89 protein-coding genes, 1 tRNA gene and 1 riboswitch (1 of these 91 only partly in view) are annotated in these 95,476 nt (G+C 63.8%); of the genes, 51 read left to right on the forward strand and 39 right to left on the reverse strand.

The window, feature by feature from the left end; genetic code table 11:
- Together AC5ZG1_RS15825 and AC5ZG1_RS15830 are read right to left on the reverse strand one after the other, a co-directional pair.
- A protein-coding gene (locus AC5ZG1_RS15825) for an NAD(P)/FAD-dependent oxidoreductase (protein ID WP_130226650.1) crosses the window boundary here: on the reverse strand, window positions 1-755 show its 5' portion. 520 nt of this gene lie to the left of the window's left edge; only the first 755 of its 1,275 coding nucleotides appear in the window; it begins with the start codon at window positions 753-755; the stop codon falls past the left edge of the window.
- Between the two features lie 107 nt (window positions 756-862).
- Window positions 863-2,266, reverse strand: coding sequence for a DHA2 family efflux MFS transporter permease subunit (locus tag AC5ZG1_RS15830; protein WP_496133426.1), 1,404 nt, complete (start codon window positions 2,264-2,266; stop codon window positions 863-865).
- Between the two features lie 180 nt (window positions 2,267-2,446).
- Between AC5ZG1_RS15830 and AC5ZG1_RS15835 the strand changes: the two genes are divergently transcribed.
- The 7 genes from AC5ZG1_RS15835 to AC5ZG1_RS15865 all read left to right on the forward strand — a co-directional run bounded on the left by AC5ZG1_RS15835 (window position 2,447) and on the right by AC5ZG1_RS15865 (window position 8,601).
- Window positions 2,447-2,779, forward strand: a complete 333-nt coding sequence (locus AC5ZG1_RS15835) for a hypothetical protein (protein WP_496133427.1) — start codon at window positions 2,447-2,449, stop codon at window positions 2,777-2,779.
- 9 nt (window positions 2,780-2,788) lie between these two features.
- A complete protein-coding gene (locus AC5ZG1_RS15840) occupies window positions 2,789-3,676 on the forward strand; it encodes an RNA polymerase sigma factor (RefSeq protein WP_496133428.1) in 888 nt (295 codons plus the stop codon).
- Window positions 3,677-3,970: 294 nt separating this feature from the next.
- Window positions 3,971-5,143 carry an ABC transporter substrate-binding protein gene (locus AC5ZG1_RS15845; RefSeq protein WP_496133429.1) on the forward strand — a complete coding sequence of 391 codons (1,173 nt, stop codon included), beginning with the start codon at window positions 3,971-3,973 and terminating at the stop codon, window positions 5,141-5,143.
- 130 nt (window positions 5,144-5,273) lie between these two features.
- Window positions 5,274-6,191, forward strand: a complete 918-nt coding sequence (locus AC5ZG1_RS15850; protein WP_496133430.1) for a branched-chain amino acid ABC transporter permease — start codon at window positions 5,274-5,276, stop codon at window positions 6,189-6,191.
- Window positions 6,188-7,135 (forward strand): branched-chain amino acid ABC transporter permease, encoded by a 948-nt coding sequence (locus AC5ZG1_RS15855; RefSeq protein ID WP_496133431.1) that lies wholly within the window; start codon window positions 6,188-6,190, stop codon window positions 7,133-7,135. The genes AC5ZG1_RS15850 and AC5ZG1_RS15855 overlap by 4 nt, the downstream gene beginning before the upstream one ends.
- Window positions 7,128-7,895 carry an ABC transporter ATP-binding protein gene (locus tag AC5ZG1_RS15860; RefSeq protein WP_208829644.1) on the forward strand — a complete coding sequence of 256 codons (768 nt, stop codon included), beginning with the start codon at window positions 7,128-7,130 and terminating at the stop codon, window positions 7,893-7,895. Before AC5ZG1_RS15855 ends, AC5ZG1_RS15860 begins: the two co-directional genes overlap by 8 nt.
- Window positions 7,888-8,601, forward strand: coding sequence for an ABC transporter ATP-binding protein (locus AC5ZG1_RS15865; RefSeq protein WP_456640662.1), 714 nt, complete (start codon window positions 7,888-7,890; stop codon window positions 8,599-8,601). Before AC5ZG1_RS15860 ends, AC5ZG1_RS15865 begins: the two co-directional genes overlap by 8 nt.
- Before the next feature lie 1,298 nt (window positions 8,602-9,899).
- Here the strand turns inward: AC5ZG1_RS15865 and AC5ZG1_RS15870 are convergent.
- The 4 genes from AC5ZG1_RS15870 to AC5ZG1_RS15885 form a co-directional block, all read right to left on the reverse strand.
- A complete protein-coding gene (locus tag AC5ZG1_RS15870) occupies window positions 9,900-10,133 on the reverse strand; it encodes a hypothetical protein (RefSeq protein WP_496133432.1) in 234 nt (77 codons plus the stop codon).
- A gap of 556 nt (window positions 10,134-10,689) precedes the next feature.
- Window positions 10,690-11,550 (reverse strand): DMT family transporter, encoded by an 861-nt coding sequence (locus tag AC5ZG1_RS15875; protein WP_456640664.1) that lies wholly within the window; start codon window positions 11,548-11,550, stop codon window positions 10,690-10,692.
- 89 nt (window positions 11,551-11,639) lie between these two features.
- Window positions 11,640-12,254, reverse strand: a complete 615-nt coding sequence (locus AC5ZG1_RS15880; protein WP_496133463.1) for a TetR/AcrR family transcriptional regulator — start codon at window positions 12,252-12,254, stop codon at window positions 11,640-11,642.
- 798 nt (window positions 12,255-13,052) lie between these two features.
- Window positions 13,053-13,532 (reverse strand): hypothetical protein, encoded by a 480-nt coding sequence (locus AC5ZG1_RS15885; RefSeq protein ID WP_456640665.1) that lies wholly within the window; start codon window positions 13,530-13,532, stop codon window positions 13,053-13,055.
- Window positions 13,533-13,974: 442 nt separating this feature from the next.
- On the opposite strand from AC5ZG1_RS15885, the gene AC5ZG1_RS15890 reads away from it, so the two are divergent.
- Both AC5ZG1_RS15890 and AC5ZG1_RS15895 read left to right on the forward strand, forming a co-directional pair.
- Window positions 13,975-15,504: a glycoside hydrolase family 17 protein gene (locus AC5ZG1_RS15890; RefSeq protein WP_496133433.1), complete on the forward strand. Its 1,530-nt coding sequence runs from the start codon at window positions 13,975-13,977 to the stop codon at window positions 15,502-15,504.
- Between the two features lie 17 nt (window positions 15,505-15,521).
- Window positions 15,522-17,003: a GH1 family beta-glucosidase gene (locus AC5ZG1_RS15895; RefSeq protein ID WP_456640667.1), complete on the forward strand. Its 1,482-nt coding sequence runs from the start codon at window positions 15,522-15,524 to the stop codon at window positions 17,001-17,003.
- Between the two features lie 321 nt (window positions 17,004-17,324).
- On the opposite strand, the gene AC5ZG1_RS15900 is transcribed toward AC5ZG1_RS15895, so the two are convergent.
- A complete protein-coding gene (locus AC5ZG1_RS15900; RefSeq protein WP_496133434.1) occupies window positions 17,325-18,761 on the reverse strand; it encodes a glutamine synthetase family protein in 1,437 nt (478 codons plus the stop codon).
- Between the two features lie 115 nt (window positions 18,762-18,876).
- Entirely contained in the window at window positions 18,877-20,235 is a 1,359-nt protein-coding gene (locus tag AC5ZG1_RS15905; RefSeq protein WP_496133435.1) for an aromatic ring-hydroxylating dioxygenase subunit alpha, read from the reverse strand.
- 119 nt (window positions 20,236-20,354) lie between these two features.
- Between AC5ZG1_RS15905 and AC5ZG1_RS15910 the strand changes: the two genes are divergently transcribed.
- Window positions 20,355-21,140 carry an IclR family transcriptional regulator domain-containing protein gene (locus AC5ZG1_RS15910; protein WP_456640670.1) on the forward strand — a complete coding sequence of 262 codons (786 nt, stop codon included), beginning with the start codon at window positions 20,355-20,357 and terminating at the stop codon, window positions 21,138-21,140.
- A gap of 189 nt (window positions 21,141-21,329) precedes the next feature.
- Here AC5ZG1_RS15910 and AC5ZG1_RS15915 read toward each other — a convergent pair whose 3' ends face one another.
- Window positions 21,330-22,238, reverse strand: coding sequence for a helix-turn-helix transcriptional regulator (locus AC5ZG1_RS15915; protein WP_456640671.1), 909 nt, complete (start codon window positions 22,236-22,238; stop codon window positions 21,330-21,332).
- Window positions 22,239-22,376: 138 nt separating this feature from the next.
- Here AC5ZG1_RS15915 and AC5ZG1_RS15920 point away from each other — a divergent pair, with 138 nt between their 5' ends.
- The 5 genes from AC5ZG1_RS15920 (at window position 22,377) to AC5ZG1_RS15940 (ending at window position 28,516) form a co-directional block, all read left to right on the forward strand.
- Window positions 22,377-23,909: a benzoate-CoA ligase family protein gene (locus AC5ZG1_RS15920; protein ID WP_496133436.1), complete on the forward strand. Its 1,533-nt coding sequence runs from the start codon at window positions 22,377-22,379 to the stop codon at window positions 23,907-23,909.
- 113 nt (window positions 23,910-24,022) lie between these two features.
- The gene (locus AC5ZG1_RS15925; RefSeq protein ID WP_496133437.1) at window positions 24,023-24,829 is read left to right on the forward strand and encodes an alpha/beta fold hydrolase; all 807 of its coding nucleotides are present in this window, start codon (window positions 24,023-24,025) and stop codon (window positions 24,827-24,829) included.
- Window positions 24,830-24,950: 121 nt separating this feature from the next.
- Window positions 24,951-26,639, forward strand: a complete 1,689-nt coding sequence (gene boxC / locus AC5ZG1_RS15930) for a 2,3-epoxybenzoyl-CoA dihydrolase (RefSeq protein WP_496133438.1) — start codon at window positions 24,951-24,953, stop codon at window positions 26,637-26,639.
- Window positions 26,640-26,766: 127 nt separating this feature from the next.
- Window positions 26,767-28,218, forward strand: coding sequence for a benzoyl-CoA 2,3-epoxidase subunit BoxB (gene boxB / locus AC5ZG1_RS15935; RefSeq protein ID WP_496133439.1), 1,452 nt, complete (start codon window positions 26,767-26,769; stop codon window positions 28,216-28,218).
- 25 nt (window positions 28,219-28,243) lie between these two features.
- Window positions 28,244-28,516 (forward strand): hypothetical protein, encoded by a 273-nt coding sequence (locus AC5ZG1_RS15940; protein WP_456640676.1) that lies wholly within the window; start codon window positions 28,244-28,246, stop codon window positions 28,514-28,516.
- 31 nt (window positions 28,517-28,547) lie between these two features.
- Here AC5ZG1_RS15940 and AC5ZG1_RS15945 read toward each other — a convergent pair whose 3' ends face one another.
- Window positions 28,548-29,357 carry an SDR family oxidoreductase gene (locus tag AC5ZG1_RS15945; RefSeq protein ID WP_130229146.1) on the reverse strand — a complete coding sequence of 270 codons (810 nt, stop codon included), beginning with the start codon at window positions 29,355-29,357 and terminating at the stop codon, window positions 28,548-28,550.
- A 315-nt stretch (window positions 29,358-29,672) separates the two neighbouring features.
- Complete coding sequence (locus AC5ZG1_RS15950) at window positions 29,673-30,734, reverse strand: polysaccharide deacetylase family protein (RefSeq protein ID WP_496133440.1); 1,062 nt, start codon at window positions 30,732-30,734, stop codon at window positions 29,673-29,675.
- 168 nt (window positions 30,735-30,902) lie between these two features.
- On the opposite strand from AC5ZG1_RS15950, the gene AC5ZG1_RS15955 reads away from it, so the two are divergent.
- The 10 genes from AC5ZG1_RS15955 (at window position 30,903) to phoB (ending at window position 40,868) form a co-directional block, all read left to right on the forward strand.
- Entirely contained in the window at window positions 30,903-32,297 is a 1,395-nt protein-coding gene (locus tag AC5ZG1_RS15955; protein WP_496133441.1) for an OmpA family protein, read from the forward strand.
- A complete protein-coding gene (locus tag AC5ZG1_RS15960) occupies window positions 32,297-32,593 on the forward strand; it encodes a hypothetical protein (RefSeq protein WP_028163446.1) in 297 nt (98 codons plus the stop codon). The genes AC5ZG1_RS15955 and AC5ZG1_RS15960 overlap by 1 nt, the downstream gene beginning before the upstream one ends.
- 326 nt (window positions 32,594-32,919) lie before the next feature.
- Window positions 32,920-33,975 (forward strand): lysylphosphatidylglycerol synthase domain-containing protein, encoded by a 1,056-nt coding sequence (locus tag AC5ZG1_RS15965; protein WP_208830616.1) that lies wholly within the window; start codon window positions 32,920-32,922, stop codon window positions 33,973-33,975.
- Between the two features lie 32 nt (window positions 33,976-34,007).
- On the forward strand, window positions 34,008-35,306 hold the full coding sequence (locus tag AC5ZG1_RS15970; protein WP_496133442.1) for an ATP-binding protein: 1,299 nt from the start codon (window positions 34,008-34,010) through the stop codon (window positions 35,304-35,306).
- A 143-nt stretch (window positions 35,307-35,449) separates the two neighbouring features.
- Window positions 35,450-36,460 (forward strand): phosphate ABC transporter substrate-binding protein PstS, encoded by a 1,011-nt coding sequence (gene pstS, locus AC5ZG1_RS15975; RefSeq protein WP_028163449.1) that lies wholly within the window; start codon window positions 35,450-35,452, stop codon window positions 36,458-36,460.
- A 201-nt stretch (window positions 36,461-36,661) separates the two neighbouring features.
- On the forward strand, window positions 36,662-37,651 hold the full coding sequence (gene pstC, locus AC5ZG1_RS15980) for a phosphate ABC transporter permease subunit PstC (protein ID WP_456640681.1): 990 nt from the start codon (window positions 36,662-36,664) through the stop codon (window positions 37,649-37,651).
- 1 nt (window position 37,652) lies between these two features.
- Entirely contained in the window at window positions 37,653-38,498 is an 846-nt protein-coding gene (gene pstA / locus AC5ZG1_RS15985; protein WP_028163451.1) for a phosphate ABC transporter permease PstA, read from the forward strand.
- On the forward strand, window positions 38,495-39,316 hold the full coding sequence (gene pstB / locus AC5ZG1_RS15990; protein ID WP_028163452.1) for a phosphate ABC transporter ATP-binding protein PstB: 822 nt from the start codon (window positions 38,495-38,497) through the stop codon (window positions 39,314-39,316). The genes pstA and pstB overlap by 4 nt, the downstream gene beginning before the upstream one ends.
- 11 nt (window positions 39,317-39,327) lie before the next feature.
- Window positions 39,328-40,044, forward strand: coding sequence for a phosphate signaling complex protein PhoU (gene phoU, locus AC5ZG1_RS15995; protein WP_028163453.1), 717 nt, complete (start codon window positions 39,328-39,330; stop codon window positions 40,042-40,044).
- A gap of 116 nt (window positions 40,045-40,160) precedes the next feature.
- A complete protein-coding gene (gene phoB, locus AC5ZG1_RS16000) occupies window positions 40,161-40,868 on the forward strand; it encodes a phosphate regulon transcriptional regulator PhoB (protein WP_028163454.1) in 708 nt (235 codons plus the stop codon).
- Between the two features lie 120 nt (window positions 40,869-40,988).
- Here phoB and AC5ZG1_RS16005 read toward each other — a convergent pair whose 3' ends face one another.
- The gene (locus AC5ZG1_RS16005; protein ID WP_028163455.1) at window positions 40,989-41,504 is read right to left on the reverse strand and encodes a GcrA family cell cycle regulator; all 516 of its coding nucleotides are present in this window, start codon (window positions 41,502-41,504) and stop codon (window positions 40,989-40,991) included.
- 498 nt (window positions 41,505-42,002) lie between these two features.
- Here AC5ZG1_RS16005 and AC5ZG1_RS16010 point away from each other — a divergent pair, with 498 nt between their 5' ends.
- The 3 genes from AC5ZG1_RS16010 (at window position 42,003) to AC5ZG1_RS16020 (ending at window position 45,348) form a co-directional block, all read left to right on the forward strand.
- A complete protein-coding gene (locus tag AC5ZG1_RS16010; protein ID WP_496133443.1) occupies window positions 42,003-43,211 on the forward strand; it encodes an aspartate aminotransferase family protein in 1,209 nt (402 codons plus the stop codon).
- Window positions 43,211-44,137 (forward strand): ornithine carbamoyltransferase, encoded by a 927-nt coding sequence (gene argF, locus AC5ZG1_RS16015; protein ID WP_496133444.1) that lies wholly within the window; start codon window positions 43,211-43,213, stop codon window positions 44,135-44,137. The genes AC5ZG1_RS16010 and argF overlap by 1 nt, the downstream gene beginning before the upstream one ends.
- 212 nt (window positions 44,138-44,349) lie before the next feature.
- Entirely contained in the window at window positions 44,350-45,348 is a 999-nt protein-coding gene (locus AC5ZG1_RS16020; protein WP_028163458.1) for an Hsp33 family molecular chaperone, read from the forward strand.
- Window positions 45,349-45,466: 118 nt separating this feature from the next.
- On the opposite strand, the gene apaG is transcribed toward AC5ZG1_RS16020, so the two are convergent.
- Window positions 45,467-45,859, reverse strand: a complete 393-nt coding sequence (gene apaG, locus AC5ZG1_RS16025; protein ID WP_496133445.1) for a Co2+/Mg2+ efflux facilitator ApaG/CorD — start codon at window positions 45,857-45,859, stop codon at window positions 45,467-45,469.
- A 226-nt stretch (window positions 45,860-46,085) separates the two neighbouring features.
- Between apaG and AC5ZG1_RS16030 the strand changes: the two genes are divergently transcribed.
- The 3 genes from AC5ZG1_RS16030 to AC5ZG1_RS16040 all read left to right on the forward strand — a co-directional run bounded on the left by AC5ZG1_RS16030 (window position 46,086) and on the right by AC5ZG1_RS16040 (window position 49,123).
- On the forward strand, window positions 46,086-47,336 hold the full coding sequence (locus tag AC5ZG1_RS16030; RefSeq protein ID WP_130229009.1) for an OpgC domain-containing protein: 1,251 nt from the start codon (window positions 46,086-46,088) through the stop codon (window positions 47,334-47,336).
- Window positions 47,333-48,091, forward strand: a complete 759-nt coding sequence (locus AC5ZG1_RS16035) for an SGNH/GDSL hydrolase family protein (RefSeq protein WP_130229010.1) — start codon at window positions 47,333-47,335, stop codon at window positions 48,089-48,091. Before AC5ZG1_RS16030 ends, AC5ZG1_RS16035 begins: the two co-directional genes overlap by 4 nt.
- A 72-nt stretch (window positions 48,092-48,163) precedes the next feature.
- Entirely contained in the window at window positions 48,164-49,123 is a 960-nt protein-coding gene (locus AC5ZG1_RS16040; protein WP_496133446.1) for an SGNH/GDSL hydrolase family protein, read from the forward strand.
- Between the two features lie 65 nt (window positions 49,124-49,188).
- Here the strand turns inward: AC5ZG1_RS16040 and AC5ZG1_RS16045 are convergent, their stop codons facing one another.
- Entirely contained in the window at window positions 49,189-50,373 is a 1,185-nt protein-coding gene (locus tag AC5ZG1_RS16045; protein WP_496133447.1) for an O-succinylhomoserine sulfhydrylase, read from the reverse strand.
- Between the two features lie 71 nt (window positions 50,374-50,444).
- Window positions 50,445-50,524, reverse strand: a riboswitch (SAM riboswitch).
- Window positions 50,525-50,680: 156 nt separating this feature from the next.
- Here AC5ZG1_RS16045 and AC5ZG1_RS16050 point away from each other — a divergent pair.
- Together AC5ZG1_RS16050 and AC5ZG1_RS16055 are read left to right on the forward strand one after the other, a co-directional pair.
- Window positions 50,681-51,739 carry a 2'-deoxycytidine 5'-triphosphate deaminase gene (locus AC5ZG1_RS16050; protein WP_496133464.1) on the forward strand — a complete coding sequence of 353 codons (1,059 nt, stop codon included), beginning with the start codon at window positions 50,681-50,683 and terminating at the stop codon, window positions 51,737-51,739.
- Window positions 51,740-52,308: 569 nt separating this feature from the next.
- Window positions 52,309-53,721, forward strand: coding sequence for an adenylate/guanylate cyclase domain-containing protein (locus AC5ZG1_RS16055; protein WP_456640686.1), 1,413 nt, complete (start codon window positions 52,309-52,311; stop codon window positions 53,719-53,721).
- An 87-nt stretch (window positions 53,722-53,808) separates the two neighbouring features.
- Here AC5ZG1_RS16055 and AC5ZG1_RS16060 read toward each other — a convergent pair whose 3' ends face one another.
- The 3 genes from AC5ZG1_RS16060 to AC5ZG1_RS16070 form a co-directional block, all read right to left on the reverse strand.
- Window positions 53,809-54,132, reverse strand: coding sequence for a hypothetical protein (locus tag AC5ZG1_RS16060; protein ID WP_496133448.1), 324 nt, complete (start codon window positions 54,130-54,132; stop codon window positions 53,809-53,811).
- Window positions 54,133-54,392: 260 nt separating this feature from the next.
- Complete coding sequence (locus AC5ZG1_RS16065) at window positions 54,393-54,698, reverse strand: hypothetical protein (protein ID WP_496133449.1); 306 nt, start codon at window positions 54,696-54,698, stop codon at window positions 54,393-54,395.
- A gap of 122 nt (window positions 54,699-54,820) precedes the next feature.
- A complete protein-coding gene (locus AC5ZG1_RS16070; protein WP_456640689.1) occupies window positions 54,821-55,561 on the reverse strand; it encodes an SDR family NAD(P)-dependent oxidoreductase in 741 nt (246 codons plus the stop codon).
- Window positions 55,562-55,662: 101 nt separating this feature from the next.
- Between AC5ZG1_RS16070 and AC5ZG1_RS16075 the strand changes: the two genes are divergently transcribed.
- Window positions 55,663-56,274, forward strand: a complete 612-nt coding sequence (locus AC5ZG1_RS16075; protein WP_456640690.1) for a TetR/AcrR family transcriptional regulator — start codon at window positions 55,663-55,665, stop codon at window positions 56,272-56,274.
- 39 nt (window positions 56,275-56,313) lie between these two features.
- On the opposite strand, the gene AC5ZG1_RS16080 is transcribed toward AC5ZG1_RS16075, so the two are convergent.
- Together AC5ZG1_RS16080 and AC5ZG1_RS16085 are read right to left on the reverse strand one after the other, a co-directional pair.
- Window positions 56,314-56,547: a hypothetical protein gene (locus AC5ZG1_RS16080; RefSeq protein WP_028163469.1), complete on the reverse strand. Its 234-nt coding sequence runs from the start codon at window positions 56,545-56,547 to the stop codon at window positions 56,314-56,316.
- Window positions 56,548-56,798: 251 nt separating this feature from the next.
- On the reverse strand, window positions 56,799-58,136 hold the full coding sequence (locus AC5ZG1_RS16085) for a PQQ-dependent sugar dehydrogenase (protein ID WP_456640692.1): 1,338 nt from the start codon (window positions 58,134-58,136) through the stop codon (window positions 56,799-56,801).
- Between the two features lie 206 nt (window positions 58,137-58,342).
- Here AC5ZG1_RS16085 and AC5ZG1_RS16090 point away from each other — a divergent pair, with 206 nt between their 5' ends.
- Entirely contained in the window at window positions 58,343-59,788 is a 1,446-nt protein-coding gene (locus AC5ZG1_RS16090; RefSeq protein WP_456640693.1) for an MATE family efflux transporter, read from the forward strand.
- 10 nt (window positions 59,789-59,798) lie between these two features.
- Here AC5ZG1_RS16090 and AC5ZG1_RS16095 read toward each other — a convergent pair whose 3' ends face one another.
- The 3 genes from AC5ZG1_RS16095 to AC5ZG1_RS16105 all read right to left on the reverse strand — a co-directional run bounded on the left by AC5ZG1_RS16095 (window position 59,799) and on the right by AC5ZG1_RS16105 (window position 61,585).
- Complete coding sequence (locus AC5ZG1_RS16095; protein WP_456640694.1) at window positions 59,799-60,200, reverse strand: SRPBCC family protein; 402 nt, start codon at window positions 60,198-60,200, stop codon at window positions 59,799-59,801.
- 128 nt (window positions 60,201-60,328) lie between these two features.
- A complete protein-coding gene (locus tag AC5ZG1_RS16100; RefSeq protein WP_496133450.1) occupies window positions 60,329-60,688 on the reverse strand; it encodes a VOC family protein in 360 nt (119 codons plus the stop codon).
- A gap of 57 nt (window positions 60,689-60,745) precedes the next feature.
- Window positions 60,746-61,585 (reverse strand): helix-turn-helix transcriptional regulator, encoded by an 840-nt coding sequence (locus AC5ZG1_RS16105; RefSeq protein ID WP_456640696.1) that lies wholly within the window; start codon window positions 61,583-61,585, stop codon window positions 60,746-60,748.
- A 145-nt stretch (window positions 61,586-61,730) separates the two neighbouring features.
- Between AC5ZG1_RS16105 and AC5ZG1_RS16110 the strand changes: the two genes are divergently transcribed.
- Window positions 61,731-61,804, forward strand: a tRNA-Gly gene (locus tag AC5ZG1_RS16110).
- A 10-nt stretch (window positions 61,805-61,814) separates the two neighbouring features.
- Here AC5ZG1_RS16110 and amaB read toward each other — a convergent pair.
- From amaB to AC5ZG1_RS16130, 4 genes are all read right to left on the reverse strand, one after another.
- A complete protein-coding gene (gene amaB / locus AC5ZG1_RS16115) occupies window positions 61,815-63,347 on the reverse strand; it encodes an L-piperidine-6-carboxylate dehydrogenase (protein ID WP_456640697.1) in 1,533 nt (510 codons plus the stop codon).
- Window positions 63,348-63,480: 133 nt separating this feature from the next.
- On the reverse strand, window positions 63,481-64,539 hold the full coding sequence (locus AC5ZG1_RS16120; protein ID WP_456640698.1) for a class I SAM-dependent methyltransferase: 1,059 nt from the start codon (window positions 64,537-64,539) through the stop codon (window positions 63,481-63,483).
- A gap of 266 nt (window positions 64,540-64,805) precedes the next feature.
- Window positions 64,806-65,171: a nuclear transport factor 2 family protein gene (locus tag AC5ZG1_RS16125; RefSeq protein ID WP_456640699.1), complete on the reverse strand. Its 366-nt coding sequence runs from the start codon at window positions 65,169-65,171 to the stop codon at window positions 64,806-64,808.
- 185 nt (window positions 65,172-65,356) lie between these two features.
- Window positions 65,357-65,566 carry a ChaB family protein gene (locus AC5ZG1_RS16130; protein WP_456640700.1) on the reverse strand — a complete coding sequence of 70 codons (210 nt, stop codon included), beginning with the start codon at window positions 65,564-65,566 and terminating at the stop codon, window positions 65,357-65,359.
- A gap of 130 nt (window positions 65,567-65,696) precedes the next feature.
- Here AC5ZG1_RS16130 and AC5ZG1_RS16135 point away from each other — a divergent pair, with 130 nt between their 5' ends.
- On the forward strand, window positions 65,697-66,851 hold the full coding sequence (locus AC5ZG1_RS16135; protein ID WP_456640701.1) for an alpha/beta fold hydrolase: 1,155 nt from the start codon (window positions 65,697-65,699) through the stop codon (window positions 66,849-66,851).
- Window positions 66,852-66,878: 27 nt separating this feature from the next.
- On the opposite strand, the gene AC5ZG1_RS16140 is transcribed toward AC5ZG1_RS16135, so the two are convergent.
- The 3 genes from AC5ZG1_RS16140 to AC5ZG1_RS16150 form a co-directional block, all read right to left on the reverse strand.
- Complete coding sequence (locus AC5ZG1_RS16140) at window positions 66,879-67,082, reverse strand: hypothetical protein (protein ID WP_456640702.1); 204 nt, start codon at window positions 67,080-67,082, stop codon at window positions 66,879-66,881.
- Window positions 67,083-67,109: 27 nt separating this feature from the next.
- Window positions 67,110-67,781 (reverse strand): helix-turn-helix domain-containing protein, encoded by a 672-nt coding sequence (locus tag AC5ZG1_RS16145; protein WP_456640703.1) that lies wholly within the window; start codon window positions 67,779-67,781, stop codon window positions 67,110-67,112.
- Window positions 67,782-68,022: 241 nt separating this feature from the next.
- Window positions 68,023-68,859 carry a universal stress protein gene (locus AC5ZG1_RS16150; RefSeq protein WP_456640704.1) on the reverse strand — a complete coding sequence of 279 codons (837 nt, stop codon included), beginning with the start codon at window positions 68,857-68,859 and terminating at the stop codon, window positions 68,023-68,025.
- 304 nt (window positions 68,860-69,163) lie between these two features.
- On the opposite strand from AC5ZG1_RS16150, the gene AC5ZG1_RS16155 reads away from it, so the two are divergent.
- Together AC5ZG1_RS16155 and glk are read left to right on the forward strand one after the other, a co-directional pair.
- A complete protein-coding gene (locus tag AC5ZG1_RS16155) occupies window positions 69,164-69,619 on the forward strand; it encodes a CBS domain-containing protein (RefSeq protein WP_028163482.1) in 456 nt (151 codons plus the stop codon).
- Between the two features lie 202 nt (window positions 69,620-69,821).
- Window positions 69,822-70,790, forward strand: a complete 969-nt coding sequence (gene glk, locus AC5ZG1_RS16160) for a glucokinase (protein ID WP_496133451.1) — start codon at window positions 69,822-69,824, stop codon at window positions 70,788-70,790.
- A 98-nt stretch (window positions 70,791-70,888) separates the two neighbouring features.
- Here the strand turns inward: glk and AC5ZG1_RS16165 are convergent, their stop codons facing one another.
- Window positions 70,889-71,239 carry a RidA family protein gene (locus AC5ZG1_RS16165; protein ID WP_496133452.1) on the reverse strand — a complete coding sequence of 117 codons (351 nt, stop codon included), beginning with the start codon at window positions 71,237-71,239 and terminating at the stop codon, window positions 70,889-70,891.
- A gap of 65 nt (window positions 71,240-71,304) precedes the next feature.
- Complete coding sequence (locus AC5ZG1_RS16170; RefSeq protein WP_496133453.1) at window positions 71,305-72,963, reverse strand: FAD-binding dehydrogenase; 1,659 nt, start codon at window positions 72,961-72,963, stop codon at window positions 71,305-71,307.
- 271 nt (window positions 72,964-73,234) lie between these two features.
- Between AC5ZG1_RS16170 and AC5ZG1_RS16175 the strand changes: the two genes are divergently transcribed.
- From AC5ZG1_RS16175 to AC5ZG1_RS16195, 5 genes are all read left to right on the forward strand, one after another.
- Window positions 73,235-73,699 (forward strand): hypothetical protein, encoded by a 465-nt coding sequence (locus tag AC5ZG1_RS16175; protein WP_028163486.1) that lies wholly within the window; start codon window positions 73,235-73,237, stop codon window positions 73,697-73,699.
- A gap of 226 nt (window positions 73,700-73,925) precedes the next feature.
- Window positions 73,926-74,090 carry a hypothetical protein gene (locus AC5ZG1_RS16180; protein ID WP_456640707.1) on the forward strand — a complete coding sequence of 55 codons (165 nt, stop codon included), beginning with the start codon at window positions 73,926-73,928 and terminating at the stop codon, window positions 74,088-74,090.
- A 21-nt stretch (window positions 74,091-74,111) separates the two neighbouring features.
- The gene (locus tag AC5ZG1_RS16185) at window positions 74,112-74,702 is read left to right on the forward strand and encodes an SCO family protein (RefSeq protein WP_028167642.1); all 591 of its coding nucleotides are present in this window, start codon (window positions 74,112-74,114) and stop codon (window positions 74,700-74,702) included.
- Between the two features lie 68 nt (window positions 74,703-74,770).
- A complete protein-coding gene (locus tag AC5ZG1_RS16190; protein ID WP_456640708.1) occupies window positions 74,771-75,688 on the forward strand; it encodes an ABC transporter substrate-binding protein in 918 nt (305 codons plus the stop codon).
- Between the two features lie 176 nt (window positions 75,689-75,864).
- Window positions 75,865-77,505, forward strand: a complete 1,641-nt coding sequence (locus AC5ZG1_RS16195) for a lysine--tRNA ligase (RefSeq protein WP_130227542.1) — start codon at window positions 75,865-75,867, stop codon at window positions 77,503-77,505.
- Window positions 77,506-77,687: 182 nt separating this feature from the next.
- On the opposite strand, the gene AC5ZG1_RS16200 is transcribed toward AC5ZG1_RS16195, so the two are convergent.
- On the reverse strand, window positions 77,688-78,620 hold the full coding sequence (locus AC5ZG1_RS16200) for a 2-dehydropantoate 2-reductase (RefSeq protein WP_496133454.1): 933 nt from the start codon (window positions 78,618-78,620) through the stop codon (window positions 77,688-77,690).
- A 238-nt stretch (window positions 78,621-78,858) separates the two neighbouring features.
- Here AC5ZG1_RS16200 and AC5ZG1_RS16205 point away from each other — a divergent pair, with 238 nt between their 5' ends.
- The gene (locus AC5ZG1_RS16205; RefSeq protein ID WP_456640710.1) at window positions 78,859-79,641 is read left to right on the forward strand and encodes a class II aldolase/adducin family protein; all 783 of its coding nucleotides are present in this window, start codon (window positions 78,859-78,861) and stop codon (window positions 79,639-79,641) included.
- Window positions 79,642-79,935: 294 nt separating this feature from the next.
- On the opposite strand, the gene AC5ZG1_RS16210 is transcribed toward AC5ZG1_RS16205, so the two are convergent.
- Together AC5ZG1_RS16210 and AC5ZG1_RS16215 are read right to left on the reverse strand one after the other, a co-directional pair.
- A complete protein-coding gene (locus tag AC5ZG1_RS16210) occupies window positions 79,936-81,147 on the reverse strand; it encodes an NAD(P)/FAD-dependent oxidoreductase (protein WP_496133455.1) in 1,212 nt (403 codons plus the stop codon).
- Between the two features lie 54 nt (window positions 81,148-81,201).
- Entirely contained in the window at window positions 81,202-81,858 is a 657-nt protein-coding gene (locus AC5ZG1_RS16215) for a S24 family peptidase (protein ID WP_196237382.1), read from the reverse strand.
- Window positions 81,859-82,042: 184 nt separating this feature from the next.
- Here AC5ZG1_RS16215 and AC5ZG1_RS16220 point away from each other — a divergent pair, with 184 nt between their 5' ends.
- Window positions 82,043-82,387 (forward strand): DUF952 domain-containing protein, encoded by a 345-nt coding sequence (locus AC5ZG1_RS16220; protein ID WP_130227538.1) that lies wholly within the window; start codon window positions 82,043-82,045, stop codon window positions 82,385-82,387.
- On the forward strand, window positions 82,384-83,481 hold the full coding sequence (locus tag AC5ZG1_RS16225; protein ID WP_456640712.1) for a quinone-dependent dihydroorotate dehydrogenase: 1,098 nt from the start codon (window positions 82,384-82,386) through the stop codon (window positions 83,479-83,481). The genes AC5ZG1_RS16220 and AC5ZG1_RS16225 overlap by 4 nt, the downstream gene beginning before the upstream one ends.
- Before the next feature lie 118 nt (window positions 83,482-83,599).
- On the opposite strand, the gene AC5ZG1_RS16230 is transcribed toward AC5ZG1_RS16225, so the two are convergent.
- From AC5ZG1_RS16230 to AC5ZG1_RS16250, 5 genes are all read right to left on the reverse strand, one after another.
- Window positions 83,600-84,928, reverse strand: a complete 1,329-nt coding sequence (locus tag AC5ZG1_RS16230; protein ID WP_456640713.1) for an MATE family efflux transporter — start codon at window positions 84,926-84,928, stop codon at window positions 83,600-83,602.
- Window positions 84,929-84,931: 3 nt separating this feature from the next.
- On the reverse strand, window positions 84,932-85,666 hold the full coding sequence (locus AC5ZG1_RS16235) for an MBL fold metallo-hydrolase (RefSeq protein ID WP_456640714.1): 735 nt from the start codon (window positions 85,664-85,666) through the stop codon (window positions 84,932-84,934).
- Between the two features lie 18 nt (window positions 85,667-85,684).
- The gene (locus tag AC5ZG1_RS16240) at window positions 85,685-85,990 is read right to left on the reverse strand and encodes a DUF6460 domain-containing protein (protein WP_028167653.1); all 306 of its coding nucleotides are present in this window, start codon (window positions 85,988-85,990) and stop codon (window positions 85,685-85,687) included.
- Between the two features lie 99 nt (window positions 85,991-86,089).
- Window positions 86,090-87,742 carry an ATP-dependent DNA ligase gene (locus tag AC5ZG1_RS16245; RefSeq protein ID WP_496133456.1) on the reverse strand — a complete coding sequence of 551 codons (1,653 nt, stop codon included), beginning with the start codon at window positions 87,740-87,742 and terminating at the stop codon, window positions 86,090-86,092.
- Window positions 87,739-88,779, reverse strand: a complete 1,041-nt coding sequence (locus AC5ZG1_RS16250) for a ligase-associated DNA damage response exonuclease (protein WP_496133457.1) — start codon at window positions 88,777-88,779, stop codon at window positions 87,739-87,741. The genes AC5ZG1_RS16245 and AC5ZG1_RS16250 overlap by 4 nt, the downstream gene beginning before the upstream one ends.
- Before the next feature lie 144 nt (window positions 88,780-88,923).
- On the opposite strand from AC5ZG1_RS16250, the gene AC5ZG1_RS16255 reads away from it, so the two are divergent.
- The 4 genes from AC5ZG1_RS16255 to pdeM all read left to right on the forward strand — a co-directional run bounded on the left by AC5ZG1_RS16255 (window position 88,924) and on the right by pdeM (window position 95,147).
- The gene (locus AC5ZG1_RS16255; RefSeq protein WP_496133465.1) at window positions 88,924-89,850 is read left to right on the forward strand and encodes a class I SAM-dependent DNA methyltransferase; all 927 of its coding nucleotides are present in this window, start codon (window positions 88,924-88,926) and stop codon (window positions 89,848-89,850) included.
- Window positions 89,851-90,211: 361 nt separating this feature from the next.
- Window positions 90,212-91,438 carry an ABC transporter substrate-binding protein gene (locus AC5ZG1_RS16260; protein WP_028167657.1) on the forward strand — a complete coding sequence of 409 codons (1,227 nt, stop codon included), beginning with the start codon at window positions 90,212-90,214 and terminating at the stop codon, window positions 91,436-91,438.
- Window positions 91,439-91,647: 209 nt separating this feature from the next.
- On the forward strand, window positions 91,648-94,287 hold the full coding sequence (locus tag AC5ZG1_RS16265) for a ligase-associated DNA damage response DEXH box helicase (RefSeq protein ID WP_496133458.1): 2,640 nt from the start codon (window positions 91,648-91,650) through the stop codon (window positions 94,285-94,287).
- Between the two features lie 161 nt (window positions 94,288-94,448).
- On the forward strand, window positions 94,449-95,147 hold the full coding sequence (pdeM, locus tag AC5ZG1_RS16270) for a ligase-associated DNA damage response endonuclease PdeM (protein ID WP_028167659.1): 699 nt from the start codon (window positions 94,449-94,451) through the stop codon (window positions 95,145-95,147).
- Window positions 95,148-95,476: the final 329 nt, after the last annotated feature.

Raw genomic sequence — 95,476 nt, forward strand, 5'->3', positions numbered from 1 at the left:
CCGCCATAGACCACGCCGTCGGCATCGCATTCGGTGACCGGCGCGCCCAGCATCACCTCGACGCCGAGCTTTTCCAGCGAACGCTGTGCGTAGGTCGAGAGATCATCGGGAAAGCCCGCGAGCACCCGCGAGCCCGCCTCGATCAGCACGACGCGGGTCTTGTGGGTGTCGATGTTGCGGAAGTCGGGCGCCAGCGTATCGCGTGCTAGGTCGGCGATGGTGCCAGCCATTTCGACGCCGGTCGGTCCGGCGCCGACGATGACGAAGGTGAGTAGCGCCGCGCGCCGCGCCGGATCGGTCTCGCGCTCGGCGCGCTCGAAGGCGACGAGGATGCGCCGCCGCAGCGTGGTGGCGTCTTCCAGCGTTTTCAGGCCCGGTGCGAACGGCTCCCACTCGTCGTGGCCGAAATAGTCGTGGCGTGCGCCGGTCGCGAGGATCAGCGTGTCATAGGGGACGCTGTCGCCGTCATCGAGCACGACACGCTTGCCTTCGGTGTCGATGCTGTTGACGTTGGCGAACAGCGTCGTCACCTCGCGGCGGTCGCGCAGGAGGTAGCGGATCGGCCAGGCGATTTCGGAGGTCGCCAGCGACGCGGTTGCGACCTGGTAGAGCAGCGGTTGGAACAGATGATGGTTGCGGCGATCGATCAAGGTAATCTTCACCGGCGCGCCGGCGAGCCCAAAGGTCGCCTCCAGGCCGCCAAACCCCGCGCCGACAATCACCACGTGATGCGGATCTTTCGGCGGCGTCGTCATCGAATATGGCCCCAGGATTCTCGGTGTCTTCCCTCCTATTATGTATTCATCCACCCAGGCGTTCCAAGGCGCTTCTTTCTAATCGCACGATAGCGAAAACGTATGGCTTAGGCCTTCCGTGGTGCCGTGGCCGTGATCGGCGACTGCGCTGGAAGCATCAGGCCAACCAATGCGCCGGCCAGCGAGAGCGCTGCCGCCGACATCATCGCCGCTGCAAACCCCTTGTTGAAGTGCACAGCGCTGTCGGCCGCGCCCGCAGCGGAAAAGGTCGTGACCATTGCGGCGATGCCGAACATGCCGCCGAGAAAGCGGCCCATGTTGAAGATACCCGACGCCTTGCCAATCTCGGGCACCGCCACTGAGCCAAGGATCGCGTTCTGGGCGGCCGGCATCGACATCGATACTCCGACGCCGGCCAGCACCAGCGGAGCAACGAGGGCGGAATAAGGGAGGCCGGGCGCCGTAACCATGGCGATCCAGCCAAGACCGATCGCTTGCATCAGCAATCCCGCTACCACCAGCGGCCGTTCACCGAATTGGCTGACCATCGCGCCCGCAACCGGTGCCGTCACGAACAATGTTGCTGTCCATGGCAATAGCCGCAGCCCGGTGCCGAACGGGCTGAAGCCGAGCCCGATCTGTAGGAATTGCGGCAGCAGGAACAGCACCCCGTACATAGCGGCGTAGAACAGGAAGCTCGCGCATATGCCCGCGGCGAACGATTTCGACGTGAATAGCCGCATCGGCACCATCGGTGCAGCCGCGCGCGATTCCCACAGCACGAAAGCGACCGAGAACAAAACGCCGGCGATAAGCGTGCCCGCCACCTCGGGGCTCGTCCAACCGATCGCATTGCCGCGCAACAGCGCCCAGACCAGCGCAAATGCGGCAATGGCGACCAGCAGCAGGCCCGGGATGTCAAGCGCTGCGGCCGGACCGAAGCTTTCGCGCAGCCGCGTCAGCACCAGCGCGATGGCGATCGCACCGATCGGCAGGTTGATCCAGAAGATCCAACGCCATCCGAAACTTTCGGTGATGAAGCCGCCGATCGTGGGCCCAATGATCAGCGCGCAGCCGGTGATGCTGGCGAAGATGCCGAGCGCGCGGGCGCGCTCCTCACGAGCGAACGTGCTGCTGAGTATTGCCATTGCAAGCGGCATGACAAGGGCGGCGCCGGCACCTTGCAGCGCGCGGGCGGCGATCAGTGATACGGGTCCGTTCGACAGAGCGCAGGCGGCGGATGCCAGCACAAAAACGGCGATTCCACTTGCAAACATCCGCCGCCGTCCAAAACGGTCGCCGAGCGCGGCCCCGGTAAGCAGCAGTACCCCGAAGGTGAGATTGAAGGCGTTGACTGTCCACTGCAGCGTCTCGACCGGGCTGCCGAAGTCGGCGCGGATGGTCGCAAATCCGGTCGTGATGACCAGGGCGTCGAGCGCCATCATAAAGGATGCCAGTGAGGTGATGCCGAGCACCCAGCGTTGTTCGGCCCGATTGGTGGGGTCATTCATTGTCTGTCCTCCATGTGTCGCGCTGCCCCGTGGCGGCGTGTTCCGCGGGCAAGACGAGCCGGGAGGGGCAAAGGATGCGGCCGGAAAAATTCTTCCTGGGATCGTATCCTTTGGCCGTCGTCAAACGTCCTTGGGGTGCGCGATAGCCTCCGCATCGCGGCGCGAACCAGGGAGAGGACGATGACGACCGGGCTGATCAGGTACAAAACGAAGCCCGAAATGGCCGATACGAACGCCGAACTGGTTGCGGCGGTGTTTGCGGAACTGAAGGCGGCAAAGCCCGATGGGGTGCGTTATCTAACGCTGCGGCTGGAGGACGACACGTTCATCCATGTCGTGGAGACCGCATCCGACGACGGCTCCAGCCCGTTGCCGCAACTGGCCGCGTTCAAGGCGTTCCAGAGCGGCATTCGCGACCGCTGCGCCGAGCCGCCGCTGGTTCGCAGCGCCAGGGTGGTCGGGAACTACCGTATGCTGGAGCATGATCCGGACCAGATAGGGAATGAGTCCTGAGCAGGGAGGATGGCGCCAGTGTCCGATGCCTCGGCGGCCGGTCTCGACAATCTCCTGGTCGTGCTGCGGCCCCGGCTGCACCGCTATTGCTCCCGCATGGTCGGTTCGGTGATCGACGGCGAGGACGTGTTGCAGGATGCGCTGATCAAGGCGGTGGAAGCGTTTCCTTCCGTCGGCGAGGTTCAAAACCCGCAAGGCTGGCTGTTCAGGATAGCGCACAACGCCGCGCTCGATTTCCTGCGCCGCCGCCATCGGCAGGACGCGCTCCGATCGGCGGAGGAGGTCGATATGATGGCCGACGAGTTCGACGACATCGCCCGCCGCGAGATCGCAGCCGCCAGCCTGCGCACCTTCATGCGCTTGCCGGTGGCGCAGCGCAGCAGCGTGATCCTGATGGACGTGCTCGGCTATTCGCTGGCGGAAGTCTGCGAGATCATGGACCTGAGCCTGGTCGCGGCAAAGGCCACCTTGCATCGTGGCCGGTCCCGGCTGCGCGAGCTCGCGCAAGAAGGCGACGACGCGCCGCGGCCGAAGCTGACGGACGCCGACCGGGCCCGTCTTTCCGCCTATGTCACCCATTTCAACGCCCGCGATTTCGACGCCATCCGCACCATGATCGCCGACGACATCAAGCTTGATCTCGTCAGCAGGACCCGGCTCAATGGCAAGGTCGAAGTTTCGCGCTATTTCGGCAATTATGCCAAGGCCAGCGACTGGCATCTGGTGCCGGGGCTTGTGGAAGGCCGTCCCGCGATTCTGGTGTTCGACCCCACGGCGCCCGCCGCGACGCGGCCGAAATATTTCGTGCTGCTGGACTGGCAGGCCGACAGGGTCGCGAGCATCCGGGATTTCCGCCACGCGTCCTACGTCATCGAGGACGCGGAATATCTCGTGTAGTGGAGCGCCGCAAAGGCGGCCGGCAACAGCTGCAAAACTGCGACAATGGTTGCCCGCGCAACCGGCACTATAATTCTTGCCAGCCTCGCATTTTACGAATTATGGTGCAGATCAGGCGCAAGCATGCGCCGAAGGTTCTAAACGGCGCCTTCGGTTCGCGCTTGCTGCCCGGTCAGGATTCCGCGCACAAAACACGTCACCTAAAAAGAGAGTGACGGGGGCACGGACGACGCTGCCGGACGGTTCACCCGCCTGGCGGGTCGGTTGGAATGGTTGAGGAGGAGGGGAGTGAACATGAAAACGTCATTTTGGCTGGCGGGCGTCACCGCGCTGGCGCTGGCGCAGCCCGCATTGGCGGCTGACACCATCAAGATCGGCTTTGTCTCGACTTTCAGCGGTCCGACCGCCGTCATCGGCAACGATATGCGGAACTCGTTCGAGCTGGCGCTCGACCATCTCGGCCGCAAGATGGACGGCAAGCCGGTCGAGGTGATCTACGAGGACGACCAGCAGAAGCCCGACATCGGCAAGCAGAAGACCGAGAAACTGGTGCAGTCCGACAAGGTCGATTTCATCGTCGGCTACATCTGGTCGAACGTGCTGCTGGCCTCGCTGAAGACCGCCGTCGACAGCAAGACCTTCCTGATCTCGGCCAATGCCGGTCCGTCGCAGCTCGCCGGCGAGCTTTGCTCCCCTTACGTCTTCTCGACCTCCTGGCAGAACGACCAGACGCCCGCCGCCATGGGCCTCTACATGAACCAGAAGGCCGTGAAATCGGTGTTCCTGATCGGGCCGAACTATGCCGCCGGCAAGGACATGCTTGCGGGCGTCAAGAGCACCTTCAAGGGCGAAGTGGTCGGCGAAGAATATACGGTGTGGCCGAGCCAGCTCGATTTCTCCGCCGAGCTGACCAAGGCGCGCAACTCGAAGGCCGAGTCGATCTTCGTGTTCTATCCGGGCGCGGCCGGCGTGCAGTTCCTCAACCAGTATGTGCAGGCTGGCATCAAGCAGCAGATCCCGCTCTACACCGCCTTCACCATCGACGAATTGTCGTTGCCGCTGCAAAAAGAGAACGCGCTCGGCATTCCCGGGGCCCAGGAATGGGTGAACGATTTGCCGAATGAAGAGAACAAGCGTTTCGTCGCCGATTACCGCAAGAAATACGCGAACCTGCGCCCAACCTATTACGGCGCGCAGGCCTATGACGCCGCCCAGCTCATCAACAGCGCGGTGGTCGCGGTGAAGAGCGATTTGACCAAAAAGGACGCGATGAAGGCGGAGATGGAGAAGGCGAACTTCAAGTCGCTGCGCGGCCCGTTCAAATACGGCAACAACCACATCCCGATCCAGAATTTCTACCTGCAGGACGTGGTCAAGGACGGCGACGGCCAGCTATCCCTGAAGACGGTGGCGACCATCGTCGAAAACGACCAGGACCGGTTCCACGACAAATGTCCGATGAAATAGGTCTGGATATTGTCGGCGCATGATCTGCCAAAAGTCTGAGCGGTTTGGTCAGCCATCATGCACCCAACAACAATTGGCGGCGGCGCGGACGCGCTGCCGCTTTCTTGTTTCAGCCTGATATAAGTCGCCGATGTTCCTTCTGATCGAACAACTTCTGAACGGATTACAGTTCGGCCTGCTCTTGTTCCTGCTGGCGGCCGGGCTCACGCTGGTGTTCGGCATCATGGATTTCGTGAACCTGGCGCATGGTTCGCTCTACATGATGGGCGCCTATTTCGCCGCGACCTTTGTCGGCTGGACCGGCAGCTTCGTGCTTGGCGCGATCCTCGCGCTGGCCGCCACGCTTCTGCTCGGCATCGCCCTCGAATTCGTGGCGCTCAGGCATCTCTATGGCCGCGACCATCTCGACCAGGTGCTGGCGACCTTCGGCCTGATCCTGTTCTTCAATGACATGGTGCGGCTGATCTGGGGGCCGGCGGGCCTTGCGCTGCCGCTGCCGACATGGCTGACCACCCCGGTGCAGCTGCTGCCCGGCGTGTACTACCCGGCCTACCGGCTCTCGATCATCATTGTCGCGCTGCTGGTCGCCGCGCTGCTTTATCTCGTGGTGATGCGCACCCGCATCGGCATGCTGATCCGCGCCGGCGCCTCCAACCGCGAGATGGCCGGCGCCCTCGGCATCAACATCAAGCTATTGTTCACGCTGGTGTTCGGCCTTGGCGCCGCGCTCGCGGGCCTTGCCGGCTTGATGCAGGCGCCGATCCTGACCGTGCAGATCGGCATGGGCGAGAACATCCTGATCCTCGCCTTCGTCGTCATCGTGATCGGCGGCATCGGCTCGATCCGCGGCGCCTTCCTCGCCGCGATCTTCGTCGGCCTGATCGACACGCTCGGCCGCGCCTTCCTGCCGGATCTCCTGCGCAAGGTGCTGAGCGGCGCCGCTGCCTCGACGGCCGCACCCGCTTTGTCTTCGATGCTGATCTATTTGTTGATGGCGATCGTGCTGGTCGTGCGGCCGGAGGGGCTGTTTCCGGCCGCCAAGCGATGAAGTTCAAGCTCAACGCCAGCAACGCCGTTGTGGCGGTGGTTTGCGCCGCGCTTGTCCTGCTGCCGGTCTATTCGGCTGTTACAGGCAACATCTTCATCCTGACGCTGTTCACGCGCATCATCATCTTTGCGCTGGCGGCTTCGAGCCTGAACCTGATGATGGGTTACGGCGGCATGATGAGTTTCGGCCACGCTGCCTATCTCGGCATCGGCGGCTATGCGGTCGGCATCCTGGCCGCCGAGGGCATCGGCTCCGGCTTCATCCAGTGGCCTGTGGCGCTCGCCGTCTCCGCTTTGTTTGCGCTGGTGATCGGCTCGCTCTCCCTGCGCACCCGCGGCGTCTATTTCATCATGATCACGCTCGCATTCGCGCAGATGGCCTATTACGTCGCCTCCGCGCTGTCGCGCTATGGCGGTGACGACGGCCTGACCATCTACAAGCGCAGCACCTTCGACGGGCTGATCAACCTCTCGGACCGCACGCAGTTCTACTATCTCTGCCTCGCCTGCTTGTTCGGCGGCATCTACCTGATCTGGCGCATCGTCAATTCGCGGTTCGGCCTGGTGGTGCAGGGCGTGCGCTCCAACGAGCAGCGCATGCAGGCGATCGGCTTTCCGGCCTATCGCTACCGGCTGACCTGCTTCGTCATCGCGGGCACGATCTGTGGCCTTGCCGGCGCGCTGCTCGCCAACAATACGGATTTCGTCAGCCCGGCCGTGATGTACTGGACCCGCTCCGGCGAACTCATGGTGATGGTGATCCTCGGCGGCATGGGCTGGCTGTTCGGCCCGTTGATCGGCGCGATCGTCTTCCTCGTGCTGGAAGAATTGCTGTCGCAATTCACCGAATATTGGGCGCTGATCATGGGCCCGCTATTGGTCTTGATCGTGCTGTTCGCGCGTGGTGGCATCATGGGCCTGCTCGGGAGGATGCGTCGTGGCTGATCCCCTGCTTCGCGTCGACAATCTGGTGCGCCGTTTCGGCGGCATCCTCGCCACCGACAATCTGTCGCTCGAGGTGCCGCGCGGCGAACTGCATGCCATCATCGGCCCCAACGGCGCCGGCAAGACCACGCTGATCAGCCAGTTGACCGGGCAATTGATGCCGAATTCCGGCACCATCCATTTTGCCGGTCGCGACGTCACGCGGCTGCCGTCCTATCGGCGCAGCCGGCTCGGGCTGGCGCGCTCGTTCCAGATCACCTCGCTGCTCAAGGATTTCACCGCGATCGACAATGTCGCGCTCGCGGCGCAGGCGCATGACGGCCACTCCTTCCGCTTCTGGGGCAATGCGCGCAAGGAGAAGCACCTGCGCGATACCGCGCGTGCGGCGCTGGAACGCGTCGGCCTCGGATCGCGCGCCGATGTCCTGGTCTCCGAGCTCAGCCATGGCGAGCAGCGTGAGCTCGAACTCGCGGTGGCGCTCGCAACCAAGCCGCAGCTCCTACTGCTGGATGAGCCGATGGCAGGCCTCGGCGTCACCGAGTCCGCGCGGATGGTCGGGCTGCTGAAGGAGCTGCGCAAGGAATTCACCATCGTGCTGGTCGAGCACGACATGGAAGCGGTGTTCGCACTCGCCGACCGCATCACGGTCCTGGTCTATGGCCGCGTTATCGCCTGCGATACGCCGGATGCGATCCGCCGGCATGAAGAGGTGAAGCGGGCCTATCTCGGCGAGCAGCATGCGGTGACCCGTCATGGCTGACACGTTACTTGAAATCGAGGGGATCGAGACCTGCTACGGCCTCAGCCAGGTGCTGTTCGGCCTGTCGCTGTCGATCAAGAGCGGCGAGATGGTCGCGCTGATGGGCCGCAACGGCATGGGCAAGACCACCACGATCCGCTCCATCATGGGATTGACCCCGGCGCGATCAGGCGCGATCCGCTTCGCCGGGCAACAGGTGCGTGGCCTGCCCTCCTACAAGATTGCGAAACTCGGCATCGGCCTGGTGCCGGAGGGCCGGCAGATCTTCCCGAACCTGACCGTGCGCGAAAACCTGGTCGCGGCCTCAGGCAATCGTCTGCGCAGCTCGGATCCCTGGACGCTGGAGAAGATCCACGCGCTGTTCCCGCGGCTCGCCGAGCGCGGCAGCAACATGGGCGTCACGCTCTCCGGCGGCGAGCAGCAGATGCTCGCCATCGGCCGCGCACTGATGACCAATCCGAAACTCCTGATCCTGGACGAGGCCACCGAAGGCCTCGCCCCCTTGATCCGCGACGAGATCTGGAGCTGCCTGTCGATGCTGAAAGGACGCGGCCAGTCCGTGCTGGTGATCGACAAGAACGTCGGAAACCTCGCCCGCATCGCCGACCGCCATTACATCATCGAGCGCGGCCGGACCGTGTGGAGCGGCACATCGGAGCAACTGGTCGCCGAGCCCGATCTGCAGCACCGGTATTTGGGCATTTGAGATACGCTAGGCGCCGCGATGTCGGCTCGAAGAAGGTGTCGCTCCAGACCAGCTGCACCGCGTAGCCTGCTTGTTCGACCCGCCGAAGAATAAAAAGGTCTTCTCGCATGCTATCCATGGAAGCAGGACGAAAATTATGCATGGCAGCCGTATGGTTGCTGCTCGCGTCGTACTTCTCGGTAGTGGTCGGTTTCGGTCTCGGCACAGATTCTCAGCTAGGCTGCGGGCTGGCGGGTTATTCGTCTCATGTGTGGCCTTCATTGAACGACGAGATAAATGGCGTCAGAAGCTCTCTGCCTCGCTACGAATGCGTTTTCGTTTTCTTGAAGTCGTTCAATCTGCTCCTGTCAGGAGCTGCTGCCTTGGTATTCATGGCGATATTCTTACGCAATTTCCGTGTGAGTAATACCCTGTTTCGGAGATGGCCATGGCCGTTTGTAGGTTCGTTTCTGTTGGGCGTAGCTTGCTTCGTCCTTGTCCGCTACTACCCAGTCAGCAGTTTTTCCCACCAGTCGCTTCTGAGGTCGATAATGTCGCCCGTTGTTATCTATTTTTTTATGTCAATAGGTCTCTTAGGACCGTTGGTGAAGGAGGAGAGTGAGTAAGCAGCAATCGGGAAATCGCATTTTGAGACACTGAGGGTCAGGTAGGCCCTCCCAAGTTCAGCAGATGCCGGCCGGATGTCCGCTTGGCCGCCAAAGCGGGATGAGGCGAACGATGACGAAGCTGTGCAGATGATCGACAGCTCGATTTGGTCGATATCAACGCCCACCGGTCTGGATCGCACTGGCAGCCGGTGAGGCCGACCGCCTTGCGCCGGCGCTCGCCGCAAACTCCGCCGTCATTGCGAGCGAAGCGAAGCAATCCATGCCTCTATCTCGGGATTTGAGGCACGGCTTGGCGCCGCGATGTGGGCCCGAAGAAGAGCTCCGTCGCCTACGCCGCTTGTGCGATCCACTGAAGTCGATATCCGCTTCGCGCCCAAAGCGATGGAATTGCTGCGCGGCAGTAAATGACGCAACGGGCCAGAATTCGACATGCAGGTCCATGCTGCGTGTACGCAGATGGCGCGATTCTGCTCAACCAAAAGCGGTTATGTGTCGATCTCCGTTCATGAAGATGAATGGAACTCGATGAGATGTTTCGCATGTTATGGCACAAGTAGCCCTTGCGCGCCGGTTTCGCCGAGCGCAGTCTTCCCGAGCGTTTCACAAGAACTTACGGAGGGTGCGACCATGCCAAGGGTCAAGCAGGCTTCGAAGCAGAAACGCGCAACCAAAGCCGCCACCGTGAAGGTGCTAGGTGCCGTCGGACTGGGTCTTTCGCTGGCGGGTAGTGCATCCGCATCCACGATGCCCGCTGCCGGTGTCCCGCAGCCTTACAATACCTCGCCAAATCAGCGCTTCTTTCTCGGCGAGGAGGAAATGGCCGACGTCAGTCTGGCCACGTTCCATCTGTTCGATAGAGAAAACTTTGGTGGCGGCGTGCAGCTGGCGCGCGGCGGCGGCTGCGGTGGTTGCGGGTGCGGCCATGGTGGTGGCGGGTGCGGCGGCGGCCGAGGTTGCGGTGGTGGCGGGTTTGGCGGCGGCCGAGGTTGCGGTGGTGCCGGATTTGTTGGCGGCGGAGGTTGCGGTGGTGGCGGATTTGTTGGCGGCCGAGGTTGCGGTGGTGGCGGGTTTGTTGGCGTCCGAGGTTGCGGTGGTGCCAGGTTTGTTGGCGTCCGAGGTTGCGGTGGCTTCCGTGGTTGCCTTGGCTTCCGTGGTTGCGGTTGCGGCGGCTGCGGGTTCAGCGTCGGGTTCTATGACGACATCGGGTTCGATGACGACATCGGGTTCGGTGGCTGGGGGTATGGTGGCTGGGGGGTTGGTGGTTGCGCGGGTTGCTGCGCATCCTGGGGGGCGTGCCGCTTGTGCTAAGTCCCACCAAGGACTCTGCCAAGCCGCGATCAGCCTCTCGCTGGTTGCGAGTTTAAGGTCGCCTTTGAAGGGTTTCGGACGCCGGCCGCCGAATATGCCGCGCCGTCAATCATGCGACCGGCATCCGAAACCCTTCACAAACCCGGAAGTCGCCACGACGCGACTTCCGGGTTCAAATCGGTCGAGCGCTCGGTCTTAATTGTGTGATAGCGACGCCGGAGATCGCGAGCAGCCCACCGACAATCAACTTTGGAGTCATGCGGTCGCCAAGGAATAACACGCTCGAAATCAAGGCGAACACCGGAAGCAGCAGACCGAAGGGTGCGACGCGGCCCATGGAGCAGCGGGCGATCAGCCAGAACCAAAGGCCAAACCCAACAATTCCTCCGATGAAAATTGTGTAGGCGAGTGCCAGCCAACCACGGTGATCCGCTGTGACAAGGCTCGCCAGTTGTCCATACTCAAGGAGCAGCGACATCAACATGACCTGCGGCACCGTGAGCAGGGACGACCACCCCATCAACGCCAGGGGATCAAAAGGGCCGTAGCGTTTCGTCAAGACGTTGGACACCGCGAATGCGAAGGCTGATCCGACCACAAGCAGCAGCGGACGCGCATTTGCCGACAGGCCAGGCTCCGCTGCCAACACGACCACGCCGACGAATGCAAGCACCACTCCGGCGGACGTGGTGAGAGACGGCCTCTCCGCCAGTAACGGCCAGGCTAACAGCACAGTAAAGGGCGTGGCGAGCTGATATGCGACGGCCGACATGCTTCCCGAGCCGAGCCCAAGGCCAACATAGAAGAGTCCGAAGTTCAGTCCACCAAAGAAAATCGAAATAGCTGCGATCGGGCCGAGCTGTTGCCGCGTGGGCCTCTTGACGAACGGAACCAGCAGCAGCGCGATGGCCAGGAAGCGCAGTGCGAGGAAGAAGAGAGGCGGAAACTCCGTGACGCCCACCTTGATGGCCACGAACTGATAACCCCAGAGCAACGGAACGACCACCGCGCAGACGATCTGGATGGCAGACATGGGCATCTTCCTTTCAAGACCGATCAGTCTAGATATCGCTGCGCCAATAGCGGAGGCGTCCAAGGGGCGATTACCTGACGAAGGGTTGTTTACTTGATGAAGCGGTCGAGAAGAGCGTCAACGGTGGCTTGCGATGTGATCCGAGTCGGTGCCGTTTTGCCGACCACTCGCAGCCCCTCAACGAAACAGACGAGAATTCGGGCGGCACTTGAAGGCTCAACACCATCGGCCAACTTGCCCGCCGCCTTCGCGCGAGAAAGCGCATCCGCCACCCTGGCCTCCATGGCTTTGAAAAAGCTCGCGATGCGACGACCAACTTCAGTATCCTGGCCAGCCAGCTCCATGGCTGCGGCCACCAGCAGGCATCCGCGCCGACCATTGGCACCGCTGGTGCGGTCAACGTAGCCGGCAAGGTAGGCCCGCAGGCCGTCGACCGGCTCTCTGCGGGGGTCGAGTTCGATATCCATCCTTGTCAGAGCATCGGCAATGTAGCGATCAAGCGAGCGCAAGAAGAGCGAGTGCTTGTCACCGAAAGCCGCGTAAAGGCTGCCACGCGAGAGCTTTGTCGCACGAAGAAGGTCAGGGAGCGCCGTGGCGTGATAGCCGCGCGCCCAGAACACACCCATCGCGCGTTCGACAGCAGCTTCCATGTCGAAACTTCGGGGGCGGCCACGGGGCAACTGTGCTGGGGTTTGGTGGCTCATTGCCAATATATAGACCAATTGGTCTTTAAATCGCAAGTGGCCGCTTTGGGGGATGACGGCCCTGCGTCATTGCGAGCGAAGCGAAGCAATCCACGTCTCCACGGGCGGCGCTATGGATTGCTTCGCTCCGCTCGCAATGACGACGTGGATGCAACGGGTGCGACAAATCAACCCGACGGGCAAATCACCAAAAGTCTGTCCAGCCCTCGCAGGAAAAACATTCCGCTTCCGTCGTCGGGCAAATCAGTGATTTAACTCCGCGCGTCTCACGGCGGATGAGGGGCGGGTCGCGATCGTCACGAACGTTGCGGTGAGATGCGGTGGACGCGGGTGTTGCGATAGACGAACGCAACTATCCGTGGACGGCGAAGTCGTGTGGTTCTGGCGCCCCGACGCTGGCGCTAAGCTCGCGAGCAGCAAGAGCTGCCCGCGGGTGATGGTGGCAAGAAAGCCCGGTCACCAAGGAGAGCACGAAGGAAACCGTAACACCATCGCGCAGGGAAAGCCGGAATGCTTCGGTTGACCTGTGGTCCTACCCCCGTGCTTTTTTGTTGCACGGGACCCACGGGTGCAACCGGCACCCGGCTTTCCCTGCGCCCTCTGATATCGAGGAGGGTGAAACGAGACGCAAAGCTCGGGCGCAAAACGCCGCGAGAATGCGGACTCGCATCCTCACTGCTGTTTGAAATCAAACGTAGGATGGGTAGAGCGCAGCGAAACCCATCATTCGTGCCGCCGTCGCCGAAGCTGATGGGTTTCGCTGCGCTCTGCCCATCCTACGGAATTGCTGTTTGACATTCAAATCAGAACTCTCCGCTCGTCATTGCAAGCGCCAGCGACTTGAGCCCTCATATTGCTGATCGGCCAACCGGGATGAAGCCGCGCATCGAAGGCATGAAGGTCGCCGGTGGCGGCGCTGACGTTGTTGTCACCCCATACGCTTGACCAGCTTCCGTTCGGAGTCAGTCTTGCCAATTGCGTTGGCCACGACTTGCTCTTGGCGTTGGACGCGAGTTCGTTGCTGGCGGCACCCTGGCCGGCGACCGTTGAATCGCCGAGACAGCCGATGATCGCATTGGCGTCTCCGCGCTGCTGCGCCACCGATGCTTTCTGCCAATTGGGGAGGTTGGAGCCGGTAAAATTGTAGAAGCCGGTAGGCAGCGGATTGCCGGGGGGCAGTACCTCGCCAGAGGCCGGCGTCAGTAGACCAGTCCGCCTCGAAAGTTGCATACAGGCCACCAGCGCCGCCGCGCCTGCAATGAACTCGCGTCGCCGCATCAATAGCTTCCCCGCGCAATCGCCAGGGCCTTCAAGAACGCGCGTAGCCTGCCCATTGCCATTCCTGCGTTTGTAGGCACATGAAAGACACTGCTATACTTCTTCCGTAAATCTACGGATGGGGTCTGCCGTAGTTGCGTGCGGCGAATTTGGGGATTTAGCTTTGGCTTGACCGGGCCAGGCTAAAGCATTTGAAACGATGTCTTCAATCGCTTTCTTCAGCGAACTGGATGGTTCCTCGCGCTCCCCTGCGATCGTCGGTTCGGACGCAGCCCGGAGCGCTTAACTGATGCAGCTCGATGTTCCCGCCGGATCAAGCCCCAATCGTGCGAGCCGGTTGCCCGGTGGCGCCGCCATAAGATCGCCGCTTAGGGTTGCCGCGCCGCTATGGCTGTTCCTACTGTCCATGTGCATCATTGTCGCGGTTTGGTGCTGGCTGGCGATGCCGGTCCCATTGGGACACGCGCCCGTCGATCTCGCGAAGAAACTGGATTGTGTTTCCTATGCGCCATTTCGCGGCCACCAGACGCCGTGGAATTCCTCCGCCGTCATCAGCCCGGACCAGATCGCGGAAGATATCGCCGATCTTGCCAAGATCAGCACCTGCATCCGCATCTACTCGGTGGAGAACGGCCTGGACAAGGTGCCCGAGCTCGCGTCAAAGGTCGGGCTGAAGGTGATCCTCGGCGTCTGGATCGGACGCGATCGTCTGAAGAATGCCAGCCTCATTGAAACCGCGGTGTCGCTGGCCAACCAATTTACCGACGTCGTCACCGCAGTCATCGTCGGCAACGAGGTGCTGCTCCGTGGTGAACTGCCCGAGGCGGGCCTTCGCGAGGCCATCCGCTCCGCCAAAGTTCGCGTCAGCGTTCCCGTGAGCTACGCCGACACCTGGGACTTCTGGCTGCGCTACCCGGAACTCGGCCATGACGTCGATTTCGTGACGATCCACGTCCTGCCCTATTGGGAAGACGTTCCGCCCCGCGCCGAGGAAGCGCCCCAGCATGTGCTCGACGCGCGCAACAAGGTCGCGCTGGCATTTCCCGGAAAGGAGATCTTCATCGGCGAGGCCGGCTGGCCGAGCCGAGGACGCATGCGCGACGGTGCGCTGCCATCGCGCATCAATCAGGCGCGCTTCACCTTCGAGCTGCTCGACAAGGCCAGTCGGGAGAACGTTCGTATCAATTTGTTCGAAGCGTATGACGAGCCATGGAAGCGCCAGTGGGAAGGGACGGTGGGCGCTCATTGGGGCTGGCTCGATGGAGAAAGCCGCCGGCTGAAATATTCACCCGGAGCTGCCGTCAGCAACTATCCGTTCTGGAAGCTGCAGCTCGGCGCTGGCCTGGCTTTCAGCATCGCCATGTTCGTCACGGCGTTGTTGGCGCGCCTGCGCTCGGCTGCGCCAACGGCATTGTCGCGGTGGCTTGCGGTGGCGGCATCCGCCACCGTCGGCGGAATCCTGCTCGGTATTAGCGTCGAGAATGCGCTCCACGAAAGCTACGGCCTTGCCGGGTTGATGCGGCAAGGCTCGTTCTTGATCGCAGCAACGGTTCTGCCGCTCCTGTGCATGAACGCCTTGATGTCGGGCCGCGCGCTCCCGGCGATTGCGGAATTGATCGGACCGCGCGAGATGCGAACACGATCCCTGCCGGCACTGCTTCACGGCGCTGTGCTCCTCCTCACGGCCATGGTCGCAGCGGAAAGCGCACTGGGCTTCATGTTCGACCCGCGGTCGCGCGACTTCCCATTTGCCAGCTTGACCATGGCGGCGGTGCCGATCCTGGTGGTGGCGCTACTGAACCGTCGAAAGCCGGAGGTGCGCGCAACATCCGAGTCGGTATTCGCTGGCCTGTTCGCGGCGGCCGCGGTCTTCATCCTGCTGAATGAAGGCATTCAAAACTGGCAGTCGCTATGGACCGCGGCCGCGTTTGTTCTGCTTGGCGCCGCGCTGTGGTCGTCGCGCGAGCGGTGAATTTCTGGAGTATATCGATGTCGCTGGATGGACTTTCACGGCGTCATTTCGCAACGCTCGCCGGAGCGGCAGCGCTCGGATTGTCGGCCGCGCCGGCCTATCCGGCCGATGCCGGCAAGCCGCAGGAGGTCAGAGCCGCCGGTGAAAATTCGCTGGCCGGCTTTCCGGCCGATTTCCGATGGGGCACGGCGACTTCGGCCTATCAGATCGAAGGAGCCGTCAACGAAGACGGCCGCGGGCCGGCGATCTGGGACGGCTTTGCTCACACGCCCGGGACCATCATCGATCACAGCAATGCCGATGTCGCCGATGATCACTATCGCCTGTACCGCGACGACGTCCAGTTGATGAAGGCGCTGGGAGCCACGGCGTATCGTTTCTCGATCGCGTGGCCGCGCGTCTTCCCGGAGGGGGCAGGCACGCCAAATCCGAAGGGCCTCGACTTCTACGACCGGCTGATTGACGAACTCCTGGCGAACGGCATCGAGCCGTTCGCCACGCTCTATCATTGGGATCTGCCCCAGGCATTGCAGGACCGCTTCGGCGGCTGGATGTCGCGCGACACCGCGAAGGCCTTTGCGGATTACGCGGCCTATGTCGCCGAGCGCCTGACCGATCGCGTCAGCCACATCTTCACCATCAACGAATGTTCGAGGCTCGTTCATCTCGGCCACGGCCTTGGGATCGACGCCCCTGGTTTGAAACTGCCGCAAGCCGAGTTGAATCAGGTCCGTCACAACGTTGCGCTCGGACATGGCCTGTCGGTGCAGGCGATCCGCGTGCGTGGGCGGCCGGGGACGAAGGTCGGGCCCGCGGAGAACCTGGTCGTCTGCATACCGGCGATCGACACTCCCGCGCATGTGCGCGCCGCAGAAATCGCGACACGTGAACTCAACGGCGGCTATCTGACCGTGATGCTCGAAGGGCAGTACATCGACGGCTTTCTGGCTCAGGCCGGAAAGGACGCCCCAAAATACACGACCGAAGATCTCCGCATCATCTCGTCGCCGATCGATTTCTTGGGGCTGAACATCTACAAGCCCGACCATTACGTGCTGGCGGCCGACAACGAACGCGGCTTCGCCTTGGCGCCGTTTCCCGCATCGTTCCCGCACATGGATGCGGATTGGCTCCGGTTCGGCCCCGAGGCGATGTACTGGGCGCCGCGTCACGCGGCAAAGCTGTGGGGCGTGCGGTCGATCTATATCACCGAGAACGGGACGTCGTCGTCGGACCAACCTGCAGCGGACGGCAACGTCTACGACCTCGATCGGGTGATGTATCTGCGCAACTATTTGCAGCAGCTCCAGCGCGCGACGTCACAGGGAGTGCCCGTGGCCGGGTACTTCCACTGGAGCCTGATCGATAATTTTGAATGGGCGGATGGCTATCAGAAAAGGTTCGGGCTCTACCACGTCGACTTCAAGACGCAACGCCGTACCCCGAAATTGAGCGCTTCATTCTACCGTGAGGTCATCAAGCAAAACGCCGTGGTCTGATACGCCGGACGGGCGCACATAAATGCTTTGATGTCAGCGGCCCAGATGGTGCCGTCCCATTTGCGCAAGGCTGGCGCGGCAGGCGAAGCGGTAAATGATGTTGAAGAAATATGCCAACATGATCGAACTCCGCTGTTGATCATGGAGGGGTAGGTTGACCCCTTATTCTTTCAGGAGATTTTCGTGGCTTGGCAAAATGGTTTCGTTGCGGCCATAGTGGATTTCGTCGGGCGACAATGCACGAAACCGATTCACGCGCGTGTGAGGAATATCGCCGTCATTTGGTGAGGTCTACTGTCCTTGTTCGCGGCGTCCGTCCCCTCAGAACATCTCGAAATATTCGCGATGCTCCCAGTCGGAGACTTCGGCCTGGAAGCGCTCGATCTCGGCGTTCTTGATGTGCACGTAGTAATCGACGAACTCCGCGCCCAGCGCCTCACGGAAGAACGGATCGTCGCTCAGTGCGAACACCGCCTCACGCAGGCTCTTTGGCAATAGCGCCGCCTTGGTTTCGTACGGAGTGTCGGCCGATGGCCCCGGATCGAGCTTGCGGTCGATGCCGTCCAGCCCCGACAGGATCTGCGAGGCCATGTAGAGATAGGGATTGGCGGCCGGCTCCCCGATCCGGTTCTCCAGCCGCGTCGCGGGATCGCCCGCGCCGCCGAGCACGCGGATCATGACGCCGCGATTGTCGCGACCCCAGATCGCGCGATCCGGCGCCAATGAGTAGGAGCGGTAGCGCTTGTAGCCGTTGATGGTCGGCGTCGTGAACACGGTGGAGGCGCGGGCATGCTCCAACAGCCCGGCGAGATAGCAGGACCCGAACGGGCTCAAGGCCTGGTCGGGCTCCCTCGCCATGAGTGCATTCTCGCCGCTTGTGCGCGACACCAGCGACTGATGCAGGTGCCAGCCCGACGCAAACACGTTCGGCAGCTTCGGGCGGCACATGAAGGTCGCGTGATAGCCATGCCGCCGCGCGATCTGTTTCACGGCGGCGCGGAACAGCACCATGGTGTCGGCGGGCTCGATGCCTGCGGTCGGCTGGAACGTGAACTCGCACTGGCTCGGGCCGAACTCGACCTCGACCGAGCGCAGCGGCAGGCCGAGCGCAAGGACGTCGCGGCGGATGATCTCCAGCGCCGGCTCCATCTGGTCGTAGCGCTGCTCGGTCAAATACTGATAGCCGTGCGAGAGCAGGCTCACCGAGGGCGGCCGGCCCGGCTGACCGGAATCCTCCGGCGCCATATGCGCGTCGTCGAGCTTGAAGAGGTGGAATTCGACCTCGAGGCCGGCAACGAAGTCATAGCCGCGCGCGCCGAGCTGCTCGAGCACCCTGCGATAGAGATTGCGCGTCGCGAACGGCACCGGCCGGCCGTCATTGAAATAGATGTCGCAGAGCAGCCAGCCCGTCGTGGGCGCCCATGGCAGTATCCGGAACGTAGTGGGGTCGGCCACCATCAACACGTCGGCGGCGCCTTCCATCTCCTTCATGCCGAAGCCGCCGCCGGCGGTGAATACGGGAAACACCGTCTTGTGCGAAGTGTCCTTCGCCAGCATGGTCGTGGTGATGGAGCAGCCGCTTTCCAGCGCGCGCACTGCTTCGCTCGCGATCAGCGTCTTGCCGCGCAGGATGCCGTGCTGGTCCGGAAACGACAGCCTGACAACTTCGAGGTTCTTCTCTTCGACGATGCGGCGGACGCGCGCCGCCGCCGCCTTTTGCTCATCCGACCACAGGCCGTGACGCTGGACAAAGCTCAACGCGCTGTTCCTTTGCATTGATCGTCATTGCGAGCGCAGCGAAGCAATCCATTGCCTCCGCGCGTGTGGATGGATGGATTGCTTCGCTTCGCTCGCAATGACGGGGAAAGCAGCATCACTCGGCCGCCGAGAGATGCCGCACCTTGCCGGCGATCTCGCTCGGCACCGGCGCGGCCCACGGCGCGCCGCGGCGCCGCTTGACGTCGACTTCCATCCAGTAAAGCTCCCAACCCTGGGTCGGCCCGATGCCGTCCATGGTCGCGGGACCCTGGATGCTGCGGGATGTCGCCTCGTCCAGGAACAGCATCGGCTTCTCGCCGCCGGACACCTTTTCGATTTCCTGCCGCAGCAGTCGGCGATACTGCACGATCGCCTTGTCGCTCTGGCCGAGATGCTCCTTGGTGCGGTCCTGGATCGGGCCCATCGATTCCACCGCCCATTGGTCGTGGACGTTGATGTCGTTGCCCATGCCGGTATAGGTCGCCGTCATCTGCTCGTGCGGATCGAAGCCGTAATCGTTCGACCTGTTCTTCCGCGAGATGTAGTCAGGCAGCTCGTAAAGTTCGAGCCGCTGGTCGCGCATCTTCTTCTTGTCGACCGGTGCCGTGTAGCTGGTGAAGACCGCGTACCAGTAGCAGTTCTCGTCATCGACAGGCACATGCCACTGCGTAATCGTCATCTCCGTGCTCATCGGAATGACGAAGCCGTGCGGGAAGAGTTGGTTGGTCACCCGCACATGGGTACGCGCTTCGTCCAGTTCGCGCAGCGCGATCAGCCGCAGCCCATATTCGGTGTGCTCGACATTGATGATGGGCCGGTCATATTCGCGCAGGATCCTGGTCATCGGCATCTCGGATCCCGCGGACGCGCCGCGGAACTGCTTGCCGTATGCGGTCGAGGTGTCCTCGTCCTCGAAGAAGCGGTGCAGGTAGGAGGCGTGCGAGGGATCGATGCCGACTTCGAGCGCCTGCAGCCAGTTGCAGTTCATGTGACCCTTGAAGGCGAAGGTGTGGCTGCCGGGCGCCACGAAGCAGTCGATCTCCGGAAAGGCGGGCGGGGTGCCTTCGCCGAGCCAGGCCCAGAGGATGCCGCTCTTCTCGACCACGGGATAGGAGCGCTGCCGGATGCCTTTGCAGAGCTGCGAGTTCTTCGGCTCGGCCGGCGTCTCCAGGCATTGACCGGTGACGTCGAACAGCCAGCCGTGGAAGGCGCAGCGCAGCCCGCCATGTTCGAGCCGCCCGAAGGCGAGATCGGCGCCGCGATGCGCGCAGTGGCGGTCGATCAGGCCGTAGCGGCCGTTCTCGTCGCGAAACAGTACGAGGTTCTCGCCAAGCAGCCTGACCGGACGCACCGGCCGCGGCCCCTCGAGTTCGTCCACCAGCGCCGCCGGCTGCCAGTACATCCGCATCAATTTCCCGCACGGATCCTTCGGCCCGGTGCGGGTGATCAGGTCGTTCTGCTCCTGGCTCATCATGGCGGCGTTCCTTCCCGGGTATCTGGATTTGTTCGCCTATTGAACGAATGGGCGAATTATGCCATGGCTCAATACGGCGGCAAGCCCAATTTTTGATCCGCGCCGCCAGGGGCGGGCCTATGCCGAAGCTGAAGCGTGAAGATCGCGAGGAGCGCGCCACCGATTTCGTCGAAAGCCTCGACCGTGGGCTGCGGCTGCTCCAGATCTTCGGCACCATCACCGGCCCTGCGACGCTGAGCGATCTGGCGCGTGCCGCCGACCTGCCGCGCGCCACCGCGCGGCGCATCCTGTTCACACTGGAGCGCGGCGGGTTCGTCGCAACCGATGGCAAGCTGTTCACGCTCACGGCGCATGTGCTGACGCTCGCAGGATCGTACCTGCGCTCGAACCAGGTGATCGCGGTGCTGCAGCCGGTGCTCGATCGTATCGCGAGCGCGGCGCAGGAGATCAGTTCGCTGGCCTTGCTCGATGGCGACGAGGTGGTGTTCGTCGCGCGCGGCAGCCCGGCGCGGATGTTCTCCAGCGGTCTCGATATCGGCTATCGCCTGCCGGCCTTCTGCACCTCGGTCGGCCGCGCCATGCTCGGCCGGCTCCGCGATGAAGAACTGGCAATGCGGTTGAAGGCGATGCGCCGCGAGGCGCTGACGCCGCAGACGGTGACCGACCCGAAGCGGCTGCTCGCCGCCATCATCGCCGATCGGCAAAAGGGCTATTCACTGGTCGACCGCGAAGCCGAGCCGCATTTCCGCTCGATTTCGGTGCCGGTGCGCCGCTACGACGACACTATTGTTGCCGCCATCAACATGGGCGCCCATGTCGACCGCGTGCCGACGGAAGAGTTGATCGAACGCTTCCTGCCGCTGCTGCGCGAGGGAGCGGAGGATGTGAAAGGCAGGTTGCTCTGAAGCGTGTAGCCCGGGTTGCGCTTCGCTCTTTCCATTCTACGACTGTCGTCCCCGCGAAGGCGGGGACCCATAACCACAGGGAGAGGTTGTGGCGCGAGCAAGCAGTTGCAGCGGAGCATACAACAAAGGCCTGTGGTTATGGGTCCCGGGTCAAGCCCGGGACGACGGGGAGTTGCGTGGTTGGCGTAACTACATCGCCACGCTGCGCAATCCAAAACTGCGCGCCTTGTTCTGTAGCACCGGCGTCACTGCTTCGATCAGCCGCGCGGCTGCGGCATCGACGGAAAGGCCGGCCGTATCGACCACGGCCGTTGCACGGGAATAAAGCGGCTCGCGGCTGAGCAGGATATTGCGCAGCTCGGCCATCGCCGAGCGATCGTCGGCCATCGGCCGCAGATCACCTTGCCGGCGCACTCGCGCCATGTGTTCCTCCGGCTCGGCCTTCAGCCAGATCGTGTAGAACGACGACAGGATCAGGTCGAAGGTCAACGGCTCGGAGACGATGCCGCCGCCGGTGGCGAGCACCATCAGTTCGTTCCGCGCGAGCAATTGCTTCAGCGCGGCCTGCTCCATGCGCCGGAAACCTTCCTGGCCGTAAAGCGCGATGATCTCGGCGACGGAGAGGCCGTTCTCGCGCTCGACCTCCTTGTTGAGCTCGACAAAGCTCCAGCCGATTCGTTTCGCCAGCATCCTGCCGAGCGTGGACTTGCCGGCGCCGCGCAGCCCGATCAGCGCGATGCCAGAGAATGAGGACCGCCGCGGCGTGGATGCGCTGCCGCCGGCGAGGATGTCCTTGGCATGCGCGATCTGCTCCGGCGTTGCCTTGCGCAGGAGGTCGCGGATCACGGCCCAGTCCGGCGCCGGCTCAGCGGAAGGGATCAGGTCTTGCAGATGCGCGCCCATCGCGTGCGACACCCGGCGCAGCAGCACGATCGAGACATTGCCCTTGCCGCTTTCGAGCTGCGCGATATAGCGCTCCGAAATTCCCGAAACCTTGGCGAGCACTTTCCGCGACATGCCGCGCAGCGCGCGCATCGTGCGCACGCGCCGGCCGAGCTGTTCTAGGAAATCGGTTTCAGGATCGCCTTGGTCTGTCATGTCCCCCCGCAAAGGAGTCGCAGGAAGGATAGTGCCGACGAGGATTGACAGCAAGCCGCTCCAGTGGCTTTCTATGAATTATAATTCTTAAAATCTGGGGAGAGACGTCGTGGCGCGCGTAGGCGTACGGAGCAGGGCATGAGCGGCACCTCCTACAACGCGGTGACTTGGCTGTTGGACCGCAATGTCGACGAGGGCCGCGGCGACAAGCTCGTCTTCGACGACACCGTCTCGCAACTCACCTATGGCGAGCTGCAGCGACAGACGCGTCGCCTTGCCAACCTGCTGCGCCGTCTCGGCGTCCACCGCGAGGAGCGGGTGGCGATGATCATGCTCGACACGGTCGATTTTCCGATCGTGTTCTTGGGCGCGATCCGCGCCGGTGTGGTGCCGGTGCCGCTGAATACGCTGCTCACCGCGGATCAATATGCCTATGTGCTCGCCGACTGCCGCGCGCGGGTGCTGTTCATCTCCGAAGCGCTGCTGCCGATGGTGAAGGACATCGTCGGGCGGATGCCTGACCTCGAGCATGTCGTGGTCTCCGGCAAGGATGCGCACGGCCACAAGACGTTTTCCGACGAGCTGGCGCGCGAGGGCGATGACTTCAGAACCGCCGCGACCCATCCGGACGAGCCGGCGTTCTGGCTCTATTCGTCAGGATCGACCGGCATGCCCAAGGGCGTGCGCCACCTGCATTCCAATCTCGCCGCGACGGCCGAGACCTACGCCAGGCAGGTGCTCGGCATCCAGGAGAACGACGTCGGGCTCTCGGCGGCAAAGCTGTTCTTTGCTTACGGCCTCGGCAACGCGCTCACCTTCCCGATGTCGGTCGGCGCCACCACCATCCTCAACTCGGAGCGGCCGACGCCTGCGGTGATGTTCGCGCTCATGAACAAATATCACCCGACCATCTTCTACGGCGTGCCGACGCTGTTCGCGTCGATGCTGCACGATGAAGCGTCGAAGACGATGCCCGCGGGCAAGCGGCTGCGCATCTGCACCTCCGCCGGCGAGGCGCTGCCGGAATCCGTTGGCAATGCCTGGAAGGCGCGTTTCGGCGTCGATATCCTTGACGGCGTCGGCTCGACCGAGCTCTTGCACATCTTCCTGTCGAATGCGCCGGGCGACATCAAGTATGGCTCATCCGGCCGTCCCGTCCCCGGCTACAAGGTGCGCCTCGTCAACGAGTCAGGCGCCGATGTGCCGGATGGTGAAGTCGGCGAACTCCTGATCGATGCGCCTTCCGCCGGCGAGGGCTACTGGAACCAGCGCAGCAAGAGCCGGCAGACCTTCGAGGGTCACTGGACCCGCACCGGCGACAAATACATCCGCGATGCCGAGGGCCGCTACACCTTCTGCGGCCGCAGCGACGACATGTTCAAGGTCTCCGGCATCTGGGTCTCGCCCTTCGAGGTGGAGAGCGCGCTGATCACCCATCCTGCCGTGCTGGAAGCCGCCGTCGTGCCGGAAGCCGATCCGGAAGGATTGCTCAAGCCGAAGGCCTTTGTGGTGCTGCGCGCGGACGCGAACACCGATGGCCTGCACGAGACGCTGAAGGAGTACGTCAAGCAGAAGATCGGCCCGTGGAAATATCCGCGCTGGATCGAGGTGGTTGAGAGCTTGCCCAAGACCGCGACAGGCAAGATCCAGCGCTTCAAGCTGCGGCATTGAGTAGCTAGCCGTCATGGCCGGGCCTGACCCGGCCATCCACGTCTTGACGATTGGCACGAAGGACGTGGATGCCCGGGACAAGCCCGGGCATGACGAAGAGAAGAAGTAGTGGCATGACGCTCGCACCCAACGGCTTCCTCACCATCAACGGCTCCGATCTCGAATACCGCATGATCGGTCCGGCTCCTGACGCAGCACCAACCATCGTGATGCTGCATGAAGGCCTGGGCTCGGTCGGACTGTGGGGTGACTTTCCGGAGAAGCTGCAGGCAGCGACCGGCGCCGGCGTGTTCGCCTATTCGCGCGCCGGCTATGGCGCCTCGAGCCCTGTGAAGCTTCCGCGGCCGCTCGACTATATGCACGCCGAGGCGCAGGAGGTGCTGCCCAAGCTGTTGGATGCCATTGGCTTCCGCCGCGGGCTTCTGGTCGGGCATTCCGACGGTGCGTCGATCGCGGCGATCTACGCCGGCTCGCACCAGGACCATCGCCTGCAGGGCATCGCATTGATCGCGCCGCATTTCATCGTCGAGGACATCTCGGTGAAGTCGATCGCGGAGATCAAGACGATGTACGAGAGTACGAACTTGAAGGAGAAGCTGGCGCGCTGGCACAAGGATGTCGACAACGCCTTCTACGGCTGGAGCGGCGCCTGGCTCGATTCGAAATTCCGGGACTGGGATATTTCCGAATACCTCGCCTATGTCCGCGTACCCATCGCGATCCTGCAGGGCGGGGCCGACCAGTACGGGACGCTGCGCCAGGCCGAGATCGCCAAGGAAGAGTGCTACTGCCCGGTCGATGTTACGGTCATTCCGGGCGCGGGACATTCGCCGCACCGCGAGGCGCCGGAGGCAACGCTCAACGCAATCGCGGATTTCGCCGAGGCGGCGTTGCGGACCGACCAGCCGCAAGCGGCCTAGGCCATTGGCCGAGTGCCGGAACATGAAGCAAAGTGCATGTTCTCGCGTTTTTGACTAGACCAATTCCAAAACATGCATTATTGTGCATATCCAGATAACCAATAACGCACAAGGGTGGCTCATGGCCGGTGAGGATCGCGTGCTCGCGAACGGCGCGAAATACATCGATTTTCAGACCGACCCGTCCCGGTACCGGCATTGGAAGCTTGATGTCGACGGCGAGGTCGCAACCCTGACCATGGACGTCGACGAGAATGCCGGCCTGTTCGAAGGCTGCCAGCTCAAGCTCAATTCCTACGACCTCGGCGTTGACATCGAACTCGCCGACGCCGTGCAGCGGCTGCGCTTCGAGCATCCCGATGTGAAGGTCGTGGTGATGCGCTCGGGCAAGAACCGCGTGTTCTGCGCCGGCGCCAACATCCGCATGCTCGCGGGCTCGACGCACGCGCACAAGGTCAATTTCTGCAAATTCACCAACGAGACCCGCAACGGGATCGAGGATTCCTCGGAGAATTCCGGCCAGCGCTTCATCACCGTCGTCAACGGCACCGCGGCCGGCGGCGGCTATGAGCTTGCGCTGGCGACCGACCACATCATCCTCGCCGACGACGGCGCGGCCGCCGTGGCGCTGCCGGAAGTGCCGCTGCTCGCGGTGCTGCCGGGCACCGGCGGGCTGACGCGTGTCGTCGACAAGCGCAAGGTGCGCCGCGACCATGCCGACTTCTTCTGCACCATCGAGGAAGGCATCAAGGGCAAGCGCGCCGTGCAGTGGCGCCTCGTCGACGAGATCGCGCCGAACAGCAAGCTGGAAGGCAAGCTCGCCGACCGCGTCAAGGAATTCGCCGCCAAGTCGACGCGCAACGGCAGCGGCAAGGGGATTACGCTCTCGCCTCTCAACCGCGTGATCGACGAGAACAGCATCCGCTATGGCTTCGTCAGCGTCGATATCGACCGCGCCGCACGCATCGCCACGATCTCGATCCAGGCGCCGGAGGCCGCGCCGCCGTCCGATATCGACGGTCTGATCGCGCAAGGAGCGGCGTTCTGGCCGCTGCAGGTCGCGCGCGAGCTCGATGACGCGATCCTGCATCTGCGCATCAATGAGCTCGGGATCGCGATGCTGGTGTTCAAGAGCCACGGCGATCCCGCTCATGTCGTCGCTTACGACGATTTCCTGGAAGCCAATAAGTCCCATTGGCTGGTCAACGAGATCAGGCACATTTGGAAGCGCGTGCTGAAGCGCATCGACGTCACCTCGCGCACGCTGGTGACGCTGGTCGAGCCCGGCTCCTGCTTCGTCGGCACGCTCGCCGAACTCGTGTTCGCCGCCGATCGCTCCTACATGCTGATCGGCTCGCGCGAGGGCGACAACCGTCCGCCGCCCGCGATCCAGCTCACCGCGATGAATTTTGGCCCCTATCCGATGAGCCACGGACTCACCCGTCTGCAATCGCGCTTCCAGGCCGACCCATCCGATCTTGAGCGGGCGCGTGGCGCGATCGGCAAGGCGCTCGATGCGGAAGAGGCCGAAGGGCTCGGCCTCGTCACCTTCGCGCTCGACGACATCGACTGGGACGACGAGGTGCGCGTGTTCCTGGAGGAGCGCACCAGCTTCTCCCCCGACGGCCTCACCGGCATGGAAGCCAACCTGCGCTTCGTCGGCCCCGAGACCATGGAATCGAAAATCTTTGCGCGCTTGACCGCGTGGCAGAACTGGATCTTCCAGCGCCCCAACGCGGTCGGCGAGGAGGGCGCGCTGCGCCGCTACGGCACCGGCCAGAAGGCGCAGTTCGATATGACGAGGGTTTAAAGATTTGCCGCGTCATGGCCGGGCTTGTCCCGGCCATCCACGTCTTCCTTCGTCGAGGGAGGGTAGGGCGTGGATGCCCGGGACAAGCCCGGGCATGACGGAAAGAATATGCCCCAAGGAGGCTGCCATGAACGTCAACATCATGAACGTCGACTACTCGACCAAGATTCCGAACAACGTGAACCTGTCGGCGGATCGCCAGGTCCTGAAGGCGCTGGAGGGCTGGCATCCCGGCTACATGGACTGGTGGAGCGACATGGGGCCGGAAGGCTTCCAGCAATCGCTGGTCTATCTGCGCACCGCCTATTCGTTCGATCCGCGTGGCTGGGCCAAGTTCGACTACGTCAAGATGCCCGAATATCGCTGGGGCATCCTGCTGGCGCCGCAGGAAGAGAACCGCGTGGTGCCGTTCGGCGCCCATTATGGCGAGCCGGCCTGGCAGGAAGTGCCAGGCGAGCACCGCGCCATGCTGCGCCGGCTGATCGTGATCCAGGGCGACACCGAGCCGGCCTCCGTCGAGCAGCAGCGCCATCTCGGCAAGACCGCGCCCTCGCTCTACGACATGCGCAACCTGTTCCAGGTCAATGTCGAGGAGGGCCGCCATCTCTGGGCGATGGTCTATCTGCTCCAGAAATATTTCGGCCGCGACGGCCGCGAGGAGGCGGATGATTTGTTGCGCCGCCGCTCGGGCGATGCCGATGCGCCGCGCATGCTGGGCGCTTTCAACGAGGCGACGCCGGATTGGCTCTCCTTCTTCATGTTCACCTATTTCACCGACCGCGACGGCAAGATGCAGTTGCACTCGCTGGCGCAATCCGGCTTCGACCCCCTGTCGCGCACCTGCCGCTTCATGCTGACGGAAGAGGCGCACCACATGTTCGTCGGCGAGACCGGCATCAGCCGCGTCGTGCAGCGGACCTGCGAGGCGATGCGGGAGGCCGGCATCGAGGACCCGACCGATATCGCGAAGGTGCGGGCGCTCGGGGTGATCGACCTGCCGACCATCCAGAAGAAATTGAACCTGCACTATTCATTGTCGCTCGATTTGTTCGGCTCCGAAGTCTCGACCAACGCTGCCAACGCCTTCAACGCCGGTATCAAGGGCCGTTACAAGGAGACGACGATCGAGGACGATCACCAGCTCCAGAACTCGACCTATCCGGTGCTGAAGCTGATCGACGGCGAGCTCAAGCTGGTCGACGAACCGGCGCTGACCGCGCTCAACATGCGCCTGCGCGACGACTACACCCAGGACTGCGTCAAGGGCATGCTGCGCTGGAACAAGGTGATCTCGACATCAGGCTACGACTTCAAGCTCGCGGTGCCGCACGTCGCCTTCCACCGCGCCATCGGCGAGTTCAAGGATGTCGAGGCGACGCCCGAGGGCATCCTGATCGACGATGCCACCTGGAACAAACGCAAGAACGAATGGTTGCCGACCATCGAAGATGGCGAGTTCGTGGCTTCGCTGATGAAGCCCGTCACCGAGATCGGGAAATTCGCCTCCTGGATCTCACCACCAAAGGTAGGTATCGACAACAAGCCCGGCGATTTCGAGTATGTGAAGATCGAGTCATAAACCGGGCATTCGGGGAGAAGACGGCATGGACCCCGACCATGACCTTGAAGGGATGGACCGCGACCAACTGGTCGCGGAGGTGAAACGCTTGCGGGCAGGTATCCGCGCGCACCGGGACAGCACCGGTCACGATTTGTGCTGGCATCATCCCGACATGTGGGGGCTGCTTCCCGAGCGGGTTGCGCCGGAGGTCGCCGTCCCGCCATGGCCGAAATTCTTGCGAGGCTGCCTCCGATACCGGGAGGCGCTCGATCGCGAACTGCCCAACGCGCCGCGCGCCGACCACGAATACGAGTGACGCTGCCGCGAGCTCGAACGCGATCTTAGCCTCAGCTATCCCACCCGCTGCCCGTGATTCCGGCATTCGCATAGACGATGCCGCCGTCCACGGTGATGGTGGCGCCGACCACATAGTCGCCGGCGCGGGAGGCGAGATAGATCGCAGCACCCGCCATGTCCTCGTCGGTGCCGATCCGGCCAGACGGCACCTTCGTCGCGACCTCATCGGCATTGTCGCGCGCCGCGCGGTTCAAGTCCGATTTGAAAGGTCCCGGCGCGATCGCCGTGACCACGACGTGGTCCTTGATCAGCTTCACCGCCATCCGCCGCGTCAGGTGGATCAAGCCGGCCTTGCTTGCGGCATAGGAATAGGTCTCCAGCGGGTTGACGAAGATGCCGTCGATCGAGGCGATGTTGATCACCTTCGCTGGGCGCTCGGCGCTTGCGGCCGCGCGCAGCGGTGCGGCCAGCGCCTTGGTCAGGAAGAACGGCGCCTTGACGTTGAGGGTCATCACCTTGTCCCAGCCGCTTTCCGGAAACTCGTCGAAGTCCGCGCCCCATGCCGCGCCGGCATTGTTGACGAGGATGTCGAGCCTCGGCTCGCGCTTCTTGATCTCCGCAGCCAGCATCTCGATGCCGGCGAGACTGGAGATGTCGATCGGCAGTGCGATGCACTCGCCGCCATATTCGGCCGAAAGCTCCTTTGCCGTCTCTTCGCACGGCCCGGCTTTCCGCGCGGTGATGTAGACCTTGGCCGCGCCTTGCGCGAGGAAGCCCGCGGCGATCATCCTGCCGATGCCGCGCGAGCCGCCCGTCACCAGCGCAATGCGGCCCTTGAGTGAAAACAGATCCTTGAACATGCGTTCCTCCAAACTGCGTTGCCGAAAGTTGTGAGAGGAGCATCGAGACGAGTCAAGGAAGTACCCGCAACGCGGAGCAGCTCGCGTGCTTTGTTCGCTCGCCAATCATCACAACTTCAAGGCTGCAAGTTGATGCGCCCTCGCCCCTTGTGGGAGAGGGCGGCTCCGGCGCTACGGCAAATTCGCTTGGGTGAGGGGTTCTCTCCACGAACACCTGCGCCCGTGGAGACAACCCCTCATCCGGCGTGGACTGCGTCCACGCCACCTTCTCCCACAAGGGGAGAAGGGAAGGGCGCCGTAGCGAGGGTAGAAAAGCTACGCCGCGTCGATGCGGCGGAAGCCGTTCCAGACGGCGGTGGCGGCGCCGGAGGTGAGGACGGGGATGATGCGCGCGTCCTGGTAGTTGCCGTTCAGCGAGACGCGCTGCAGGGCGGTCAGGTAGTCGGCGCTTTCCGGGAAGATCATGCCCGGCCGCGTCGTCACGGCGGTCTTGAAGCCCGCGGCGCTGGCGAGCGCGAATTCGCGTTGGCCGGCCGCGATCTTGTCGCCATAGGGATAGGCGAAATGCAGCACCGGCCGCGCCAGCGCCGCTTCGATCCGCTCCCGGCTGGCGGTCATCTCGAACGCCGCCACGTCCTCGGACTGCCGGGCGAGATTGCAGTGGGTGATGGTGTGTGCGCCGATTGTCACCAGCGGATCGTTGGCGAACTCCTTCAGTTCGTTCCAGGACATGCAGAACTTGCGCGCGATCGTCGTCTCGTCGACATCATGGCGTGCGCACAGCGCCGAAACCTCGCGCTGGACATCCTGCTCGCCCGGCAAGCTCCGCAACCAGTCGTGCAACTGCTCGAAGGCGGTGTGTTTCGCCTCCGGCGTCGAAGTATCGATCGGCGTCATCGCTCCGCCGACCGGCGCCTCGATCGCGGCTGCCTTGGCGACCACCTGCTCCAGCGCGATCCACCACAGCCGGCCGGTCCCTTCCGCGAAATCGCTGGCAGCGTAGACAATGAACGGCGCGTCGAACTCGCGCATGACAGGCAGGGCATGGTCGCGGTTATCGCGATAGCCGTCGTCGAAGGTGAAGCAGGCAAAGCGCCGCGCGAAATCGCGCTCGGTCATCCGCCGGTGCATCTCGTCCATGGTGACGATGTCGATGTCCAGCGAGCGCAGATGCTCCAGCATCGCGCGCAGGAACTCCGGTTCAACCTCGAGATGATGGTTCGGCTGGAACTCATCGTTGCGGCGTGGCCGGACATGGTGCAGCATGAAAACCGCCCCGACGCCTGCGAAGATCGGTCGCAGCAGGAAATGGGCTCCGGAGAAATACAGCGCTTCGAGCCCGGCGCGGATAACGGTTTTTCTGAGCTGTTTTTTCATCCGCGACATCGGCCGGCCGGTTGCATTGCGGCGCGAAATTAGCGAACCACCGCTGAACAAACGGTTAGCCGGCCCGGTTATACGCGGCTCTTTGCCAGACGCGGTATTTCGGGTTTGACAGTCAGCCAAGGGTTTGTTTTCTCTCTGGTTCCGGAGCCAGGACCCCGAATGCACGAACTTTTCAAGTGGAGTCGCAAGTGGTGGCCGGGCGTGATTCCGCTGGTCATCTGTTGGGGTATCGCGGCCTGGACCACGACCGCAACCGTGGAGGCTGATCTCGCCGCGCGATCAAACGCCGCGCTCAAGGACACCATCCTTGACAAGCGCAGGATCGCGGTCGCTGGGCGGGACGTGACGTTTGCCGCCGAGGCATTCTCGGAGGAGGGCCGTCAGAGCGCGGTGGCCTCCGTCGAGGCAGTGCCCGGCGTGCGCCTCGTCAATAACGAGACGCGGCTCGTTCCCGAAGCAAAGCCATTTGTCTGGTCGGCCGAGCGCGACGTCGTCCGGGTGACGCTCACCGGCAGTGCGCCGTTACCGTCGAGCAAGGGCAAGCTGCTCGAAGCGGCCCGCAATACGCTTGGCAGCGTCGAAGTCGCCGACCAGATGTCGCTCGCGCGCGGCGCGCCGCCGCGCTTCGACAGTGCGGCGCTGCTGCTGCTCGACCAGATCGGCAAGTTGAAGGATGGCAAGATCACGTTGACCGACACCAAGGTCAACCTGTCCGGCATGGCGCGCGAGCTCGGCGGGCGCGAAGCGATCGCGGCCGCGCTACGGAATCTGCCGGAGGGCTATTCGGTCGCAGCCAATGACATCAAGGCGCCGCCCTACATCTTCCAGGCCTACAAGGATCCGGTCGCGGTGACGCTGACGCTCACCGGCAATGTGCCCGACAACAACGCTCATGCCGCGCTCGTCGCGGCCGCCGGGCGCAAGTTCTTCTCGGAGAAGGTCGTCGACAACCTCAAGGCCAGCCTGGGCGCTCCTTCCGGCTTTGCGAACGCCGTGGTGCCCGCGCTCGGCGCCTTGTCGCGGCTGTCGACCGGCACGCTCGTGGTGACCGATCGCGAAGTGAAGCTGTCGGGCGATGCGTTCTATGACGCCGCCGCCAACCAGATCCGCGCCGGGCTCGGCCGGGATTTTCCGCAAGGCTGGCAGTACAAGGCCGATATTTCGGTGAAGCCGGCGGCCTCCCCGGTGGATGCGACCGTGTGCCAGCAGCTCTTCACCGAGCTGCTGTCGAAGGCGAGGATCCGCTTTGAATCGGGCAAGGCCGATATCTCCGCGGATTCCGTGGGCCTGCTCGATCGCCTCACCGAGACCGCGCTGCGCTGTCCGAATGCCACGATCGAGATCGCCGGTCACACCGACAGCGACGGCGACGAGAGCGCCAACCAGGCGCTCTCGGAACGGCGCGCCGAGGCGGTGATGGACTATCTGGTCAAAGCGGGCCTGCCGCCAACCCGCTTCCAGGCGGTCGGCTACGGCGCTACGCAGCCGCTTGCCGGCAACGACAGCGAAGAAGGCAAGGCGCAGAACCGCCGCATCGATTTCGTGGTGAAGTGATGGCCTATCTGGCGACGTTCTTCTGGGGTTGGCTGCTCGCGGCGCTGTTGATCGGCCTTGCGATGGGCTGGATATCGGTGGTGCAGCACGGGGAAGGCGTGTCACGAAAGCTGGCGCGATGGCTGGCGCTGCTCGCGGCGATCCTGATCGCCCTTGCGCTCGGCCACATCGTTCCCGGCCGGTTCGGCTATTGGCTCGACCTGTTCCTGATCATGTTCGCGCTCTACCTCGCCGGATGCCTGGTGGGATCGTGGCTGCGTGATTGGGTGGTGTCGCGCAGCCAGCCGGCCCGATGAGGTGGTCGGGTGAGGCGGCAAGTTGCGGCCGCCAAGCGCGTTTTCGTGCTCCCGATGGCTGCTGCCGGGACGTTCGGTCGCATCGGTGCCGGGCTGGCCATGGCCCGCGCCTACGTGTCAACTCCTTGTAGGATCGGAGAGAATGCAGCAAAACTGTGCACCTGCTGTCATGAACTCCCCCTAATGTGTTGAAGATGCGCGTTTTATCGTCGCCAGACGAATTCCACTTCGACCCGAAACGCGCTACGACAGGCGGGAGGGAACAGCGGAGCGTCGGCGGGGTTCGCCCGATAGCCGTCGTCGCAGGATCGCAATTCGAGGTCTAGATGCTGGAAGCAATCCGCAGGGCGATCGCGTTTCTGCGCCAGAAGCAGGTCCTGCACAAATTGGGCGTTGCGATTAGCATCACGGTCATCGCGATCGCGTGCTACGTGCTCTATCACATGCTGCGCGGCATCGACACCAACGAGGTGCTCGAGGCTATCAAGAGTACCGAGCCGCGCCAGATCGCCCTGGCGGCGCTGTTCGTGGCGGCCGGCTATTTCACGCTGACCTTCTACGACCTGTTCGCGGTGCGCGCGATCGGCCACAGCCACGTTCCCTACCGCATCAATGCGCTCGCCGCCTTCACCTCCTATTCGATCGGGCACAATGTCGGCGCCAGCGTCTTCACCGGCGGGGCGGTACGCTACCGCATCTATTCGGCCTGGGGGCTGAACGCGATCGACGTCGCCAAGATCTGCTTCCTGGCCGGGCTGACCTTCTGGCTCGGCAATGCCGCCGTGCTCGGCATCGGGATTGCCTATCATCCGGAAGCCGCCGCCTCGATCGATCAGCTTCCACCCTGGCTCAATCGGGTCGCGGCATTCACCATCATCGTCGCGCTGGTGGCCTATGTGGTCTGGGTCTGGACCCAGCCGCGGGTGGTCGGGCGCGGGCCCTGGACAGTGACGCTGCCGGGCGGCCCGCTGACGCTCTTGCAGATCTGCATCGGCATCATCGACCTCGGGTTCTGCGCCTTGGCGATGTACGTGCTGGTGCCGGACGAGCCCAATCTCGGCTTTGTCGTGGTGGCCGTGATCTTCGTCTCGGCGACGCTACTGGGCTTTGCCAGCCACTCGCCCGGCGGCCTTGGCGTATTCGACGCCGCCATGCTGGTCGGCCTCTGGCAGATGGACCGCGAGGACCTGCTCGGCGGAATGCTTTTGTTCCGGATGCTCTATTATATTTCACCTTTTGTCATATCTGTAATCTTGCTGACGTTTCGGGAGCTTATCCTCGGAGCGCGAATCAAGCGCCTGCGCCATTTGGGAGCTGGCTCCGACGCCAAACCGCGGCATGAGGCCGTTTATGTCCGCGAGCGCGGAGACACCAGCGCCTGACGCCGCCGCCTGAACAGGAAGAAGCCGGCTCAATGGCCCTTCACGAATCCTCTTCCTCCTTTTTCTCGCCGTGGCCCGACCGGCTGCGGCACTCGGCCATTGTCCTGCTTGCCGCGGGGCTGGCGCTCAGCGTGCTGGTCGCGCTCGATGAGCTCTCGCTGATCCGCGCCTTTGCGGTGTTCCTCTGCATCGCCGCCGCGGCGCTGGTGCCCTGGCGCCTGCATGACGTGGCGGCCTCCCGCGAGGACACCCGCAGCGTCAACCCGGTCGAGAACGGGGCGGTTGCCGCCGTCGTCGCCGGCATGCCGGACCCGGCCGTGCTGCTCGACCGTGCCGGCCGCGTGATCCACCTCAATGCCGCGGCGGCCCAGTTGGCGCCGGCGCTGCGCAAGAACGAGCTGGCCCAGTTCGCGCTGCGCTCGCCGGAGATCATCACCGCGCTGCGCGAGGCGATTGCCACCACCGAGCCGCGGCGCGCCACCTATCTAGACCATGTCCCGGTCGATCGCTGGATGGAATTGGTGATCACGCCGGTGCCGGTGCCGACCCTGTTCGGCGGCACCGACAAATGCATGCTGATGACCTTCCACGACCTGACGCCGCTGCGCCGGGTCGAGGAAATGCGCGCCGACTTCGTCGCCAATGCCAGCCACGAATTGCGGACGCCGCTCGCGGCGCTGTCGGGCTTCATCGACACCCTGCAGGGGCCGGCCAGGGACGATCCGCGGGCGCGGGAGCGCTTCCTCGGCATCATGCATACCCAGGCTACGCGGATGGCGCGGCTGATCGACGATCTGTTGTCGTTGTCGCGGGTCGAGCTCTCGGCCCATGTCCGTCCCGACACCTGCGTCGACCTGATCCCGATCATCCGCCAGGTCGCCGACGGCCTGGAGCCGCTGGCGCGCGAGCGGCAGGTCGTGATCGAGATCCAGCTTCCCGAGGCGCCGGTCATGATCGCAGGCGACCGCGAGGAGCTGTTGCGGCTGTTCGAGAACCTGATCGAGAACGCCCTGAAATACGGCGCCTCCGGCGGCCGGGTGATCGTCTCGCTGAAGGAGGCCGCCTCCGGCGAGGGCGCCCCGGAGATCCGGGTCCTGGTGCGGGATTTCGGTCCCGGCATCGCCCCGGAACACCTGCCGCGGCTGACCGAGCGCTTCTATCGGGTCGACGTCGGCGACAGCCGCCTCCAGGGCGGAACCGGGCTTGGATTATCCTTGGTGAAACATATTCTTAACCGTCATCGCGGCCGTCTTTTGATCGAAAGCGTGCCGAAAAACGGCGCCACTTTTACCGCCTGTTTTCCCCAGGTGAAGACCCCTGTGGCGGCATAAAATCAAGCACTTTCAATTGCTTGAATGTGTCATCCAACTGTCATCCAACCTTCGTAAAACGAGCATCGACCGCTCCTAAACGGACCGGCGTGAGCGCGATCGGGCGCATCCGGCGCTTCGCTCACAGGATTGGAGACCACCCCATGAATTTCTTTAGGACAATCGTCGCTGCCGGCTTGGTGGCCGTTTCGACGTCGGCCTTTGCGGCCGATATCACTGGCGCGGGCGCGACCTTTCCGTTCCCGATCTATTCCAAATGGGCGGACGCCTACAAGAAGGAGACTGGCAACGGTCTGAACTACCAGTCGATCGGCTCCGGCGCCGGCATCAAGCAGATCCAGGCCAAGACCGTGACCTTCGGTGCCACCGATGCGCCGCTGAAGGCCGAGCAGCTCGAGAAGGACGGACTCGTCCAGTGGCCGATGGTGATGGGCGCGATCGTGCCGGTCGTGAACCTCGAAGGCATCAAGCCGGGCGAACTGGTGCTGTCGGGCGAGGTGCTCGGCAACATTTATCTCGGCAAGATCACCAAGTGGGACGATGCGGCGATCGCCAAGCTCAATCCGAAGCTGAAGCTGCCCTCTGACGCCATCACCGTGGTCCGCCGTTCCGACGGTTCGGGCACCACCTTCAACTTCACCGACTTCCTCTCCAAGTCGAATGCCGACTGGAAGTCCAAGGTTGGTTCGGGCACCGCGGTCGAGTGGCCGGTTGGCGTTGGCGCCAAGGGCAACGAGGGTGTTGCCGGCAACATCAGCCAGACCAAGAACGCCATCGGCTATGTCGAATACGCCTACGCCAAGCAGAACAAGCTGACCTATGCGGCGATGGTCAACAAGGCCGGCAAGACCGTGCAGCCGACCATTGCTGCGTTCCAGGCCGCTGCTTCCAACGCGGACTGGGCCAAGGCTCCGGGCTACTACGTGATCCTGACCGACCAGCCGGGCGATGCGTCCTGGCCGATCACCGCGGCGACCTTCATCCTGATGCACAAGGAGCCGACGGATAAGGCGGCCTCGGCCGAAGCCATCAAGTTCTTCAAGTGGTCGTTCGAGAAGGGCGGCAAGGCCGCCGAAGAGCTCGACTACATCCCGATGCCGGAGCCGGTCGTCAAGCTGATCGAAAAGACCTGGTCGTCGGACATCAAGAGCTGAGCCTCGCATAGCGAGCGTCGCGCCCTGTCGTCTGCGGGCGCGACAACGTCGAGAAACCGGAATCCATCGCTTCGCAACCGAAGCTGTGGATTCCGGGTCTACGCCCGACGGGGTGCATCCTGCGACGATGCGGGAAAACGTTCAGAACGGGTCGCGCAGTAAGTTGCGATCGAGTAAACACAGGGGATTGGCGTGGCAGACATGGCCGTTCAAAGCGACGTAATGGCAGCCTCCGGACCTTACGATCGTGCCAGGGCCCTCAGCGCCTTCAAACTCGGTGACATCACCTTCTATTGGATCACTCGCGCCTGCGCGATTTCGGTGCTCCTGATCCTAGGCGGTATCATCCTTTCGCTGATCGCCGGCGCGTGGCCGGCAATGAAGGAATACGGCTTCTCGTTCCTGTGGACCCAGCGCTGGGCGCCTTCGGCAGACCCGCCGGTGCTCGGCGCGCTCGGGCCGATCTACGGCACGCTGATCACCTCTGTCATCGCGATGATGATTGCCATTCCAGTTGGCATCGGCATTGCGATCTTCCTCACCGAGCTCTGCCCACAATGGCTGCGCCGCCCGATCGGCATCGCGATCGAACTGCTCGCCGGCATCCCCTCGATCATTTACGGCATGTGGGGCTTCTTCGTGCTAGGCCCGTTCCTCGCCAATACGTTCCAGCCGTTCATGATCCGCCTGTTCGACGGCGTGCCGGTGCTGGGCGCGATATTCGCAGGCCCGCCATCCTATCTCAGCCTGTTCAACGCCGCGCTGATCCTCGCGATCATGGTGCTGCCCTTCATCACGGCGATCTCGGTCGACGTGTTCAAGACGGTGCCGCCGGTCCTCAAGGAGGCGGCCTACGGGGTCGGCTGCACCACCTGGGAAGTCGTCCGCAACGTCGTGATCCCCTATACCCGCGTCGGCGTCATCGGCGGCATCATGCTGGCGCTCGGCCGCGCCCTCGGCGAGACCATGGCCGTGACCTTCATCATCGGCAATTCGTTCCGCATCTCCTCCTCGATCTTTGCGCCGGGCACCACGATCTCCGCGGCGATCGCCAGCGAATTCGCCGAGAGTGACGGATTGCACCAGTCGGGCCTGATCCTGCTCGGCCTCTTGCTGTTCGTGCTGACATTCATTGTTCTTGCCTGCGCGCGACTGATGCTGATGCGTCTGGAAAGGAAGGCGGGGAACTGACATGAACCCGATTTACAAAGCACGCCGCCGCAACGACATCATCATCCGCGGGCTTTGCATCGCCGCTGCCGCGTTTGGGGTGACCTGGCTGGCGCTGATCCTGTTCACGCTGTTCTACAACGGTCTCGCCGGCCTCAGCCTCGACGTCTTCACCAAGAACACCCCGCCGCCCGGCTCCACCGATGGCGGCCTGTTGAACGCGATCGTCGGCTCGGTGATCATGACTGTGATCGGTGTCGGCATCGGCGCGCCGCTCGGCCTGTTCGCGGGCACCTATCTGGCCGAATACGGCAAGCATGATCGGCTCACCTCGGTGATCCGCTTCATCAACGACATCCTCTTGAGTGCGCCGTCGATCATCATCGGCCTGTTCATCTATGGCGCGGTTGTCGTGCCGATGGGCGGCTTCTCCGCGCTGGCCGGCTGCCTGGCGCTGGCGGTGATCGTCATCCCGGTCGTGCTCCGCACCACGGAGGACATGCTGCTGCTCGTCCCCAACCCGCTGCGCGAAGCGGCCTCCGCGCTTGGCCTTCCGCGCTCGCTGGTGATCAAGCGGATCGCCTATCGCGCGGCGCGCTCCGGCCTGATCACGGGCGTGCTGCTGGCGACCGCCCGTGTCGCCGGTGAGACCGCCCCGCTGTTGTTCACCGCGCTGTCCAATCAGTTCTTCAGCCTGAACCTGACCAAGACGATGGCGAACCTGCCGGTGACCATCAACAACTTCGTGCAGAGCCCCTACGCCTATTGGAAGGAGCTCGCCTGGAGCGGGGCCTTGCTTATCACCTTGACCGTGCTCGCGCTCAACATCGGCGCGCGCATCCTCGGCGCCGAAAGGAGCGCAAAATGACCGATCTGTCCGTATCGACGACCAGCCCGAGCGCGGCCATTCCCCAGAAGTCGCTGCCGGAAGCGGCGCCAAAGGTGACTGCACGCAGCCTCAACTTCTATTACGGCGAGCACCATGCGTTGAAGAACATCAACCTGACGCTCGGCACCAACCGCGTCACCGCCTTTATCGGCCCGTCCGGCTGCGGCAAGTCGACCCTGCTCCGGATCTTCAACCGGATGTACGACCTGTATCCCGGCCAGCGCGCCACCGGCCAGTTGATGCTGGACCAGACCAACATCCTCGACCCCAAGCTCGACCTCAACCTGCTGCGGGCGCGGATCGGAATGGTGTTCCAGAAGCCGACGCCGTTCCCGATGACGATCTATGAGAACATCGCCTTCGGCATCCGCCTTTACGAGAAGATTTCGAAATCTGAAATGGACGGCCGCGTCGAGAAAGCGCTGCGCGGCGGTGCGCTGTGGAACGAGGTCAAGGACAAGCTCAACGCCTCCGGCCTGAGCCTCTCCGGCGGCCAGCAGCAGCGCCTCTGCATCGCCCGCACGGTTGCGGTGCGGCCCGAAGTTATCCTGTTCGACGAGCCCTGCTCGGCGCTCGATCCGATCTCGACCGCCAAGGTCGAGGAGTTGATCCAGGAATTGTCGGAGGACTACACGATCGCGATCGTCACGCATAACATGCAGCAGGCGGCGCGCGTCTCCGACAAGACTGCGTTCATGTATCTGGGCGAACTGATCGAGTTCGACGACACCAGCAAGATCTTCACCTCGCCGAGCGATCGACGCACCCAGGACTACATCACCGGCCGGTTTGGTTGAGGAGGGACATCATGGCTTCTGAACATACCGCCAAGGCATTCGACAGCGATCTTCAGGAACTGACCCGTCTGGTCGCAGAGATGGGCGGGCTGGTCGAACGGATGATCACCGAATCCGTCGATGCGCTGATCCGCCGCGACGTCGCGCTCGGCAAGCGTGTCGTCGCTTCCGACATCGAGATCGACAGCCTGCAGCGCGTGATCGAGGAGCGCGCCGTGCTGACGATCGCCCGCCGCCAGCCGATGGCTGTCGACTTGCGCGAGATCGTCGGCGCGATGCGGGTGGCGACCGACCTCGAGCGGATCGGCGACCTCGCCAAGAACATGGGCAAGCGCGTCGCCGCGCTGGAGAACGACTTCCAGCCGCTGAAGTTGATCCGCGGCCTGGAGCACATGACCGACCTCGTGCTGTCGCAGGTCAAGTCCGTGCTCGACGCCTATGCCGCGCACGATCTGCCGGCGGCGATGAACGTCTGGAAGAGCGACGAGGAGGTGGACGCGATCTGCACCTCGCTGTTCCGCGAGCTCCTCACCTACATGATGGAAGATCCGCGCAACATCTCGTTCTGCATCCACCTGATGTTCTGCGCCAAGAATATCGAGCGGATCGGCGACCACGCCACCAACATCGCGGAAACGGTCTTCTACATGATCGAGGGTCAGCAGATCACCGACAAGCGGCCGAAGGGGGATATGACGACGTTCGCCACGACCGTTCCGGGCAACTAGAGCAACATCCGGAAAGTCGACGCCGGCTTTCCGCCAAGATCCTGCTCAAACATCAAAGGAAGAGTGGGATGACGATTCAAGCAGAGAGTCATCCCGCTATAGGAGAAGCCAAGCCGATGAGCGCACGCATTCTGGTGGTCGAAGACGAAGAAGCGCTGACGACGCTGTTGCGCTACAATCTCGATGCAGAAGGCTATGATGTCGAAACGGTCGCCCGTGGAGACGATGCGGACACAAGGCTCAAGGAACGTATTCCCGACCTTGTCGTGCTCGACTGGATGCTGCCGGGACTCTCCGGCATCGAGCTGTGCCGCCGTCTGCGGGCGCGGCCGGAGACCAAGCAGCTCCCGATCATCATGCTGACCGCGCGCGGCGAGGAAAGCGAGCGCGTGAGGGGGCTGGCGACCGGTGCCGACGACTACATCGTCAAGCCGTTCTCGGTGCCTGAACTGCTCGCGCGGGTGAAGGGCCTGTTGCGCCGGGCAAGCCCGGAGCGGCTCGCCACCGTGCTCACCTATGGCGACATCGAACTCGACCGCGAGAAGCGCCGCGTTGCGCGCTCGGGCCGCCCGATCGATCTCGGCCCGACCGAATATCGCCTGCTGGAGTTCTTCCTGGAGCATCCCGGCCGCGTGTTCAGCCGCGAGCAGCTGCTCGACAGCGTTTGGGGCCGCGACATCTATATCGACGAGCGCACCGTCGACGTTCACATCGGCCGCCTGCGCAAATTGCTCAATCCCGGCCGCGAGCAGGACCCGATCCGCACCGTCCGCGGCGCGGGCTACGCGCTCGATGATCGCTTCGCGAAGGCCGAGCAGTCGTAAACCGGCGACCTCAATCCGTAGCCCGGGTGCAGCAAAGCGTAACCCGGGGAAATTTGGACCTGCCGATACAGCGTTCCCGGGTTGCGCTGCGCTCCACCCGAGCTACGATCCGTCGTCGGCTTACTTGCCTTGTGACGGCTTGACCGTCGGACGGCGGCGGTCAGCCGCCGGCTGGTAGGCGATGCGGGAGTGGTGCGCGCAATAGGGCAGGCCGGGAAGCGCCTTGCCGCCGCAGAAGAAGAATTCCGGGCTCGAGGGATCGCCGACCGGCCAGTGGCAGGTGGCCTCGTTCAATTCGAGCAGCGACAGCCGCTGGCTCATCGGTACGACATTGTCGTAGGCGATAGGGTCCGCTTCCACCTCCACCTCGAAGGCGTGGGCGAGCGCGGTGTTGCCGCGGGAGACCGGACGTGCCACGCGCATCATCGGCTGTGCGGGACGCGCCTTGCGCTGCCGCGGCGCGGCTGCAGCAGGACTCTTGGCGCGGCCCGAGAGGCCGAGCCGGTGCACCTTGCCGATCACCGCATTGCGGGTCACGTTGCCCAGTTCCGCAGCGATCTGGCTGGCCGAAAGGCCACCTTCCCAGAGCTTTTTCAACTGCTCGACGCGTTCGTCGGACCAGGTCAATACCGTCATCGCATCTTTCCCTTCGCGTTGCGCCGGCCGATCCTGGGACAGCGCTGCGATGCCTAATCTCAAAAATCCCTGCGGGCAGAATCCCTTAAGGCTCGCCGGGCACGAAAACCGCACCCGAACGTGTACGCCGCACACAAAGGACTCTAAGGGATCAAAACTGCCGCACGAGATGTCGTACCCGACAGGCCAGACGCTACAATATGGCGTGACTCTGGCGCAAGAGTCCGCGCCTATGCGTCCACATGTTCCGACATTTAGGGATTGCAATCGGGCTTTTCCACCACACCGGAAAACTGCGGATTACCGGCACTTTGCAGCGCAGCCTGGCGGCTTCGTGGCGATTGACAGCACCCGCCGCGCGCATAGAATGCCTTCACGTGCCGCCCTGCAAAGGCGGCACGTTTTGTTTTCGCTGGATGAGCTCCAGCCGCGTGTCTGCATCGCTGCACGCCGCCGGGGCTTGTCTGAAAGGCTTGTCTGAACCCTTCAGTGATCGCCATGACTGACCGCGCCACGTCGCATCTGCTTCCCGTTTTTGCCAGGGCCGATCTCGGCTTCGAACGCGGCGAAGGCTGTTGGCTGATCTCGACCAAAGGCGAGCGTTATCTCGACTTCACCTCCGGCGTCGCGGTGAACGCGCTCGGCCATGCCCATCCGCATCTGGTGAAGGCGCTGCAGGAACAGGCGACGAAGCTCTGGCACATGTCGAACCTGTTCAAGAGCCCGGACGGCGAGAAGCTTGCCGCGCGGCTGTGCGAGCAGAGTTTTGCGGACTTCGTGTTCTTCTGCAATTCCGGCGCGGAAGCGATGGAGGGCGTGATCAAGGTCGTGCGTCACTATCACTTCTCGAAGGGGCATCCGGAGCGCTACCGCATCATCACCTTCGAAGGCGCCTTCCATGGCCGCACGCTCGCGACACTCGCCGCGACCGGCGCCGCTAAATATCTCGAGGGCTTCGGTCCGCCGATGGACGGCTTCGACCAGGTGCCGCATGGCGATATCGAAGCGGTGAAACGCGCGATCGGTCCAGAGACCGCAGGCATCCTGATCGAGCCGGTGCAGGGCGAAGGCGGCGTGCGCTCCGCGCCGCCGGCCTTCTTCAAGGCGCTGCGCCAGCTCTGCGACGAGCATGGCCTATTGCTCGCGTTCGACGAGGTGCAGACCGGCATGGGCCGCACCGGCGATCTCTTCGCCTACAAGCGCATCGGGGTCACCCCTGACGTGATGTCGCTGGCCAAGGCGCTCGGCGGCGGCTTTCCGATCGGCGCCTTCCTTGCGACCGCGGAAGCTGCGTCCGGCATGACGGCGGGTTCGCATGGCTCGACCTTCGGCGGCAATCCGCTCGCGGTCGCGGCCGCCGGCGCCGTGCTCGATGTGATGCTGAAGCCCGGCTTCTTCGATCAGGTGCAGAAGATGTCGCTCCTGCTCAAGCAGAAGCTCGCCTCCGCGGTTGACCGCTATCCGTCCATTCTCGCGGACGTGCGCGGCGAGGGGCTTCTGATCGGCGTCAAGGCCGTGGTGCCCTCCGGCGACCTCGTCAACGCCCTGCGCGAGCAGAAGCTGCTCACAGTCGGCGCCGGCGATAATGTGGTGCGCTTCCTCGCGCCGCTGATCGTCAGCGAGGCCGAGATCGAGCACGCCATCGGTTGTCTGGAGCGCGCCTGCACCGCGCTCTCAAGCGGACCGTCGAAGAAGGCAGCGGGATGATGAGCAAGGCGCCCCGTCACTTCCTCGACATCAACGAAATGTCGCTCAACGAGCTGCGCGCCATGCTGGACGCCGGCGCCGCCATGAAGGCGAGACTGAAGGCGCATGAGCGGGCCACGAAGCCGCTCGAAGGCAAGACGCTGGCGATGATCTTCGAGCGTCCTTCGACCCGCACGCGAGTGTCGTTCGACGTCGGCATGCGCCAGCTTGGCGGTGAATCGATCATGCTCACCGGCGCCGAGATGCAGCTCGGCCGTGGCGAGACCATCGCCGACACCGCGCGCGTACTGTCGCGCTATGTCGATGCGATCATGATCCGCATCCTCAACCACGATGCGCTCTTGGAGCTCGCCGCGCATGCCACCGTCCCCGTGATCAACGGGCTGACGCGCCGCTCGCATCCCTGCCAGGTGATGGCCGACCTGATGACGTTCGAGGAGCGTCGCGGTTCGATCGAGGGCAAGACCGTGGCGTGGACCGGTGACGACAACAACGTGCTGGCGTCATGGGCGCATGCCGCCGAGCGTTTCAAGTTCGCCCTCAATATCGCGACGCCGCCGCAGCTCGCGCCGAACAAGGCGATGCGCGACTGGATCAAGGCGACCCAGGCGCCGATCGTGCTCGGCAACGACCCAGAGGAGGCCGTGCGCGGCGCCGACTGCGTCGTCACCGACACCTGGGTGTCGATGGGCGACAAGGACGGCGAGCACCGGCACAATCTGCTCCGACCGTATCAGGTCAATGCCAAGCTGATGTCGCTGGCGAAGCCCGATGCTTTGTTCATGCATTGCCTGCCGGCGCATCGCGGCGAGGAAGTCACCGACGAGGTGATCGACGGTCCGCAATCGGTGGTGTTCGACGAGGCCGAGAACCGCCTGCATGCGCAAAAGGGCATTCTGGCCTGGTGTTTTGACGCGGTCGCGTAAGCGCGCCGCCAAGATAGCTGTCGTCCCGGCCAAGCGAAGCGCGAGCCGGGATCCATAACCACCGATGTGAGTTGTTGCATCAAGCTGCGGCCCCAGCTTTTCACAATGCTCACATCGGTGGTTATGGATCCCTGCTTTCGCGGGGATGACGGCTAACAACGATAGATGTGAACCCCTTTCGTTTCGCCTCTCAAGACCCCAGATAGAGCGCCATGGTTTCACAATCCCCCGACATCAAGATCACGGAAACACCGACCCGGGCGCCATCGGCCGTTCCGGTCGACGACGCGGTGCTGCCATTCGAGGTCGATGCACTCGATCTGCGTGGGCGGCTGACGCGGCTCGGTCCCGCCCTCGACGACATCCTGCACAAGCATGATTATCCGCCTGCTGTCGGCAAATTGCTCGGCGAGGCGATCGTGCTGACGACGCTGCTCGGTTCATCCCTGAAGTTCGACGGCCGTTTCATCCTGCAGACCCGGACCGACGGCCCGGTCTCGTTCCTGATCGTCGATTTCAAGGCGCCCGATCGGCTGCGCGCCTATGCGCGCTACGATGCGACGCGATTGCAGGACGGGCTCGACTCCGGCGCGCTGCTCGGCAAGGGCCATCTCGCGATGACCATCGACCAGGGGCCGGACATGAGCCGCTATCAGGGCCTGGTCGCGCTCCATGGCGGCAGCCTCGAGGACGCAGCGCATGAGTATTTCCTGCGCTCGGAGCAGATCCCGACGCGCGTGCGCCTTGCAGTTGGCGAGGAATGGCGCGGCGGCGACGGCGGCAAGGTTCGCTGGCGCGCCGGCGGCATGCTGCTGCAGTTCCTGCCGAAGGCGCCGGAGCGCGCGCGGCAGGCCGATCTGCATCCTGGCGATGCGCCCGAAGGAACGGCCGCCCATGAGGTTCCGGAAGACGATGCCTGGGTCGAGGGGCAGTCGCTGATCGGAACGGTCGAGGACGTCGAACTGCTCGATCCGGATCTGTCGGGCGAGCGGCTATTGTACCGCCTGTTCCACGAGCGCGGCGTGCGCGTGTTCACGCCTCTGCCGCTGCGCGCGCAATGCTCCTGCTCGCGCGAGGCGGTGTCCTCGATGCTGAAAAGCTTTACGGCGAAGGACCGCGCCGACATGGTGAAGGACGGCAGGGTCGTCGTCACCTGCGAGTTCTGCTCGTCGGTGTACGAATTCACGCCGGAAGAGGCCGGGGTGGAGTAGGGCGCTAAACTCCGCGTGTCATGGCCGGGCTTGACCCGGCCATCCATCTCGCCTGAAAAATTCTTTTGAAGAGATGAATCACCGGGTCAAGCCCGGTGATGACGAGCGCGAGCGCTCGTCAATTCAGCACCCTCTTCCCGTCCGGGCTGTCGAGCGAAAATGTCGGCACGTCGATCTCGAACCGTTCGCCGCTTTCGCTCACCATCTGGTAGCGGCCGCTCATGAAGCCGGATTCGGTCGGCAGCGGCACGCCCGAAGTGTATTCGAAGCGCTCGCCCGGCGCGAGCACCGGCTGCTCGCCGACCACGCCCTCGCCGCGCACTTCCTGCTGGCGGCCGGTGGCGTCGGTGATGAGCCAGTATCGGGTGCGCAGTTGCACCGTCTCGGTGCCGGAATTGGTGATGACGATGGTGTAGGACCAGAAATATTGCCGGTTTTCACTCGACGAACGTTCCGGCAGGAAGTTCGGCTCGACGGTGACTTCGATGTCGCGGGTGACGGCGCGGTACACTTTTCCAGTCTCCTCAACTCGCATCATAGCCAATAAGTCCGTCGGAACCAATCGTCGCACTTGGTGACGAAGTTGGGCGGTTACTGTTTTTCATCCCCGTTTGACCATAGTTCCGCTCTAAAGGCGCGAGCATCCGCGTCAATCCCGTATCTTGTCCGCAAGTGGCGGGCGGATATTATCCTTTTGAGTCGGGGCGGCGCAAAACTTCGCACGGTCATGGTGCCCGATGACGTCGATTGCCGATCCAATTTCCGGAACGCAGCTTGCCGACGCCAAGGACGCGAGCGCAGCGGTCGCCGCCGCGCCCGCGATCACGATGCCCGCGACCTCCGAGCGCGAATTGCGGCTGGATTTGTTCCGCGGGCTCGCGCTGTGGCTGATCTTCATCGACCATTTGCCGACGAACATTCTGACCTGGCTCACGATCCGCAATTACGGCTTCTCCGACGCGACCGAGATTTTCATCTTCATCTCCGGCTACACCGCGGCCTTCGTCTATGGCCGTGCGATGCTTCAGGCCGGCTTCGTGGTGGCGACCGCGCGCATCCTGCGCCGCGTCTGGCAGATTTATGTCGCCCACGTGTTCCTGTTCACGATCTTTCTTGCGGAAATCTCCTACGTCGCCACCCGCTTCGAGAACCCGCTCTACACCGAAGAGATGGGGATCATGGATTTCCTCAAGCAGCCCGATGTCACCATCGTCCAGGCGCTGCTGTTGCGCTTCCGTCCCGTCAACATGGACGTGCTGCCGCTCTACATCGTGCTAATGCTGTTCCTACCCTTGATCCTGTGGCTGATGAAATGGCGGACCGACGTGACGCTGGCGCTCTCGGCCGGCCTCTACGTCTTGACCTGGCATTTCGACCTCTATCTCAGCGCCTATCCGAACGGCGTCTGGGCGTTCAATCCGTTCGCCTGGCAATTATTGTTCGTGTTCGGCGCCTGGTGCGCGCTCGGCGGCGCAAGAAGGATGTCGCGCATCCTGGCCTCCCCGATCACGCTCTGGATCTGCATTGTCTATCTGTTCGCGGCGTTCCTGGTCACGCTGTCCTGGTATCTGCCGCAGCTCGGCCACATCGTGCCGCGCCGCATCGAGCAGTGGATGTATCCGATCAACAAGACCGATCTAGACGTGTTGCGCTTTGCCCATTTCCTGGCGCTGGCGGCCATCACCGTCCGCGTCCTGCCCCGGGATTGGCCGGGCCTGAAATCGCCTTGGCTGCGACCTTTGATCCTCTGCGGCCAGCACTCCCTTGAGATATTCTGCCTTGGTGTGTTCCTGGCATTTGCCGGGCATTTCATCTTGGCCGAGGTGTCCGGCGGCGCCGGAATGCACTTCCTGGTCAGCGTCACCGGGATTGTCATCATGTGCGCCATGGCGTGGGTGATTTCGTGGTACAAACACTCCGCCGACAAAGGTGCCGCGCGATACAAGAGCGCCGGCGGCAATGCCGACCTGGCGGGAGGGGCGGTATGAAGTCCGGCTTATGGACTATGCTAGGCCTGACATTGCTGGCCGTTTATCTGTCGGCGGCCCCGGCACGCGCCGGCGATCCCGAGCAGATCTGCGACGTCCCGGCCAATCTGCTGGCCACCGAAAGCTCGTTGCGCAAGGTTGCCGAGGCGGTGCGAAGCGGCCAGCCCCTCAATGTGCTGGTGGTCGGTAGCCGCTCCTCCACGATTCCCTCTTCCGAGGCCAGCGCCTACCCGGCAAAGTTGCAGGCGGCGCTGAAGGAAAGCCTGCCCAGCACGACCGTTAACCTGTCCGTAGAACTGCAGGGCGCCAAAACCACGGGGGATACAGCCGACACCCTTGTTAAGCTGGTAGAAGCAAAAAGGCCTACTTTGGTGATCTGGCAGACGGGAACCGTCGATGCCATCCGAGCTACCGATCCCGACGACTTTCGCAGCGCTCTGGACGCGGGAATTGGTGCATTGCAACAGGCGGGAACCGACGTGGTTCTGGTCAATCTTCAGTACAGCCCCCGCACCGAAAGCATGATTTCCGGATCACCATACCTAGATAATATGCGGGTGTCGGCGCACGAACATGATGTCCCGCTGTTTGATCGTTTCGCCATCATGCATCACTGGAACGATGCTGGTGATTTCGACCTGTTCAGCTCCGCCCACGGCGTGGAATTGGCCAAGCGGGTGCATGCCTGTCTCGGCCGTGCGCTGTCGAAATTCGTGATCGACGCGGCCCACCTCGGACCGGCGCAGCAGAACTAAAGGGAACCAGCGTTAATGAGGACCTACCGCCCTTTTTGTCGAAGCACATGCCTGGTGGCGGCCGCCGCCGTCATGGCGTCCATGCTTGTGACCTCGCCGCTGCACGCGCAAGTTGCGCAAGGTGACCAGCATGCCGCGCTTACTGACGGCGCGAAATCCCGCCCCCCATCCGACAAATCGGGACCATCCACGCCGGCCATTTCGTCCGGTGCTGCGGCCGCCGCCGAGGCTGATGCCCAGAAGGGCATCGCCGGCAAGGCGATCGACAAGGTGAAGGAGGTCGCGAAGTCGGCCAGCGACATCTTCCGTCGCGTGCCCTGCCTGCCGCCGAAGGGCGTCTCGAAAACGATGGGCTCGCTGCCCCATGTCGCGAGCAAGCTTGCCGCGGGCCAGCCGGTCACCATCATCGCCTTCGGCTCGTCCTCGACCCAGGGCTATGGTTCTTCGGCGCCGGAATTCACCTATCCAAACCGGCTCGCGGCGCAACTGCACCGGCAGTATCCCGGCGCCGACATCCGCGTCGTCAACCGCGGCCGGGGCGGCGAGGACGCGCCGGAAATGATGCAGCGGCTGCAGACCGAGGTGATCGACGCCCACCCGGACCTCGTGATCTGGCAGGTCGGCACCAATGCCGTGCTGCGCAATCTCGACCCCGGCGAGACCGAAAAAATGGTCGAGGATGGCGTGACGCGCATCCAGTCGGCCGGCGCCGACGTCGTGCTGGTCGATCCCCAATATTCGCCGCGCGTCACCGAGCGTGCCGCTAGCGCCAACAAGATGATCCGGCTGCTCAACCACATCGCCGAGCTCCGCCATGTCAGCATCTTCCCGCGTTTTGAAGTGATGCGCGACTGGCACGAGAAACAGTCGATCCCGATCGACAGCTTCGTGATCGCCGACGGCCTGCACATGAACGATTGGGGCTATGCCTGTTTCGCCCAGTTGCTTGGCGACGACATCATCAAGTCGGTCGGTCAGATCAAGCTCGGCGTCAACGTGCCGGCGGATGTGCGGACGTATCGGCCGATGTAAGGCTGAAAGCGAATGGAGAGTGGCGAATAGGGCTGACCCTACTCGCCACGCGCCATTCGCCTGAATCACACCGCCTCCAGCGCCTGGGCAAAATCCTCGATCAAATCGTCGGCGTGCTCGAGGCCGGCGGAGAAACGAATAAAACCTTCGCTGATGCCGAGCTCGGCGCGCGCGTCCGGCCCCAGGCGCTGATGCGTCGTGGTGGCGGGGTGGGTGACGAGGCTCTTGGCATCGCCGAGATTGTTGGAGATGCGCGAGATCTTGAGCCCGTTGAGACAGCGGAATGCGCCGGCCTTGCCGCCCTTCACCTCGAACCCGATCAGGGTCGATCCCGACCGCATCTGCTTCTTCACGGTGGCTGACTGCGGATGATCGGCGCGGCCCGGATAGATGAGCCGCGTGATCTTCGGATGGCTTGCGAGCACATCCGCGATCTTCGCTGCCGTCTCGGTCTGCGCCCGGACGCGCACCGCCAAGGTCTCCAGCCCCTTCAGCAGTATCCACGCATTGAACGGCGACATCGACGGCCCGGTCTGGCGCAGGAAGTTATGGATATGCTCGGTGATGAACGCCTCGGAGGAGAGGATGATGCCGCCGAGGCACCGTCCCTGGCCGTCGATATGCTTGGTCGCGGAATAGACCACGACGTCGGCGCCGAGCGACAGCGGGCTCTGCCAGATCGGAGTGGCGAACACATTGTCGACGATCAGCCGTGCGCCGCCTTGATGCGCGATCTCGGCAATCGCGCCGATGTCGAGCACGTCGAGCGTCGGATTGGTCGGGCTCTCCAGGAAGCAGGTCTTGGTGTTCGGCCGGATCGCCTTTTTCCACTGGTCGAGGTCGAGCCCGTCGACCAGCGTCGACTGGATGCCGTAGCGCGGCAAGAGGTCCTCCACGACGTAGCGGCATGAGCCGAACATCGCTTTCGAGGCCACCACGTGATCGCCGGCCTTCAGCGGCGCGAGGATCGCAGTCGTCACCGCCGCCATGCCGGTCGCGGTCGCGCGCGCAGCTTCCGCGCCCTCGAGCTCGATCATGCGGCGCTCGAACATCGAGACGTCGGGGTTGGAGAAACGCGAATAGAGGAAGCCGGGATCCTCGCCCTTGAATCGCGCCTCGCATTCCTCGGCCGTGGCGTAGACGAACCCTTGGGTCAGGAATATTGCTTCGGACGTCTCGCCAAATTGTGAGCGTAGCGTTCCGGAATGAACCAGCCGGGTTTCGGGGCGGTAGCGTGTAGCTGCAGACATTAGGACCTCCAACGTGACCATTTTCGTCCTTGGGAAAATGGTCACAAAAAAACCGGCCTGAAGGGCCGGGATCGCTGAGGTCCCCGGCCTGTTTAGCGACTTATTTAACGTGGCTGCAAGCCGGCCGGCTCAAATCACCACGGGATAAGTCATGCTGATATTCGTTCCCGCCCTTTCCGTCAAGGCGGGCATCGGCTAACCGATAAAATCCATTTTTTGGGCCTTTTATGGCTCTAAGCCGTCTTGAGGGACCGCGTCTGTGTCGTTCGTACTGCAAGACGATGCCAATGGGATCCTGCCCGACCGCATGATCGCGGCGATGGCGGACGCGGGCCTGATCCTGCCGGTCTATCCCTTTGTGGAGAGCCAGATCCAGCCCGCGAGCCTCGATCTTCGCCTCGGCGACATCGCCTATCGCGTGCGCGCGAGCTTTCTGCCCGGTCCCGACGCCACCGTTGCCGAGCGCATCGACGAGCTCAAGTTGCACGAGATCGATCTCGCCGACGACGCGGTGCTGGAGACCAATTGCGTCTACATCGTGCCGCTGCTCGAGAGCCTCGCTCTGCCGCCGGAGATCGTCGCAGCTGCGAACCCGAAGAGTTCGACCGGGCGGCTCGATGTCTTCACCCGCGTGATCGCCGACTGCACGCGCCGTTTCGACATGATCGGTGCCGGCTATCACGGCCCGCTCTATGCCGAGATCAGCCCCAAGACGTTTCCGATCCTGGTGCGCGAGGGCTCGCGGCTGTCCCAGGTGCGCTTCCGCACCGGCGATGCCATCCTCAGCGCCAACGAGCTCGATGCGCTACATGACGCCGAACGCCTGGTCGATATCGACGATGCCGATCTCACCAATGGCGTCGCGGTTTCGGTTGATCTCTCGGGCGAGAATTCCGGCGGCTTCGTCGGCTATCGCGCCAAGCGCCACACCGGCGTAGTCGATGTCGATCGCCGCGGTGGTTATCCGGTCGATGATTTCTGGGAGCCGATCCGCGCGCGCCCCGACGGCAGCCTGATCCTCGATCCCGGCGAGTTCTATATCCTCGCCTCGAAGGAAGCTGTGCAGGTGCCGCCGGACTATGCCGCCGAGATGGTGCCGTTCGATCCCTTGGTCGGTGAATTCCGCGTGCACTATGCCGGCTTCTTCGATCCCGGCTTCGGCTATGCCGGCGCCGGCGGGCAGGGCGCCCGCGCCGTGCTGGAAGTGCGCTCGCGCGAGGTGCCGTTCATCCTCGAGCACGGCCAGATCGTCGGCCGCCTGGTCTATGAGAAGATGCTGGCCCGGCCCGATGCGATGTACGGCCAGCGCATCGGCTCGAACTACCAGGCCCAGGGCCTGAAGCTCTCGAAGCATTTCAGGGTGTGATCGCGAAATCTCCTGTTGCTCATTTGGTACGGTTAGCCTGAATCACAGATTACATTCCTTGTGACCACCATAACGACACAAAGACGTCGTGGCCTATCTCAGGGGGCGACGGCTTGATGGGTGGTCGGTGGACTACACTGTAACCTGTTTCGGGGTCATTGCGGCTTGGCTCGCCTTCAATGGACTTGTTGCCATTGCACTGACCTATTGCTCTCCGGGTGAGCGCCTTTGGCGCCGTCAGCCATCAGAACCTGTCGACCGCGGTCGTAGCCGCCACCCTTCGGAAGGGGAAACGACAATTTTGATCGTGTTCGAGGCCGCGTAGCGCTCGCTTGGTCTCACATGATGCCGGGTTGTGGCCTCGACGCATCGACAGTGCCGGAAATGTTCCCCTGCGGTCGAATCCTTTTGACTGATCAGGGACGAGATCATCCCCTAAAGGCATGTTTGATGCAGTAATTTCATGTCTGATTATATTGAGCGTCGGTATTCTCATAGCCCACGCTATCGACGCACTTCGACCCTAGCGGCCGGATGTCGTCGCCGGACATTTGAGGTATGCTCGGCACATGCAGGATCGCGACACCCTGTTCGACGCCTTGCGCCGCTCGGCCGACCCGGTCGTGGTCGATGCCGTCGATAATCTCGTCCAGAACGGCCGTGACGAGGAACTCGCCCGGCTCAATGCCGTGGCCTTCGCTGCCGGCAGCGGCCTGGACGAGGAAAAGGTCATCGCGGCCCTTCTGCACGCATCGCGGCTTGGGCTGTTCGAGATGTCCTGGAACATTCTATGTCCGAGCTGCGGCGGCATCCTCGGCGCCAACGCCACGTTGCGGAGCGTGCAGAAGGAGGACTACCATTGCGCTTTCTGCGGGGTGGCGAGCGAGCCGGTGCTGGACGAAACGGTGGAGGTCAGCTTCACGGTCAGCCCACGGATTCGCCGCATCGCCGCCCACTCTCCGGACGAACTCGGCTTCTGGGACTATCACCGGCAGGTCTTTTTCGGGACGGGGGTCGTCTCCCCCAGGCCGGACGCGTTCGCCGAGCTCGCCAGTAAGGCTGTGTTGGAGACGATCGAGCTGCACGCCGGCGAACGGATGATTCTGGCTCTGCAACTTCCGGCGCAGCCCGTGATCGTCTTCGACCCGGTGACCCATAGTGCCCATTTGATCGAGACCTCAGGCGAACCGACGGCGGAACGCCGCGAGCTCTCGATGATCTTCATGAACGCCCCTACCGGCCTCAGCCGCATCACCCTGTCTCCGGGTCCATTGCGTCTTCTGCTGGATAACCGAACGGAGCGCCGGATTCTGGTCGGCGTCTATGTGACGGGCCCGGAGCTGGAGCGGCTGATCGGCGGCCGGCGCCCCTTCCTTACCGCCAAGCGATTGCTGACGAACCAGACATTCCGCGACCTCTATCGGACGGAGACCCTCGACGTCGAGCAGCGGCTCAAGATCATGAGCCTGACGTTCCTGTTCACGGACCTGAAGGGGTCGACCGACCTGTACGATCGGGTCGGCGATCTCGTCGCCTATGATCTGGTGCGCTCGCACTTCCAGATCCTGAACGAAATCGTGGCGTCTGAATCCGGCGCCGTGGTCAAGACCATCGGTGACGCCGTAATGGCGACCTTCCCGGTGCCGCACCGCGCCGTCTCCGCCGCCCTCAAGATGCGCGATTCGATGCGAGCGCTGAATGTCCGGCGGGGCGCGGAGGAACTGATCCTGAAGATCGGGATTCACGAGGGGCCCTGCCTTGCCGTGAACCTGAACGACCGGCAGGATTACTTCGGCCAGACGGTGAACATCGCATCGCGGGTGCAGGCTTTGGCCACAGGCGACAGCATCTTCGCCACCCAGGCGGTGGTGCAGGATCCGGAATCGGCCCGACTCATTTCGTCGCGCGGGGTGGATCCCCAACCTCAGGTGATGACGCTCCGCGGTGTCGGCGAGCGCATGCCCATCTTCGCGATAAGCTGACCAGAGCACTTTAGCCCGGTTGGCCGCCAGCGGCGACATGGCCCTTTCCGTTGCGGCCGGGGACCGACGTCGGACGGGCTTCACAGATTAAAAGCCTGCCGGCTTGCCTTTCTGGTTCGGCGAAACACAGTTCTGGCAGATATTCAGTTTGCGCCTGAGCTGATCGTCATCAGCCCGCTGGCGCGCTGCTTCTTCCTCCCAGTTCGTGGATTTTGACGCCGAACCTTGCGCCGTTTCGTCCTTCCGCTTGCGGGCCGTCCGTTGCTGCGGAAGAGAAGGGATGGCTTCCGCTGGAGGCTGATAGAAGCCGTCTATATCGGCGCGGCCCAACGAGCCCTGCTGGGCATAACAGCACTCGCCGCATTGGCAGGATACTGCGGCCAACAGTAGGCCAGCATAGATGAGCTTCATGGACTCCCCTCCGGCACAATAGACCACCGGGCCGTGGCGGCAGCGATGCTCTTATAGCAGCAGTTTCTCAAGTCCCGTCGATGCGCGCGATAGATTATGACGGCATCGGACGGGGCGCCTGCCGACCTGCGCTCCCTTGGGCCCGGGGAGCCGCGCAAAATCTGTCTTGGAAACGACCGTCGAGGAATTTGGCGAACTCCGTCAGCCCTGGCGGACGCCGGGGCTGACGAAAGCGAAGCCCTGGCGAGAGCCCGCCGCGATCACATTGGCGGGCCGCTCCAGTCGAAGCGACAAGTTGAAATTTGAGGATTGGCCAAGCTTTGCACGGCTGACCATTCCTCGTTCAACCGCCTTTCGACAAACCCACGTTCAAGATCCGTAAGATTGGTCCCCAGCAGCCGCCGGTATCGGCTGATGTTGCTGTCATGGGCCCGCAGACGGGCGACTTTCTCGTCGGTCATCGAGCATCCATATGCAAAAGAAATCAATTTTGAGGCTACCAAAATACCGTCGTTGCTTGACGCCTTTATGAAGCTTTCGATCAGCTCGCTCTGAGCGTTCGGCAATTCACAAAACTCCGCCGCCGGGCTCGAAATGCAGTCTCCCGGCGGCGTTTGCCTCAATTGGTGCCCTTGCAAATACGATCAGGGCCCGTTGCAGTCACCCGCTGGCGATGCGGGGTGGCCGCCTACGCGTTGGCGCCGCCGTCGATGGTAAGCTCGGTGCCGTTGATCGAGCGCCCCTCCGGCCCAGCGACGAATGCGACCAGCGCTGCGACGTCCTCTGCCTTGCCGTAGCGGGGGATCGCCATCCGGGCCCGCTGGGCGGCCGCCTGCTCGCCTTCGGCGGGATTCATGTCGGTGTCGGTCGAGCCCGGATGCACGATGTTGACCGTGATGCCGCGGCCGCCGAGATCGCGCGCCAGGCCCTTTGTCCAGGCGATCAGCGCGGATTTGCTCATGGAGTATAGGCTCATGCCGGGACCGGGCACCTGGGTCGCCAGATTGCTGCCGATCGAGATGATGCGGCCGCCTTCGCCCATGTGCGCTGCCGCCGCCTGGGATCCGACCACCACAGCGCGGACGTTGACCGCGAGCGTCGCATCGATGTCTTCGAGGCTGAGTTCGTCGATCGGTCCGCCCCTGAAGATGCCGGCATTGTTGACGAGGATATCGAGACCGCCGAGCGCCTCGGCGGCTTGATCCACGGCCGCCTTGACCGCAGCGGCATTGGCGCTGTCGGCCTTGATCGCAAATCCGCGCCGGCCCAAACGCTCGATCTCGGCGACTACCGCCTGCGCCTTGTCGGCCGAACGTTCATAGGTGATCGCAACGTTCGCGCCATCGGCGGCGAGCCGCCTTGCGATCGCGGCGCCAATCCCGCGGCTCGCGCCCGTCACCAACGCCCGCTTTCCCTGCAATGCGCTCATGTTCCATCTCCATTTCTGTGTTGATCGATACAGAAATAGGTTGGTTGCGCCGGGCGGTCAAGCTAATTATGTATCGAACAACACAGAAATCGGGTGGACGGATGGTCGAACGAGGTCGCCCCAGGGGCTTCGACAAGGACGCGGCGCTCGCGCGCGCCATGGAGGTGTTTTGGGTCAAGGGCTATGAAGGGGCGTCGATGACCGATCTCACCACGGCGATGGGGATTGCTTCGCCAAGCCTCTATGCGGCCTTCGGCTGCAAGGAAGAACTGTTCCGGCACGCGCTGCAATTGTATAGCGCCACCGAGGGGCCTGAGATCTGGGATGGCATCGCCCGCGCGCCGACTGCTTTTGAGGCGGTGGAAAGCTATCTCATGCAGACGGCGAGGGCGTTCACGCGACGGAACCGGCCGACGGGGTGCCTGGTGGTGCTATCGGCGCTGCATGCGACCGAGCAGTCCGAAACGGTGCGGCGCGAGCTGATGGCGATGCGCACGAAAAACGTCGAGGATCTGCGGCAGCGCCTGCAGGAGGGCGTGGTATCAGGCGAGATATCGGCAAGCGCCGATCTCGCGGCGATCGCCCGATACTACGTCACCGTGCAACAGGGCATGTCGATCCAGGCGCGCGACGGCGCGACGCGGCGAGAGCTTGAACGCGTTGCGCGTGCGGCGCTCGCAGCATGGAAGCCCTTGACCAGCGCGCCTGGCTAATTCGCCGGCAATCGTCCCCGTCTTCTTTCGGGGTGCGACCTACTTTGCGAGCAGCTCGGTCAGGTCGGTCGAGCTCGAACAGCGCAGCTCATCGATTTGCCGGGCCAGCAGCAACGCGCTCGCCCTCAGCGCTTCCAGCTTCGAGGCCTCGGGATGTTGTCTTTCGAGTTCGGTGATACGGTCATTGAAGCCGGTCAGCTCATTCTGGAGCCGCGCGATCTCTGCCGTGGCGTCGGTGGACACCACCGGCGCAGATAGTCTGGTCGCCCGCATAACCATCTCCCCAAGTATGGTCGATGCTTCGTGAACCGAATTCGTGGCGAGACCGAGAAGCCATTTGGGCGAGGATGCGACGGCCGCGGGCAATGTTTGCGTTCGCGTGCAGCAAAGCCACAGTGGGAACCTTGGCCAGAGCGTTTTCGAGCGAAGTGGACACCGGTTCGCGTAAAGAAAACGCGTCAAAACAGGAATCCAGAGCTTCGGTTCTGATTCAATCAGAACCGAAGCTCTGATCGATCCGATCGCTATTTCGCCGCCGAATGCGTCGCCGGCGTCACGCGCCAGATCGTGTTGCCGACGTCGTCGGCGACGAGGAGCGCGCCGTCCTTGGCAATGCGGACGCCGACGGGACGGCCCTGGGCCTCGCCCTTGTCGTTGAGGAAGCCGGTCAGGATATCCCGCGGCGGCCCTGCGGGCTTGCCATTCGCGAACGGCACGAAGATCACCTTATAGCCGGAGCGTGGCTTGCGATTCCACGAGCCGTGCTGGCCGATGAAGGCGCCGCCGGCCATGTCCTGCGGAAAAAGATTCCCAGTGTTAAATGTGAGCCCGAGCGAGGCGGTATGCGCGCCGAGCGCATAGTCCGGCACGATCGCCTTTGCAACCAGGTCCGGCCGCTGCGGATCGACGCGGCTGTCGACATGCTGGCCGAAATAGCTGTAGGGCCAGCCGTAGAAGCCGCCATCCTTCACCGAGGTCATGTAGTCGGGCACCAGATCGTTACCGAGCTCGTCGCGCTCGTTGACGGTGACCCAGAGCTCGCCGGTCTGCGGATTCCATGATGGGCCGTTCGGGTTGCGCAGACCGGAGGCGAACACACGCCACTCGCCGCTCTGGCGATCGACTTCGAGCACGGCGGCGCGATTGGCCTCGGCCTCCAAGCCGTTCTCGCCGACATTGCTGTTGGAGCCGACGGTCGCATAGAGCTTGCTGCCGTCGGGGCTCGCGGTCAGGTCCTTGGTCCAGTGATGATTGATGGTGCCAGCGGGCAGCTCGGTGAGCTTCACGCCGGCCGCGTCTATCTTGGTATCTCCCTCGTGATACGGGAAGCGCATGATCGCATCGGAGTCGGCGACGTAGAAATCATTGCCGACCAGCACCATGCCGAAGGGCGAATTCAGGTCTTTCAGGAAAATGCTGCGGGTTTCGGCGACACCGTCCCCGTCGGCGTCGCGCAGCAGCGTGATGCGGTTGGCGCTCGGCACGCCGGCGCCGGCCCATTTCTGCGCCTGCTTGTAGATAAAGCCCTTGATGCCCTTGCCGTCGTCCGGCTTCGGCGGTGCGTTGCTTTCGGCCACCAGCACATCGCCATTCGGCAATACGTAGACCGTGCGCGGATGATCGAGCCCGGTCGCGAAGGCGTTGACGGCCATTCCGTTGGCGGCCATCGGTTTGGTGCCGGCGGGCCACGGATTCGGCGTGGCGATATCGACGGTCGGGATCAGCGAATGTTCGGGCGGCGGCAGCGCCGGCGCGGCCCCGTAGCTCTGTGCGACGGTCTTGGTGTCCTCCGGGTCATTGCAGGCGGAAAGCGACAGCGCCAACGCGCCGATCGAGATTGCCACGAGCAGATTCCTGCGCATGGGTGGGCTCCCTAAAGATGGTGCAGGGACAATCCGTTGCGCGGTCGAATGTTCTTATCGTTCGGCGTGAATTTCGTGTGGTGGGAAAGGCTACCCACCTACAATCGTGCAGGGGGCCCCTGCGCCGGGCGCACGTGGGATTGATCGCGGCCGTGGTAGGGAAGCACCCGCGCCGCGGCATTCAGACCGCGGGCGTCGGAGTGGAAATGCCCGATATTGCGGTTGCCGAAATACCTGTCGACGAGGAAGAGCGCCCGCTGCCACCGCCGGTGACCGCCCCGGCGCGCAACCGCCTGCTCGACGGGCCGATCCTGCGCACGCTGTTGTGGCTCGCCTGGCCCAACGTGATCGCGCTTTCGGCCGGCACCTGCGTGGTGATCGCCGAGACCTCCTATATCGGCCGGCTCGGCGTCGAATCGCTGGCCGCGATGGCGCTGGTGTTTCCCTGCGTGATCCTGACCATGACCATGTCGGGCGGCGCCATGGGCGGCGGCGTGGCCTCCGCGATCGCGCGGGCGCTCGGCGCCGGCGAGGTCGAGCGTGCCTCGACGCTCGCGGCGCATGCGCTTCTGATCGGCATCAGCTTCGGGCTGGTCTTCATGCTGGGCATGCTGATCTTCGGGCCGCATCTTCTGGAATTGCTCGGCGGCCGCGGCAACGTGCTGGCGCAGGCGATTGCTTACAGCCAGATCTTCTTCGGCGGCGCCGTGCTGCCGTGGCTGATGAACACCATGGCGGGCGTGCTCCGCGGCACCGGCAACATGAAGCTGCCCTCGACCATGATCCTGTCGTCCGCGGTGTGGCAGATCATCCTGGGCGGCACGCTGGGCCTTGGCCTCGGCCCCATCCCGCAATTCGGCATGCGCGGCGTCGCGGCGGGTTCGCTGATCGCCTATTCAATCAGCATTGCCGTGATGGGCTGGTACCTGTTCTCCGGCCGCGGCCGCGTCGTGCCGAAGCTCAGGGGATTGCGCATCCAGTGGGCGATGTTCATCGACATCCTGAAGGTCGGCGCCATCTCCTGCTTCTCGCCGTTGCAGTCGGTTTTGACCATCAGCATCTTCACCCACATGCTGGCGAATTTCGGCACCGCGATCCTGGCCGGTTACGGCATCGGCGCGCGGCTCGAATTCATGCTGACGTCGCTCGCGTTCGCGACCGGCATCGCCTCAGTGCCAATGATTGGCATGGCGGTCGGCGCCGACCGTATTGCGCGGGCGCGGCGGATCGCCTGGACCGCGGGCACGGTGTCGTTCGTCTCGGTCGGTGCGATCGGCACCTTCCTCGCCATCTTCCCCGACCTCTGGGTCAACCTCTTCACGGGTGATCCCGCCGTGCGCCTGGCCAGCCATCAATATCTGTCGACGGCGGCGCCGATGTACGCTTTCATCGGGTTGGCGATGTCGATGTTTTTCTCCTCGCAAGGCGCGGCGAAGGTGCTGGGCCCGGTGCTGGCGCAGACCGCGCGTCTGCTGTTCATCGCCGCCGGCGGCTGGTGGCTCTCGACGCATGAGGCGACCGCGCAGAACTTCTTCATGCTCGCAGCCGCCTCGATGGTCGTGCTCGGCGTGCTCTCATGCTTAAGCGTGGTGCTGACACGCTGGGGGCCGAAGCGCGCGCCGATTGCGAAGGTAAGTCCCGCGCTGTCCTGACACGGGTTCATCACGGCGCCTCTCGCCCGAGCTTGTTCTGCATCGCACTGACGCCGAGATCCATCTGGGAGGAGATGTAGGGCGCGATCTCGTTCGGCAGCACATCGGCGATCCATGTCACGCGGCTGCGGGAGCCGCCGTCGGCGAACACCTGGATGGATGCGCTGTGCTGCTTCAGCCGCTCGCTGACGACGGCATAGACCAGCCGTCGCCGCGCGTCGTCGCAGTCGACGAACAGTTCACGCGCGACCGTGCCGTTGGAGAAGGTGACGATGCGGGCATCGCCGTCGAGCTTGCTGTCGAGCACGAAGCCCGGCACCAGGCGCGTATGCAGCGCGCCGAAATCGCGTAAGGCATCCCAGACCTGGTCGGGATGCGCGTCGATGATGAATTCCTTGTGGATGGAAGCCATGGGTGAATTCCTCTTGCATGTGGAGTTCGTCATTGCGAGGAGCGAAGCGACGAAGCAATCCAAGCCTCCGCAAGTGGCACCATGGATTGCTTCGCTCCGCTCGCAATGACGGCGGAGATGGCGGTTGCTTACGCACACACCGCCTCGACATTGTTGCCGTCGGGGTCGATCAGGAACGCCGCGTAATAGGTCGGGCTGTAATCCTTGCGATGGCCGGCTGCGCCGTTGTCGCGGCCGCCGGCTTTCAATCCTTCGCTGTGGAATGTCTTGATCGCGTCGTGGTTCGGCGCGCGGAATGCGACATGGGCGCCGCCATTGCTCTTGCCCTTGTGCAGATGCAGCCACAGCGCCGGCTCGCCCTTCGGGCCGAAGCCGGCGCCACTGTCATCGCGCGAGCACAGGACATAGCCGAGCGGGGCAAGCGCCGCGGTATAGAAACGCACGCTGGCGTCGAGATCGCCGACGCGCAGTCCGATATGGTCATACATGATCGTTCTCCAGTGCTTTAAGCGCGCCTGATGACGCGCTGGACTGGAGGAGGCTAGCTAGTGCAGCGCCAGCCGTTCTTGGAAAATCTTGCGGTCGCCGCGCGATGCTTTTCGGAACGCATGCGGCGAGACGCCGGCGGCGCGGCGGAACGTGCGCACGAAATTGGAGAGATCGCCGAAACCGACGTCGTAGGCGATATCGGTGATCGGGCTGTCGTCGTCGGCCAGCCGCCGCGCCGCGTGGCGCAGCCGCGAGCGCACGAGATATTGATGCGGCGTCACGCCGAGGACGTCCGAGAACAGCCTGAGGAAATGGAACGCGCTGATGCCGGCCTGATCCGCCGCATCATCCAGCCCGATTTCTTGCTGCGAATGCGCGTCGATCCACAGTGCGGCCTCGACCGCGCGGCGCCGATCGCGCAAGGCGGCTGTCACCGGCTTCGCCGCGCGCCCCGACACCACCTCGACGAAGCGGTTGGCCAAGAGATGGCCGGCCTCGTCAAGGCCGATGTCGCTGTTGCCATCTGCTGCCGTTTGCGCGAGCTCGCCGAGCACCATCAATTCCGGCAGCGGCGGCACCGATCCGATCTGCCAGACGGCGCGGCTGTCGCCGATCGCCTGCACCAGCTCCGGATGCAGGTAGAACGACAGGCATTCGTCGCCGCCGACATGGTCATGGGTGCAGGTATATTCGTCGCCCGGATGGCCGACCAGGATCGCGCCGGTCACCAGCTCATGGAAACGGCCGCGGCAATGGCAGCCGAAGCTGCCCTTGCGGACATAGGAAATCGAATGCGCATCATATTGTTCGGCAAACGGTTTCTCGCCGGGCACCGCGGTGCAGCGGAACTCGTTCACGGCAATGCGCTCACGCTGCAACAGCGGCCTTCGGATCATGCCTGAAGACTTAGCGATGCGCCCGCCGCGGCGCAACGCCCCAAGCAGCCCACTCGGAATCTGGACGTTTTCCGTTAAGGAGAACGCCAGAGGCGGCTTGGCGAAAGCCCCAGTCTCGGCTAATCAGGTGCGCAAAGCGAGATCCGCGGGCGTAGTTCAATGGTAGAACGGCAGCTTCCCAAGCTGCATACGAGGGTTCGATTCCCTTCGCCCGCTCCAATCCCTCGCGTCACCCGACATCGAATTTGACGCCCTGCGCCAACGGCAGTTCGCGCGAATAGTTGATGGTGTTGGTGGCCCGCCGCATGTAGCCGCGCCAGGCGTCGGATCCGGATTCGCGGCCGCCGCCGGTTTCCTTCTCGCCGCCGAACGCGCCGCCGATTTCGGCGCCCGACGGGCCGATATTGACGTTGGCGATGCCGCAATCCGAGCCGACCGCGGACAAGAAGGTCTCGGCCTCGCGGATGTCGGTTGTGAAGATCGACGATGCGAGCCCCTGCGGCACCGCATTGTGGCTGGCGATCGCCTCGGCAAGATCGCGGTAGCGCATCACGTACAGGATTGGCGCGAACGTCTCGCGCGGCACCGGGCCGGTTTGGGCCGGCATCTCGACCAGGGCAGGCGCAACGTAATAGGCGGCTTGTGATTGATGATCCACGCGGGTGCCGCCATGCACCTCGCCGCCGAGCGAGGTTGCTTCCTCCAGCGCGCGGCCCATCGCCTCGAAGGCGGCTGCATCGATCAGCGGGCCGACCAAAGTGCGCGACTCGCGCGGGTCGCCGATGGTGACGGAACGGTAGACGCGGCTGAGCCTCGAGACGAAATCATCGGCGATGCTTTCGTGCACGAACAGGCGGCGCAGCGAGGTGCATCGCTGGCCGGCGGTGCCCATCGCGGAGAACGCGATGCTGCGCAGAGCGAGGTCCTGATCGGCGGAGGGCGTGACGATCGCGGCGTTGTTGCCGCCGAGCTCGAGAATGGCCCGGCCAAAGCGCGCGGCGACGCGCGGGCCGACCTGCTTGCCCATGCGCGTCGATCCGGTGGCCGACAGAATGGCGACGTCGGGGTGATCGACCAGGACTTCGCCGATCGTGCGGTCGCCCTGCACCAGTTCGGCGAGACCCTGCGGCGCATCGCCGAAACGCGCGAGCGCACGCTCAATGATCGCCTGCACCGCGCAGGCGGTCAGCGGCGTTTTCTCCGAAGGCTTCCACACCACGGCGTTGCCGCACACCAGCGCAAGCGCTGCATTCCAGCACCACACGGCAACCGGAAAGTTGAACGCCGTGATGATGCCGCACACGCCGGCCGGATGCCAGGTCTCCATCATCCGATGACCGGGGCGTTCGGACGCGATCGTCAATCCATAAAGCTGGCGCGATAGCCCGACGGCGAAGTCGCAGATGTCGATCATCTCCTGCACCTCTCCGAGTCCCTCGGAGAGGATCTTGCCGGCCTCGATCGTCACCAGCCGCCCGAGCAGGTCTTTCGAACCGCGCAATTCCTCGCCGAGCAGGCGCACCAGTTCGCCGCGGCGCGGGGCTGGAACGGTTCGCCATGCCAGGAACGCACTCCGCGCGCGAGCAATCGCCGCGCGCATGTCATCATCGCTTCCAGGCTTGAGACGCCCGATAACCTGACCGTCGATCGGCGAGCGGGCGATCAAGCTGCCGTCGGCGACGAAGGTCGGAAGAGCCCGCAGCTTCGTCAAGAGATCGATGGCTTCGTTCGCGACGGGGGAGCTTGGCGTGGAGGTGCTCATGGCGGATGTCCTCGGATCAGCGGTCGCGCATATGCTCTAGCAAGTCCCGCAAGCGCTCGTCCGCGTCAAGTCCATCCGCCGCCACGCGAAGAAACTTCGCGCGGCGGCATTGCGTGCTGCCAGTGCCGAGGTGTTACGGCCGTGCTTCCAGGATCAGGTTGAACGGCGTTTCGGTGGCGCGCCGGAACCGGGTGAAGCCGGCTTCGCGGGCGATCTCGCGCAACCTGGCCTCGCCAGCCTGCGCGCCCAAGGCGAGCCCGACCTCCTGGTCCAGGGAGGCCGGCGTGCAGACCATGGTCGAGGCCGCATAGTAGACCCGCCCGATCGGATTGAGATTGTCCTCCAGCCGGTCGTTGGCGAAGGGCTCGACCAGCATGCAGGTGCCGTCCTTGGCCATGGTGCTGCGGGTATGCTTGAGCGCACCGACCGGGTCGCCCATGTCGTGCAGGCAGTCGAAGAAGCACACGAGATCGTAGCTGTTGGCAGGAAAAGTCTTCGCGGTGTGGGTCTCGAAGTGCATGCGATCGGACAGTCCCGCCTCCCGCGCCAGCTCGCGCGCGACCTGGACCGAGCCCTCGTGATAGTCGAACCCGAAGAATGTGGATTTCGGAAACGCTTCCGCCATCAGCCGGGTCGATATGCCATGGCCGCAGCCGACATCGGCGACCTTCGCGCCCCGCTTCAATTTGTCGACGACGCCCTCGAGCGAAGGCAGCCATTCCTGCACCAAATGATGCTTGTAGCCGGTGCGAAAGAAGCGCGCCGTTCCGCAGAACAGGCATTCGCTGCGCTTGTTCCAGCCGACGCCCTTGCCGGTCTTGAAGGCGTCGGAAATCTTCTGCTCGTCGAGGAATGTCGCCGCTACGACGTTGCCGACCGCGCCCAGGAAAACCGGGCTTTCGTCGTCGGCCAGCGCCATGGCCTGTTCCGGCAGCATCGAGAACTTTCCGGATTTGGTGTCGTATTCGACGTAGCCCGAGGCGGCTTGCGCCGACAGCCACTCGCGCACATAGCGCTCCGCGGTGCCTGTCGCTTCCGCCAGCTCTGCGGAGTTCATCGGTCCCTTCTCGGCCAACGCCTTGTAGAGGCCGAGCCTGTCACCGATCAGCATCAGCGACGCGTTCATCGCGGCGCCGATGTCACCAATCATCTTGCCCATGAAAGAGTTCAGGCGGTCAGTATCAACTTCCATGATATGCCTCCGTTGAAATTGCTTTTCACCGAAACTGTCACATCGACGCTGCGCAAAGCGACCCTTGCGAGATGCAAAACCGCTTCATCGCAGCGCGCGATAATGGTGTGGGAGGTGAGGCGTTACTTCTCACGACAGCGAGATCGCCGTCACAAGCGCGCGAGCGGTAACGCAAACTTGCTCCGCTCTATTCTTTCTTCTCGGCAGTGCATGGCAGCGAGGCTGACGGATGTTGCGTCGGCAACACCGCCATGCACCGCATCATATCACGCGCCCTGCGGCACCTGGTCGAGGAAGCCGGTGATGCTCTTGATGCGGCCGTCCTTCAGCACCGCGAAGTCCGTGCCCTTGATCGGGCCGTCGGCGCCTTGGGGACCAAGGCCCCAGCAAAAGCGGAGATGATCGCCGAAACCGTTGGGTTCGCCGATCAGTTTGAATTTGAAGGCCGGAAATTTTTCCTGGACGCCCGATATCAGCGCATCGACGCCTTCATGGCCGTCGCCGCTCATCAGCGGATCGACATAGCGTGCGTCCGTGGTCCAGTTCTCGGCCAGTATCTCGCGGCGCCGGCTCGGCGTGCGCTCGTTCCACAGTTCAATATAGCGGCTTGCGATGGTTTTGTGGTCGGTCATCTTGCTCTCCTTCGCGTGTCGCCGAATGGATCGGCTGCTGCGGACTATCGGATGTTGGCGTGAGCTAATCGATTACCTCCGAGGTCATCGCCGGCCGCTTGGAAATCTGCGGTGGTGCGCGAAACCGGATCACGTGCCAGCCGTTGGTTTCGCGCTAGAGCAATTCGAACAAAACTCTTCAGGTTCTAGATTCTCTGGATCCAATGATCGCCGACCTTCTCATAGGATCGCTTCACCGCCGCCCAGGCGGTCCGGTGTGCGATCTCCTCTTGCCTGATGTCGCCCGCATGCGCGGCAAAGGAATGGTTGAAGGCTTCGCGATAGATGTCCTGGGCATGCGGAGGCAAATGGCTGCGAACCGGAAATGGCAGATCCGCATTCGAGGGATAGGGCATGGACAACTCCCCTGCTAACCCGCTCTGGCCAGCGCTAATATGCTGGTCCTATATTGTCCACGCTTGATCGAGGTCAAACCTTCCGCTGATGCCTGTCCGACCATGGCGCCGGCGAGCAAAGGGGGTGAGCTTGAGTGAAAAGAGCAGACCACCGCAAGAGAAGCCGAGCGCCGACACGGATTGGGCGGTGCAGACGCTGCTATGGCCAATGGCAGCCACGCGATTGGCGCTGGAAGCCTATCTGCATTGGTTCGCTGGTCGCGAGCCCACGCCGTCCGAGCCGGAGAACGAAACGCCGCCCCCCTGGTCCACGCCGAACGTGATCGCGCTGCAGCTCGCCTCGATGCGGCTGCGGGATTTTTCACGCAAGGCGACGGGCCAGCCGCTTCTGATCTGTGCCCCCTTTTCGTTGCACGAGGCCTTGGTCGCCGATTTCGCGCCCGGCCATAGCCTGGTGCAGGCCCTGCAACAGGGCGGCATGGATCGCATCTATGTCACCGACTGGTGCTCGGCGACATCAGAGATGCGCTATCTTTCGATCGACAGCTATCTCGCCGACCTCAACGTGGCCGTCGATGACATCGGCGCACCGGTCGATCTCATCGGCTTGTGCCAGGGCGGGTGGCTGTCGCTGGTCTATGCCGCCCGTTTTCCGCACAAGGTGCGGCGGCTCGTGCTCGCCGGTGCGCCGGTCGATGTCTCCGTGCCCTCAGATCTGTCGCGGATGGTGGCAAGTGTGCCCGAGGCAGCGTTCGACGAGCTGGTGCACCAGGGAGAGGGCATCATAAGCGGCAAGCATACGCTTCGCTTCTGGAGCATGCCGCTCACCCCCCAGGACGTCGAAGCGACCTTGCAGAGGGATGTCGGCGATGGATCCGAACAGGGGGCGGCACTGCTGGCACGCTTCGAGCGCTGGGATCGCAAGCTGCTGGATTTGCCGGGAACCTTTTATATCGAGGCGACCAACTGGATCTTCCGCGAGAACCGGATCGCCCAGGGACAATTCATCGCGCTTGGCCACAAGATCGATCTCGCCGATGTGACGGTTCCGGTCTTCCTGCTGGCAGCAGAGAAGGACATTGTCGTGCCGCTCGAGCAGGCACTCGCCACGGCGCGCCTGCTCGGCACGCCGCCGCAATGGCTGGAGCAGTCCTCCGAGCCGTGCGGTCACCTCGGTCTTTTCATGGGGCGCGAGAGCTTGAGCCGTTCGTGGCGCCGGATCATCCGCTGGCTCCAGGCCGGTGGTGACGATGTTGCGGAACCAAGGCCCAGGATCAGGGCGTGAAACGAAAGCTTTCGGCGGGGAGCCGGGCTATCTCAACTCGGCTAGTGCGAGCGGACGCATCGCATCGGGCGCGGCAATATGCTGGACAATGGGCTGCCGGCGCGAAGCTTCGGTCCGGTCGCTGCTTCGGCCATGAACCGCCAGCAGCATGATCGCGAGTGCGGCAGCAGCACCAAGCGCAATGATCTTGCGATGGGTGCCACGATCCGCGCTGATCAATGAATGGTTCATGGCACACCTCGGTCGATTCTATCCTCGTCAGGCGTTCAGCCGGTTTAGCGCAGCCCGGTTCCGCAATTCGATCCGGCGCGAGGTCGCCAGCGTGATGGCGCCGGATTGTTCCAACTGGGTGAAGGTGCGCGACACGGTCTCGATGGTGAGGCCGAGGTAATCGGCAATGTCCTGGCGCGACATCGCAAGTTCGACCGAATTCGTGCTGGCGGTGCGGCGGGCGATATCGAGCAGGAATCCCGCGACCCGCTCCTCGGCCGTCTTGATCAGGAGCAGCATGTGATTGCGGAAGCGCTGCAGTTCGCGCGTGGTGGCATCCCAAAGCTGCTGCGACAGATCCTTCTCGCGCTCGGCACGCAGCATCACCGCGCTGCGCTTGACGATCAGGACCTGCGCCCCGTTCACGGCCTCGGCGGAAGACGAGTGCGTTTCGCCCGCCTCAAAGCCGAAGATGTCGCCCGGCAGATAGAAGCCGCCGATCTGACGCCGGCCGTCTTCCAGCACCTTGTAGGTGCGAACGGTGCCAGAGACTACCTGATAGAGATATTCGGCTTCGTCACCTTCGCCGTAGATCTCGGCATTGCGCGCATATTGAAAGCGCGTGCCCATCAGCGCAAGCGGTCCCTGCATGGCCGGGCTTCCGAGACGGTGCGGCGTGCTCGCGGCCTGGATGACGGGGCGGGAAGCGTCGGTGTGCATGGCGGGCTCCTTCAAATCATCTGATGGAGCCAGAATGCCCGCCTGCACCGCGCCTGAAAATTCGGAGCCCTTCCCTAAGGAAGATTACGGACCCTAAGGAATGTTACGGAGGGCTGGGACCCAGACAATCGTCATTGCGAGCGTAGCGAAGCAATCCATGGCTCCACGTGCGGAACGATGGATTGCTTCGCTGCGCTCGCAATGACGGACGATACGCGACGGCGGAGGCCCGCCAGCCAGCTCAATGCGACATCAGGGTCGGTACCGTCATGCACTGGAGCATTTCGCGGGTGACGCCGCCGAGCAGCCGTTCCTGCAGCCGCGAATGCCCGTAACCGCCCATCACCAGCAGATCGAGGCTCTCGTCGGCCGCAACGGACAGGATGGCCGGCTGGATTTCGGAGTGCGCGGCCGGGAAGGCCATGATCTTGGCCGGCAGTCCAAGCCGCGCCAGATGTTCGACGAGGCGCTGCGGGCTTGCTTCGTCGGGAATCGCCCCCGGATTGCCGATGGAAATGATCGTGAGCGCGTCGGCGTGCCGCAGCAGCGGCATGGCATCCCGCAGCGCACGGCCGGCAAGGCGGCTTCCGTCCCAGCAAATTCCGATGCGCCGCGCCGCAAATGCGCCGCGGAAGGTATAGGGCATGAACAAGACCGGGCCGCCTGACTGGAACAGGACTTCCTGCGGAACATCGTTGTCGAATGTATCGCGGTCGGGTTCCGGCTGCAGGACGACGGTGAGATCATGAAGCCGGGCGCTGGCGCCGGCGATCGCGATTGCCTCGCCTGGTGTCGCGCTCATGGTGCGGCAGGTATACGAAATCCCTGCGTGCTTCGCCTCGACCTCGAAAACGAGCATCGCGGCCTCTGCGCGCTCCAGCGCGTGCTGCCGGGTCTCCTCGACGATCATGGCGACCGCAGCGCCGCCGGCCGCGGCGATCGGAACATCGGCGGTCTCGTAGGCGACGGACAGCGCGTCGAGGTGGGCGCCGTACATCATGGTCAGCAGCACGGCGCCGTCAATCACCGGCCGCGCCGGACGTTCGGAAGGGATAAGCACCAATAGGTTCTTGAACATCGTCATTCTCCCCCACAATTGGTGGCAATCGGCCCGAATTGGACGCAGCCATAAGAGCACAACGGCCGATCCAGGTATTGATCCAGGTCAGAGGGCGCCGTCGTCATTTTGACGCACATCAAGGTCCGGCTGGCTCGCCGGTGCACGCTGGAGCTTAGGTTCTGATTGAACCAGAGCCGAAGCTCTAGATTTTTGCTTTGACGCGTTTTCTTCACGCGAACCGGTGCCCACCCCTCGGATCAAGTCCGAGAGCATGCTTCGCTCGAAAACGCTCTCGCGACCCGAGCCTGTTTGGAGAGAAACAATGCTGGCAACGGATGTCATGCGAACCTGCTTCGCCACCATAAAGCCGAACGCGCCGCTGCTCGATGCCGTCCACCTGCTCCTGGAAACCACCCAGCGTGGCTTGCCTGTGATCGACGATGATGGATCTTTGGTCGGCATCATCTCCGAAGGTGATTTCCTGCATCGCCAGGAGCTGGGCGTGACTGGCCCCGCAGGGTTCTTGCTCGAATTGATGCTCGGAAGAGCGGAGGGTCATCTGATGCGTGAGCGGACGCACGCGTTGCGCGTCGATGCCGTCATGACGCGGGATCCCGTGCGCGTGGATGAGACCGCGACGGTAGACGATGTCGTCACGCGAATGGACGCGCACCAGATATCGCAGGTGCTGGTGGTCCGCGACGGCAAACCCATCGGAATCGTTGGCCGGACGCAGTTGCTCATTGCGCTCGAACGTTGTTTGAGCCCGCAACACTGACGAAGGGGCGGCGGGCTATTCGCAGCGTTTTCGGCCTGGGTTGCGTTGATAAACCCACGCAGCGACCGATTCCCAAAGCCGCCGTGCAGTGGTACTCGGACCTCATCGCCGCGAGCCAGCCGGCAGGCACGGACGGGAACCGGCAAGCGGCTGCGGCGAAAGATGGGCGCGTGCTGATCGGAACTCGACAGGAACGGAGTCAATGACCGGGACCAGCCAAGCATTGCTCGCCGATATCGGCGGCACCAATGCGCGTTTCGCGCTCGTCAGGGGTGGTCAGATCGGCCCCATCGAACATGTCAAGGTCGCCGACTATCCGACCTCGGCGGAGGCGATCGCTGCCTTCCTCGCCCGCCACGCGACGGGCGGCGTTGCCACTGCGGCGATTTTCGGCATCGCGGGCCCGATCGAGAACAACCGCGTGGTGCTGACCAACAGCCCGTGGATGTTCGATGCGGCCAGCCTACGCCAGCAATTCGCCTTCACGGCTGTGCATCTGCTCAATGATTTCGAGGCGCTGGCCTGGTCGCTGCCGGCGCTGGGGGCTTCCGACGTGGTGTCGCTCGGCGGCCGAACTCCGGTCGCCGGCGCTCCCATGCTCGTGGTCGGGCCGGGGACCGGCTTTGGCGCGTCCTGCCTGGTTCCGGCGAGCAAGCCGCCCGTGGCAGTTGTCACCGAAGCCGGCCATGCCACCTCGCCGGCAACGTCGGAACGGGAGGAGCGGGTGATCGATCACCTGCGCGGGCGCTTCGGTCACGTCTCGATCGAACGTGTGCTATCGGGGTCCGGCCTCGCCAATCTCTATGATGCCTTGAACGCCATCGACGGCGCCGGCGCGCCCGCGCGCGATGCGGCCTCGATCACGCAGGCCGCGCTTGACGGGAGCTGCGCGACGAGCCGGGCGGCGCTTGACATGTTCTGCGCGATGCTCGGCATGGTCTGCGGCAATCTGGCGCTGACCTTCGGCGCCCGCGGCGGCGTCTATATCGCCGGCGGCATCGTGCCTCGTTTCGTCGATCATCTGGCGGGATCGGGTTTTGGCACATGCTTCACCAGCAAGGGCCGGTTCGATGCCTATCTGCGGGAGATTCCGGTCCATGTCATCACCAGGCCCGATGTGACTTTTGTCGGGCTCAAGGCGTTCTTCGAGACCAACGTCGCCGCCGCATAGGTCGCTTCGACGATGGAAGTCGCTCGATCACGCTCGACGAAATGCACGATGCCGGCCGCGCGTCACGGCCGGCATCGCCATTCTCGAGTAAGGCGCGCTTACTTCGCCGCGGTCACCATGATCTCGACACTGTATTGCGGTGCCGCCAGCTTTGCCTCGACGGTGGCGCGCGCCGGCGTGTTGCCCGGCGACACCCAGCGGTCCCACACAGCGTTCATCTCGGGAAACGTCTTCATGTCGGTGATGTAGATCGTCGTCGTCAGCAATTTCGATTTGTCGGTGCCGGCCTTTGCCAGATGGCCGTCGATGATCGAGAGGATCTCTTCGGTCTGTTTCGTCACGCTTTCACCGGCCGTCTTGTTGGCGACGATGCCGGCCAGATACACCGTGTCGCCATGCACGACGACCTGGCTCATCCGCGGCCCGGTTTCAAAACGCTGAATGGTCATATTGTTCTCCCGTTGATTGGCGGGTGACTACCTAGCGCAGTCGCTTAACACTGGCGAGTCGCGATTTATCCCACCGCCTTCGCCGCGGCGCGTCCCGCGTTTCGTCCGGAGAACAGGCAGCCGCCGAGGAAAGTCCCCTCCAGCGAGCGATAGCCGTGCATGCCGCCGCCGCCGAATCCTGCGGCTTCGCCGACGGCGTAGAGTCCCCGGATGATCTCGCCGTCGTGGCCGAACACACGTGAATCGAGATCGGTCTCGAATCCGCCGAGTGTCTTGCGGGTGAGGATGTTGAGCTTCACCGCGATCAGCGGTCCATGCGCGGGATCGAGGATGCGATGCGGCGCGGCGGTGCGGATCAGGCGGTCGCCGATATATTTGCGCGCATTGTGCAGGTTCATCACCTGCGCGTCCTTCACGTAAGGATTCGTGATCTCGCGGTCACGCGCCTCGATCTGCGTCCGGATGTGATCGAGCTTCAACAGGTTGTCGCCGGAAAGCTGGTTCATCGCAGCGATGAGATCCTCGAGCCTGTCGCGCACGATGAAGTCGACGCCGTGTTTTTTGAACGCTTCCACCGGCGCCGGCGCGCCTTTGTTGGTCGCGCGCTTGATCGTCATGCGCCAGCTCTTGCCGGTGAGATCGGGGTTCTGCTCGGAGCCCGAGAGCGCGAACTCCTTCTTGATGATGCTCTGGGTCAGGATGAACCAGGAATAATCATAGCCGGTGCCCATGATATATTGCAGTTGCCCGAGCGTGTCGGAGCCCGGAAACAGCGGCGCCGGCAATCGCCGTCCGGTCGCATCGAACCACATCGATGACGGCCCGGGCAGGATGCGGATGCCGTGCTTCGGCCAGATTGGATTCCAGTTCTGGATGCCCTCGACGTAGTGCCACATCCGGTCGCGGTTGATCAGCCGCGCGCCGCTCGCCTCGGTGATGCCGATCATGCGGCCGTCGACATGTGCGGGCACGCCGGAGATCATGTGCTGCGGCGGTTCGCCCAATCGCTTCGGCCAGTTCTGCCGCACCAGGTCATGATTGCCGCCGATGCCGCCGGACGCCACGATCACGGCTGGCGCGCGCAGCGAGAATTCGCTGACCACATTGCGCGAGGTGCTCTTGCCGCGCTCCACATTGGTCGGCTCGAGGATCGCGCCGGTGACGCCGTCGATCGCACCGTTCGTCACCGACAGCGCATCGACGCGATGGCGGAACTTGAAGATCAGCCTGCCGCTCTTTTCGGCCTCGCGTGCGCGGCGCGCGAACGGCTCGACGATGCCCGGCCCGGTGCCCCAGGTGACGTGGAAGCGCGGCACCGAATTGCCGTGGCCCATCGCGTCATAGCCGCCGCGCTCGGCCCAGCCGACGATCGGAAACAGGCGATGGCCCATCGCGCGCAGCCAGTCGCGCTTCTCACCCGCGGCGAAAGCGACGTAGGCTTCCGCCCAGCGCCGCGGCCAATGGTCTTCGTCGCGATCGAAGCCCGCGGTTCCCATCCAGTCCTGCAGCGCGAGCGCGTGAGAGTCCTTGATGCCGAGCCGGCGCTGCTCCGGCGAATCGACCAGGAACAATCCTCCGAATGACCAGAACGCTTGGCCCCCGAGCGATTGTTCACCTTCCTGCTCGACCACGATGACGCGTTTTCCGGCATCTGTAATCTCTGTGGCGGCAACAAGGCCTGCCAGACCCGCGCCCACCACAATGACGTCTACATCCTCAGCCATGTCTTTCTTCCCCCGAGTTCCCTTTGAATGAGACCTGCACGTTCGCGCGCGGTCAACGGCAAAGGGAGCTTGGCGGCCGTTCCGCGAGGACACGGTAAGGTTGTTTCAGTTTGGGACCTCTCATCCGCAAACTGCAGCGTGTGCGCAACACTCGATTTGAATTTGTTTTGATCGAGCTGTGACGGCTGGACAAAAATCCAGACCCGCAACACGCTGGCCAAAGTCTTGCATCACTAAGATCAACGGATTCGATATTCGACTGGGGCAGGCCATGAAGTTGATGACGGGGTTGCTCGCGGCGGTTCTCCTGCTGGCGGGTATGGGGGCTTCGCATGCGGTGGTGCGGATCGCCGACGATCGTGGCGGCAGGATCGGTACTTACGTCGACAGATATCAAGGCCTTCGCAGTTCCGGCGAAACCGTCATCATCGACGGCCTCTGCGCATCGGCCTGCACCATCGTGCTGGGTGCGGTTCCGCATAATCGGATCTGCGTCACCTCGCATGCCAATCTCGGTTTCCACGCTGCATGGGATTTCGGCGCCAACGGCCGCGCCATCACCAATCCCGAAGCGACCCAGATGCTGTACTCGATGTACCCGACCTCGATCCGCCGCTGGATCGCCTCCCGCGGCGGCCTCACCCCGAGGATGATCTTCCTGCGCGGCAAGGCCCTGCAGGCCATGTTCCGGCCCTGCTACCTCGACGCCCAGGCCTCCGCCAACCGGGCGCGCTAGAGGCGCGGTCGCCCTCTGCCGTCATGGGCGGGCTTGACCCGGCCATCCACGTTCTTGACGTCAAGGAAGACGTGGATGCCCGGGTCGAGCCCGGGCATGACGAGCGGCGACAGTTCGGTATTTCCCTCCACATGATGTGACGGCGCGCCGCAGCATTGCGCTTGCCGGGCGGCGGAACCGGGCTTATTTCAAGCACATGGTTCAGCCGGTTTCCGCCTCTCATGGAATGACCGCGCCGGCCTCGGCACAGGGCAAGGCGGCGTCCGCCATCGCCTGGGGTGCCGCGGGGCTGGGCGCGGTCGTCGTGCTGGGCGCGGGCGCGCTCTGGTTCCATTACGGCACGGCGGTGTTCTTCGAGACCATCGCGGCCGGCGTCTCGGCCTGTTTCTGATCCAATAAGAGGAATTTTTTCATGGATCGGACCACCCGCCCGCTCGTGATCGTGGCTGCCTTCGCCGGCAGCCTGGCGATTGGGCTATTGCTGTTGTTCTGGACCATGGGCGGCCTGCGCAGCATGACCACCCCGTCGGCGATCGGCGGCCCGTTCCAGCTCACCGACCAAGCCGGCCAGACCATCACCGACAAGAGCCTGAAGGGCAAGCCGACCCTGATCTTCTTCGGCTTCACCCATTGCCCCGACGTCTGCCCGACCTCGCTGTTCGAGATTTCCGAAGTGCTGCGGGCGATGGGCACGGACGCCGACAAGGTGAACGCCTATTTCGTCTCGGTTGATCCGGAGCGCGACACCGCGGCGGCGATGAAGGACTATCTCTCCAGCTTCGACCCGCATCTGAAGGGCCTCACCGGCAACCCCGATGCCATCGCCAAGGTGCTGTCGGCCTATCGCGTCTACGCCAAGAAGGTCCCGCTCAAGGACGGCGACTACACAATGGACCACACCGCGCTGATCTATCTGATGGACCGCGACGGCAAGTTCGTCTCCCCGTTCAACCTCAAACGCAGCCCGGAAGAAGCTGCGGCCGACCTCAAGCGCTATCTCTGAGCTAAAGCCTCGCATCATGCCCCGGATGGTCTATAAGGCCGTCCAATTCCGCAACATTGCCCGGCCGAATGCCTCATCAGACCGCCCCGCTCGACATCTCCCGTTCTATCCGCGCCATGGCCGGATGGCTGGTCGTGGCGGCGTTGGCTGTTTTTAGCGGCGCGGCGAATGCACAAACCCCACAGCCGCAAACGCCGCCGAAGCCGCCCGTCGAGGCGGCGCCGCAGGCGGTGCCCGGTTTCTGGGATCCGCGGCGGCGGCCGGAACGGCCGGATCTGTCGCGCATCACCGTGATCCGGTTCCTGACCGAGACCGATTATCCGCCGTTCAACTTCACCGGCCCCGACGGCAATCCCGCCGGTTTCAATGTCGACCTGGCGCGCGCGATCTGCGAGGAGATCAAGGTCACCTGCACCATCCAGATGCGCCGCTTCGAGACTCTGGTGGATGCGCTCGCCACCAACAGGGGCGATGCCATCATCGCCTCGATGGCGGTGACGCCGCAATTGCGCACAAGGGTCGATTTCTCCGATCCCTATTACCGCGCGCCGGCCCGCTTCGTGTCGCGGCGCAACGCCGTGCTGCCGGAGGTGCGGCCGGAATATCTCGAAGGCAAGAAGGTCGGCGTCATCGGCGGCACCGCGCACGAAGCCTATCTGAAGGCGATGTTCACCGACGCCGAGCTGCACCCCTATCCCAACGACGATGCGCTCCGGCAGGCGCTTCGCCGCGGCGAAGTCGATTTCATCTTCGGCGACGCGATCGCGCTCGCGTTCTGGATCAACGGCACCGATTCGGCCGAATGCTGCGCCTTCTCCGGCGGCCCCTTCGTCGAGAGCCGCTTCTTCGGCGAGGGCATCGGCATTGCCGTGCGCAAGGGCAACGACCTGCTCCGCCAGGCGTTAAACTGGGCGCTGTTCCGGCTCTGGGAAAAAGGCCGCTACACCGATCTGTGGCTGCGCTATTTTTCCGTCAGCCCGTTCTAGGAATCAGCTGGCGCCATCCATCGTCATTGCGAGCGGAGCGAAGCAATCCATTTTCCCGCTTGCTGAAGCATGGATTGCTTCGTCGCTGTCGCTCCTCGCAATGACGGCTGGATATTGGCTTCATTTTGCATTTTGCCGCGAAGGCCGTTAGTTTCCGCGGCCTTGGGAGACCCCTGATGTCCGTGACTGACCTTGCCGCAAGCCCGAGCGACCTGCGTGCGCTCGCCGAACAATCCAACGCCTGGCCGTTCGAGCAGGCGAAAGCGATTGTCGCGCGGCTGAAAAAAAATCCGAAGGATGAGGTGCTGTTCGAGACCGGCTATGGCCCGTCCGGCCTGCCCCATATCGGCACCTTCGGCGAGGTCGCGCGCACCACCATGGTGCGCCACGCCTTCCGCGTGCTCACGGAGGACAAGATCAAGACGCGCCTGCTGGCCTTCTCCGACGACATGGATGGCCTGCGCAAGGTGCCGGACAATGTCCCGAACAAGGAGCTGCTGGAGCAGCACCTCGGCATGCCGCTGACGAAGGTGCCTGATCCCTTCGGCACGCATCCGAGCTTCGGCGAGCACAACAATGCGCGGCTGCGGGCCTTCCTCGATCAGTTCGGCTTCGACTACGAATTCGCCAGCTCGACCGACTACTACACCTCGGGCCGCTTCGACGCCGCGCTGCTGCGGATGCTGGAGCGGATCGAGAAGGTGATGGCGATCATGCTGCCCTCGCTCCGCGAGGAGCGCGCCGCGAGCTATTCGCCGTTCCTCCCGATCTGCCCGCGCACCGGGCTTGTGCTTTACGTGCCGGTCACCGCACATGACGCCAAGGCCGGCACCATCTCTTATGAAGACCCCGAGACGAAGGAGAGCGTCACGGTGCCCGTCACCGGCGGCCGCTGCAAATTGCAGTGGAAGCCGGACTGGGCGATGCGCTGGTATGCGCTCGGCGTCGACTATGAGATGGCCGGCAAGGACCTGATCGATTCGGTGAAGCTGTCGGGCAAGATCTGCGCGGCGCTCGGCGGCACGCCGCCGGAAGGCTTCAACTACGAGCTCTTCCTCGACGACAAAGGCCAGAAGATCTCGAAGTCGAAGGGCAACGGGCTCACAATCGACGAATGGCTGCGCTATGCCTCGCCGGAATCGCTGTCGCTGTTCATGTATCGCGAGCCGAAGGCGGCCAAGCGGCTCTATTTCGACGTGATCCCGCGCAATGTCGACGAATACCAGCAGTTCGTCGACGCCTTCCCGCGCCAGGAAGGGCGGCAGCAATTGCAAAATCCGGTCTGGCACATCCACTCCGGCCATCCGCCGAAGGTGGACATGCCCGTCACCTTCCAGCTTCTGCTGACGCTGGTGTCGTCGTCGAATGCGGAGAATGCCGAGACCTTGTGGGGCTTCATCGGCCGCTATCGCCCGGGCGTGACGCCGCAGACGCATCCGAAGCTGGATGCGATGGTCGGCTATGCCATCAACTACTACCGCGACTTCGTCGCGCCCTCGAAGCAGTTCCGCGAGCCGACCGAGAGCGAGCGGGCGGCGCTGCAGGATTTGCGTGATGCGCTCTCCAACATGCCGCCGGACTCGACCGCGGAGGACATCCAGAACGTGGTCTACGAGATCGGCCGCCGCGAGCCGTTCCTCGATCCCGTGAAGAAGGGCAAGGACGGCCGCCCCGGCGTCTCGCTCGACTGGTTCAACATGCTCTACCAGGTGCTGCTCGGCCAGGAGAAAGGCCCGCGCTTCGGCTCCTTCGTCGCGGTCTACGGCCTCCAGAACGCCGTCAACATGATCGACGGCGCACTGGCAAGGTCGTCGTAGCTTTCTCAATCCATCATGCGCGGGCTTGACCCGCGCATCCATCGTGCTTCGCAAGATTCTTTTGGCCGATGGATTGGCGGGTCAAGCGCGGCAATGATCGTCCCGTAGGGTGGGCAAAGCGAAGCGTGCCCACCATCAAGCGTGGCGCAAGGAATGGTGGGCACGCTTCGCTTTGCCCACCCCTACCGCTTCGCATCCCGCAACCCATCACTCGTCGCACGCAATAGCGTCAGCAACAGACCGTTGAGCGGCGTCGCCACGCCATGTCGTTCGCCGGCCGCGACGATCGCGCCGGTGAGCGCGTCGGCTTCGAACGGTCGGCCGGCGAGGCGATCGAAATACATCGAGGTGCCGGCGTCGGGCGGATAGGTGAGCAGCGTCGCCAGCATTCGCTGGGCCTCATCTGCCTCGAGGCGAGCGCCATCGGCGCGCCCGACGGCAACAGCCTCTTCGAGGATGGCAAGACACAGCGCCTTGACGTCATCGCGCCGGAACACCGCCTGCCGCAGCAGGGTCAGCGCGGTGATCGGATTGGCGACCGCGTTGATCAGGAGCTTTCGCCAGGCGAGTGTGGCGAAGTCGTTGCTGCGCAGCACCCGCATGCCGGTTTCTTCGAGCAGGGCTTCGAACGCGCGTCCATCGGCATCGTCCGCGACCGTGAACTCATAGTCGCCGGCACGTCGAAAGCGAACGCGGTCCGGCGCCAATCGCTCGCCATTGTAATAGACGAGCGTGGGAATAATGGTTGCGTGTCCGGCCAATGGTGCCAGCCGGTCCTTGTGTCCGATGCCGTTCTGCAGGACCGCGATCCGGGTGCCGGCGCCGCAGATTCTTGCAAGCCACGGCGCGCTTGACGGCGTGTCCTGCGCCTTGGTGCAGAACAGCACCCAGTCCACCGGCGTCGTCTGCTCCGGATCGGTCAATGCGCGAAGCGGAACATCGATTGCGCCTTCCGCACGCTCGACCACGAGACGATCGAGCGGCCGCCTGACACAGGCGACCACATCGTGCCGGTCCGCCGCGCGCAACAGGCCGGCGATGATACCGCCGATGCTTCCGAGGCCGACGACGGCAATGGTTTTGCGATCCGGGTTTCCTTCAGTGCCAGCAGTCATCCGAAACAGGTCTCCTCATCCTTAACTGTAGGGCGAACATTGCCGGCTTTGCCAACGCAAACTGCGTCTTGCCGCGTTGTTCTATCGAAAACATGCTGCCAACTGCCGCCAATGCGCCGCGCCCGCCTCGCGAAATTGGGATGGTTGGTGCACGGTAATTGCAATCGGGGCGGCGGCAATTTGAGCTAGACTGCGCCAATAACAAGCCACCAGCACAGGCGCGCAAGGGAGGATCAACATGCAATTCAGGGTTTCGCCGGACACGCTTACCGATCAAGGCGCCGCAGAGTGGCAGGCGCGCGTCGATCTCGCCGCCGCGCACCGGCTCGCCTTCATCCAGGGTTTCAGCGAGGGCATCTTCAACCATCTGACCTTCGTGGTGCCCGGCCGCAGCGACCGCTACTATCAGATTCCGTTCGGCATGCATTGGTCGGAGGTGACCGCTTCCTCTTTCATGGAAGTCGGCATCGACGATGCCGAGGTCAAGCGCGGCGAGGGCGAGGTCGAGCGCTCCTGCTATTGCATCCACGCCCCGATCCACAAGGCGCTGCCGCAGGCCAAAGCGGTGTTTCACACCCACATGCCGTTTGCCAGCGCGCTGACCCGGCTCGAGGATCCCCGCATCAAGGAGATCGGCCAGACCGAAGTCGGCATGGCCGGCAAGATCGCCTATGACGACGAATACACCGGCCCGGCGCTCGATCCGGCCGAAGGCGCGCGGCTCGCCAGGGTGATCGGCGACAAGACCATTCTATTCATGGCCAACCACGGCATCTCGACCGTCGGCGAGACCGTCGCGGCGGCCTATGACCGGCTCTACTACATCGAGCGCGCCGCGCAGGTGCAGATCTATGCGATGTGGACCGGACAGCCGCTGAAGAAGCTGCCTGCTCCCGTGGTCGAAAAGACCATGCGCGATATCGGCGGCACCAGCCTCTACAAGGGCCCAAGCCCGGCGCAGCGGCACTTCGATGCGCTCAAGCGCATGCTGGACCGCAAGGAGCCGGACTACGCGACGTAAGGTGAGGTTTGCGCGACTGCATCCAAGCCGTCATTGCGAGCGAAGCGAAGCAATCCATCTCACCGCTTGTGGAGATGTGGATTGCTTCGTCGCTTCGCTCCTCGCAATGACGGCGTCGTCCGGGGCTTGCGCGCCGCGGCGAAGCCGCTTGGTGTAGCCGGGACCCCAACCACAGTAATGTGCTCCGCTGCAACCGCTTATTCGCGCCACAACAGCTCCCTGTGGTTATGGGTCCCCGCCTCGCGGGGACGACGAGAATGCCGAGTCTACGCGCGATGCTTCTGCAGCCGACGTTTACGATCGCACGGCCGGCGGCGCCTGCAGCGTCGGCGCCGCAGCCGCGAGAATCTCCGCACGATCACCGGTCCGCGGCGGATAGATCCGCACGTGATTGATGGTCTGCTTGGTCAATTTCGCGGCAGCCCCGCTGGTACGCACCTGGCGATCCCACCCTTCCGTGTACAAAGCCCCCCACGCGCCGAGATCGAGCACGGTGACATACCAATCAATATGAAGCGGTAGCATCGGCTGCCCGAACAGGTCGGCCACGACGTTATGGCCTGCGAAGCGGCCCATCGGCCGGGCGAACTGGCAGGACATCACGGAGGCGTGGACGCCGTCCACGAAACTGCAGGCCACATCGCCGGCGGCAAAGACATTTGTTGCACCGGTCACGCGCATGAATTGATCGACGATGACGCGACCATACCGGTCGCGTTCAACATCCAGCGCCTCAGCCAGCGGACTTGCGCGCATGCCCGCGCACCACACGACTGTCCGTGTCGGAATGATCTCCCCCGAACTGAGCGCGATCGCGTTCGGCTCGATAGCGGTAACCCTCACGCCCAGTCGCGTTTCGACGCCGAGGGCCAAGAGCGCCTCATTGATGACAGGGCGGGCATTATCCCCGATCGTGACGCCAACCGCGGGATTGGAGTCGATGAGAACGATGCGTTGCCCGTCGGTCACGCCGGCTCGATCGAGCTTGCCCGGCATCTCGGTTGCGACCTCAATTCCGGTGAAACCGGCGCCGACCACGACCACCGTGGAGCGCGCTTCCGATGGCGCCTCGGCGCCGAGCGCTGCGAGATGTGCGTCGAGCCGGACGGCAGCCGCATAGGAGTCCACGTCGAAGCCGTTCGCCGCGAGGCCGGCAATCGCCGGGCGCGCCAGTTCGCTGCCAAGCGCCAGCACCAGCCGATCGTAAGTCAAAACCTCCGGGCCGTCGCTCGCTGCGACGGTCACCTGCTGTTTGACCGCATCGATCGCTTGCACCTCGGCAAGTCTGTGAGCGACGCCGATAGGGTCCAGCACCTCGCCAAGCGGGATCGCCGCCTCGCTCAGGTCGACTTCGTAATTGCGGACTCGAATGTTGTGATAGGGATTGCGATCGATGACGAGAATCTCGACCTCGGCCGCCCGGCCGATCTCGTCGCGCATGCGCGCAGCCCCGATGGCAGCCCAGAGGCCGGCGAATCCCGCACCAAGGACAATAATGCGCGCCACAACAACCTCCTGTGATTATGGGTCCCTTGCGTTCGCAGGGACGACACCAGAGAGTTACTGCCTCACCCACACGATCCGCGCGATCCAGGCGACGTCCTCGGCCGCGAGCGTGCGATCTGCTTCCGCCGGATTGAGCGACTGCAATTCGAGCGTCTTCGCCGTGCGGCGTTTGCACTCCTTCACCAGTATCTCGCCGTCCTTGGTCCGCACCACCACGCGATCGCCGCGGCGGATCGGAGTTGACGGCGACACCAGGATGATATCGCCCTCGCGGAAAACCGGCCGCAGCGTGTCGCCGAAGATTTCGAGCGCGAAGGCGTGCTCGTCGGGGACGGTCGGCAGCGCCACTTCGTCCCAGCCTTTGCCGGTCGGAAAGCCGCTGTCGTCGAAAGCATCGCTTGCCGACGCTTCGGCAAGGCCGATCAGCGGCACTGACGGGCCGCCGCGGCCGCCGCCGTCGCCGATCAACTGCACGAAGGTGTCGATGGACACGTTGGTCGCGGCGAGCGCCTTCGCAACCGATTCGGTCGAGGGCCAACGCTCGCGGCCGTCGGCGGTGATGCGCTTGGACTTGTTGAAGGTCGTGGGATCCAGCCCGGCGCGCCGGGCAAGCCCGGACGGTGACAATCCGGCGCGCTCCGCCAGCCGGTCCAGTGCGGCCCAGACCTGGCCGTGGGTCAGCAGGCGCGATTGCTTGGGCGGTCTGACCATCGGAATTCCGCCGTTCTGATTTAGGAATTATTGCCGGAACCTGCGGCTTTCCGCAAATGTCCCCAATCGGCCCTGCTGTGGCGCTTGAGTTGCGCCACGGGCGTCGATACGGTCCATCGCTGGCCCGGCCAGCTTCGGGAAAAACCCCAACAGACTCAAGCGTGAAGCATGGGACACCGGATAGGTGCGCACGATCTATAAAATCAGCCCTGCCTCAGCTTGGCGCGAGGCCGAGCGGGCCGGAGTGTATCGGGGTAGTGCCGACGATCTGCGCGACGGTTTCATCCACTTCTCCACCGCATCCCAGGTCGCCGGGACCGCGCGGAAGCATTTTTCCGGCCAAACCGGCCTGTTTCTAATCGCGGTCGATGCCGATGCGCTGGGTGACGCCTTGCGCTGGGAGCCTTCCCGTCACGATGAATTGTTTCCGCATCTCTATGGCGAGCTCGATCTCGGCGCGGTCACTGCGGTCTACGACCTGCCGGCGCGCGCCGACGGCACGCATGCGATCCCGGAGACGTTGCCGTGATCCGCGCCTTCGATGCCGTCTCGCTGCCGCTGCTGCGCTGGCTCGATCCGGAGGACGCCCACCGGCTGGCGATCCAGGGGCTGCGCTTCCTGCCGCCGATCCGCCAGCGGCCGGATGATCCGAAGCTCGCGGTGCGCGCGTTCGGACTGAATTTTCCCAATCCGGTCGGCATGGCCGCGGGCTTCGACAAGAACGCGGAGGCGCCTGATGCGCTGCTCAAGCTCGGCTTCGGCTTTGTCGAGATCGGCTCGGTGACGCCGCTGCCGCAGTCCGGCAATGCCAGGCCGAGGCTGTTTCGGCTTGAGCGGGATGAAGCTGTCATCAACCGCATGGGCTTCAACAACGACGGCGCGGCGGCGGTGCTGCGGCGGCTCGCCGGCCGCGCCCATCTTTCCGGCATCGTCGGCGTCAATGTCGGCGCCAACAAGGATTCGCCGGATCGTACCGCCGACTATGTGAAGCTGATCGAGACTTTTGCGCCGGTCGCGAGCTACTTCACCGTCAACGTGTCCTCGCCGAACACGCCGGGCCTGCGCAATCTGCAGCAATCGGCCGCGCTCGATGATCTCCTGGCACGGGTCATCGAGATCCGGGAGCGGGTGCGGAAGAATGCCGGCGATTCGCCGGTGCTTTTGAAGATCGCGCCGGACTTAAGCCTCGCCGAGCTCGACGACGTCGTCCACATCGCGCGCTCGCGCCGCGTCGACGGCATGATCGTCGCCAACACGACGCTGGCGCGGCCCTCTACCTTGCGCGAGCAGGCCCGTGCCAAAGAGCAGGGCGGTCTCTCCGGCCGGCCGCTGTTCCGCCTGTCGACGCGGATGGTGGCGGAGACCTATGTGCGCGCTGAGGGTGCGTTTCCCCTGATCGGCGTCGGCGGCATCGATTCCGGCGGCGCCGCGCTGACCAAGATCCGCGCCGGCGCCAGCCTGATCCAGCTCTATTCCGCGCTCGTCTATAAGGGCCTCGGCCTCGTCGATGATATCAAGCGCGATCTCTCCTCGACGCTCCTGCGCACCGGCCGCGACTCGCTGTCCGAAATCGTCGGCGCCGATGCCGCCACCATCACGGCCGAGGACTGGCCGGTACGGTGAGCCATGTCCGGCCTGCACCGTCATTGCGAGGAGCGATAGCGACGAAGCAATCCATGCCGCCGCGCGGGAGAGATGGATTGCTTCGCTTCGCTCGCAATGACGGCGTAGTCGGTTCGTACTATGGCGTCGCGAACGATGCCCTGAACAGCGCCGGATAGCGCAGCGCTTCCAATCCGCCGCGCGCGGCATAGTGCACCAGCAGTGCGGTCCACAGCCCGGCATTGCCGAAGGGGCGCAAGAGAAACCAGGCGGTGAGGAAGATCACGAGCGACAGCACCATCAGATTGCGCATGTCGCGCGCCCAGGTCGCGCCGATATAGACGCCGTCATAGGCGAAGGCGAACACCGCCAGCAGCGGCGACAGGATCACGAACAGCAGGAACGCGCGCGCGGCCTGCCGCACCTCCGTGTTCGCGGTCATGATATCGATCAGAACAGGCCCGAACAGCGCGAATGCCGCCATCACTGCGAGCGCAAACGCAAAGCCCCAGACGATGACCAGCCGCACTGCGCCGGCAAACGCATAGCGGTCGCGCGCGCCATAGGCGCGGCCGCAGAGCTGCTCGGCGGCATTGGCGAGGCCGTCGAGGAAGAAGGCGCTGACCAAAAGGAAATTGTTCAGCACCGCATTCGCCGCCAGCGTGACGTCGCCGGCGCGGGCGCCTTGCGCGGTGAAAAACAGGAACGCCGTGATCAGTGCCGCGGTGCGGATCATGATGTCGCGGTTGACCGCGAGCATCCGCATCAGTTTTTCGCGCGCAAACAGCGTGCCCGGCAGGATGTCGAGCTTTCCTCCCGTCAGATGCCGCGCAATGAGGATGCCGAGCAACAGGCCGGCCGTTTCCGCGATCACAGCGGCGATCGCCGCGCCGGCGATGCCGAGATTGAACACCAGCACCAGCAGTATGGTCGCCGCCATGTTGACGACGTTGATCGCGATCTGCGTCGACAGCGCCAATGTCGCCCGCGCCTGGCCGATCAGCCAGCCGAGCACGACGTAATTGGCGAGCGCGAGCGGCGCCGACCAGATGCGGATCAGGAAATAGGTCTTCGCCGCCGCCGTCACGCCTTCGCTGCCGCCCATCGCGCTGAGCAGGATCGCGGCCAGCGGCCCCTGCAGCACGATCAGCGCGGCGCCGATCACCGCCGCGACGATGAAGCCGCGCACCAGGATCGCACGCAATTCCTGCGTCTCGCCGGCGCCGAGCGACTGCGCGGTGAAGGCAACCGTGCTCATGCGCAGGAACGCGAACAGCCAGAACATGCAGTCGAACAGCACGGAGGCCATCGCGACCCCGCCGAGCAGCGCCGCATCGTCCAGCCGTCCGATCGCCGTGGTGGAGACGATCCCGATCAGCGGCGTCGTCAGGTTCGCGATCATCGCCGGACCTGCGATGGCGAATACCTGCCGGCTCGTGACCTCCGCGGATGGGTTTGGTGCGTGCATCTTCTAGAACACCACCACCATGCCGTCGCTGGCGGCGGTGTAGGGCAGCTCGTCCACGCGGCCGAGCATGTCGTCGCTCATGTGGGTCAGCACCAGCCGCTTGGCGCCGATCTCGGGCAGATGCGCTTCCAATGTCGTCAGGCTGAGATGGTTCTTGACGATCTTGTCGTAGGTATTAGCTTCCGCGATGAACAGGTCGGCGTTGCGCGCCGCCGGGATCAGCGTCTCCGTCCATTCGGTGTCGGCGCTGTAGGCAATGACGCGGCCTTCGGTCTCGATCCGGTAGGCCAGGAACGGTCCGCCGGATTCGCCATGCACGACCGGATAGGGCGTCACCGTCACCGCGCCGAAGCTGCGGCTTTGCTCGGGCACCAGCGGCACGACGGAGAGCTCGAAACGCTGCTTGGTCTTGGACGAATGCTCGAACAGCGTTTCCATCACCTGTGGCAGCCGCGTCTCGATGCCCTCAGGCCCCGCGATCACGAGCGGCCGGCTGCGCCGCGAGAACTGTGCATCGAGCAGGAAGAACGGCAGGCCGGCGAAATGGTCGCCGTGGAAATGCGTGATCAGGATCAGATCGATCTCATCGCGCACGATGTCGAGCCGCTTCATGGCCGGTAGCGAGGATGCGCCGCAATCGATCAGGAAATTGACGCTGTCGCCGGTGACGTGGAAGCAGGTGTTGTACCTGCCGCCGGAGCCGAAGGCGTCGCCGCAGCCGATAAATCGCAGTTGCATCGCCCCGGCCCGCGCCAGCTAGCGGCCGCGCGGCGTGCCGAACAGCCGCGACAACAGCCAGACCGGGATCACGATCACGGCGCCAAGCAGGAAGTAGCGCCACAGCCAGTTGATGGTGTCGAAGCCGAGGTCCCACAGCCGCTGGAACAGCAGTTGGATGCTGTGGATGATATTCCAGGGATCGAATCCGACCGCGGCGAGCACGACGCCGACCAGGATCGACAAGAGGATCAGCCGGAAGGCGACCGACAGCGGCGAGCCGCCGAGAAAGCGGTACAAACCGTCATTCTGGCTGGCCGGCAAGTCACGGACGTCGTCGGGCATTGCTGTCTCCTCGCGGGTGTGCATCCGCATTATAGGCAAGGCGATGCACATGGGGAACCCGCGCCGCGCCGTCAATGCTTATCATCCACGGGCGGAACCTTAATTTGCCGTCACACTCTTCAGCATCCGCTCCAGCGTCTCCAGCCGGTCGGCCTCGCGCGGCGGCTTGTCCCAGCGCAATCGGTTGATGCGCGGAAACCGCATCGCAACGCCCGATTTGTGCCGCGGCGAGCGCTGCAGACCCTCAAAGGCCACTTCGAGCACCAGGCCCTGGTCCGGCTCGTGCACGACATGGCGGACGGGGCCGAATTTCTCGGTGGTGTTGCGACGAACGAAGCGGTCGATCTGCAAGAGTTCCTCATCGGTGAAGCCGAAATAGGCCTTGCCGACCGGCACCAATTCGTCGCCAGCACCGCCATTGGTCCAGACGCCGAACGTATAGTCGGAATAATAGGACGAGCGCTTGCCGTGGCCGCGCTGCGCATACATCAAGACAGCGTCGATGATGTGCGGATCGCGCTTCCACTTCCACCATTGCCCCTTCGGACGGCCCGGCAGATAGGGCGCATCGCGGCGCTTGAGCATCACGCCCTCGACCGCTTCCGCATCCAGTCCCGCGCCGGCGCCGGCCGGATCGGCGCGCGCCGCGGTCAGCGCGGGCCAATCGGTGAAGGGGACGGTCGGCGACAGGTCGATGCGCGTATCGGCGAGCTTCCTGATGAAGGCTTCCAGATGCGTGCGGCGCTCCTCGAACGGCAGTTCGCGCAAATCGTTCTCGTCGTCGCCGAGCAGGTCATAGGCACGCAGATGGATCGGATAATCCTTCATCAGTTTCGGCGAGACGACCTTTCGGTTCAGCCGCTGCTGCAGCACGTTGAAGGTCTGCACCCGCCCGTCGCGCAGCACCAATAGCTCGCCGTCGATCGCGCCGGGCAGATGCAGCGACGGCAGCAAATCCGGAAAGCTCTTGGTGATGTCCTCGCCGCTGCGCGAATAGAGCCGAACCTGCAAATGCCCGCGCTCGTCGCGGCCTGAGACGGCCTGCACGCGGATGCCGTCCCATTTCCATTCGGCGATGAAATCCGCCGGATCGAGACTGGCGAAATCCGCATCCTCGATCGCATGCGCCAGCATCACCGGGCGGAATGGCGCCGGGTCGCGGTTGACAGGCTTTTCGGCCCGGCCCTCCAGCCAGGCGAACAGATCGAGATAGGGCGGCGCCAGCCCCGGCCACATCAATTCGATCTCATGCGGATCTTTCTCGCCGAGCGCCGCGGCCGCGGTCTTCGCCAGCCGCGCCGAAATCCCGATCCGCATCGCGCCGGTGACGAGCTTTAGCAGCGCCCAGCGCCCGGTCTCGTCGAGCTCGTCCAGCCAGCGCGCGAGCTGCGCCGGCAACGCGGTCTTGCCGAGCGTGCGTAGCGTCGTGACGACCTCGGTCAGCGTCGGCGGCGGCGCATTGTTGTGGCCGGCGAGCGCGACCTTCGGCCACATCAGCGCCACGGTCTCGGAGAGATCGCCGACATAATCATACGAATATCCGAACAGCACCGGATCGGTGCGCTCCATGATCAGGTCGCGGATCAGGCCCGGCTTGGCGTGCTTGAACGACAGCGCGCCGGTGAGTGCCGCCAGCGCGTAGCCGCGATCGGGGTCCTCGGTGTCGCGCAAATAAGCCGTCAGCAGTTTCAGCTTGTTGTTGCGGCCGGGCTCATAGGCGAGACGGTCCAATAGTTCGGCGAAACGGTTCATGCCCCGCCTTCCTCGCCGTCGAGCACGACTTCGGTCTCCTCTTCATCGCCATAGCCGACGAGATCGAGCGGCCGCGCGGCAAGTCCCTTGCTCTTGCACCAATGCACCAGCGCGTCTTCCTGACCGTGCGTCACCCACACCTCGCCGGCGCCGGTCGCGCCGATCGTCGCGGTCAGCCCGTCCCAGTCAGCATGGTCAGAGATCACCAATGGCAGCTCGACGCCGCGCTGCCGCGCGCGGGCGCGCACCCGCATCCAGCCGGAGGCAAACGCGGTGACGGGATCGGGAAAGCGCCGTGTCCAGATGTCGGAGGTCGCCGTCGGCGGCGCCAGCGTGATGGTGCCGGCCAGCTCGGCCTTCTTCATGCCGCGCACCGGGCGCAGCTCGCCGAGCGCAATCCCGCGGCTCTCGTAGTAGCGCGTGATCTTCTCCATCGCGCCATGCAGATAGATCGCCGCGTCATAGCCGGCCTCGCGCAATAGCGCGATCACGCGCTGCGCCTTGCCGAGCGAATAGGCGCCGACCAGATGCGCGCGCTCCGGAAACAGCGCCACCGATGCCAAGAGCTTCTTCACCTCATCGGCCGCATCGCCATGCCGGAACACCGGCAGGCCGAAGGTCGCCTCCGTGATGAAGACGTCGCAGGCCACGAGCTCGAACGGCGTGCAGGTCGGGTCCCGCGCATCCTTGTAGTCGCCGGACGCGACGATGCAGAGATCCTTGCAGGAGACCGCGATCTGCGCGGAGCCCAGCACGTGCCCTGCGGGATGGAATTTCACCTTGATGTCGCCGAGCCTGACCTCCTCCCCATAACGAACCGCCTGCGTGGAGCCGGCGAAATTGTCGCCATAGCGCAGCCGCATCATGTCGAGCGTCTCTTGCGTCGCCAGCACCGCGCCATGGCCGGCTCGCGCATGGTCGGAATGGCCATGGGTGATGACCGCGCGCTCCACAGGGCGGACCGGATCGATATGAAAGCCACCCGGTTTGCAGCAGAGACCGGCAGCAACTGGCAGCAGGATGTCTTGCGGACGCATGCCGCAGTATATAAGCCGGCTTAACCCGATTTTTAGCCGTCATGCGCGGGCTTGACCCGCGCATCCATCTCTCTAAAGATTCCATCTTTCTATTGATGGATTGCCGGGTCGAGCCCGGCAATGACGGAACTGGTTCCCCAAGCGATGTCCGGACGTCTCTTCCTGTCCTCCGGCGATCTCGTTGCCGACCGCCGCTATGAATTCGCGCGCGATTTGCAGTTGCGGGGTGATCTCGCCGCCGCCGCCGATCTGCTCGAGCAGGCGATCGAGCTCGCACCGCGCTTCGTCTCCGCCTGGTTCGTGCTCGGCGAGATCCGCCAGGAGCTCGGCGAACGCGAGGCGGCGATCACAGCCTTCCGTCGCGCCCGCGACGCCGACCCACAGGATCGTCACGGCGCCAGCCTGCATTTGATGCAGCTCGGCGCGGAAGCATTGTCCGACATGCCGAAGGCCTATGTGCAGGCGCTGTTCGATCAATACGCGCGGCGCTTCGACGAGGCTTTGAAGCGCGATCTCGGCTATCGCGGCCCCTCGCTGTTGTTCAAGGCGGTGCTCTCGGCGCGCGCCGCCGCGAACAAGCCGGCCTTTTTCGAGCGCGGCATCGATCTCGGCTGCGGCACCGGGCTCGGTGCTGCCGCCTTTGCCAAGAACGTCGATCGCTTCATCGGCATCGACCTCTCGCCGGGCATGATCGAGCAGGCGCGCGCCACCGGCCTCTATGCCGAGCTCGAGGTCCAGGACATGCTAAACGGGCTGCGCGCCAGGGATGACGCCAGCGCCGATTTCATCCTCGCGGCCGACGCCATGGTCTATGTCTGCGACCTCGCGCCTGTTCTGGCGGAGGCTGGACGCGTGCTCGCACCCGGTGGCGCCGTCGCCTTCACCGTCGAGACGCACGATGGCGACGGCGTCGTGATCGGCGAGGGGCTGCGTTATGCGCACGGCGCGCCCTACATCGGCGCCGTGATCGAGGCCGCAGGCCTGAACTTATCGGCGCTGCAGCCCGCCTCCACGCGCAACGAAGGCAAGGTGCCCGTCCCCGGCCTGGTGGTGATTGCCACGAAGACGTAACGGCCGTAGCCCGGGGGGCGCTCTTGACCGCAGCAATAACCGGCCGTCATTCCGGGGCGCGCACAGCGCGAGCCCGGAATCCATCACGCACCGGGTGACGGCGGACAAATGGATTCCGGGCTCGATGCTGCGCATCGCCCCGGAATGACGGCAGTGAGCGTGGCGAAGCCGGAGTGAATTAACTCCGGTCGCCAATCGAAACCTTCACCGGCTGCGGCATCAGCAAAACTTGAGTCTAGACGCTACCCTTTCCGTCGCGCGGAACTGTTCGAGCGGCATTGCGTCGCAAAGGCAAAAGTTCGGTATTGCCGAGCCAAGCGGAATGTTGATCATTGTTGTCGTCTAGGGAGAGACAACAACAATGAAGAAGCAAACCAGGCGCGAATTCTGCGCCACCGCCATCAGTGCGTTCGCCGCATCAAGCCTGTCCGCGCCCTATCTCTGGGCCGCCGAGAAGAAATATGATCCGGGCGCCAGCGACACCGAGATCAAGCTCGGCCAGACCGTGCCGCATTCCGGCCCCGGCTCGCTGTATGGCGTGCTCGGTCGCGTCGGCGAGGCCTATTTCCAGATGCTGAACGAGAAGGGCGGTATCAATGGACGCAAGGTCAAGTTCCTCACCATGGACGATGCCTACAGCGCGCCGAAATGCGTCGAGGCAACGCGGCGCCTGGTGGAGCAGGAGGAAGTGCTGGCGCTGTACGGCTCGCTCGGTACCGCGCCGCAGACCGCCGTGCACAAATATCTCAATTCCAAAGGCGTGCCGCAGTTGCTGCTCAACACCGGCGCGTCGAAATGGAATGATCCGAAGAATTTCAAGTGGACCATGGCCGGCCTGCCGCTCTACCCGACCGAGGCCCGCATTCTGGCCAAACACGTCGTCAGCGTGAAGCCGGACGCCAAAGTCGGCATTCTCTACCAGAACGACGATTTCGGTCGCGACTTCTTAGGGCCCTTCAAGAAGGTGCTGGCGGATGCCGGCGGCAAGGCGCAGGTCATCATGGAGCAGACCTACGATCTCACCGATCCGACCGTCGATTCCCAGCTCATCAATCTCTCGAAATCCGGCGCCGATGTCTTCTACAACATCACGACAGGCAAGGCGACGTCGCAGTCGATTCGCAAGGTCGCCGAGCTCGGCTGGAAGCCGCTGCATCTGCTCTCGGCGGGCTCGACTGGCCGCTCGATCCTGAACGCCGCGGGTCTTGAGAACGCAACCGGCATCGTCGCGATCCGCTACGCCAAGGAAGTCGGCGTGCCCCGCTTCGAGAAGGATCCGGACGTGCTCGCCTTCGAGGAGCTGCGGAAGAAATATCTGCCCAATGTCGATCCCGACAACACGATCGCTTTCGCCGGCTACGGCCAGGTCGCGACCATGGCCGAAATCCTGCGCCGCTGCGGCGACGACCTCACCCGCGCCAATGTGCTGAAGCACGCGACCACGCTCGCCGGCTTCCACTCGCCCTATTTCCTCGACGGTATCAATTACAGCTACACGCCCGAAGACTACACGCCGATGAAGACGCTCTACATCTCGATCTTCAACGGCAAGGATTGGGACATCTCCGACAAGCCCGTGACGGAGTAGGCGGGGAACTGCTTCATCTCCCTCTCCCCGCTCTTCGCGGGGAGAGGGTTGGGGTGAGGGGCTCTCTCCGCGCAGACGGCGAGAGTCGTGTGCGCGGAGAGAGCCCCTCACCCGGATTGCTTCGCAATCCGACCTCTCCCCGCGAAGAGCGGGGCGAGGTGAGGAGAGCACCCCTCGACGAAGTGCCCCCGAAGGCATAGCTCTACCCGGTGCCCGTCCTGACCCAGCCCGCGGCCCCGACCGAGGCCGAATCCCTCCTGCCTCTCCGCTTCCAGAAATGGTTCGCGGCCCGCGGCTGGTCGCCGCGCGAGCATCAGCTCGCGCTGTTGGTGAAGGCGCGCGAGAACCGCTCGGCATTGCTGATCGCGCCCACCGGCGCCGGCAAGACGCTGGCGGGATTCTTGCCGACTCTCGTGGAGCTTAGCGGCGGGCTGCACCGCCCCAGCCCTCCCCCTTTCAGGCGGAGGGAGAATGACCTGCTCGCCAGCGGAGAGGGAGCGACCTCAAGTGCGCCGCGCTCCAACCTCATCTCCACCGGCCGCAGCGTGAAGCGCGCCGGCGGCCTTCACACCCTTTACATCTCCCCGCTGAAAGCGCTCGCCGTCGACATCGCGCGCAACCTTGAGGCGCCGGTCGCTGAGATGGGGCTGCCGATCAAGATCGAGACCCGCACCGGCGATACGCCGGTATCGCGACGCCAGCGGCAGCGGCGCTATCCGCCGGACATCCTGCTCACCACGCCCGAGCAGCTCGCGCTCCTGCTCTCATCCGATGACGCGCCGTTCCTGTTCTCCTCGCTGAGGCGCATCGTGCTCGACGAGCTGCACGCGCTGGTGACCTCCAAGCGCGGCGACCTGTTGTCGCTTGGTCTCGCGCGGCTGTGGCGGCTCGCACCGGAGATGCGCGCGATCGGCCTGTCGGCGACGGTCGCCGAGCCGGAGCAGCTCGCGCGCTTCCTGGTGCCGCAGCAACCGGCCGCGCAGATCGCCGCCGATGTCGTCACCGCCGGCGGCGCGGCGCCGCCGATCGTCGAGATGCTGGATACGCGCGAACGTCTGCCGTGGGCCGGCCACACCGCGCGCCATGCGCTCGGCGAGATCTATGAATTGATCAAGCAGAACAAGACCACGCTGGTGTTCGTCAACACGCGCAGCCAGGCCGAGATGCTGTTCCAGGATCTCTGGCGCATGAACGACGATGGGCTTGCGATCGCGCTGCATCACGGCTCGCTCGATGTCGCGCAGCGCCGCAAGGTCGAGGATGCGATGGCGGCCGGCCGGCTGCGCGGTGTGGTCTGCACCTCCTCGCTCGATCTCGGCGTCGACTGGGGCGATGTCGACCTCGTCATCAATATCGGCGCGCCCAAGGGCTCGTCGCGATTGATGCAGCGTATCGGCCGCGCCAATCACCGTTTCGACGAAGCCTCGCGCGCCGTGCTGGTACCGGCGAATCGCTTCGAGGTGCTGGAATGCCGTGTCGCGATCGACGCGATCGCCGAGAACGCGCAGGACACGCCGCCGCTTCGGTCAGGTGCGCTCGACGTGCTGGCGCAGCATGTGCTTGGCTGCGCCTGCGGCGAGCCGTTCTTTTCCGATGAGCTGTATGACGAAGTGCGGACGGCGGCGCCGTACGCTGTGCTGGCGCGGGCCGATTTCGACGACATCGTCGATTTCGTCGCCACCGGCGGCTATGCGCTGAAGACGTATGAGCGCTTCGCGCGCATCAAGCAGGACAAGCAGGGCCGCTGGCGCGTCGCCAATCCCCGCGTGCGGCAGAGCTATCGCCTCAATGTTGGCACCATCGTCGAGGACACGATGCTGAAGGTGCGGCTGGTCCGCTCGCGCGCCGGCGGCTCCGGCTCGACCGGCGCAATCGCGCGCGGCGGCAAGATGCTAGGCGAGATCGAGGAAGTCTTCATCGAGGGCCTCGTGCCCGGCGACACTTTCGTGTTCGGCGGCGAGGTAGTGCGCTACGAGGCACTGGTCGAGGACCAGGTCTATGTCTCCCGCGCCAACGACAAGGATGCAAAAGTGCCGTCCTATATGGGCGGCAAATTCCCGCTCTCCACCTACCTCGCCGAGCGCGTCCGCAAACTGCTCGACGATCGCCGGGCGTGGAATGCGCTGCCGGACCAGGTCCACGAATGGCTGTCGCTGCAGAAGGATTTCTCCCGCGTGCCGGCCGTGCGCGAGCTCCTGGTCGAAACCTTTCCACGCGGCAACAAGCATTATTTGGTCTGCTATCCCTTCGAGGGCCGGCTCGCGCACCAGACGCTCGGCATGCTCCTGACGCGACGGATGGAGCGCGCCCGCACCCGGCCGCTCGGCTTCATCGCCAATGAATATGCGCTGGCGATCTGGGGGCTCGGCGACCTCTCTTTTATGATCCGGCACGGCCAGCTCGATCTCAACGCGCTGTTCAATCCCGACATGCTCGGCGACGATCTCGAAGCATGGCTCGCCGAATCGGCGTTGATGAAGCGCACCTTCCGCAATTGCGCCATCATCTCAGGGCTAATCGCGCGTCGCCATACCGGTGAGGAGAAATCGCGACGTCAGGTGCTGTTCTCGACCGACCTTGTCTATGATGTGCTGCGCAAGCATCAGGGCGATCATGTCCTGTTGCGCGCGGCCCGGGCCGATGCCGCAACCGGCCTGCTCGATCTGCGCCGGCTCGGCGATATGCTCGCGCGGATCCAGGGGCGAATCACGCACCGGGAACTGGAGCACGTCTCACCGCTCGCGGTTCCAGTGATGCTGGAAATCGGCCGCGAGTCAGTTTATGGCGAAGCATCCGACGAGCTCTTGGCGGAAGCCGCCGACGAACTCGTGAAAGAGGCGATGTCATGAGACATCGTAGCAAAGCAGATGAAGTTTTGGAGCACATCTCTCTCCACACCGTCATGCCCGGGCAAAAGCGCGAAGCGCGTCTTCGCGCAGATGTCCCGGGCATCCACGTCTTTCGCTTCGGCGCGTGCGGAAGAACGTGGATGGCCGGGACGAGCCCGGCCATGACGGAGCAAGTGGCTCTCACCGTCGATACGACCGCCGCCGTCGATATCGCCGGCGTGTCATTCGCCGCCGATCTCTCCGGCGCTTTGTTTTGGGAAGAGCAGCGTCTGCTCGTCGTCTCCGACCTGCACCTGGAAAAAGGTTCGAGCTTCGCCACGCGCGGCGTGCTGCTGCCGCCTTACGACACCGCGGCGACCCTCGGTCGTTTGGCCGCCGTGATCGCCCGTCATGACCCGCGCATGGTGATCGCGCTCGGCGACAGCTTTCATGATCGGCGTGCGCACGAGCGGATGAGCGCGCAGGATCGCGACGCCATCACCGCGCTGCAGGCCCGGCGCGACTGGATCTGGATTTCGGGTAATCACGATCCGGCCCTGCCGTCCGATCTCGGCGGCATGGTTGCCACTGAAGTCGCGATCGGCCGCATCAGATTCCGCCATGAGCCGACCGGGGCCATCGGTGAGATCGCCGGCCATCTGCATCCCAAGGCCCGCGTCTCGACCCGCGGCCGCGCGGTCGAACGCCGCTGCTTCGCCAGCGACGGCGAACGCGCCGTGATGCCAGCCTTCGGCGCCTACGCCGGCGGCCTGAGCATCCGCGATGCCGCCTTCGCAAAACTCTTCGGCACGCCTGCCTTCACCGCCCACCTCCTCGGCGACACCAAGCTCCACACCATCGCCGCTTCGCGGTGTTATTGATTGCACAAGCGCCCCCCTCATCCCGAGAAGCCGCGCAAGCGGCGTCTCGAGGGATGGGCCGCAGGCTCCTCACTCTCCGTCATTCCGGGGCGCGCGCAGCGCGAACCCGGAATCCATTCGTCCACTTGCGCAGGCGGCGAAATGGATTCCGGGCTCACGCTACGCGTGCCCCGGAATGACGGAGAGAAAATTCGTGAGCGATTCCAAAGTGATTTGCGCCGTCCACCCCTCGCGCGAAAAACATTCCGCTTCCGCCGTCGGGCAAATCAGTGATTTAACTCCGCGCGTCTCACGCGAATGAGGGGCGGGTCGCGATCGTCACGAACGTT

The organism is Bradyrhizobium sp. Leo78 (assembly GCF_059512425.1).

Coding starts and splice junctions, on each gene's coding strand:
- AC5ZG1_RS15830 (WP_496133426.1), bottom strand. CDS start 2,266: ATGAATGACCCCACCAATCGGGCCGAACAACGCTGGGTGCTCGGCATC.
- AC5ZG1_RS15835 (WP_496133427.1), top strand. CDS start 2,447: ATGACGACCGGGCTGATCAGGTACAAAACGAAGCCCGAAATGGCCGAT.
- AC5ZG1_RS15840 (WP_496133428.1), top strand. CDS start 2,789: ATGGCGCCAGTGTCCGATGCCTCGGCGGCCGGTCTCGACAATCTCCTG.
- AC5ZG1_RS15845 (WP_496133429.1), top strand. CDS start 3,971: ATGAAAACGTCATTTTGGCTGGCGGGCGTCACCGCGCTGGCGCTGGCG.
- AC5ZG1_RS15850 (WP_496133430.1), top strand. CDS start 5,274: ATGTTCCTTCTGATCGAACAACTTCTGAACGGATTACAGTTCGGCCTG.
- AC5ZG1_RS15855 (WP_496133431.1), top strand. CDS start 6,188: ATGAAGTTCAAGCTCAACGCCAGCAACGCCGTTGTGGCGGTGGTTTGC.
- AC5ZG1_RS15865 (WP_456640662.1), top strand. CDS start 7,888: ATGGCTGACACGTTACTTGAAATCGAGGGGATCGAGACCTGCTACGGC.
- AC5ZG1_RS15870 (WP_496133432.1), bottom strand. CDS start 10,133: ATGGCCGCACCCGCAACCACCGCAGCCGCCGCCGCGCGCCAGCTGCAC.
- AC5ZG1_RS15875 (WP_456640664.1), bottom strand. CDS start 11,550: ATGTCTGCCATCCAGATCGTCTGCGCGGTGGTCGTTCCGTTGCTCTGG.
- AC5ZG1_RS15880 (WP_496133463.1), bottom strand. CDS start 12,254: ATGAGCCACCAAACCCCAGCACAGTTGCCCCGTGGCCGCCCCCGAAGT.
- AC5ZG1_RS15885 (WP_456640665.1), bottom strand. CDS start 13,532: ATGCGGCGACGCGAGTTCATTGCAGGCGCGGCGGCGCTGGTGGCCTGT.
- AC5ZG1_RS15890 (WP_496133433.1), top strand. CDS start 13,975: ATGCCGGTCCCATTGGGACACGCGCCCGTCGATCTCGCGAAGAAACTG.
- AC5ZG1_RS15895 (WP_456640667.1), top strand. CDS start 15,522: ATGTCGCTGGATGGACTTTCACGGCGTCATTTCGCAACGCTCGCCGGA.
- AC5ZG1_RS15905 (WP_496133435.1), bottom strand. CDS start 20,235: ATGATGAGCCAGGAGCAGAACGACCTGATCACCCGCACCGGGCCGAAG.
- AC5ZG1_RS15910 (WP_456640670.1), top strand. CDS start 20,355: ATGCCGAAGCTGAAGCGTGAAGATCGCGAGGAGCGCGCCACCGATTTC.
- AC5ZG1_RS15915 (WP_456640671.1), bottom strand. CDS start 22,238: ATGACAGACCAAGGCGATCCTGAAACCGATTTCCTAGAACAGCTCGGC.
- AC5ZG1_RS15920 (WP_496133436.1), top strand. CDS start 22,377: ATGAGCGGCACCTCCTACAACGCGGTGACTTGGCTGTTGGACCGCAAT.
- AC5ZG1_RS15925 (WP_496133437.1), top strand. CDS start 24,023: ATGACGCTCGCACCCAACGGCTTCCTCACCATCAACGGCTCCGATCTC.
- boxC (WP_496133438.1), top strand. CDS start 24,951: ATGGCCGGTGAGGATCGCGTGCTCGCGAACGGCGCGAAATACATCGAT.
- boxB (WP_496133439.1), top strand. CDS start 26,767: ATGAACGTCAACATCATGAACGTCGACTACTCGACCAAGATTCCGAAC.
- AC5ZG1_RS15940 (WP_456640676.1), top strand. CDS start 28,244: ATGGACCCCGACCATGACCTTGAAGGGATGGACCGCGACCAACTGGTC.
- AC5ZG1_RS15945 (WP_130229146.1), bottom strand. CDS start 29,357: ATGTTCAAGGATCTGTTTTCACTCAAGGGCCGCATTGCGCTGGTGACG.
- AC5ZG1_RS15950 (WP_496133440.1), bottom strand. CDS start 30,734: ATGAAAAAACAGCTCAGAAAAACCGTTATCCGCGCCGGGCTCGAAGCG.
- AC5ZG1_RS15955 (WP_496133441.1), top strand. CDS start 30,903: ATGCACGAACTTTTCAAGTGGAGTCGCAAGTGGTGGCCGGGCGTGATT.
- AC5ZG1_RS15960 (WP_028163446.1), top strand. CDS start 32,297: ATGGCCTATCTGGCGACGTTCTTCTGGGGTTGGCTGCTCGCGGCGCTG.
- AC5ZG1_RS15965 (WP_208830616.1), top strand. CDS start 32,920: ATGCTGGAAGCAATCCGCAGGGCGATCGCGTTTCTGCGCCAGAAGCAG.
- AC5ZG1_RS15970 (WP_496133442.1), top strand. CDS start 34,008: ATGGCCCTTCACGAATCCTCTTCCTCCTTTTTCTCGCCGTGGCCCGAC.
- pstS (WP_028163449.1), top strand. CDS start 35,450: ATGAATTTCTTTAGGACAATCGTCGCTGCCGGCTTGGTGGCCGTTTCG.
- pstC (WP_456640681.1), top strand. CDS start 36,662: ATGGCCGTTCAAAGCGACGTAATGGCAGCCTCCGGACCTTACGATCGT.
- pstA (WP_028163451.1), top strand. CDS start 37,653: ATGAACCCGATTTACAAAGCACGCCGCCGCAACGACATCATCATCCGC.
- pstB (WP_028163452.1), top strand. CDS start 38,495: ATGACCGATCTGTCCGTATCGACGACCAGCCCGAGCGCGGCCATTCCC.
- phoU (WP_028163453.1), top strand. CDS start 39,328: ATGGCTTCTGAACATACCGCCAAGGCATTCGACAGCGATCTTCAGGAA.
- phoB (WP_028163454.1), top strand. CDS start 40,161: ATGAGCGCACGCATTCTGGTGGTCGAAGACGAAGAAGCGCTGACGACG.
- AC5ZG1_RS16005 (WP_028163455.1), bottom strand. CDS start 41,504: ATGACGGTATTGACCTGGTCCGACGAACGCGTCGAGCAGTTGAAAAAG.
- AC5ZG1_RS16010 (WP_496133443.1), top strand. CDS start 42,003: ATGACTGACCGCGCCACGTCGCATCTGCTTCCCGTTTTTGCCAGGGCC.
- argF (WP_496133444.1), top strand. CDS start 43,211: ATGAGCAAGGCGCCCCGTCACTTCCTCGACATCAACGAAATGTCGCTC.
- AC5ZG1_RS16020 (WP_028163458.1), top strand. CDS start 44,350: ATGGTTTCACAATCCCCCGACATCAAGATCACGGAAACACCGACCCGG.
- AC5ZG1_RS16030 (WP_130229009.1), top strand. CDS start 46,086: ATGACGTCGATTGCCGATCCAATTTCCGGAACGCAGCTTGCCGACGCC.
- AC5ZG1_RS16035 (WP_130229010.1), top strand. CDS start 47,333: ATGAAGTCCGGCTTATGGACTATGCTAGGCCTGACATTGCTGGCCGTT.
- AC5ZG1_RS16040 (WP_496133446.1), top strand. CDS start 48,164: ATGGCGTCCATGCTTGTGACCTCGCCGCTGCACGCGCAAGTTGCGCAA.
- AC5ZG1_RS16045 (WP_496133447.1), bottom strand. CDS start 50,373: ATGTCTGCAGCTACACGCTACCGCCCCGAAACCCGGCTGGTTCATTCC.
- AC5ZG1_RS16050 (WP_496133464.1), top strand. CDS start 50,681: ATGATCGCGGCGATGGCGGACGCGGGCCTGATCCTGCCGGTCTATCCC.
- AC5ZG1_RS16055 (WP_456640686.1), top strand. CDS start 52,309: ATGCAGGATCGCGACACCCTGTTCGACGCCTTGCGCCGCTCGGCCGAC.
- AC5ZG1_RS16060 (WP_496133448.1), bottom strand. CDS start 54,132: ATGAAGCTCATCTATGCTGGCCTACTGTTGGCCGCAGTATCCTGCCAA.
- AC5ZG1_RS16070 (WP_456640689.1), bottom strand. CDS start 55,561: ATGAGCGCATTGCAGGGAAAGCGGGCGTTGGTGACGGGCGCGAGCCGC.
- AC5ZG1_RS16075 (WP_456640690.1), top strand. CDS start 55,663: ATGGTCGAACGAGGTCGCCCCAGGGGCTTCGACAAGGACGCGGCGCTC.
- AC5ZG1_RS16080 (WP_028163469.1), bottom strand. CDS start 56,547: ATGCGGGCGACCAGACTATCTGCGCCGGTGGTGTCCACCGACGCCACG.
- AC5ZG1_RS16085 (WP_456640692.1), bottom strand. CDS start 58,136: ATGCGCAGGAATCTGCTCGTGGCAATCTCGATCGGCGCGTTGGCGCTG.
- AC5ZG1_RS16090 (WP_456640693.1), top strand. CDS start 58,343: ATGCCCGATATTGCGGTTGCCGAAATACCTGTCGACGAGGAAGAGCGC.
- AC5ZG1_RS16095 (WP_456640694.1), bottom strand. CDS start 60,200: ATGGCTTCCATCCACAAGGAATTCATCATCGACGCGCATCCCGACCAG.
- AC5ZG1_RS16100 (WP_496133450.1), bottom strand. CDS start 60,688: ATGTATGACCATATCGGACTGCGCGTCGGCGATCTCGACGCCAGCGTG.
- AC5ZG1_RS16105 (WP_456640696.1), bottom strand. CDS start 61,585: ATGATCCGAAGGCCGCTGTTGCAGCGTGAGCGCATTGCCGTGAACGAG.
- amaB (WP_456640697.1), bottom strand. CDS start 63,347: ATGAGCACCTCCACGCCAAGCTCCCCCGTCGCGAACGAAGCCATCGAT.
- AC5ZG1_RS16120 (WP_456640698.1), bottom strand. CDS start 64,539: ATGGAAGTTGATACTGACCGCCTGAACTCTTTCATGGGCAAGATGATT.
- AC5ZG1_RS16125 (WP_456640699.1), bottom strand. CDS start 65,171: ATGACCGACCACAAAACCATCGCAAGCCGCTATATTGAACTGTGGAAC.
- AC5ZG1_RS16130 (WP_456640700.1), bottom strand. CDS start 65,566: ATGCCCTATCCCTCGAATGCGGATCTGCCATTTCCGGTTCGCAGCCAT.
- AC5ZG1_RS16140 (WP_456640702.1), bottom strand. CDS start 67,082: ATGAACCATTCATTGATCAGCGCGGATCGTGGCACCCATCGCAAGATC.
- AC5ZG1_RS16145 (WP_456640703.1), bottom strand. CDS start 67,781: ATGCACACCGACGCTTCCCGCCCCGTCATCCAGGCCGCGAGCACGCCG.
- AC5ZG1_RS16150 (WP_456640704.1), bottom strand. CDS start 68,859: ATGTTCAAGAACCTATTGGTGCTTATCCCTTCCGAACGTCCGGCGCGG.
- AC5ZG1_RS16155 (WP_028163482.1), top strand. CDS start 69,164: ATGCTGGCAACGGATGTCATGCGAACCTGCTTCGCCACCATAAAGCCG.
- glk (WP_496133451.1), top strand. CDS start 69,822: ATGACCGGGACCAGCCAAGCATTGCTCGCCGATATCGGCGGCACCAAT.
- AC5ZG1_RS16165 (WP_496133452.1), bottom strand. CDS start 71,239: ATGACCATTCAGCGTTTTGAAACCGGGCCGCGGATGAGCCAGGTCGTC.
- AC5ZG1_RS16170 (WP_496133453.1), bottom strand. CDS start 72,963: ATGGCTGAGGATGTAGACGTCATTGTGGTGGGCGCGGGTCTGGCAGGC.
- AC5ZG1_RS16175 (WP_028163486.1), top strand. CDS start 73,235: ATGAAGTTGATGACGGGGTTGCTCGCGGCGGTTCTCCTGCTGGCGGGT.
- AC5ZG1_RS16180 (WP_456640707.1), top strand. CDS start 73,926: ATGACCGCGCCGGCCTCGGCACAGGGCAAGGCGGCGTCCGCCATCGCC.
- AC5ZG1_RS16185 (WP_028167642.1), top strand. CDS start 74,112: ATGGATCGGACCACCCGCCCGCTCGTGATCGTGGCTGCCTTCGCCGGC.
- AC5ZG1_RS16190 (WP_456640708.1), top strand. CDS start 74,771: ATGCCTCATCAGACCGCCCCGCTCGACATCTCCCGTTCTATCCGCGCC.
- AC5ZG1_RS16195 (WP_130227542.1), top strand. CDS start 75,865: ATGTCCGTGACTGACCTTGCCGCAAGCCCGAGCGACCTGCGTGCGCTC.
- AC5ZG1_RS16200 (WP_496133454.1), bottom strand. CDS start 78,620: ATGACTGCTGGCACTGAAGGAAACCCGGATCGCAAAACCATTGCCGTC.
- AC5ZG1_RS16205 (WP_456640710.1), top strand. CDS start 78,859: ATGCAATTCAGGGTTTCGCCGGACACGCTTACCGATCAAGGCGCCGCA.
- AC5ZG1_RS16215 (WP_196237382.1), bottom strand. CDS start 81,858: ATGGTCAGACCGCCCAAGCAATCGCGCCTGCTGACCCACGGCCAGGTC.
- AC5ZG1_RS16230 (WP_456640713.1), bottom strand. CDS start 84,928: ATGCACGCACCAAACCCATCCGCGGAGGTCACGAGCCGGCAGGTATTC.
- AC5ZG1_RS16235 (WP_456640714.1), bottom strand. CDS start 85,666: ATGCAACTGCGATTTATCGGCTGCGGCGACGCCTTCGGCTCCGGCGGC.
- AC5ZG1_RS16240 (WP_028167653.1), bottom strand. CDS start 85,990: ATGCCCGACGACGTCCGTGACTTGCCGGCCAGCCAGAATGACGGTTTG.
- AC5ZG1_RS16245 (WP_496133456.1), bottom strand. CDS start 87,742: ATGAACCGTTTCGCCGAACTATTGGACCGTCTCGCCTATGAGCCCGGC.
- AC5ZG1_RS16250 (WP_496133457.1), bottom strand. CDS start 88,779: ATGCGTCCGCAAGACATCCTGCTGCCAGTTGCTGCCGGTCTCTGCTGC.
- AC5ZG1_RS16255 (WP_496133465.1), top strand. CDS start 88,924: ATGTCCGGACGTCTCTTCCTGTCCTCCGGCGATCTCGTTGCCGACCGC.
- AC5ZG1_RS16260 (WP_028167657.1), top strand. CDS start 90,212: ATGAAGAAGCAAACCAGGCGCGAATTCTGCGCCACCGCCATCAGTGCG.
- pdeM (WP_028167659.1), top strand. CDS start 94,449: ATGACGGAGCAAGTGGCTCTCACCGTCGATACGACCGCCGCCGTCGAT.